Source organism: Kitasatospora sp. NPDC032121 (assembly GCF_055580145.1).
In genome coordinates this window covers 199,866-315,208 of the sequence record NZ_JBVILX010000005.1, presented here as the reverse complement: position 1 = coordinate 315,208, position 115,343 = coordinate 199,866, and the positions used below count along the sequence as shown (strand labels likewise).

Sequence of the window (115,343 nt, the reverse complement as noted above, 5' to 3'; positions counted from 1 at the left end):
GTCACGGCGTCGTGGAACCGCACGGTGCCGCGGAGTTGGGTGACCCAGTGCTCGGCGTACCCGGAGGGGTCGGCGGGCAGCGGGCGCCCGGTCACGGTGGAGATCACGGGGATCCGCGGCGGTCGGTGGCCGACGGTCTCGGCCACCGACCGGAACTCGTCGAGCACCTCGTCCATGTGGGGGGAGTGGAAGGCGTGGCTGACGGTCAGCCGGGTGACCCGGCGGCCGTGCTCCCGCCACCCGGCGGCGACGGTCTCGGCGGCCTCCGCGTCACCGGCGATCACCACCGACACCGGGCCGTTCACCGCGGCCACCACGACCCCGTCGACCAGGGTCCCGGCGACCTCCGCCTCGGAGGCCTCCACGGCGATCATCGCGCCACCGGAACGGGCCCGCTGCATCAGCCGGCCGCGGGCGGCCACCAGCTTCGCCGCGTCCTCCAGCGAGAACACCCCGGCCACGTAGGCGGCGGCGAGTTCGCCGATGGAGTGCCCGGCGAGCAGGTCGGCGCCGAGCCCCTGGTCGGCGGCCAGCGCGGCCAGCGCCACCTCGAAGGCGAACAGCGCCGGCTGGGTGTAACGGGTCTGGTGGAGGGCGGCCGCGGCGTCCGGCCCCTCGTCGAACATCAGCTCCTTCAGCGGCCGGTCCACGTGGGCGTCGAACGCGGCGCACACCTCGTCGAGGACGCGCGCGAACACCGGGAACCGCGCATGCAGTTCGCGGCCCATGCCGGGGCGCTGCGCCCCTTGGCCGGTGAACACCAGGGCGGTCGGGGTCCGTTCGCCCTCCTCCAGGACGACGTGGGCGTTGGTGCCGCTGATGCCGAAGGCGGACACCGCGGCGCGGATCGGCCGGTCGGCGCGCGGCCACTCGCGGGCCTGCGTCAGCAGCTCCACCCGGCCCGACTCCCAGTCCACGCGGGAGGTCGGGACGTCGGCGTGCAGGGTCCGCGGCAGCACCTCGTGCCGCATGGCCTGGACCGCCTTGATCACGCCGGCGACGCCGGCCGCGGCCTGGGTGTGGCCGATGTTCGACTTCAGCGAGCCCAGGTACAGCGGGACATCGCGGTCCTGTCCGTAGGTGGCGAGGATCGCGTCGGCCTCGATCGGGTCGCCGAGCGAGGTGCCGGTGCCGTGGGCCTCCAGCAGGTCCACGTCGGCGCCGGTCAGGCCGGCGTCGGCCAGCGCGGCGCCGATCAGCCGCTGCTGGGACAGGCCGCTGGGCGCGGTCAGCCCGTTGGAGGAGCCGTCGGAGTTGATCGCGGTGCCCCGGATCACCGCGAGCACCGGGTGGCCGTCGCGCCGGGCGTCCGAGAGCCGCTTCAGCACCAGCATGCCCACGCCCTCGGACCAGCCGGTGCCGTCGGCGTCGGCCGAGAACGGCTTGCACCGCCCGTCGGCGGCCAGCCCGTGCTGGCGGGAGAACTCCTCGAACATGCCGGGAGTGGCCATCACGGTCACGCCGCCGGCGAGCGCCGCCGACGCCTCGCCGCTGCGCAGGGCGCGCACGGCCAGGTGCAGGGCGACGAGCGAGGAGGAGCAGGCCGTGTCCACGGTGAGGGTGGGGCCCACGAACCCGAACTGGTAGGCGATCCGGCCCGACAGCACGCTGGGCGTGGTGCCGGTGAGCACGTAGCCCTTGACCTCGTCGCCCGCCTCGTGCATCCGGGGGCCGTAATCGGAGGAGGTGCCGCCGACGAACACGCCGGTGCGGCTGCCCCGCAGGGACTTCGGGTCGATGCCGGCCCGCTCCAGGGCCTCCCAGGTCGTCTGCAGCAGCAGCCGCTGCTGCGGGTCCATGGCCAGCGCCTCCCGGGGGGAGATCCCGAAGAACTCGGCGTCGAACTCGGCCGCGGTGTCGAGGAACCCGCCGGTCCGGGAGTACCCCTCACCGGGCTGCCAGCCGCGGTCGGTCGGGAAGTCGCCGTACACGTCCTGCTCGCCGGCGACCACGCGCCACAGGTCCTCGGGGGAGGCGAGCCCGCCCGGGAAACGGCAGGCCATGCCGACGATCGCGATCGTGTCCTCGTCGGCGCCGGCCGCGGCGCGGGTCCGGGCGGACGGCGCGGCCGCGGACGGGCCCCGGCCCGCCGCGCGTCCGGGGCCGACGCCGGTCTCGGCGAAGTAGCCGATCAGCTCCTGCGGCGTCGGATAGTCGAACAGCAGACCGCTGGGCAGCGGGCGTCCGGTGGCGGCGGACAGGCTCTCGATCAGCTCCACCGTCATCAGCGAAGAGAAGCCGAGGTCGCGGAAGTTGGTGTCGAGTTCCACGGAGTCAGGGACGGCCGCCCCGAGGGCCTCGGCCACCTGCGCCCTGACCAGCGCGGCGGGGTCGGTGCCGGGGGAGTCCGCGGCGGCCGCCGCGGGGGCGGGGTGCTCGCCGGTCCAGAACCGCTCGCGCTGGAACGGGTAGCCGGGCAGCCGGACCCGGCGGGCGCGGACTCCCGCGAACGCGGGGCCCCAGTCGACGTCCTCGCCGTTCACGAACGCGGTCGCGAGGGCGGTCAGGAGCGCGGTCCGGTCGTCGGGGAGCCCGGCGCCGTCCGCCGCCCCGGGCCCGGGCGTCGCGGTCGTGACCAGGTGCGGGGCGGAGCGCCCCTGCGCGAGGGCGTCCAAGCCGGCGTGCAGCTCCTCGGCGTCCGCGGCGAGTACGACGGCCCGGTGCCGGAACGCCGTCCGGGTGGTCGCCAGTGAGAAGCCGAGGTCCTGCGGGGCGAGTCCGGACGCGCTCAGCAGGGCGGCGTGCGCCCGCAGCGCGGCGGGGGTGCGGCCCGAGACGGGCACCGGCACCGCGACCGGCCCGGCCTGCGCCGCCGGAGCGTCGTCGTCGGTACGGGCCTCGGCCGGCGGCTCGCTCAGGACCACGTGGGCGTTGGTGCCGCCCATGCCGAACGAGGAGACGCCGGCGATCAGCGGGCGGCCCGGGTGCGGCCAGTCGGACGGCTCCGCGGCGACCCGCAGTCCGAGCTCGTCGAAGGGGATGGCCGGGTTGGGCGTCGCGAAGTTCAGGCTCGCGGGCAGGCGGCGGTTGCGGATGCTGAGCACCGCCTTGAGCAGGCCGGTGATGCCGGCGGCGCCTTCCAGGTGCCCGATGTTGGTCTTGACCGAACCCACCAGCAGCGGGTCGGCGGCCCCGTCGGCCCGCCGCCCGGCGAAGACCGCGCCCAGCGCGGCCGCCTCGACGGGGTCGCCCACCGGGGTGCCGGTGCCGTGGAGTTCGACGTACTGCACCTGCTCCGGAGCGACGCCGGCGCGCCGCAGCGCGGCCCGGACGACCCGCTCCTGGGCCTGCGGGCTGGGCACGGTCAGGCCCGGAGTGGCGCCGTCGTTGTTGACCGCGCTGCCGCGCAGCACGGCGTAGACGTCGTCCCCGTCGGCCAGGGCCGCGCGCAGCGGCTTCAGGACCAGGGCCACGGCGCCCTCGCCGCGGACGTAGCCGTTGGCCCGGGCGTCGAAGACGTAGCTGTGGCCGTCCGGGGACAGGCCGCCGAACCGCTGCGCGCCCAGCGCCCCTTCGGCGAGGAGGTTGAGGTTCACGCCCGCCGCGATGGCGATCGGCGACTCGCCCGACCGCACGCTCTGGGCGGCCAGGTGGACCGCGACCAGCGACGACGACTGCGCCGTGTCCACCACGACGCTGGGGCCGCGCAGGTCCAGGGCGTAGGAGACCCGGTTGGCGATGACCCCCCGGTGCACGCCGGTGTTGGTGTGCTGGGAGATCGCTCCGTCGCCGCCGCTCAGCACGAGGCCGGCGTAGTCGTCGCGGAGCGAGCCCACGAACACCGAGGCCGCGGAGCCGGCCAGGGCGGCCGGGACGATCCCGGCGTCCTCCAGCGCCGTCCACGCCAGCTCCAGCACCAGGCGCTGCTGCGGGTCCATCGCCGCCGCTTCCCGGGCGGAGACGCCGAAGAACGCGGCGTCGAAGTCCCCGATCCCGTCGAGGAAAGCACCGAAACGCGTTCCGCCGTCGAACCTGACCGAATCCGAAATGCCGTCCCGCCGGTCCTGCGGGACCTCGGTTATCGCATTGCGGCCGTCCCGCAGGAGATTCCAGAATTCCGCCGCCCCGGTCGCCCCGGGTAACCGGCAGGACATCCCGACGATCGCCACCGATTCGTCATGACCGTCCTCGTGCCCGTCGTGCCGTGTCGTCATCTGAACAGCTCTTTCCTTCGTCATCCTGGAAATTCGCCATGCGAGGGGTGCGGGGTTCCGGGTTCAGGAAGTCCGTCGCCGAGCTCACGGGACCCTAGTGAGCGGATTCCCCGGCCGGTCCCGTCGGCAGGAAGGCGGCGCCGTCCTGGTCGCGGAGCACGGTCAGCAGCCCGCGCAGCGCCGCTTCCAGCCGGTCGGTCTCGGCGTCCGTGAAGTGGACGGACGGCTCCAGCCGCAGGGTGTTGACGGCGCTGGCCGTCGGGAGGATCCGCAGGGCGTGGACGCGCAGCAGGTAGCCGGACAGCAGGTAGCCGAGCAGCCCGGCACGGGCCTGCCCGGCGATCACCTCGGAGGCGGAGTCCGACTGGTCGTGGAACTCCAGGCCGAGCATCAGGCCCTTGCCGCGGACGTCCTTGACGACCGTCCCGAACTCCCGCTGGAGCCCGCGGAGCATGTCCGCGAGCCGGCTGCCGCGCTCGGCGGCCAGCCGGTACGCCCGGCCGCCGTCCGCCTCCAGCAGGTCGACCGTCCGGACGGCGATCGACGTGGAGAACGCGTCCTTCGCGAAGGTCGAGCTGTGCACCAGCTCGAACTCCTTGCGGTAGCGCGAGCCGCGCACCAGGGTCACCGCCGCCTTGGCGACGCCGCCGCCCAGGCTCTTGGCCAGCGTGATGTAGTCGCCCCGCAGGCCGAGGTGCGAACTCGCGAAGAAGGCGCCGGTGCGGCCCATACCGCTCTGCACCTCGTCGACGACGATCGGGATGCCGGCCGCCGCGCAGGCCTGCCGGATCCGCTCCGTGGTCTCCCGGTCGAACACCCGGATCCCGGCCTCGCCCTGGACCGGCTCCAGGACGAAGGCGGCGACGGTCGGCAGTCCGCGCTCGACGACGCGCACCGCGCCGCCGTCCACCGCGAGGTCGAACACGCTCCGGCGCACCGACTCGATCGTCTTGGCCAGGGCGTCCGGCTCGTGCACCGCGACGAAGCGGCACTGCGCGGCCAGCGAGGAGAACGGGGTGCGGAAGCCGGGGTTGTGGGTGAGCTGGACGCTGCCGACCAGCTTCCCGTGGAACGAGCCCTCCGGGGCCAGGAACACCGGGGGCGCCGCCAGGCGCGGTGCGTTGGCGCGGCGGATCCCGGCGATCACCTCGTCCAGCGGGGCGCCGGCCGCGACGCCCCCGGCCGCGGCCAGACGGTCGTACGCGGCCCCGCCGGCGAGTCCGGCCCCGCCGGCCGCCGCCGCACGGGCCTGCTCGATGTTCCCGTCGATCTCCCCGGCCAGCTCGGTGAGGCGCGCGACCCGGTCGAACTCGGCGTGCTTCATCGCGATCTCGACCGCTTCGGCACCGCTGTTGGCGAAGATCGCCGAGTAGGGCTCGTCCGTGCCGAACTCGCGCCGGATGACGGCGTTGACCTTCTGCGCCAGCTCGTTGGCGTACGGGTGCTTCGAGAACTGCGCGTGGACCGGGACGCCCCCGTCCAGCAGCTCCTTCGCGTAGCCGACGATCTCGGGATTGCTGTGCCCGAGGATCGTCGAGCCGTAGCCGCCGACGAGGTCGAGCACCGGGACCTCACGCCCCGTGTCATCGTGGAAGAAAAGGGTGTCCTTTTCCGCCCTGGAATAGTGGACGTTCAGGCCGAGTGAGGCGAGCAGACCCCCGAGATAGGGCTCCGCAAGGTCCTGCTCTGCAATCTCCGGGTTCATTTCGGCTCGTGTTCCCAATCTATGAGGGCCTACGTGTCCGGAACCATACCGACGGACCCGTAACGGGTCTGTAATCACGCGCTAATCGGCGCATCAGCCCGTGGTCACCGCGAGCTGTTCCGCCGGGAAAGAGCGCCGGGTTACCACTTCACGGAAGCCCGTGGACGAGACTGGGCGGCGGTTGCGAGTCGCATGAGAAGTCCTCCATGAGAAGTCCTCCGGGAAAGGAAAAACCCGTGCACGGTAGCGAGGAATCGGCAGGCGCCTCTCCTGCGGAGATCCCGGGAGCTGAGGGCGCGTGAGCACCGACGAGAACCAGCTCCGCCAGTACCTCAAGCGCGCTGTCGCCGACGCCCAGGCCAGCCGCAGACGGCTGCGCGAGATCGAGGAGAAGGACCGCGAGCCGGTCGCGATCATCGGGATGGCCTGCCGGTACCCCGGCGGCGTGGACTCCCCGGAACGCCTGTGGCAGGTGGTCGCCGACGGCGTGGACGCGGTGAGCCCGTTCCCCGAGCACCGCGGCTGGCCCCTGGACCGGCTCTACCACCCCGACCCCGACGCGGTCGGCACGTCGTACACCGACCAGGGCGGATTCCTGCACGACGCGGACGGGTTCGACCCGGAGTTCTTCGGCATGTCGCCGCGGGAGGCGCTGGCCACCGACCCGCAGCAGCGGCTGCTGCTGGAGACGGCCTGGGAGAGCTTCGAACGTGCCGGGATCTCCGCCGACGCCGTCTCCGGCAGCCGGACCGGCGTGTTCATCGGGTCGATGTACCACGACTACGGATCCCGCCCCCACCTGCCGCCCGAGGAGTTCGAGGGCTACCTCTACAGCGGCAGCGCAGGCAGCGTCGCCTCTGGCCGGCTGTCCTACGTCTTCGGCCTGGAGGGCCCCGCCGTCACCGTCGACACGGCCTGTTCCTCGTCGCTGGTCGCCGTCCACCTCGCGGCGGCGGCGCTGCGCCGCGGCGAGTGCGACCTGGCCCTCGCCGGCGGTGTGACCGTCATGTCCACCCCGCAGGCCTTCGTCGAGTTCTCCCGGCTGCGCGGCCTGTCGGCCGACGGGCGCTGCAAGTCCTTCGCCGCGTCCGCCGACGGCACCGGCTGGGCCGAGGGCGCCGGCGTCCTGCTCGTGGAACGGCTGTCCGACGCCCTGCGCAACGGGCACGAGGTGCTGGCCGTGATCACCGGAACGGCCACCAACCAGGACGGCGCGAGCAACGGGCTCAGCGCACCCAACGGGCCCGCCCAGGAACGGGTGATCCGTCAGGCCCTGGACTCCGCCGGACTGACCGCCGCCGACGTCGACCTCGTCGAGGCGCACGGCACCGGCACCCCCCTCGGCGACCCGATCGAGGCCAACGCCCTGCTCGCCACCTACGGAAAGGGCCGCTCCGCGGACCGGCCGCTGCGGCTGGGCTCGTTCAAGTCGAACGTCGGGCACACCCAGGCCGCCGCCGGGGTCGGCGGGATCATCAAGGTGGTCGAGGCCATCCGCCACGGCGTCATGCCGAGGACCCTGCACGCCGACCACCCGACCCCGCACGTCGACTGGAGCTCCGGCGCGCTGGCCCTGCTCACCGAGCAGCGGGACTGGCCGGAGCTGGACCGGCCGCGTCGGGCCGCCGTCTCTGCCTTCGGTTTCAGCGGCACCAACGCGCACGTCATCGTCGAGCAGGCGCCGCAGCCGGCCGCCGAGCAGCCGGCCGCCGAGCAGCCGGCCGCCGAGCAGCCGGCCGCCGAGCGGCCGACCGCCGAGCAGCCCGAGCCGCAGCCGGCCGCCGCACCGCCCGCGCCCGTCCTGCCGTACGTCCTGTCGGCGCGCTCCCCGCAGGCGCTGCGGGCGCAGGCCGAGCGGATCGCCGGGCTGCTCGCCGAGCGCCCCGACCTCGACCTGCTCGACCTCTCCTGGTCGCTGGCCGCCACCCGGACGGCCATGCGGCACCGCGCCGTCGCCCTCGCGGGCGACCGCGAGGAGCTGCTGGACGGCCTCGCCGCCCTCTGCGAGGAGGACCCGGCCGCGATCACCGGCAGCAAGGACGAGGGCCGGATCGCGTTCATGTTCACCGGCGGCGGCGCCCAGCGCGTCGGGATGGCCCGCGAACTCGTCGAGACCTTCCCGGAGTTCGCCGCGGCCTTCGACGAGGTCTGCGCCGCCCTGGACGCGCACCTGCCGCGCCCGCTGCGCACGGTGATCGAGTCCGGCGACGAGCTGGACCAGATCGACTACACCCTCGCCGCGCTCTTCGCGGTCGGGGTCGCGCTGTTCCGCCTCTTCGAGGCGTGGGGCGTCCGCCCGGACTACCTGGTGGGCCACTCCACGGGCGAGCTGATCGCCGCCCACCTCGCGGGCGTGCTGTCGCTGTCCGACGCCGCGGTCCTGGTGACCGCCCGCGGGCGCCTCATGCGGTCGCTGCCGGAGGGCGGCGCGATGGTCGCCGTCGAGGCCACCGAGGAGGAGGTCCTCGAAACCCTCGACCCGGACGGGCGCGCCGTGATCGGTACGGTCAACGGCCCGCGTGCGGTGGTCCTCTCCGGCGACGAGGACGCCGTCCACGCCGTCGCGGCGGTCTGGCGGGAACGCGGCCGGTCCGTCAAGGTCCTGCCGATCCTGCGGGCCTCCCACTCCCACCGGATGGAGCCGATCCTCGACGAGTTCCGCGGCATCGCTGAGCAACTCACGTTCCACGAGCCGAAGTTCGGGATCGTGTCCACGGTGACCGGCAAGGTGGACTACGGCGACTGGACCACGCCCGAGTACTGGGTGCAGCAGATCCGTCGACCGGTCCGCTTCCTCGACGCGGTCCGCACCCTGGAGGCCGAAGGCGTCACCACCCTGCTGGAGCTCGGCCCGGACGGCGTCCTGTCCGCGCTCGCCGCCGCCGGCGCGGACCATGCGGTCGCGGTGCCCGCCATGCGCCGCAAGCAGCCGGAGCCGCAGTCGCTGGTGCACGCGCTCGCCGTGCTCCACACCCGGGGCGTGCCGGTCGACTGGCAGGCCTTCTTCGGCGCCGCCCGGGTGCGGCGGGTCGCTCTGCCGACGTACCCCTTCCAGCGCGAGCGGTACTGGCTGGAGCCCTCGGCCGATGCCGCGGCCGCCGCCGGTGCACCGGCCGGCACACCGGAGCCGCTCGGCTCGCTCCACCAGGTCGGCTGGCTCCCTGACGTCGTACGCCCGGCCGTCCGGGCCGTGCCCTGGGCCCGGCTCGGGAAGCCCGGCGACGCGGGGGACGGCAGCGCCGCGTCCTACGCCGACCTGGCGGCCTTCGGGCGGGCGCTCGACGCCGGCGACGCGGTCCGGGCCCTCGTCGTGCCGATCGACGCCCGCCCGGACGGCGGGGACGTCCACCCGGACGGGGCGCCGCACCGGCTCCTGCGGCAGACCGCGGACCTGCTGCGGGACTGGCAGGCCGACGAGCGGTTCGCCGACACCCGCCTGGTCCTCGTCACCCGGGGCGCCGTCGCCACGGCGGACACCGAGGCGCCGGACCCGGCCGCCGCGGCCGTCTGGGGCCTGGTCCGCTCCGCCCAGTCCGAGTCGCCCGACCGGATCCTGCTCGTGGACACCGACACTGTCACTGTCACCGTCACCGTCACCGACACCGACACCGACACCGGCGCCGAGCCGGTCCCCGCCGCCCTGCTCGCCGCCCTGCTCACCGCCGACGAGCCGCAGGCCGCCGTCCGGTCCGGCCGGGCCCTCGTACCCCGGCTCGGCCGGATCCGCGCCTCCGCCGTGCGCGGCGGCCAGGACGGCCCGGTGTGGAACCCGCAGGGCACCGTCCTCGTCACCGGCGGCACCGGCGTGCTCGGCTCCGCCGTCGCCCGCCACCTCGTCACCGAGCACGGCGTCACGCACCTCCTGCTGGCCGGTCGTACCGGCGCCGACGCGCCGGGCGCCGACCGCCTGGCCGCCGACCTGGCGGAGCTCGGTGCGACGGTCCGCATCGCCGCCTGTGACGTCGCGGACCGTGAGGCCCTCGCCGCGCTGCTGGACGGCATCCCCGCCGACCGGCCGCTGACCGGTGTCGTGCACGCGGCCGGAGCCCTGGACAACAGCCTGCTGCCGGCCATGACCCCGCAGCAGCTGGACGCCGTCCTGCGCCCCAAGGCGGACGCCGCCCGGCACCTCCACGAGCTGACCCGCGACGCGGACCTGACGGCGTTCGTGCTGTTCTCCTCGACCGTCGGGCTGTTCGGCGGACCGGGCCAGGCCAACTACGCCGCCGCGAACGCCTACCTCGACGGGCTCGCCGGGCACCGCCGGGCCCACGGCCTGCCCGCGACCTCACTGGCCTGGGGCCTGTGGGACGTCGAGGGCGGCATCAACGGGGCACTGGGCGACCTCGACCGGGCCCGCTTCGCCCGCGACGGCTTCGTGCCGATCGGCGTCAGCGAGGGACTGGAGCTCCTCGACACCGCCCTCGCCTCGGGCCGGCCCGCCGTGGTCACCACGGCGTTCGACCTGGAGGCCCTGCGCGCGCTCGACCGGGTCCCCCCGCTGCTGCGGGCCCTGGTCCCGGCCGAGCCTCGGCGCGCGGACGGCGGCCCCGAGGTGCCGACGGCCCAGCAGCTGTCCGCGCTGCCCGCCGCCGAGCGCGCGAAGTTCGTCCTCGACCTGGTCCGCGGCCGGGTGGCCGCCGTCCTCGGCCTGGGCGACCCCGACGCCGTCGACCCCGAACAGCCCTTCCGGGAGCTCGGCTTCGACTCGCTCACCGCCGTCGAGATGCGCAACCGGCTCAACACCGTCACCGGCGCCCAGCTGCCGGCCACCGCGGTCTTCGACCATCCGACGCCGTCGAAGCTGGCCGCGTTCCTGCTCGCCCGCATCGCCTCCGAGGAGGCACCGCAGCCGCAGCCGGCCGCGCTCGCCGCCCTGGACGAGTTGGAGCAGGCGCTCGCCGCCGAGGACGGCAGCGGCACCGGCGGCGACCGCGACGAGATCACCGTCCGACTGCAGACCCTGCTGTCGCGGTGGCTGGAGACCGGCGCACAGCCGGGAGAGGGGGCCGAAGAGGCCTTCGACGATTCCCTCGCCTCGGCGTCGACCGACGAACTCCTCGACCTCATCGACAACGAGCTCGGCCGCGCCCACCACTGACCTCCGACTCCTGGAACAGGTAACTCCCCTCATGGCGGATGAGAAGAAGCTCGCTGACTATCTGAAATGGGTCACCGCTGACCTACGCAAGGCCCGCCAGCGCATCGCGGAACTGGAGTCCGGCCGCACCGAGCCGGTCGCGATCGTGGGCATGGCCTGCCGTTACCCCGGCGGCGTCCGCTCGGCCGACGACCTGTGGCGGCTCGTCGCGGACGGCCGGGACGGCATCACCGAGTTCCCCACCGACCGCGGCTGGGACGTCGCCGCGCTCTACGACCCCGACCCGGACGTTCCGGGCACCACCTACACCCGGGAAGGCGGCTTCCTCGACGAAGCCACCCGGTTCGACGCCGGCTTCTTCGGCATCTCGCCGCGCGAGGCGCTCTCCATGGACCCCCAGCAGCGGGTGCTGCTGGAGACCGCCTGGGAGACCTTCGAGCACGCGAGGATCGACCCGACCGCCCTCAAGGGCTCCGACGTCGGCGTGTTCGTCGGCGCCGTGGAGCAGTCCTACCTGGGGCTGGAGGGCCCGGAGGAGTTCGAGGGCTACCTGCTGACGGGCAAGCTCGGCAGCGTCGTCTCCGGCCGGCTCTCCTACTCCTTCGGCTTCGAGGGCCCCTCCATGACCGTGGACACGGCGTGCTCGTCGTCCCTGGTCGCCATGCACCTCGCGGCCCAGTCGCTGCGCACCGGCGAGTCGAGCCTCGCCCTCGCCGGCGGAGTGACCGTCGCGGCCACCCCCGGCGGGTTCGTCGACTTCTCCAGGCAGCGGGGCCTCGCCCCCGACGGCCGCTGCAAGTCCTTCGCCGCCGCCGCCGACGGCACCAGCTGGTCGGAGGGCGCCGGGCTGATCCTGCTCGAACGCCTCGGCGACGCCGTCCGCAACGGACACCGGGTGCTCGCCGTCCTGCGGTCGTCGGCGGTCAACTCCGACGGTGCCTCCAACGGGCTCACCGCCCCCAGCGGCCCCTCGCAGGAACGGGTCATCCGCACCGCGCTCACCGGCGCCCGGCTCGACGCCGCCGACGTGGACGCCGTCGAGGCCCACGGCACCGGCACCCGCCTCGGCGACCCCATCGAGGCGCAGGCGCTGCTGGCCACCTACGGGGCCGCCCACACCCCCGAACGCCCGCTGTTCCTCGGCTCGTTGAAGTCCAACATCGGGCACTCGGTGGCGGCCGCCGGGGTCGGCGGCGTCATCAAGATGGTCCAGGCGCTCCGGCACGCGGAACTCCCGAGGACCCTGCACGTCGACGAGCCCACCCCGCTCGTCGACTGGGACGCGGGTGCGGTCGCGCTGCTCACCGAGCACCGCCCGTGGCCGCGGACAGGCCGGCCGCGCCGCGCCGCGGTGTCCGCGTTCGGCGTCAGCGGCACCAACGCGCACCTGATCCTGGAGCAGGCACCCGAGCAGGAGCCCGCCCCCGCCCCCGCTGCCGTCCCCGCCCCCGCTGCCGCCGCGCCCGCGCTGCTGCCGCTGTCCGCCAGGAGCCGCCAGGCCCTGGCCGCCCAGGCCCGCAGCCTGCTGGCCTTCCTGGCGGACCACCCCGGCCTGTCCGCCGCGGACCTCGCCTACTCGACGGCCACCACGCGGGCCGCGCTGCCGTACCAGGCCGTGGTCGTCGGCGCGGACACCGAGGTGCTGCGCGCCGCGCTGCGGCCGCTCGCCGAGGACGGCGGCCGCACCGCCACCGCACCGCCCACCCGCGGCGGGCTCGCCTTTCTCTTCACCGGCCAGGGAGCACAGCGCGCCGCCATGGGCCGCCGGCTGTACGAGGCCTTCCCGGTGTACGCCGAGGCCTTCGACGCGGTGTGCGCCGCTCTCGACCCGCACCTCGACGCCCCGGTGCAGCAGGTACTCGACGACGAGGACCTACTGCACCGGACGGGCAACGCGCAGCCGGCGCTGTTCGCCCTGGAGGTCGCCCTGTACCGACTGTACGAGGCGTGGGGCATCACCCCCGACCACGTCGCCGGCCACTCGATCGGCGAGTTGGCCGCCGCCCACGTCGCGGGCGTGCTGTCGCTGCCCGACGCGGCGGTCGTGGTGGCCGCCCGGGGCCGTCTCATGCAGGCCCTGCCCCCGGGCGGTGCGATGGTGGCCCTGGAGGCCGCCGAGGACGAGGTCGTACAGCTGCTGAAACGGTCCGGAGGGGCCGTGTCGATCGCCGCCGTCAACGGCCCGGCGGCGACGGTGGTTTCCGGCGACGCCGACGCCGTCGACGAGATCGCCGCGACCGCGCGGTCCTGCGGTCGGCGCACCAAGCGGCTCCCCGTCAGCCACGCCTTCCACTCACCGCACATGGACCCGATGCTGGAGGAGTTCGGCCGCGTCCTGCGGAAGGTCACCTTCCGCGCGCCGTCCGTCCCCCTCGTCTCGACGCTCACCGGCCGCCCCGCCACCGAGGAACAGCTCCGCTCCCCGGAGTACTGGGTCGACCAGGTCCGCCGGCCGGTCCGGTTCCACGACGCGGCCCGCACCCTCGCCGAGCTGGACACCACCGTCGCCCTGGAACTCGGCCCGGCCGCCGTGTTGTCGGCGCTGGTCGCCGAGGACACCGACATCACCCCGGTGCCCGCCGTGCGCACCGGCCCGGCCGAGGCGCAGGACGCGCTCGCGGCGCTCGGCGCGCTGTGGTCCGCCGGGATCCCCGTCGACTGGCCGGCGGTCTTCGCCGGAACCGGCGCCCGTACGGTCGACCTGCCGACCTACCCGTTCCAGCGCGAGCGGTACTGGCTGGAGCACGTCCCGGCCGCCGCGCCCGCGACGGCGGCGCCGACCGCACGGGAGTCGCTGCTCCACGTCGGCTGGACCCCGTTCGACGCGGCCCTCCCGCTCTCCCCGCCCGCCCCGGCGGTGCTGGACCTCGGGGACGCCGACGTCCTGGGCCTGCCCGAGTCCGCCGGGAGGTCCTTCGCCGACATCACGGACGCGCTGGCCGCCCTGGGCACGGACACCCCGTACGACGCCCTGCTCGTCCCGCTGGCGTGCGACCCGGGCGGGGACGTGCCGCAGCGGGCGCAGGACACCGCGCAGCGGGTGCTGGCGCTGGTCCGGTCCTGGCTGGCGGACGACCGGACCGAGGACGTCCCGCTCGTCGTCCTCACCCGCCGCGCCGTCGCCGCCGACGAGGCCGGCACCGATGTCGCGGACCTCGTCGCCGCACCCCTGTGGGGCCTGCTGCGCTCGGCGCAGTCCGAGGCGCCCGGCCGGATCGTGCTGGTCGACGTGGACGAGGACCCGCGCTCGCGGGCGGTCCTGCCGGCGGTCCTGGCCTCCGGCCGGCCGCAGGTCGCGGTCCGCTCCGGCCGGCTGCTCGCCCCGGGCGTCGCCGACCTCCCCGCCGCGGTTCCCGCAGACGGCACCCCGGGGGGCGGGACCCGGTGGCGCACCGGCGGCACCGTCCTCGTCACCGGCGGCACCGGCGCCCTCGGCGGGCTCTTCGCCCGCCACCTGGTCCGCACCCACGGGGTGTCCCGGTTGTTGCTCGTCAGCCGCAGCGGGCCGCAGGCGCCCGGCGCGGCCGAACTGGCCGCCGAACTCACCGGCCTCGGCGCCGAGGTGCACCTCGTCGCCTGCGACCTCGCAGACCGGGACGCCCTCGCCGCCCTGCTGGACACCGTTCCTGACACCCACCCGCTCACCGGGGTCGTGCACGCCGCCGGCGTGCTCGACGACGGCATGATCCGGGACCTGACCCCGGACCGGCTGGCCGCCGTCCTGCGGCCCAAGGTGCACGCCGCCTGGCACCTGCACGAACTCACCCGGGACCGCGAGCTGGACGCCTTCGTCCTGTTCTCGTCCGTGGCGGGTGTCATCGGCGGCACCGGCCAGGCCAACTACGCCGCCGCCAACACCTTCCTCGACGCGCTGGCCGCCCACCGGTCCGCCCTCGGCCTGCCCGCCGCCTCCCTCGCCTGGGGCCTGTGGGCGCACGAGCGCGGCATGAGCGGGCACCTGACCCGCACCGAACTCGACCGGATCGCCCGCTCCGGCCTGCTCACCATCACCGAGGAGACCGGCCCCGAGCTGCTGGACCTGGCGCTCGCCACCGGCCGTCCCGCCCTCGTGGTCACGCCGGTCGACCGGGCCGCGCTGCGGAGCAACGTCCGCCGGGCGCCGCTGCTGCTGCGCAGCCTCGTCCACGACCCGGCGGACGCGGACGGGTCCGAGGTGCAGGCCGAACTGCGGCCGGAGCGGCTGGCCGGACTGCCCCAGGAGGAGCGGACCGCGCTCGTCTCCGCGTTCGTCCACCGCGAAGTGGCCCTCGTTCTCGGCCACTCCGCGGCCGGGGCGGTCGAGGGCGAGCAGCGCTTCTCCGACCTCGGCTTCGACTCGCTCACCTCGGTCGAACTGCGCAACCGGCTCGGCGACGCCACCGGCCTCAAGCTGCCGCCGTCGCTCGTCTTCGAACACCCGACCCCGGCGCGGCTGGTGGAGCACCTGGCGGCCCTGCTGTCCGCCGCGGGCGGGGGAGCGGCCGACGCCGCCGGCGCCGACCTCGCCGCGGAGGTGCGTCTCGACGCCGGGATCCGGCCGACCGGCGAGGTCAGCCGGGTGGCCGCCGACCCCCGCGAGATCCTGCTCACCGGCGCCACCGGGTTCCTCGGCGCCTTCCTGCTCCGCGACCTGATGCGATCCACCCGGGCCACCGTGCACTGCCTGGTGCGGGGCACCGACCCGGCCGAGGCGACCCGCCGGCTGCACGAGAACCTGGAGTGGTACCGGGTCCGCGACGACATCGACCCGGACCGGCTCTCCGTCGTCGTCGGCGACCTGGCCGCCCCCCGGTTGGGGCTCACCGAGGCCGCGTTCGACGACCTCGCCCGCCGGGCCGATGTCGTCTACCACGCCGGCGCCACGGTCAGCTGGGTGCGGCCGTACACCGAGCTCGCCGCCGGCAACGTGGGCGGCACCCGGGAGGTCCTGCGCCTCGCCGCGGCCCACCGGACGGTCCCGGTGCACTACGTGTCCACCACGGGCGTGTTCCCCGCGCCCGGCCCCGGTGCCGCGCCGGCCACCGTGACCGACCCGACCGGCCCCGGGCACCTGCTGCACAACGGGTACCTGCAGAGCAAGTGGGTGGCCGAGCAGGTCATCGAGCTCGGCAGGAGCCGCGGACTGCCCGTGTCGGTCTACCGGGTCGACGTCGTCAGCGGCGACCGGGAGAGCGGCGCCTGCCAGACCAAGGACTTCGTCTGGCTGAGCCTCAAGGGCCTGCTGGAGACCGGAGCGGTCCCCGACAGCCTCGCCGGCGTCCTCCACATGGTTCCGGTGGACTACGTCAGCGGCGCGATCACCCACCTCGCGACCCGGGAGGACGCCGCCGGCCGGACCTTCCACCTCTACAACCCCCAGGACCAGACCTTCACCGAGTTCGTCGGCCACCTCCGCGCGTTCGGGTACGACCTGCCCGAACTGGACTGGGACGCCTGGTCGGCCCGGGTCCGCCAGGACCGGAGGAACGCCGTCGTCCCGCTGCTGGACTCCTTCGAGGGGATGAACGCCGGCACCGGCACCACCACCTATCCGCCCATCGACGTCTCGGAGACCGACCGCGCCCTGCGCGGCACCGGCATCACCTGCCCGCCGGTCGACCGGGACCTCTTCCACACGTACGTGAACTTCTTCGTCCGCGCGGGCTGGTTCCCGCCCGGCGGGCCCGCTCGGGACGAGCAGAAAGGGTGACCACCACCGTGGAGAAAGCTGACCGAGAGCGCGTGATCGTACTCGGCGCGAGCATGGCGGGCCTGCTGGCCGCGCACGTGCTGGCGGACCGGTACGCCGACGTCGTCGTGATCGACCGCGACGACCTCGCGGAGGACGACTACGGCCGGGCGCACAACGAGACCCGGCGGGGTGTTCCGCACGGCGGGCACCTGCACAACCTGCTGGCCGCGGGCCTGCTCGCACTGGAGGACCTGCTCCCCGGCATCACCGAGGAGCTCACCTCGGGCGGCGCGGTGGCCGGCGACGGCACCGCCGACGTGCGGTGGGTCGTGAACGGCACCCGCATGCCCAAGCCGCGCTCCGGCCTGCCCCTGCTGTCGGTCAGCCGGCCGCACCTGGAGCGGCGGGTCCGCCGGCGGGTGCGCGCGCTGCCCAACGTGACCTTCCTGGAGCGCACCGAGACGGTGGAGCCGCTGACCACGCCCGACCGGTCCGCCGTCGTCGGCGTCCGCGTCCTCCAGGGGGACACCCACCGCGACCTGACCGCCGACCTGGTCGTCGACGCGACCGGGCGGCGCACCCGGACCCCGGCGTGGCTCGCGGAACTCGGCTACCCCGTGGTCGAGGAGGAGCAGCTGGTCGTCAACGTCGGCTACACCACGCAGTACTACCGGCTCTCCGCGGACCGGAGGCCCGCCGAGGTCTCCATCGACGTCGGCGGTTCGGCGGCGGTGCCGAGGGGCGCGCTCTGGGCCAGGATCGAGGACGGCTGCGCCGTGGTCACCGGCTACGGCGTGGCCGGCGAGTACCCGCCCCGCGACACCGCCGGCTTCCACGACTTCCTCAAGTCGCTGGCCGCCACCGACATCTACGAAGCGGTGCGCGACCAGGAGACGCTCGGCGAGCCGTTGTCCTACCGGTTCCCGGCGAACCTGCGCCGGCGCTACGAGCGGATGGAGTCGTTCCCCGACGGGCTGCTCGTCATCGGCGACGCCGTGTGCAGCTTCAACCCCGTCTACGGGCAGGGCATCTCGGTGTCGGCCCTGGGCGCCACCGTGCTGCGCGACCACGTCTCCCGGCCGGGGCCGGTGGACCCGAGGGCGTACCTCGCCGACCTCGCGGCGAGGGCCGTCGACCACGTGTGGGAGCTGACCACCGGCGCCGACAGTGCCTTCCCCGGCGTGGGCGGCGAGCCGACCGAGGAGCAGCTGGCCGAGTACGCCTACCTGGACCGGCTGCTGGACGCGGCGTCGCGGGACGGGCAGCTGCTCGTCGCCTACGCCCGGGTCGCCTTCCTCCTCGACCCGGTCGCGGCGCTGGTCGCGCCGGAGGTCCAGGAGGCGATCGAGCGGGCCCTGGTCCCGGCCGACCGGCCGTAGCGGACGGCTCCCCGACGGCGCCCCCGTCGGGCGGTCTTTCCCCGGTAATCGCGCGCGGTCGCGCACGGCCGCGCGCGATTACCGGCAGGAGACCGGATCGGGGAGTACCCGCTGATAGCGTCCGGATCAATCCGAGCAGGTGCCATGGAACCGGAATGGAGAAAAGGCGTCGTGAGCGATAGTCAGTACACGCTGGTGACCGACATCGAAAAGCACCAGGAGGCGTTCGGAACGGCCTTCAACTCCGGTGACGCGGAGGCGGTCAACGCGATGTACACCGACGACGCGGTCGGAATGTGGGATCCCGGATTCCCGGTCTACGGCGAGGACCGCCGGGCCTACGTGACGGAATTCCTGGCCAAGCGCAAGCCCTCCGTCGAGGCGACCGTCCGCCAGCAGCTGGTGGTGGGCGACACCGCGATGCTGATCGTCGAGTGGCAGATGGAGGCGCTCGACGAGAACGGCGAGCCCGAGCACCTCGAGGGCGTGGCGATCGACGTGCTGCGCCAGGGCGAGGACGGCTACTGGCGCTACGTCGTCGACAACCCGTTCGGCGTGAGCGGCCCCTGGGACGCCGAGGACGCGCCCCAGGACTGACCCGGCGCAGCGGCGTGCCGCACCCGGCTCCCCGCCCGCCGCCGGCTCCGGCGAACCCCTCTTCACAACCACCGCGGCCCGCGCCGCACGAGAACGAGTACGGAGACTCCCGTGACCACCTCTTCCCCCGCCGATTCCCCGGTCACCGTCGTCGGCCTGGGCCTGATGGGCCAGGCGCTCGCCGCGGCCTTCCTGGCCAAGGGCCACCCGACGACGGTCTGGAACCGCTCGGCCGGCAAGGCCGACCAGCTCGTCGCCAAGGGCGCGACCCTCGCCGACTCGGTCCGGAGCGCGCTCGAGGCGAGCCCGCTCGTCGTCGTCTGCGTCTCGGACTACGACGCCGTGCACGGGCTGCTGGACCCGGCCGTCTCCTCCCTGGCCGGCCGCACCCTGGTCAACCTGACCACGGCGAGCTCCACCCAGGCCCGGGAGACCGCCGAGTGGGCGGCCAAGGCCGGCATCGACTACGTCGACGGCGCGATCCTGGCGATGCCCCAGGCCATCGGCACCGCCGAGGCGACCCTGCTGTACGCCGGCCCGAAGGACGCCTTCGAGAAGCACCAGGCCACCCTCCTGGCGCTCGGCGAGACCGGCACCGTCTACCTCGACGAGGACCACGGCCTGTCGGCCCTGTACGACATGTCCGTGCTGAGCATCATGTGGGGCGTCCTCAACAGCTTCCTGCACGCCGCCGCCCTGCTGGGCACGGCCAACGTCAAGGCGACGACGTTCGCGGAGATGGCCACCACCGCGATCAACGTGACCGCCGACTACGTCTCGGCGTACGCGCAGCAGATCGACGACGGGGAGTTCCCGGCCACCGACGCCACCGTCAACGTCCACGTGGGCGGCATGCAGCACCTGCTGGAGGAGAGCAAGGCACTCGGCGTCAACGCCGACCTGCCGCGCTTCTTCCTGGAGCTGGCGCAGCGCGCGGTGGCCGACGGAAACGCCGAGGACAGCTACGCGGCGCTGATCAAGCAGTTCCGCAAGCCGTCCGCCTGATCTTTTCCGCGGCGGGTGAAAGCGAAGCGGGGAACCCGGGTCGGCTGCCTTTCGATCCGGATTCCCGGCTTCGTCGATTTTTCGCAGAAACGTTTCATCGAACCTGAGTCCACCAGACGGGGGAATACTTGTGTCCGACAGTCACGGCAGATCGAAGAAGGCCGCGTCCCGCAATTCCTTCTCGCGGAGGGACGTGCTGAGAACGGGTGGCCTGGCCATCGCGGGAACCGCTCTCGGCGCCGGTCTTCCCGGGATCGCGGAGGCCGCCGAAGGCGGGGACGTCACCTTCCGCAACACGTACGACACCATCGTCGTCGGGGCCGGCATGGCCGGCCTCACCGCGGCCCGCGAACTGCGGAAGAAGGGCCAGCGCGTCCTCGTCCTGGAGGCGCGCAACCGCATCGGCGGGCGCACCTGGACCGACACGTTCAACAGCTGGGAGATCGAGCGCGGCGGCGCCTGGGTGGACCCGCTGCAGCCGCACGTCTGGCGCGAGATATCCCGCTACAACCTGACGGTCGTGGCCGACCAGGGCCCGGAGCGCGTGCTCATGCCCTCCCCGACCGGGTTCGCCGAGAGCGACCCGGTCACCGCGTACACCCGGCAGGGCGAGCTGTTCACGCCCTTCTTCGAGGGCTCGCGCGAGTACTTCCCCAAGCCCTACGCGCCGTTCACCCGCGAGGACCTGATCACGCCGCTGGACCACTTCTCCCTGCGGGACCGGCTGGACCAGCTGAACCTCTCGCCGGCCGACGAGATGCGGATGACCAGCACCACCGGCCTGTACGGCTCGCCGAGTTCGCGCGGTTCGATGCTGCAGCTCGCTCAGTGGTGGGCCCTGGCCGGCTGGAACTACACGGGCTTCTCCGGCGTCAACACCTACCGCCTGGCGCGCGGCACCATCGCGCTGGCCCAGGCGATCCTGGCGGACGGCCAGCCGGACCTCAAGCTGGGCTCCCCGGTCGCCTCCGTCACCCAGCAGTCCGGCCAGGTCAAGGTCGTCACCCGGGCCGGACACGCCTACACCGCGGCCCAGGTCGTCATGGCCGTGCCGGTCAACGTCTGGAAGGACATCACCTTCAGCCCGGCGCTGCCGCAGGCCCACCGCGACGCCACCACCCAGGGCTACGGCGTACCGCGCCAGCGGAAGCTGTTCCTGGACCTGGCCGCCCCCGCCGACCGGTTCATCGCCGAGGCACCCGAGGGCTCGCCGTTCGTCATCATGGGCCGGCTCAACGACGACGCCCCCGTCGTCGCCTTCTCCGTCGACGCCACCCTGGACGTGAGCAACCGCTCCCTGGTCGAGGCCGCCGTGCGGCGGATCCTGCCGTCGGCGACACTGCGCGACTACACCGTGACGGACTGGGAGGCGAACGAGTTCTCGCGCGGCGGTCCCGCGTACCGCCGGCCCTGCCAGCTCACCCGGTTGCACAAGGCGATCAACCAGCCGTTCGGCCTGGTGAAGTTCTGCGCGGACGACCTCGCCCTCGGCTGGATCGGCTACATGGACGGCGCCATCGAATCCGGCCTGCGGGCCGCCGGCTCGCCGACGCTGTCGCCGACGCCCGGCGCGACGCCGCCGTCGGCCGTCGCCCAGCGCGTGGCCCTCCCGGCCGTCGACCGCAAGGTCTACCGGTCCATCTTCGGTCTGTGACAACAACTCAGCGGCCTTCAGATCAGAGGTAGTCATGCCGGCGCAAGAGAAATCCGCAACCGAACCCGTGGAAGCGCTGTTCTCCTGGTTCCGCCAGATGCAGGGACAGCACGCGATCCACCACGACGACGAGTACGGGTGGCAGCTGTTCCGCCACGCGGACATCACCCGAGTGCTCACCGACCCGAAGACCTTCTCCTCGGACACCGTGCGGCTGTTCAACGAACCGCAGCCGGACCTCGACCTGTTCCTCACCGGGAACCTGGTCACCAACGACCCGCCCCACCACCGCAGGCTGCGTCGGGCCGTCAACCAGTCCTTCACCCCGCGCGCGGTGGCGGGCCTCGCGGAGCGGATCACCCGGACCACCGAGTCCCTCCTCGACGGGCTGTCCGGAGCGGACACCTTCGACCTGATCGACGCGGTCGCCTACCCGCTGCCGATCATCGTGGTCGCGGAGATGCTCGGCCTGCCGCCCGAGGACGTGCCGATGTACCGGGCCTGGGGCGACGCGCTGGGCGCGCTCGACGCGGCGACCGTGCCGCCGAAGGTGATGGAGTCCGAAGTCGCGCCGGCCATCCGGGAGATGAACGAGTACATCCTGGGCCACGTGCACCGACGCCGGCAGAACCCGGCGGACGACATGCTCACCGGGCTGGCCCACGCGGTCGTGGACGACGAGCCGCTCCGGGACGCCGACCTGATCGGCCTGGTCGGCCTCACCCTGTTCGCCGGACACGCCGCCTCGATGGCGATGATCGGCAACGCCATCCTCACCTTCGACCGCCATCCCGAGGCGCTGGCCGCCGTACGCGCGGACCGCGGGCTGCTGCCCGGCGCCATCGAGGAACTGATGCGCCTGTACCCGCCCTTCTCCCGGATGGCGCGGGTGACCACCACCGAGACCGAGATCCGCGGGCAGCGGATCGGCAAGGACGAACTGGTCACCCTGTGGGTCGGCGCGGCCAACCGGGACACCGAGCGCTTCACGGACCCCGACCGGTTCGACATCCACCGCGACACCGGCGGGCACATCGCCTTCGGGCAGGGCATCCACTTCTGCCTCGGCGCCCCGCTGGCCCGGCTGGAGGTCGGCATCGCGCTCAACGCGCTGTTCGACCGCTACGACGACATCGCCGTGGACCACGCGGCCGGCGTCGAGTTCGAGAACCCGATGCAGATCATCTGCCCCCGGCGGCTGCCGGTCCGGGTGTCCGGCTGACGCCGGCCCCGCAGCCGACCCGCGCGGCCGTGCGCAACCACGCGCCGGCCCGCGCGGGGTGAACGGGCGGAGGGGCAGGGGCCACGGGTGGCCGGCCGGGGCGTACCCCCGTGCTCCGGCCGGTCTCCCGGGTCCCTGCCCCGCCACCCGCTCGCAGCTGCCACCACCCGCCTGCGGCCGCCACCCGCCTGCGGCCGCCCTCCGGACGCCTCCGCCTCCGGGCACGCCGGCGCCGCCATGGTGAACGCGGCCTCCAGCCCCATCGCGAAGGTGACGCTGACCGCGCCGAACAGCACCGCGGCGCCGAGACCACCGTCGCCGAGGCGGTCGCCGCCTCGTCCTCCAGCATCCGACCGCCCCTGGTGACGTACGCCTGCTCCGGCGATCTCCGTCCGTCCGATGAGCCGCCGGCCAGTGAGGCGCCGGCCAGTGGGAGCTGCTCCAGGATGTGGATGTTCTTGCCGGGGAAGTCGCCGTCGCGGATCAGGAAAGCCGCGGCGGCCAGTGCGGCTGTTCCGCCGCCGACCGGGTAGGCCATCGTCTCGCGCCCACAGTCGATCACGATCCGTCCGTTCGTCGTCGCGCCCGCCCATCCGGCGTACCTGCACCGTTCGGCAGGTGCCGCCGGCCTGCCCGGCAGAAGCGGGGCCTCCACGCAGGGCCGGCAGCCCCCTTCCGGGCCCTACGTCCCGGCGGCGGGTGGCGGGCCGGGGCCGTTCGGGTGAGGCCCGGGACGGGCAGGGACCACCGGCCCGTTCCCCCTCGCAGAATGTGGCCTGTTCGGCCCTGCGGAGGATCCGGCCGCGGGGCGACGATGAATGCCGACCGCCCGCGGCGGTCGGTGAAGCCGGCAGACTCCGAGGAGAGCACAGCCATGTCCGTCACCCCCAGTTCGGCTCCCGGCGGACCGTCCGACGAGGAGGTCCGGGCGCTCGACGCGCACTGGCGGGCCGCCAACTACCTCGCGGCGGGCCAGATCTACCTGATGGCGAACCCGTTGCTGCGCGAGCCGCTGCGCCCCGAACACATCAAACCCCGGCTGCTCGGCCACTGGGGTACCTCGCCGGGCCTGAACCTGGTCCACACCCACCTCAACCGGGTGATCAAGGCCCGGGACCTCGACGCGGTCTGTGTCTGGGGGCCCGGTCACGGCGGCCCCGCCGTCCTGGCCGGCTCCTGGCTGGACGGCAGCTACACCGACACCTACCCGGACGTCACCCGCGACGCCGACGGCATGGCGAAGCTGTTCCGGCAGTTCTCCTTCCCCGGCGGAGTGCCGAGCCATGTCGCACCGGAGACGCCGGGATCCATCCACGAGGGCGGCGAGCTCGGCTACGCGCTCTCGCACGCCTACGGTGCTGCCTTTGACAACCCCGGGCTGCTGGTCGCCTGTGTGATCGGCGACGGCGAGGCGGAGACCGGTCCGCTGGCGGCCTCCTGGCACGGCAACAAGTTCCTCGACCCGGTCCACGACGGCGCCGTGCTGCCGGTCCTGCACCTCAACGGATACAAGATCGCCAACCCGACGGTGCTCGCCCGGCTGCCGGAGGCCGAACTGGACGCGCTGCTGCGCGGCTACGGCCACGACCCGCTGTACGTCACCGGCGAGGACCCCATGGCCGTCCACCGCGCCATGGCCGACGCCATGGACACCGCCCTCGACCGGATCGCCGCCATCCAGCGTGCCGCGCGTGCCGACGGGGCCACCGAGCGCCGGGCCTGGCCGGTGATCGTGCTGCGCACCCCCAAGGGCTGGACCGGGCCGAACGAGGTGGACGGCGTGCCGGTGGAAGGCACCTGGCGCGCCCACCAGGTGCCGCTCGACCAGGTCCGCGACAACCCCGCACACCTCGCCCAACTGGAGGACTGGCTGCGCTCCTACCGTCCGGAGGAACTGTTCGACGAGCATGGTCGGCCGACCGCGCAGGTGCTCGACCGCGTTCCCGCGGGCCGCCGCCGACTCGGCGCGAACCCGCACGCCAACGGAGGCCTGCTGCTGCGTGAACTGCCGATGCCGCCGCTGGAGCGGTACGCCGTACCCGTGGACAAGCCCGGTGCGACGCTGCACGAGCCCACCCGGGTCCTGGGCGACCTGCTGGCCCAGGTGATGGCGGACACCGCCGAGCGCCGTGACTTCCGCCTGGTCGGCCCGGACGAGACCGCCTCCAACCGCCTCCAGGCCGTCTACACCGCCACGGGCAAGGCCTGGCAGGCCGACACCCTGCCCGTCGACGAACACCTCGCCCACGACGGCCGGGTGATGGAGATCCTCTCCGAACACACCTGCCAGGGCTGGCTGGAGGGATACCTCCTCACCGGCCGACACGGCCTGTTCTCCTGCTACGAGGCCTTCGTCCACATCGTCGACTCCATGGTCAACCAGCACATCAAGTGGCTGCGCACCACCCGCGCCCTGCCCTGGCGCGCCCCCATCGCCTCGCTCAACTACCTGCTCACCTCGCACGTCTGGCGCCAGGACCACAACGGCTTCTCCCACCAGGACCCCGGCTTCGTCGACCACGTCCTCAACAAGAGCCCCGAAGCCGTGCGGGTCTACTTCCCGCCGGACGCCAACACCCTGCTCGCCACCGCCGACCACGTGCTGCGCAGCCGCGACTACGTCAACGTCGTGGTCGCCGGCAAGCAGCCCAGCTTCGACTGGCTCACCCTCGACCAGGCCCGCGCCCACTGCGCCCGCGGTGCCGGGATCTGGGAATGGGCCGGCACCGACGACAGCACCCGCGAGCCCGACGCCGTCCTGGCCTGCGCCGGTGACGTGCCCACCCAGGAGGTCCTTGCCGCCGCCGACCTGCTCCGCCGGCACCTGCCCGACCTTCGTGTCCGGGTGGTCAACGTGGTCGACCTGGCCCGGCTGATGCCCGCGGAGGAGCACCCGCACGGGATGCCGGACGCCGAGTTCGACGCCCTGTTCACCCGCGACCGGCCGGTGATCTTCGCCTACCACGGCTACCCGTGGCTGATCCACCGCCTCGCCTACCGCCGGGCCGTCCACCCGCGCCTGCACGTGCGCGGCTACAAGGAGTCCGGCACCACCACCACGCCGTTCGACATGGTCGTCCGCAACGACCTCGACCGCTACCGCCTCGTCATGGACGTCATCGACCGTGTCCCCGGCCTGGCCGTGCGCGCCGCCGCCCTGCGCCAGGAGATGGCCGACCGGCGCACCCGCCACCACGACTGGATCCGCGAGCACGGCACCGACCTGCCCGAGGTCACCGACTGGACCTGGCAGGGCTGACCCGAAACCAGGGGGCGAACGTCAGGAGGTCCCGCACCATGGAGCTACCCGTCGCCGTCGGAATCGACGGCTCCGAAGCCGGCCCCTGACCGCTGCCGACCGGGCCGCCCGCGAGGCGCTGCTGCGCGGCTGCCCGCTGCGCGACCCGGCCCACCAACGGTTCGGCGGCGTGCGGTTCGGCGGCTTTCGCCACCCCCGGGGCCTGGACGGCCAGCAGACGGTGGGACTCGGGCCGGAGGGCCGGGCCGACAGGTCTGATCGACGTTCGTGAACATAGCGCTCACCCCTGACAGCCGTGCGGCCGGGCTGCCAGGGGCGTGACCGGCGCTCCGGGGCCACCAGCCGGAACCGCCCGGCCGACCACCCCGCTCTCCCGTTCCTCACGGCCGACGGCGTTCCTCACGGCCGACGGCGTTCCTCACGGCCGACGGCGTTCCTCACGGCCGACGGCCGGGTTCGGTCGACACCTGTCGGACCGTCGGGCGGTCAGAGTGCGGCCTTCGGCTCCCGAACATCCCCTCCCGCGCGCCCGGCCGCCCGGAGCAGGCGCGGCGGGAGGTAGGGCGACCGGACGTGGACGGCCCAGCCGCGGCTGCGGCGGGCGTGGCAGGCGAGGCCGAGGACGTCGAGGCTGAGCGCGGCACCCGTGTGGGTGGCACGGTCGGCGACGGAGTGGTGGTCGCGGTGGGCTTCCAGGGCGTCCAGCAGGGCGAGGTTGAAGCTGGTCTCGTCGCCCCGGACCAGCTGTGAGAAGAGGACGACCGGAGGCGGGAGGAAGCCGTGGTCCCTGGTTCGGTCCAGCTCCTCCAGGGCCCGTTCGGTGGCCGGGAGCGGGTCGGCTCCGCGCAGGTGGTCGTGCAGGGCGGTGCGGTACGAGGCGAACGGGTAGCGGTCCTCGGCGGCGATCGCCGGACCGGCCAGCAGGAGGGGTTCGAGGTCCTCGGAGCTTCCGGTGATCAGGACGAAGGACAGGGCCGTCTCCCAGAAGGTCGGCCCGAAGTCCCTGTCCCGGCGGGCGGGGAAGCGCAGCATCCGCCCGTCGATCGTCACCTCGGCCTCGGTGCCCGGCTCGGCGAGGGCGACCCGGAACACGGCGGCCCCCAGCTGGGAGCCGAGCCGCAGGTTGGCGAGCAGGGCATCGGTGGCGTCGGCGGACTCCGAGGCGCGCGCCGACAGGAGGCGGCTCTGGTAGCGCAGGGCACCCGTGAGCTCCCACGCGTCCAGCGGCTCACCCTCCTTCGGCGTGATGGCCTCCAGGGTGCGCCGCTCGAACCGCGCCGCGCCGTCCGGGCTGAGCGGCCGGGCCGGGAACGGCCGGTCGAGGTCGACGGGCCCGGCGGCGAGCCGGGCCACGGCGTCGGGGCGCGGGTCGCGGCCCAGGGCACGGACGCGCGGGCCGGGGGTCTCGAAGCCGGTGACCAGGGCGTGGGGGAGGTAGTCGGTGTCGACCGCCGGGGTCCAGCCGTGGGTGCGGTACGCGAGGGCGGCGAGGGCGATCGGGACGAGCGGCAGGAGGCTCGCGGGCCCGGTGCCGTGCGGGCCGTTCCGGACGAGCGTGAGGAGGGCGGCGTCGAAGGCGTCGCGATCCCCGTCGGTCAGGGCGCGCAGCGCGCGCAGACCGGGCTGTGGTTCGGTGGACGCGGCGGGGAGGCCGGCCTCCTCGAAGAAGTGCGCGACGAAGCCGTCGACGAGTTCGAGGTCGGGGGTGACCGGCTCGTCCGGCATCAACTGCCGTGCCCAGCTGAAGGCCTCGCCGTGGGCGGAGACCTTGTCGGCGACGATCGCCAGGCAGAAGGCGTCGAGCCACTCCCGGGCGGTGACCCGGTGGCGGGGGTCGCGGTCCTGCCCGTACTCCGGGTCGTACCCCATCCCGAAGTTCGGGTAGTCGAGGAAGACGCTGAAGCGGTCGTGCGGGTAGTAGGCGGCGAAGGAGACGGCGCCGGCGGCGGCCTCTGCGGCGTCCGCGAGGACGGCCCTGGCCTCGGCGGAGTCCAGGCCGGGCCGGGTGGTGGAGAGCGCTCCGAGGTAGTCGAGGAAGGAGTCGGCGATCAGCTGCCACTCCGTCGTGGTCATCAGGCCGGCGCGGGAGTAGGAGTGGACCTGCCTGCCGATCCGGTTCACGAAGTCCTCGCCGGCCTGCGCCACCCGCTCCCCGTCCACCTGGTGACGTTCGATCCGCACGGTCCTGCCCCCTTGATCGTCGACTTGGACCCAGAGTAGGCAGCGGGTCGGACATCACGGTCCGCCGGGTCCCGCGGGTGCCAGTTCCACCGGTCGGCCGGGCCGCAGCAGCGGCTCGGCCTGCGGTTCGGGCACGAGGCCCCAGCCGAAACCGGCAGCCACCCGCGTCCCGGAACCCGTCCGAGGCGGGCACCAGGTGGCGGATCCGCCCGGCGCCCGAGCGCCCCCGGTGAGGGACCGGACGAACTCGTCCTGGAGCTCGTCGCGCTGGTCGAAGACCACGGTGGGGCGTGACACAGGTCCTCGGCCAGGTTCCCGGTGAGCTGCCGGGCCTGACTTGATCGCTTCGAGGCGGCGGCCCCGCGCGTGGGAAGTCGACGGGCTGCCTTCCCGCGCGCGGGGTGGGGGCCGGTTCTTCCCGTCAAGGGCGGGATTGCGGGCATTGGACGCGCAGTTCCGGACAAAATGGTGACGTGTCCATGTCGTGAACAGATCGGCTGCGCCGGCCCCCGTTAGGGTCGCGGCAGCTCCACGAACCGGCACCGTACGGCCGTCGTGCGGTGCCGCACGGACCTGCCGATGGGACTGGTGTGACGTGATCAGAGGACATCACCGACTGCTGGACCGTTCGCCCTGGGCGGCCCTCCGGGGGCGGCTCGCCGCCGTGGCGGGGGTGGTCGCGCTGCTGGCGGCCGTCCTCACCGGTACCGCGGCGGGCACGGCGAGCGCCGCGCCCGCCGCGCCCGCCGCGCCACCCGTTGCCTCCGTTTCCTCCGCCCCGTCCGCCCACCTGGCCGGCGCCGGCTGGATCTGCCGGGGGACGCCCGTGCCGCCCGGCTACGTCATCACCGTGTACGACGCCGGTCGCTGCAGCGGAGCCGGCGGCTCCTACGTGCAGCCCGCGCAGGACCCGCTGTGGATCTGCGCCAGCTCGCCGATCCCGGCGGGCTACGTGCTCACCGACCACAACCCCAGCAGCAGCCCCTGTCTCGGCGACGCCTGGCTCATGCGGCTGGTCACGGACGGGATCTGGACCTGCGCGGGCTCACCGATCCCGGCCGGGTACGTCATGACCGGCCACTACAGCACCGGCTGCCGCGGCATCGGCTCCTGGTTCCAGCAGCTGGCTGCGCCCGGGCTGTCGATCTGCCCCGGCAACACGGTCCCGGCCGGCTACCACCTGGGCGCCTACAACAGTGCGGGCTGTGCGGGCCTGGGCTCCTGGGTCCTGCTCCGCAACTGACCCGGATCGAGGGGCGCCGCCCCGGCCGCCCGGATTCCGGGTGCGGCACGGGGCGGCGTCCGGGCGCACCGCACGGACGGTGAAGGGCGCGGCGGCGGGGTCGCGTCCGCCCCGTGTTTCTCGGGCTCGGCCGAACGCGAGCAGCACCAGCGGCGTTCCGGTCGGCTGCGGTGATCCACCGGCGGGTTCGACGGTGACGCCGGCCCCGCTCGCGGCGTTCAGAGGACCGTCGAGGCCGCTGCCGTGGCACGCGCCTGGTCGCGTGCCGTAGTAAGCCGTGCCCTCCGCGGCGGTGTCAGAGGAAGTAGAGGCGGTTCAGCGACACCTCCTCGGCGGGGTCGGAGCACAGCGGGACGCCGTCGAGGGTGACCAGGCCTCGCTGCCCGTCGACCAGGATCTGCCCGAGCCGGCTGTTGCGGACCAGGTCGGCCGGCCCGATGCCGCGGGTGTGGCGGACCGGGACGCGCCGGCGCCGGGTGGTCATCCGGTCGTACGGGCGGTCCCCGGTGCCGGCCTCGGCGGCGGCGCGGCTGGTGAAGGCCACCGAGAGGTCCGCCGGGGTGGCGCCGTGGGCGCCGAACAGCGGTCCCAGGACGAGGGGCTGGCAGCTCTCGGTGGCGGCGTTGGGGTCGCCGGTGACGCCGTACGCCGGAAAGCCCGCCTTGAGCACCATGTACGGCTTGGCGCCGAAGGAGGCCGGGTTCCACAGCACCAGGTCGGCGAGCTTGCCGACCTCGACCGAGCCGACCTCGTGCGAAAGCCCGTGGGCGATGGCCGGGTTGATGGTCAGCTTGGCGATGTAGCGCAGCACCCGCTCGTTGTCGTCGGTCGGGCCGTCGCCCTCCATCGGGCCGCGCTCGGCCTTCATCTTGCCCGCCATCGCGAAGGTGCGGCGCACCGTCTCGCCCGCGCGGCCCATGCCCTGGGCGTCGGAGGAGGTGATGCCGATCGCCCCGAGGTCGTGCAGCACGTCCTCGGCGCCCATCGTGCCGGCCCGGATGCGGTCGCGGGCCATGGCGGCGTCGCCGGGCAGGTCGGTCTTGAGGCCGTGGACGGAGACGATCATGCCGTAGTGCTCGGCGATCGCGTCCCGGCCGTAGGGGAGGGTGGGGTTGGTGGAGGAGCCGATGACGTTCGGCACGCCCGCCATCTTGAGCACGTTGGGGACGTGTCCGCCGCCGCAGCCCTCGATGTGGAAGGCGTGGATGGTCCGGCCTTCGAGCACGCGCAGGGTGTCCTCCACCGACAGGCACTCGTTCAACCCGTCGGTGTGCAGGGCGACTTGGACGTCATGGACCTCCGCGACGGACAGCGCGGTGTCCAGCGCCCGGGTGTGCGCGCCCATGTCCTCGTGCACCTTGAATCCACAGGCGCCGCCCTCGGTCAGCGCCTCCACCAGCGGCGCGGGGTGGGAGGAGGAACCGCGGCCCAGGAAGCCGATGTTGACGGGCCAGGCATCGAAGGCGTTGAAGGCGTGGCGCAGCGCCCAGGGCGAGTTGACGCCGACGCCCCAGGCCGGCCCGAACTCCTGGCCGATGATGGTGGTGACGCCGGAGGCGAGCGAGGCCTCCATGATGCGGGGGGACATCAGGTGGACGTGGGTGTCGATGGCCCCGGCGGTGAGGATCAGGCCCTCGCCGGAGACGATCGCCGTCCCGGTGCCGACCACCACCTCCACGCCGTCCAGGGTGTCCGGGTTGCCGGCCCGCCCGATCGAGGCGATCCGGCCCTCCCGGATGCCGATCGAGGTCTTGCGGATCCCCTGCACCGCATCGATCACCAGGACGTTGCTGATCACCAGGTGCCGACCAGGCCCGCCAGGCCTGCGGCTCCACCGTCGAGGTACTGGAGCTGATGGTCGACGACCTGTGGGCCCGGGACACCGGCCCGACCTTCGTCACCGGCCCCCAGGGCCTGGCCGGAGTCGACTTCAACTTCAACGGCTGGGGCAACAAGCAGACCCACGCCAACGACGCCAAGGTCGCCCGCACCCTCCTCGACCACTACGGCATCACCCGCCTCCAGGCCCCGGTCACCGGCGAGGGCGGCGGCATCGAGGTCGACGGCGAGGGCACCCTGATGGCCACCGAAAGCTGCTGGGTCAACGACAACCGCAACCCCGGCAAGACCCGCGACCAGATCGAGGCCGCCTTCAAGGATCTGCTCGGCGTCGACAAGGTGATCTGGTTCAAGGGCGTCGCCGGACAGGACATCACCGACAGCCACATCGACGCCCTGGCCCGCTTCGCCGAACCCGGCACCGTCGTGCTGCACCGCCCGGCCGCCCACACCCCGCCCGACGTCTGGAGCATGGCCTCCGACCAGGCCCTCCAGGTCCTCAGGACCGCGACCGACGCCAAGGGCCGGGCGCTCAAGGTGGTCGAACTCCCCGAGCCCGACTTCAACCTGATCCAGGGGACGGGGAAGGAATTCCTCGCCACCTACGTCAACTACTACCTCTGCAACGGCGGCGTCATCGTCCCGCGCTTCGGCGACCAGGCCGCCGACGACCGCGCCGCCGGCATCATCGGCGACCTCCACCCCGACCGCAAGGTCACCCGAGTCTCCATCAACCACATCGCCGCGGGCGGCGGCGGCATCCACTGCGCCACCCAACAGCAGCCCGCCTGACAGCGCGCAACACCTCGTGCCCGGGTCGGGTCCTGTCCGCCGACCGGACCCGGCCCCGAACGGCGGCCGGCCCGGGACCCGTCCAGGTACGGGTTCCGGGCCGGCCCGTCGGTCACCCCAGGGCGGGGATGTCGTGGGTGGCGCAGTGGATCCCGCCGCCACCGGCCGCGATCGCGTCGATCTTCACCGGCACGATCTCCCTGCCCGGGAAGTACTGCTTGAGCACCTGCTGCGCCCGCTCGTCGGCCCGGTCGTCGCCGAACTTCGGCAGGTAGACGCCCTTGGAGCCGATGTAGAAGTTCATGTACGAGGAGACGAAGGCGTCGCCGCGCCCGGTGATCTTGTCCGGGTCGGGCTGCTGGAGCTCGATCACCTGGAGCTTCTTGCCGGTCGCGTCGGTGGCGTTGTTGAGGACGCCGCGGGCCTGGTCGGCCGCGCGGGACCAGACGTCGGCCGGGCCGCCGGGGAAGGCCTGGTCGAGCAGGACGACGCCGGGGGCGGCGAAGCGGGTCAGGCAGTCGACGTGGGCGTCAGTGATGTCCTTGCCCTTGACGCCCGCCAGCCAGATCACCTTGGTCACGCCGAGTACCTTCTTGAGCTCCGCCTCGACCTGGTCCCGGCTCATCCCCGGGTTGCGGTTGTCGTTGACGACGGAGCTCTCGGTGACCATCAGGGTGCCCTGGCCGTCGGTCTCGAAGGAGCCGCCCTCGCCGACCAGCCGGGTCTCGATCCGCTCCACGCCGTACTTGGCCAGCACCGTCCGGGCGACCTTGGAGTCGTTGCCGCGCTGCTGCTTGCCGCCCCAGCCGTTGAAGTTGAAGTCGACGCCCTTGACCCTGCCGCCCTCCTCGACGAACACCGGCAGGGTGTCCCGGGCCCACAGGTCGTCGACGGCGATCGGCACCACCTCGACGGCCGAGCCGCAGGCCTTCCTGGCGGCGTCCACCTGCTCGGGGCGGGCCATCAGGACGACCGGCTCGCGGGCCGAGATGGCCTGGGCCAGGCCGGCGACGTCCCGGCGGACGTCGGGCAGCTGGTCGCCCCAGACGTTCTCCGAGGCGGGCCAGGACATCACGGTGCGCAGGTGCTTCTCCCACTCGGCGCCGAGGCGCCGGGCACCGGGGGCGCCGGGGGCGCCGGGGGCGCCGGGGGTGCCGCCGGGCTGGGACGGCGTCGCGGAGCCCTCCATGTCCTCGGTGCCGGTGGGGTCGCAGGCGGTGAGGCCGAGGGTGAGGACGCCGACTCCGGCACCGACCCCGGCGAGGGAGCGGATCACGGCGCGGCGGGACGGGGCGTTGGTCATACGGGTAACTCCGGTCATGGTGGCAGGACGGAGGCGTGCGGCGGGCCCCCGGGTGGTCGTGCGGAGGGCCCTCGGGGCGGTCCTCCGGAGGGTGGCCGGTGCCGCTATGGCATCGGCTCGTGCATGGTCGAGCAGTGGATGCCGCCGCCTCCGGCCATCAGCCGGTCGACGTCGAGCTGCACCACCTCGCGGCCGGGGAAGGCCGCGGCGAGGGCGTCCCGGGCTGCGGCGTCCTTGTATGCGTCGCCGAACTGGGCGGTGATGACACCGCCGTTGACGAGGTGGAAGTTGAGGTAGGAGTCCACGAACTTGGAGCTGCGCGAGCGGACGGTGTCCGGGCCGTGCACCGGGATGACCTGCAGGCGTCGGCCCCGGGCGTCGGTGGCGGCGGAGAGGATCGCGAACTGTTCGCGGGCGTCGCGCGCCCAGGCGTCGTTGCGGTCGGCCGGCGGCAGCTGCACCATGACCGTGCCGGGGCGGATGAACCGGGAGGTGACGTCCACGTGGTCGTCGGTGATGTCCTGGCCCTTGATGCCGGGCAGCCAGATCATGGTGTCCGCGCCGTAGGCCTCCAGGACGGCCTCCTCGATCTCGTCCCGGCTCATGCCGCGGTTGCGGTTCTTGTTCACCAGGCTGCTCTCGGTGGCCATCACGGTGCCGTCGCCGTCGGTCTCGATCGCGCCGCCCTCGCCGACGAAGTCCGCGAAGGAGTAGCGCAGGCCACGGCGGGTGGCGAGCAGTTCGGCGACCCGGGCGTCGTCGTCGTGGACCTGCTTGTTGCCCCAGCCGTTGAAGTTGAGCACCACGGCGTCCAGGCCGCCGTACCCGTCCCGGCGGAAGACCGGCGCGGTGTCGCGCATCCACAGGTCGTCGGTGGGGATCGCGGTGATCACCTCCACGGCGGAGCCGCAGCGGTCCTGTGCCTTGCCCGCGGTCCAGTCGTCGGGGGCGCACATCACCACCGGTTCGAACTCGGCGACCGTGCGGGCGATCAGGGCGATGTCCTCCTGGACGCCGCCCAGGCGCAGGCCCCACACGCCGCGGCGGGAAGGCCAGGACATCCAGGTCCGCGCGTGCGGGACGTCGTCCGCGGGCACCCACGGGTAGGTCTCGGCGGCGTGTGCGTCGTGGTAGCTGGTCATGAGGGTCTCCAGTTCGTGCGACGGTGCCGGGCCAGGGTGCGGGGCCATCAGGACCACTCTTCGCGAGGCGACGCACCGGCGCACATGGGAAACGGGCCGGCGGCAGCACCCTGCCCGCGGGTTCAGGCTTGCATTGACTGAAAAGTTAGTCAAACTCGGCGGCACGCCATGACTCCGCAGATGGAAAGTGCGTACGGAGCGTGACGAATCGGGCGTAAGGAGGCCTGGAACGCGGGCCGGGTGACGGCCCGGCGCGGGACCCGGTCAGGGCCTGATCAGGTGCCGCTCAGGACCCGAGCCGGGATACCTCGGCGTCGATCGCGTCCATCATCAGCGTTCGGGCGTGCGCCAGCGGCAGGCTGCCGCTGAGCCAGCGGGTGCTCAGCCCCTCCAGCAGCGCGGTCAACCGCTCCGCCGCGCCGGCCAGCGCGACCGCCGAGGACATCGGCTGCACCACGCCCAGCTGTTCGGCGATCTCCTGGACCCAGACCCGGGTGGCCCGCGCCAGGTCCTCGCGCAGGGTCTCGTCGAACACCGCGCTCGCCCGCAGCTCACCCCAGGCGGTGCTGTTCTCCCGGACCTCGACGGTGTCCTGGAGTTCCAGCAGCAGTGTCTGCTCCAGCTCCTCGCGGGCGGTCAGCGGCGGCGCGTCCGCGGCGCGCTCGGTCGTGTAGCGTTCGGCCCGGTCGTTGATGAACTCCAGCGTCTGCCGGAGGATCCCGGTGCGGTCCTTGAAGTGGTAGTAGATCAGCGCGGTGGACACGCCCGCCTCGGCGGCGAGCTCCTCCACGCGCAGCCCGCGCACCCCGCGTCGCGCGATCACCCGCGCCGCTGCTTCCATGATCGACGTTTTACGGCTAGACACGATCCACCACCTTACCCGCGGGTCGGGCCAAGTTCGCCCGCTGTGCTGAAAGTCCTGTCAGCTGGGACGCGGGGTCCGGAGCGGCCGCAGTCCGGCTTTCGGACAAGGGCCCGGGGGAGGAATGCTTGAATCTGCTGACCTTTCACATTGCCGCCACCTGTGGCGACTCCCGTATCGTCGCCGGGCGGTCCGGGCGGTCCGGGCGGTCCGGGCGGTCCGGGCGGTCCGGGCGGTCCGGGCGGTCCGGGCGGTCCGGGCGAGCCGGTGCCGCGGGTCGCCCGATCTTCATCACCACCATGGGAGAGCGCCGGACATGATTCCACGTCAAATGGCGAAGCGCGCGAGGGCTCGGGCAGCATCAGGAGGAAAGGGCTCTTTCCTGGGGAGGTGATGACGATGTCGGGACCTGCCGGCTGAGCGAGGTGAGGGCCGCACGTGCTCACTCTGGGTGATGGGCTGCTGACCGTGTGCCTCACCCTGGGAACGGCCGACACCGTTCGGGCCGCCGTCGCGGGCGAGGTCGACATCTGCGCGGCGCGGGGACTCACCGCCACCTCGTGGATGCGGCAACAGCTGCGAGGCCGGAATCGTCGTCGACCTGACCGAGGTGACGTTCGTGGACTGGGCCGGCCTGTCGGCGCTGCTGACCGCACGCGGGCCGCCGAACACGGCGACGCCGGCCGAGGCTCGGTAGTCGGCCACGATGGACGGGACGGCCGCGCGGCAGGCGGCCAGGTAGGCGGCGCGGACCTCGGCGGGGATCGCGGCGGCGTCGCGCGACCACAGATCGAGGAAGCGGCCGAAGAACTCGTCCGCCGACGCCGCGATCATCCGCTCCGGCAGGCCCGGCGGCTGGGCCATCAGGTACAGGTGGAAGCCGACGGCCGCCGACCTGCCGCGCATCATCTCCCACATGTCGAGGGTCGGCAGGACGTCCAGTGAGGCCAGGTGGGTGACCCGGTCGGGGTGGTCCATGGCGGTGCGGAAGGCGACCAGCGCGCCCCGGTCGTGCCCGGCCAGCGCGAAGCGTTCGTGGCCCAGGGCGGCGGCGAGGGCGACGATGTCGGCGGCCATGGTGCGCTTGGCGTAGGCCGGATCGTCCTGGGTCTGCGCGGGCTTGTCGCCGGCGCCGTAGCCACGCAGGTCCGGGCAGATCACGGTGTGCTCGGCGGCGAGATCGACGGCGACGTGCCGCCACATCAGGTGGGTCTGAGGAAAGCCGTGCAGCAGCACGACCGGGCTGCCCTGGCCACCGATCGCGGTGTGCAGGGCGACCCCGTCCGCGACGGGCACCCGGCGGTGGCCCGCAGCCGGCACCAGGCCGTGACCCCGGAGCAGCCCACGGTCTCGGTAGGGACGTCGCGCCAGGCAACGCCGGTCCGCAGCACGTACACGATGCCGGCGAGAGCCGCCCTGTCCGGGATGCGAAGTCGTCCGGGATGGCGGTGGCGTCGTACGGGAGAAGGTGGCAGTAGCGGAGCCACCCGCTCCCACAGGTCGTTCGGAACAAGATCAGCGCGCACCTGGGCCCCCTGCAGATCAAGATCGCCGAGCGCAAGACCCACAGTTCAACTCGCCCAGAAACGATCAGTGGGAGCGTTGGATCACGTCTCCCGCCGGGTGGTCGGCCAGGGGATCTCCTGGAGAACATCCTCAGGAGTCGGCACCGCGTCCGGGTAGTGCTGGCGGATCTTCCGGAGTACCGAGGCATCCGCGGTGCAGAGGTCCCAACTCGTGCTGTCGAACTCCCGCAGCACCACCCTCAGCTCGTCCCCTGCATACCCCGCGAAGTCCCCGTCAACAAACTGAACATCCGGCGCGACCAGGGCCAGCAGCTCCAGGGTGCCGATCCCGGCACCGGAAGAAGCCTTCTCGATCTCGGCGAACCTGGTGACGAGTCGAGCATCGTCGATCCGCACTTTCCAAGTGAGACCGAGCCCAAAGCTCCCGAGGCGCACGAGGAGTTCCGCCAGCGTGACGTAGTACCGATTGGAGGCACGGTCCTGCCCGGGAGGACGGTCACGCCAGGCCGCGAACGTGATCGACTGAAATGCCCCAGGGGACCCTGCCATCGATGCGGCTCCGTTCGCTTGCGAGGATCAGCGTGCTCCCACGGCATGATCTTCCTTGACGGCAGCTGCAGATCATTTTGAAACCGTCAGTAAACCCGACCCCGCTGGCTGGAGACCTAAAACCCCATGTGCGAAATGCAGGGCTAGTCAGTGGTTGCGACGCCCGTGGCGGGGACCGGTGAGACGAATCGCCGAGCCCGCCCGGCCCGAGGAAGCCGGGCCGGGCGGGCTCCCGGTGTCAGTGCGACCAGTAGGGGTCGTCGACCGTCGCGCAGGTGGCGGCGTAGGCCTGCCCTCCCGGTCCGAACCTGTCGATCCACTCGCGATCGCGGATGTCGGTGACATTGAACACGGAAGCCCACACCTCGGCACAACCCTCCACTCCCGAGACGAACCGGAGGCTGAACCCTGAGCCCTTCACCTCCACCGAGCCCTTGTTGCGCTCGACCGAGTAGCCCTTCCCGGTCCAGAGTGCCTGGACGACGTCGAGCGGCTCCTGATTCCGGGTAGGGGTGATCCGCACTCGGGCCGCCTGGCGGGCGGACATCTCCGCCCGGCCCGTCCTCTTGCACCCGGACGTACCGCAGAGTCCGGTCAGGTCGGGGTCGCTTTCGTACCTCGCCTCGGCCCACTGGAGCCCCGGGTGGAATGCCCCCGCGACGTCGGCGAGCTCGGCCTCGATCCGCTGCTGTGCCTGGTCGACCGGCACGGTGGGTTCCTCGGGCTCCGGCCAGGCGTACCAGCCGACCAGGAGTGCCAGCAGTACCCCCGGCACGGTCATGCGCCATATCGCGGCCCTCACCTCGGATCCTCCCTGGTGATCGTGTTCCCGTGGCCGCTCCCGAGCTGCGATGCCTTGTTCACCCCGACTCCCGGGCTGCCGACCAGGACGATGTCGTCGACGGGCAGGCCACCGGGCTGCTGGGTCGCTTTCCCGACCACCAGGGAGCCGTAGCTGTGTCCCTGCGCGGTCATGTGCGCCGGCGCCCCCTCGTGGGTGGCCCGGAGTCCGGTGAGGAACTTGTTGTACGCGGCTCCGCCCTCCTCCGCCCGGTCCTGCATGAGCACCGAGGAGCCAGTGCCCTCCAGCTGCGGGGCGTCGAACCCAGCCAGAACACGGACGCGACGCTCGGCGTCTCCTTGTTGTCCCCCGCACTGTTCACTGCGGAATCGTAGATGCGCGGACGGTCAGGGGGCGACCAGGGCATGTCGCCGGATGCTCGACCGGGCGCGGGCACGCTCGGCCGGGTGAACTCCTCGCTCCCTGCCAACCGCCGGCCCAAGACGCTCCTCCCGCACCCGACGAGATGGCTCGTCACCGGGGCCGGCGGGTTGCTCGGGCACGAGGTGACGGCGGCGCTGGCCGCCGAGGGCGTGACCGCGGTCGCCCTGGACCGGCGGGCCCTGGACGTCACTGACCCCGACGCGCTCGTCGAGGCCTTCGCCCGGCACCGCCCCGACCTGGTGGTCAACTGCGCGGCCTACACGGCGGTGGAGGCCGCCGAGGCGGACGAGGCGCGGGCGCTGCGGGTCAACGGGGACGGGCCGCGGCAGCTGGCCGCACTGTGCGCCCGGCACGGCACCCGGCTGCTGCACCTGTCCACCGACTACGTCTTCCCCGGCGACGCCGACTCCCCGTACCCGGAGGGGCATCAGACCGCCCCGCGCAACGCCTACGGGCGCAGCAAGGCCGCGGGCGAGCGGGCCGTCCTCGCACTGCTGCCGGAGCTCGGCGCGGTGGTCCGCACCGCCTGGCTGCACGGCGCGCACGGCCGCAGCTTCGTCGGGGTGATGGCCGAACGGGCCCGGGCCGGCCGGACCGTCGACGTGGTGGCGGACCTGGTGGGGCAGCCGACCTGGGCGGCGGACGTCGCGCGGCTGCTGCTCGCGCTCGGCCGGACCCCGGGCGCGGGGCGTCTTCCACGCCACCAACGCCGGCCGGGCCAGCTGGTACGAGCTGGCCCGCGAGGTGTTCCGGCTGGTCGGTGCCGATCCCGGCCTGGTGCGGCCGGTGCCCGCGGCGGCCGTCGCCGGCCCCGCCCCCCGGCCGCGGTACACCGTCCTCGGCCACGACCGCTGGCACGAGGTGGGCATCCCGGCCCCCCGGCCCTGGCGGGAGGCGCTGGCCGAGGCGCTGTCGGCGGCGCCCCGGGAGGAACCGGACCGGCCCCGCTGACGGCGGGGCCGGGTGCCGATCCGGCCGGCTCAGCCGGTCCAGGCGGCCCGCCGGTGCCGGTGGGTCAGCCCTTCGAGGACCGGGATCAGATCGGCGGGTGAGGGCATGGCCCCGATCTCGTCCCGGAGCCGCGCCGCTCCGCGCGCGAACGACGGGTCGTCGAGCACCCGGGTCACCAGCCCGTGCAGCTCCGCCGGGGTCAGCGGGCCGGTGCCGGACCAGCGCACTCCCGCCCCCGACCACTCGATGAGCTCCGCCCGGGGGCGCAGGTCCCACAGGTCGTTGGGGACGACGACCTGCGGGACGCCGTGCACCAGCGCGTTCTGCGCGGTGCCGAAGCCGCCCTGGTGCACGATCGCGGAGCAGGACGGCAGCAGCGCGTCCAGTGGGACGAAGTCCACCGCCCGCACGTTGTCCGGCAACGGGCCGGCCTCGGCCAGCTGCGCCGTGTCCAGGGTCGCCACCACCTCCGCGTCCAGCTCGGCCAGTGCCTCCAGCAGCACCGGCACGGAGGTCCGTTCGCCGCCCATCACCTCGCGGAAGGAGATCCCGAGGGTCAGGCAGACCCGGGGCCGGCGCGGTGGTTCGAGCAGCCACGGCGGCAGCACCGCCCGCCCGTTGTACGGGACGTGCCGCACCGGTACCCAGGGCAGGTCGGTGGGCGTGCGCAGCGCGGCCGGCGCGGGGTCGAGGGTCCACTGACCGGTCACCAGGTCCTCGCTGAACCCGCCGCCGTACCGGGCCGCCGTCCAGTCCAGCCACTCGGCGAGCGGGTCCTCGCGCAGCTCCCCGGACCGGGCAGTCAGCGACTCCCGGTGCCGTTGCCGCATCGTGCCCACCAGGTCCAGGCCGTAGAGCAGGCGCGCGTGCGCGGCGCCGGCGGCCCGGGCGGCGACGGCCCCGCCCATCAGCAGGGTGTCCCAGACGACGAGGTCGGGGCGCCAGCGCCGGGCCAGCGTGACCAGGTCGTCGACGGTCTCCTCGGCCGAGAAGTTCTGGAAGATGGCGGAGGTCATCACGGTGAACAGGCCGTCGAGGAAGTCGGGCGTCAGGTGCTCGGGCCGGTCCTCCGTCATCCGCATGAGCTCCTGGGCGTCGGGCGGGTCCGTCAGGCGCTCGGCCGCCCGCTCCTGCCGGCGCCGCAGCTCCGCCACGGACTCCTCCTGGGCGAGCGGCGGTCCCACCGCGGTCGCGGGCAGGCCGGCCGCGACGATGGTGTCCAGCAGGTCGGGCTGGCTGGCCACGCGCACCTCGTGGCCGGCGGCGCGCAGCGCCCACGCCAAGGGCACCTGGACGTGGAAGTGGGCCTTGGCGGCCACGGTCACAAATAGCACTCGCATGGGGCGAGCGTAGGAAGGCGGCCTCGACCCTTCCTCGACGCGTTCCCGGCCCGCGTTCCCGGCCCGCGTTCCCGGCCCCCGTTCCCGGCCCCCGTTCCCGGCCCCCGTTCCCGGCCCCCGTCCGTCGCGGGACGTCACCGGGCGGGCAGCCACGCCTCGTCGTCGGTGGCGTGCGCCAGCACCCGCTGGAGGAGCTCGCGTAGGGTCTCGACCTCGTCCGGGTCGAGGTCGCCGAGCAGGTCCGCCTCCACCCGGGCGAGCGGGCCGTCGATCCGGGTCAGCATGTAGCGGGCCGTGTCGGTGAGTTCCAGCCGGCGCGAGCGGTCGTCGGCGCCGGGCCGGCGGCGCACGTGGTCGGCCTCGACCAGTTCGTCGACGAGCCGGTGCACCGACTGCCGGGCGATGCCGAGCTGACGGGCCAGGTCAGCCATGGTCAGCCCGGGCTCGTGGGACAGCTGGGTGAGCAGGCCGTACTGGCGGACCGTCAGGTCGTAGTGGTTCAGGCGCTCGTCCACCCGGCGCGTCGCCACCGTGCTGGCCACGGCCAGGAGATAGGGGATGTGGGTCCTCAAGGGCGGTTCACCTCAACCGGGGGAGCCGTGATCGTTTCCCCTCCGACGGTACGTCATGTCCCGCTGCGGTGAGGACCGGGGCGGTGCTCGGCGACCAGGCAGGGTCTCGCGCTCGTCCGCCTTCGCGCCGGTCAGCGCGAAGGCGACTGGCAGGCCGTGCAGGGTACACAGCAGGTGCAGGCGCAGGCCTCAGAAGAACCGGGAGTGGCTGGCGCAGTAGCCGTATTCGGCCCAGCCGGCCAGGTCCGAACGCTTGGCCGTCTCGCGCGAGCGCCCGCACTCCACCGGTGTGGAGTCGACGACCCAGACAGTGTCGGTCCACGGCGACGTGTCTCGGGCGAGCAGGCGGTTGACCCGTGCGACCAGGTCCGCGGCCTTGCGCAGGCGCCTGTTGTAGCCGGACTGCCCGGGCAGGTAGGGGAACAGGTGCCGCAGGTGGGATGAGGCGTGGCGGATCCAGCGGCGCTCGGAGGTGAAGCCGAGCAGGGCCTGCATCACCGCGAGGGTGACCAGTTCGGCGTCGCTGGGCCGCGGCTTGATGCCGATCTCGGGACGCCACGGCGCCAGATGCGGCGATTCCTTAGCAGGTCGTCGGTCTTCACGTAGAGTGCGGCGGCGGGGGAGTCCAGATCAGGCGTCACAACCGATCTTTGGACTCCCTCGCTTCATGTCATGCGCGCCAGCGAGCCCTTGGCATCAATCATCTAGAAGATCACTGAAAATCTTTCAGGTTCTGGCCTCACCTGGTCCGGGGTGAGGCCAGACTGCTGTGTGTGCAGGGGGACTGGGCTGGTGGGCTGGTCGGGCCGGATGTGTGGGAGACCTGCCGGGAGCTGATCCCGGCAGGGAGTGTGTTCGCGTTCCTGGCCGAGCACCGGGAGGCGCTGTTCCCGGGTTCGATGTTCGCGGACATGTACCCCTCGACGAACGGGCGGCCGAGCATGCCGCCGCAGGTCCTGGCGGCCACGATCGTGTTGCAGTGCCTGCACGGGCTGTCGGACTTCGACACGGTCCAGGAACTGCGCTGCGATCTGCGGTGGAAGGCCGCGTGCGGGCTCGGCCTCAACGACACCGCGTTCGACCCTTCGCTGCTGACCTACTTCCGCCGACGCCTGCAACGCTCCGGCGATCCGAACCGGCTGTTCACCAAGGTCAAGGACGTCGTCGCTGCCACCGGCATCCTCAAGGGAAAGCACCGGCGGGCACTGGACTCCACCGTGCTGGACGACGCGGTCGCCACCCAGGACACCGTCACCCAGCTCGTGGCCGCGATCCGCCGGGTGATCCGCGACGTGCCCGGCGCCGAGCGGGTTGCCACCGCCTGGTGCACCGCCCACGACTACACCGACCCGGGCAAACCCCGCATCGCCTGGAACGACGAGCAGGACCTCGTGGCCGGCCGATCGAAGCACGCCGTGGTCGGCTTCACCAAGGCGCTGGGCCTGGGACTGGCGAAGACCGGCATCACCGTCAACGCGGTCTGCCCCGGCTACGTGGAGACGCCGATGGCCGAGCGGGTCCGGGCGGGCTACGCCGAGGTGTGGGGTACCGCGCCCGAGGCGGTGCTCGAACGGTTCGAGGCGAAGATCCCGCTGGGCCGGTACACCACGCCCGAGGAGGTCGCGGGGCTGGTCGGCTACCTGATCACGGACACGGCGGCGCCGATCACCGCCCAGGCCCTCAACGTGTGCGGCGGGCTCGGCAACTACTGAGCGTGGCCCGGTCACGGCAGCTCGTCCCCGTCCCCGGCGCCGACGTCCGGGTCCGGGGGCGCGGGTGTTCCCTTGAGCTCGTGGAAGCCGGGGGTGCCGGCCAGCAGCAGGGTGGCGTCCCACAGCCGGCCCGCCTCCTCTCCGCGGGGCACGCGGGAGAGGACCGGCCCGAAGAAGGCCACCGGAGGACGGCCGGGCCGTGCCGGGTCGGTGACGGCCACCACCGGGGTGCCGGTGCCCGGGCCCAGCACGCCGAGGGCTTCGGCGTGTGAGGCGCGCAGCGCCGCGTCGTGCGCGGTGGAGGTGCCGGCCGCTGCCAGGGCGGCGGGCAGACCGGCGGCGGCCAGCGCCGTGGCCGGGTCGGTGATCCAGCGTCGGCCGCTGCCGGCCCACAGGGCGCGGTGGAAGCGGACCAGGGCGTCCTGGCCGTGGGCCTGCCGGACGGCGGTGGCGATCCGCACCGGCACCAGGAGGTAGCGGTCGGGATCCCCTTCCGGGTCGTCGTCGCGGCCCTCGTTGAGGAGCGCCAGGCTCATCAGGTGCCAGCGCGGCGTCAGCGGGCGGACCCGGGTCGCCTCCCGCAGCCAGCGGGAGGTCAGCCAGGTGTAGGGGCAGGCGGGGTCGAACCAGACGTCCACGGTGCGGGCGCCGGGGCCCGGCGCGCTGCGGTCGGTCACGGTGACTCCTTCAGGCGAACTGATGTCTCGTCAGAAGTGACACTATGCTGAGGCGTTGCGCATGCCGCGGATCCCGGCCACGACGCCCAGCATCGCGATGGCGCCGGCTGCGAGGAATCCGTACAACACCACCGATTCGGTCAACTGCCCGTCGAACAGGGAGCGTTCGGCCTCGACCACGTGGGTCACCGGGTTGATCCGGCTCAGCACGTAGAGCCAGGTCGGCGCGGCCGCCTCGGTGATCGGCAGCAGCACCCCGGAGAGCAGCAGCAGCGGGAAGAAGACCACTTGCTGTACCCCGTAGAACAGGGTCTGCTGGCGGCGGGAGTGGAGCGCCAGGGTGAAGGACAGCGCGCCGATGCCGACGCCGAAGACGCTCAGCAGCACGAGCCCGGCCAGGGCGCCCGGCAGGTGCAGCCGGAAGTCGGTCGGCAGCAGCAGGAGGAGGATCAGCAGGGCCTGGGTGAGCAGGACCACGACCTCCTTCAGTGTCCGGCCGACCAGCATGGCGGCCCGGTTGAGCGGGGTGACGAGCAGCCGCTCGAAGGCGCCCGAGGAGATCTCGCCCAGCAACGAGGCGCCCGCCCCCGCGGTGGCGGACAGGCCGAGCAGGACGAGCATGCCGGGGACGAACCACTGCCAGGGCGAGCCCGCGCCGGCCGGCCCGCCGCCCGCGCCCGAGCTGGAGAGCAGCGGCGCGAAGAGGGCGAGCAGCAGGAACGGCAGCATCATCGTGAAGAGCAGGCCGACGGGCTGGCGCAGTTCGGGCTTGAGTTCGCGGACGAACGCGGTGCGGGTGTCGGTGAGCACCTTCATGGTCAGGCTCCCTGGTGAGGGCTGGTCGGGATGCCGGCGTCGGCGCTCTCCCGGAGGGTGCGGCCGGTCAGGGTGAGGAAGACGTCGTCGAGGGTGGGGCGGGCCAGCCGGGTGCTGTGCACCCGGATCCCGGCCGCGTCGAGGTCACGCAGAAGCTCCGGCAGTCGGACGTCGCCGTCGGAGGTCCGGACCCGCACCTCCCGGTCCTCGACGGTCACCTCCCGAACGGCCCGCAGAGTGCGGGCCCGGGTGGCGGCCGGGCCGGTGTCGGCGGGGTCGGCGGTCGTGAAGGTGATGAGGTCACCGGCGAGTTCGGCCTTGAGGCGCTCCGGGGAGTCGTCGGCGATCACTCGGCCGTGGTCGACGACCAGCACCCGCCCGGCCCACAGGTCGGCCTCCTCCAGGTAGTGGGTGGTGAAGACGATGGTGGTGCCGAGGTCCTTGTGCAGGCGCAGCACGTGCTCCCAGATGTTGGCGCGGCTGTGCGGGTCGAGCCCGGTGGAGGGTTCGTCGAGGAAGAGCAGATCCGGTTCGTGGACCAGGGCCATGGCGATGTCGAGCCGGCGGCGCTGGCCCCCGGAGAGGGTGCCGACCGTCCGTCGGGCCAGTCCTTCCAGTTCGAGGGCGTCCAGCAGGCGTTCGGCCCGGGCGTGGGACTCGGCGCGGCTCAGGCCGTAGGCGCGGCCCTGGGTGACGAGTTCGTCCATCACCCGGAAGCCGGTGCCGGCGCTGTTGCCCTGGCCGAGGTAGCCGATCCGGCGGCGCACCCCGGCCGGGTCGGCCACCACGTCGTGCCCGGCGACGGTGGCGGTGCCCGCGGTCGGCGGGAGCAGGGTGGTCAGCATCCGCAGACTGGTGGTCTTCCCGGCACCGTTCGGGCCGAGGAAGGCCACCACGGAGCCGGCCGCGATGTCGAGGTCGAGACCGCGGACGGCTTCGACGGTCTCTCCCTTGGCGCGGAAACTTCGGGTGAGTCCGCGGGTGTGGATCATGAGGTCTCCCGTACGGGGGCGTGGAGGGCGGAGCGGAGAGTGGAGCGGAGGTCACGGCTGCCGGGGGCCGATCGGAGCGGCCCCGGCCAGGCGGAGGAGAAGCCGGCTGCTCCGGGCTCTTGACTTCTGAGAGCTTAGAAGCGTCAATAACGTCACTGTCAGGGCTGCTGACAGTCTTCTTCCCGCCCTCGGAACCCCGTTCGAGCGCGCCGCGTACCAGCGACCCTCCACCGGCCCGCCAGCGACGGACCCCAGGCTGATCGCCGACGGACGATCGGCCGCAGGCCGCACGGGAAGGTCGGTGAACCCCATGGCAGGACTCACGCGCAGACGGTTGATGGAGCTCTCGACGATGGCCGGGGGAGCCGCGCTGCTCGGTGCCCCGGCCGCCGCCGCCACTCCGGCGGCCGGAGCGCCTGCCCCCCTAGGACCGGTGGTCCTCGCCCCGGACGACCCCCGCTACACCGAACTCACCACCCGCGGGCACAACGGCCGCTTCACCGGCTCCCCGGACGTGGTACACCTGGTCGGCTCGCCCGGCCAGGTGGTCGCCGCGGTCGAGCAGGCCGCCCGGGACCGCAAGCGGATCGCGGTCCCCAGCGGCGGCCACTGCTTCGAGGGCTTCGTCGACGACCCCGCCGTCCGGGTCCTGATCGATGTCTCCGAGATGACGGACGTCTCCCACGACCCGGAGCGGCAGCTCTTCGCCGTCGCGGCCGGCGCCACCCTCGGGCGGGTCTACCGCACGCTCTACCTGGGCTGGGGCGTGACCCTGCCGGGCGGCAGCTGCCCCGGCGTCGGGGTGGGCGGCCACGTCGCGGGCGGCGGCTACGGGGCACTGTCCCGCCGGTACGGGCTGGTCGTCGACCACCTGTACGGTGTCGAGGTCGTCGTCGCGGACCGGTCCGGCCGGTCCCGCCTGGTCACCGCCACCCGGGACTCCACCGGGCCCGAGCGCGAGCTGTGGTGGGCCCACACCGGCGGCGGAGGAGGCAACTTCGGGGTCGTCACCCGCTACCTGTTCCGGTCACCGGGCGCCGCCGGCGCGCCGGGCGACAGGCTGCGACCACCGGGCGTCGGCTCGTTGGCGAAAGCCTGGTGGTATCGCAGCTCTTGTTGACGGAACCTTGGCGAATGTGTCGGAAGTTCAAGGGCGGTTGGGGGTAGGGGCGTCAACGCCTCGTCGGCGGCGCGTCAGGGGTTCGTCAGGGAGGGTGAACGAGCTTGCCCCGGGCGTCCGGGCAGGTTTTGATGGGACGCATGCACCGCTCGACACGCCATCACGACCGCCCGCCGCATAGTCGGCCGCGGATCGTCGCTGTCGCGGTCGCCACCGCCGTCCGGTAGGACCGAGCTCCTTCCCGCTGGTCGTCGGCCGACGCACGGGCCCGGTTCCGTTCACCGTCGTCCGTGTCGATCGTCCCTGCCCGTCCCCTGCCGTACTCGGCTCCGAGCGCGGGGGGACTGGCGGTTCATCGCTTTACACCCCTGTCGCACCGGCGGCTCCGGAACGCCTGGCCTCGCGCCGCGTCGTCGCCGCACCGCGCCGGTGCCCTTCCACCCTGGATGAGTCATGTCCGAATCCGTCCTGTCCGCCCGTACCGCCCTGGTCACCGGCGCCTCCTCCGGCATCGGCTGGGAGACCGCCCGGCTGCTCGCCGGACTGGGCGCCACCGTGCTCGTCCATGCGCGCACCACCGCCGAGGCGGAGGGCGCCGTCGAGCGCCTGGTTGACGCGGGCGCCCGTCGCGACCAACTGGTCGAACTGGCAGCGGACTTCACCAAACTGTCCGAGGTCGCGGTGCTGGCCGGCACGGTCGTCAAGCACTACCCGTCGCTGGACCTGCTGGTGAACAACGCCGCCGCGATGGCGCCCGAGCGTTGCATTCTCACCGACGACGGCAACGAGGTCTCGCTGCAGGTCAACTTCCTCGCCGCGCACCTGCTTTCCAAGCTGCTGCGCGCCCCGCTCTCGGCGGCCGGCGACGCCCGGATCGTCAACGTGTCGTCCTCGCTGCACCGCACCGCCTCGATGAACTGGTCGGACCCGCACCGGGTGAAGAAGTACTCGCGGGTCGCCGCGTACGCGCAGTCGCAGCTCGCGCTCACCATGGCGACCGCCGAGATGGCCCCGGCCGGTTCCGGCATCACCGCCGTCAGCCTCAACCCGGGCCTGTGCGACACCGCGCTGCTGCCGCTGTACGGGCGGGTCGGCGCGCCTGCCGCCGAGGGCGCGGCGGCCGTGGTGCGGCTCTGTCTGCCCGAGACGGTCGTCGCCAACGGCGCCTACTTCGACGGCGGCGTCATCGCGCCGACCGCGTCGGCCGCCCAGGAGGAGCGATCGCTGAAGCGTCTGGTCAAGCTCGCCGACCAACTGGTCGGCCAGGCCGTCTGAACCACCACCAACCGACGATCACGAGAAAGAGCACGATGTCCAAGCGCGCCCGCAAGAAGAAGGCCCGGCGGAAGAAGAAGGCGAACCACGGCCGCAAGGCCGGGCAGAGCTGACTCCGTAGACCCACCCGGTGCCGCAGGCCCACCCGGCGCCGACCCACCCGGTGCCGCAGACCCACCCGATGCCGCGTGCCACCGGCACCGGATGAACTCCCGTCGCCCCCGAGGCCCGCTGTCCACCTGTACGGACGGCGGGCCTCGGGGGCCGCAGCATGTGAGCCGCGTTCTCGTTGCCGACACCGAGTCGGAGCTGCTGCGCGCACTGCGGATCGGCCAGGAGGACCGGGCGTACGGTTCCAGCCCTGGCCTGCGGCGACAATGCTTCGTCAAGACGGCTGTCGAGGGCGTCAAGGACCCGTCAAGGCGGACGGGCGGATGTTCGAGCACGCCTAGCGTGAGCTGCGAGGAAACGGTTCGCCGCCCGGGCGTGGGGCCTGACGGCGAACCGTTGCCGAACCCCGACCCCGGCGGGTTCCTCCGGGAAGGTTCGGCGGCCAGTGGAAAACAGGGGGAGGGGGTGCGCGGCGATGCCAACGGGAACGCCGGGCGGTACGGCTGTCATGGGGAGCACGGTCGCGTCGGAAACGGCGGGACAGGAGACACCCGTACCACCCCCCGCGCCGCGCGCCCCCTGTCACCGGCCCGGCCGCTCCTGGCGCAGCCGGGCGTGGTGGAACACCCCGCGCCTGGTGCGCGCACTCACCGGGCTCTGCCTGATGGCCCTGCTCGCCGCCGGTACGGCGACCGCGACCGTCCTCGGCGGCGCTCGGGATGGTACGGACGTGATCGGCCACCAGGCCGCCCCCCAGGTGGTGCGCTCGGCCGACCTCTACTTCGCGCTCAACGACATGGACGCCCAGGCCGCCAATCTGCTGCTGTTCGGCGCCGACCCGGACTACACGGCGCTGCGCAAACAGACCCTGGACACCTACGAGCAGCGCCGCACCCAGGCCGACACCGACCTGCAGCACGTCACGGAGGCGGTGGCCGGCGACGCGGCCGGGCAGCGGGCCGTGCAGACCGTCATCGGTGAGCTCGGCCGCTACGAGGCCCTGGCGGCCCGCTCCCAGCTGCTGGAGGAACAGGCCAGCGCTCAGGCCGGCCGGCCCTCGGCGGACGCCCTCGCGGCCTACCGGCAGGCCACCGACCTGCTGCGCCAGCGGCTGCTGCCGGCCGTGGATGACGTGACCAAGGCCAACGCGGCGGTCGTGGAACACAACTACACCGACCAGCGGGACACCCTGTCCGGCGGCTGGTGGGGGATCCTGATCACCGGCGTGCTCGCCCTGGCCGTCCTCGGGCTGCTGCAGCGGCTGCTCGCGGTGCGCTTCCGGCGGCTGGTGAACGTGCCGCTGGCCGCCGCCACCCTGCTCGCGCTCGCCGGGCTGGTCACCGCGCTGACGCTGGCCTCCCGGGCGGACCACCAGCTGGTGGTCGCGAAGAGCAACTCCTTCGACTCGGTGATCGCCCTCAGCCGGGCCCGCGCGGTGGCGTACGACCTCAACGCCGACGAGAGCCGCTACCTGACCGACCCCGCCCGGGCGGCCGCCTACGAGCAGAGCTACCTCGACAAGACCCAGGCCTTCGCCAGGGTCGACGGCGCCACCCTCGCCTCGTACAACGACAAGCTCGCCGCCCTGGCCGACCGGCACCGGGCCGATCACGGCCAGGTGGGCTTCGGCGGGTACCTCGGCGACGAACTGCGCAACATCACTTTCCCCGGCGAACAGGACGCGGCGGAGCGGGTGCTTGCGGCCTTCCAGCAGTACCAGCGGGACGACCGGAGGATCCGCGAGCTGAACGCCCAGGGCAAGCTCAAGGAGGCCGTCACCTTCGACACCGGCACCACCCAGGGCCAGTCCAACGCCGACTTCGACACGCTCAGCGCCGCCCTCGACGACAACCAGGCCATCAACCAGCGGGCAGTCGACAGAGCGGTCGCCGCCACCGACGACGACCTCGACGCCGTCACGGCCGGCCTGGGCGCGGCGGCGCTGGCGGTGGCGCTCGCCCTGGCGGCCCTGGGAGTGCGGCCGCGCCTGCGCGAGTTCGCCTGAGCCGGGCGGCGGTGAGCTGCGGAGGGGCCTCAGGTCCGGTCCGGCAGTGGCTCGGCGCATCGAGGGAGGCGCGCAGGCCCTGGAGCTCACCGATGCCGCCGAGGTCGGGCAGGCCGAGATCGAGGAGGACGGCGTCGGGCTGCTCGCGGGCGGGCAACTGCCCGGGATCTGCTGACGGAACGCGTCGTGACGCGGACGGGCACGACCGGGTGGGTGTGGCGTGCCGAAGGCCGGATGACGCAGGTCAACCGGCCGAATGAGGCCGGTCAGCGGTGGGGCGGGTGCTGTTCGCCCGAGCCGCGGGCGATGAGGCGGGTGTCGACCACTGTGGTGCGGGCCCGGCCGCGGTCGCCGTCGAGGCGGGCGAGGGCGGTGCGGGCGGCGGCGGCGCCGAGCGCGGCCGGGTCCTGGGCGACGACAGTGAGGGCGGGTTCCAGGATGTCGGCCAGGGGGATGTCGTCGAAGGCGACCAGGGCGACCTCGCGGCGCCGCGCGTGGGCGAGGGCGGAGACCGTCCCCATGGCGGCGAAGTTGTTGGCGGCGAACAGTGCGGTCGGTGGTTCCGGGAGGGAGAGCAGCCGGTCCGTGGCGGCGGCCGCGTCCGGCTGGCCGTGGGCGCCGACCACCAGCGTTCGGTCGTACGGGAGGCCGGCGGCGGCCAGGGCGTCCTTGTAGCCGGCCAGGCGTTCCCGGCGGGTGTAGAGGGTGGTCGGAAGGTCGCCGATGAAGCCGATCCGGCGGTGGCCGTGGGCGATGAGGTGGGCGACGCCGGTGCGGGCGCCGTCCCGGTTGGAGGAGACCACGCAGTCGGCGGCCAGGCCGCTGCCGGGGCGGTCCAGGAAGACGACCGGCAGCCCGGTGATCCGGGCGGACCTGAGGTGGGCGTGGTCAGACCCGTCGGCCGGGACGACCATGAGCGCGCTGACCCGCCGGGCGAGGAAGGCGGCGATCAGGTCGCGCTCACGGGCCGGGTCGTCGCCGGAAGAGCCGAGCAGCAGGGTCAGTCCGCGTTCGCGGACGGTGGACTCGATCCCGCCGGCCACCGTGCCGAAGAAGGGGTTGCCCATGTCCGGGACGACCAGGCCGACAGTGGTGTCCGGGCCGCCGGTGCGGATGTTGCGGGCCATCAGGTTGGGCTGGAAGCCGAGCCGTTCGACGGCGGCGAGCACCTTCTCTCGGGTCGCGGCGGAGGTCGGTCCGTCGTTGTTGAGCACCCGGGAGACCGTCTTGGCGCTCACGCCGACCTCCTGGGCGACGTCGTGCAGCGTCGGACGACGGGTCGAGGCCATGGACCACCGTTTCTGTCGGGCGGCGGCCCGGCCTCCGGCCCGGGCCGCCCAGGACTGCTCAGCTGGCGCGGACCCCGGCGGCCCTGGCGGCGTCGGCGTCCGCCACGACAGTACCGCTGCCGTCCTCGGCGACGGTGAGCGCACCGGTCATGATGGCCACCACCTCGGACATCGAGTGGTCGCCCGGCTTGATCAGCGCGGCCCGCCGCCCGAGCCGGTGGACGTGGATCCGGTCCGCGATCTCGAAGACATGCGGCATGTTGTGGCTGATCAGCACGACCGGCAGGCCCCGGTCCCGTACCCGTCGGATCAGGTCGAGTACCTGAACGGACTCCTTGTCCCCGAGCGCCGCGGTCGGCTCGTCCATCACCACCACGCTGCGCGCCCAGGCCACCGAGCGGGCCACCGCGACGGCTTGCCGCTGGCCGCCGGAGAGGGTCGCGCGGGCTCCCTGATCTGCGTGGTGCGGAGGTCCCGAGGCGGGGTCAGGTCCGGCGGCCAGAAATGTCAACGTTGACACCGACTTGCCGAGGATGATGAAGTCATCCCTGCGCGGCGGGCAAGCCCTCTGGGCGCAGCAACTGGGTAATGGTTGAAACCCGGTGAATCGAAACAGAGTTGACGCCCTGTTCTGCGCGACGTTCCGTCACCGACCCATGAGAGGCGGTCCTTCGTGTCCCAGCGATTCGTCGCGGTCCTCGGCGAGTGCGTTGCCGACGCTTTCGCGGACCCGGCCGGCGCCCTTTCGGGTGAGCTGGCCCTGCGCGTGCTGCCCGGCGGCGGGCCGGCCAACACCGCCGTCGCGCTGGCCCGGCTCGGCACGCCCACGCGCTTCCTCGGCCGGATCTCCGCCGACGCCTTCGGTGGTCTGTTTCGCGCCCACCTGGGCTCTGCCGGGGTCGACCTGGGCGCGGTGGTGACGGCCGCCGAGCCGAGCGTGCTCGCCATCGCCACCGTGGACGGCCTCGGCCAAGCGCGCTACGCGTTCCACGCCGATCGGGCCGCCGACTGGCAGTGGAGCGCGGCCGAGCTGGCCGCCGTGCCTCTCGCCGACGCGAGCTGCCTGCACACCGGCTCGCTCGCGCTGGTCCGCGAGCCCGGCGGCGCCCTGGTGGAGCTGCTCCTCGAACGGGCGCGGGCCGGTCTCACCGTCTCGATCGACCCCAACGTCCGCCCGCAGCTGGTGGATCCGGACGTCTACCGGGCCCGGCTTGGCCGGTGGTGCGAGCTGGCGGACATCCTGCGGCTCAGCTCGGACGACCTGGAGCTGCTGCTGCCGGGCGTCTCGCCCGAACGGGCCTGTGACGGCTGGCACGCGGCCGGCGCCCGGCTGGTGGTGATCACCCTCGGCGGCGCGGGGGCGCTGGTCTCGCTGGACGGCGAGCGGGTGCGGGTGTCGGCACCCGAGGTCGCGGTGGTGGACACCGTCGGGGCGGGCGACTCGTTCACCGCCGGGCTGCTGCACCGCCTGGCGCACCTCGGCCGGCTCGGCGGCCGGCTGGCCGGACTGAGCCTCGCCGAGGCCGCCGCGGCGTGCCGCTTCGCCGCCGAGGTGGCGGCCCTGACCTGCTCGGTCACCGGCCCGAACCCGCCCTGGGCGGGGCAGCTCGACATACCCCGTCAGCGCAAGGGCTCTTGACGTGAAGTCAAGGCAAGGCCATCTCTTCCGCAGCCGCTGTCATCGATGACATGAGTCAACGATGACACCATTCCGGAGGAGCGCGCCCCCACCATGCCACTCCGCCTCCGTCCAGTACTTCGTCGGCGACTTCGACGGCACCAGCCGGGGCGGCCCTGGCGCGGCTCCGACCTGCCGGTGCGCCACACCCGACTCCCGCTCCCGGTGAGCGGCGCGGCCCTGGAGATCAACGCTCGGCTGCGGGCCGGCACCGCCCGGGAGTTCGGCCTCGCGATGCACGCGGGCGGCGGGCACCGGACCCGGATCGGCTATGACACCGCGGCCGGCGAGCTGTACGTCGAGCGCACCGTGTCCGGGACCACCGCCTGCCACGAGTCCTTCGCGACCGTGCGCCGGGCGAAGCTGCCTCTGGGCCCGACGGGCCGACTCGACCTGCGCATCCTGGTCGACGCCTCCTCGGTCGATGCCTCCTCGGTCGAGGTCTACGCGGGCGACGGCACGCTCGTGCTCAGGCGTCCACGAGTACGGTGCCCTCGGTGGGGAGCAGGGCCAGGGCGGCGCGGGCGATCCGATCCTTCTCGCGGGCGGCTTTGGAGTCCCGCTCCGCGATGCCCGGCCGGACGGCTGCCGGTTGCTCCCCTGCTTCGACGCCGAGCCGTCCGGGACCTGCTCAATTCCGACGTACTAGTACTCCTGGCGGACCGTCACCTACCCACAGCACCACGCCGACTGGAACCCGACACGGTACTGCCGGTCGCTCATGGCAGTATCGCCGCCGCCGAAGCGCCCGGGCCGTCCGCTGGGTGCACCTCCTCGTCGGCCGGGCCAGGCCAGATGGCCGAGATGTCGTCGCGGTGCTCGTGCGGCAGCAGTACCGGGCGTACGGGCACCGGCTCGGTCACGCCGCGCCGGGTCGCGGTCCAGGGGCAGCAGCGGCCGGTGTAGCTCATGGTGACCAGGACGAGGACCTCGTCCGCGTACACCTCGACGTACTCGCCGATCGTCAGGATCCGCAACGAGCTTGGCTCATGGCCGAGTTCGGCTTCAGTGAGCAGGCTGCCGCCGGGGCCGTGCACCTGGACCCGGCCGTCCGTGCAGTCCACTGTCAGCGCCGGCTTGCCATCGTCGGACCGCAGGACGACCGAAGTCGGCCCGTCAATCGCCACGTCCCCCACCGCGTGCAACACCGGCCGGTCGGTGGGCTGGCCGAGCCAGCGGTCCAGGCCGTGCCACCACTGCAGTCGAGGAGCAGCGCCGTCCGGAAGCACCAGGGCCTTCGGCTGGGCGAGCATGCCACGGCAGGACGCCCCCTGGTCCTGCAGTCCAACCCGGCGGGGCACGGTGTGCAGCACCACCCGGGTCCCGTCCGGAGCGCCTACCACGCGTGGTGCGTAGGCGCCGGACGGGCCGAGGGGGCCTCGGCGCTCCCATGGGCCGTCCAGGCTCGGCGCGGTCCAGGCTTCGACCTGCCGGGTGGCGCCGATGCTGCCGAGCAGCAGCCAGCCGTCGTCCACCCGTTCCAGCACCGGGCATTCCAGCTCGTCCACGTCCCCCGGAGAGATCAACGGCGGGTGCACCTCCCAGTGTTCGAGGTCCGTGGAGGTGGCCAGCCCGACGCAGCCGCTGCGCGCCACCGGGAGGGAGGCGTCGCTGGCGCAGACCACCATGGTCCAGCCTGTGCCGTCGTCGTTGCGGACCACGAACGGGTCGCGCCAGGCCATACCCTCGCCGGTGCGGTACCAGCGCGCATCGGCGCGGACCACCGGCTCGGCGCCGTGCCGCCGCCACCCGGTGCCGTCCGTACGGTCCGACCAGGCCAGGCCCACCGCTTGAAGAGGCCAGTTGGCGGGCGTGAGTCCTGAGACGCCGGTGTAGAACATCGCCATCCCGTCCCCGTGCGGGATGGGATGCATGGTCCACACGGCCTGCTGGTCGAAGCGGCCGGGCAGGCCGGCGCCGAACACCGTGCCCTGGGCCTGCCACCGCACCAGGTCGCGGGAGGTGGCCCGGCCGTAGGAGGTCTCCATCCGGGCGGCGTCGAAGTGCTCCGTCCATGGGCCCTGGAGGTGCAGGACGGTGTAGCCGTCACCGTCCGGGAGCACGGCGAAGTCGTTGAGGCAGAGGCCGGGCGGTGCGTAGCGCAAGGAACAGCTCCTGTCGGGCGATGGAAGCAAGCGTGTGCGTACGGAAGTACCTCGCATCCTTGCCTCCGGCGAAGTGCCCTTAGTAGATCCGAACGCAAACGCTTGCGCAACTGCCCTGCCAGGTTTACGGTCTGGTGACCCGCGGATCACAGCGATGTGTCCGAGCCGAAAGGAGCCAGAACCGTGACGGTGAGCATCACCGATGTCGCGAACGCGATGGGTGTCTCCGCCTCGACCGTCTCCCGCGCGCTGCGCGGACGAGAGGGCGTGTCGGAGGAACTCCGCGCGCGGATCGTGGCCGTGGCCGCCGAACTCGGCTACACGGCCTCGCGCAGCGCGTCGAGCCTGGCAAGCGGCCGGACGTACAGCATCGCCGTCATCGCGCCGTACGTCGGCCGATGGTTCTTCGGCACGGTGCTGGACGCGGCCGAGCAGGTGTTCAGCGCCGCCGGGTACGACGTGGTGCTCTACAACCTGGGCTCGGCGGAGACCCGCAACCGGTTCTTCGCCGAACTCCCGCTCCGCAAGCGGGTGGACGCGGTGTTGTCGATGCTGCTCCCGACGGAGGACGAGGCCGAGCGGCTACGCTCCCTCGGCATCCCGCTGGCGATCACCGTCGGCGGCCCCCGGCCCGGCTTCACCACCGTCGGCATCGACGACCGCGCGAGCGCCGAACTCGCCGTCCGGCACCTGGTCAACCTCGGCCATCGCCGGATCGGCCTGATCGGCACCCGCGCGACCGCCCCGCTGCACTGGACCACCCCCGACCTGCGCCGCCGCGCGTACCTGGACGTGCTCGCCGATGCCGGCATCGAGTACGACCCCGCCCTGGAGGCGGACGGCGAGTACACGGTCGACGGCGGCGAGCGCGCGATGACCGATCTGCTCGCCGCACGGCAGCCACCGACCGCCGTGTTCGCCGAGTCCGACGAGATGGCCATGGGTGCGTTGCGCGCCCTGCGCGCGCACCGGCTCCTCGTACCGGACGACATCTCGATCGTCGGCTTCGACGGCCACGAACTCGCCGACGTCGTCGGCCTCACCACCGTCGCTCAGCCGGTCGCCGACCACGGCACCAAGGCCGCCGGTCTGCTGCTGCGGCGGCTCCAGGCCGCCGACGACGTCCCCGACTACCTCGAACTCCCCACCCGTCTGATCGTCCGCAACACCACCGCCCCCCACCGCAACTCCCCTGACGGAGCCACCTCATGACCGATTCCAGACGAACCCTCCGGCTGGGCCTGCTGCTCACCCTCCCCGCCGTCACCCTCACCGCCTGTGGCGGCACCGGCACCGCGCCCAGGACCACCGCAGGCAGCGGCACCGGCACCATCAGCATCTGGGCGCACCAGGGCCAGGACAGCGAGAACACCGCCCTGCAGAACGCGGTCGCCTCCTTCAACAGCTCGCAGAGCGAGATCAAGGCGACCCTCAAGTTCGTTCCCGAGAAGGACTACACCAAGACGCTGACCGCCACCAGCGCCTCCGCCCTCCCGGACGTCCTCGAGTTCGACGGTCCGGCCATGGCCAGCTTCGTCTACAACCACAAACTCGCCCCCGTCACCGACTACCTCTCGCCCGGCACCGTCGCCAACGCCACCGACGCGATCAAGGCCCAGTCCACCCTGGACGGCAAGCTCTACGGCCTCGGCGCATACGACTCCGGTCTCGGCATCTACGGCAACAAGAAGCTGCTCGACGCCGCAGGAGCCAAGTACCCCACGGGACTTGACGACGCCTGGACCGCCGCCGACTTCACCGCCGCACTGCAGAAACTCGCCGCCGCCAACCCCAGCCACAAGGCGCTCGACGTCAAGGAGGACTACGGCCTGGCCACCGAGTGGGGCAGCTACGGCTTCTCCCCGATCGTCTGGTCCGCCGGCGGCGCGCTGATCAAGCAGGGCAAGGCCGCGGGCGCTCTCGACACCCCGGCCGTGGCAGACGCGTTCAAGATCTTCCAGTCCTGGAAGCCGGCCATCGACCCCGACACCGACGGCAACGCCTTCGCCAACGGCCGGGTCGCCCTCAGCTGGTCCGGACACTGGAGCTACCCCGCCTACAGCAAGGCGATCGGCTCCGACCTGGTGGTACTGCCGCTGCCCGACTTCGGAAGCGGCCCCAAGACCGGCCAGGGTTCCTGGGCCTGGGGGATAGGCGCCGGATCGAAGAACGCCAAGGCCGCCGGCAAGTTCCTGGACTACCTGATGGGCGACACCATCGTCAGCGCCATGACCAACGCCAACGGCGCGGTGCCCGCCACCAAGACCGTGCTGTCCGGCAGCCCGCTGTACAAGCCCGGGGGCCCGCTCCACCTGTTCGCCCAAGGGCTCTCCCAGCCCTGCGGCGACAGCGACATCAACAAGTCCTGCGTCGCGGTCACCCGGCCCGTCACCGCCGGATACCCGGTCATCACCGCCCAGTTCAGCCAGGCGCTCAACGCCGTCTACGGTGGCGCGGACGCGCAGAGCGCCCTGACCAAGGCCGCCCGGGCGATCGACCAGGACTTCAGCGACAACAACGGATACTCCCTCAGCAAGTAGCCCCACGCGGCCGGGCGGCCCGTCCCCTCGGGCCGGCTGCCCGCCGGGAACAGGACCCTGTCCATGTCCATCACCGCCAGATCCCGAACCGTGCCGACACCGGCACCCGTCGCCGTTCCCGAATCGACCGGCCGGCGCCGGGCGGGCCGAGACGGACTGCACGGCCTGCTGATGTCGGTCCCCGCCCTGGCCGGACTGATCGCCTTCGTCGCCGTCCCCTTCGGCTACGCCGTCGTGCTCTCCCTCTACAACGCCCGGCTCGGCTCCGACCGCCCGCCCGCCTTCCTCGGCCTGGAGCAGTACCGCCGGATCTTCACCGACCCGGACCTCTCCGGCCGGTTCCTGCACGCCCTGCTCAACAACCTCACCTTCGCCCTGGCCGTCGTCCCGCTCCAGACCGGCCTCGCCCTGGCCCTCGCCGTGCTGCTCAACCGCAAGCTCAAGGCGATCGGCCTGTTCCGCTCGGTGTTCTTCCTGCCGGTGGTCTTCCCCATGGCCCTGGTGGCCGTCATCTGGCGGCTCATCCTCGCCCGCAGCGACCAGGGCATGCTCAACTCCCTGCTTCACCACCTGAGTCTGGGCCATTGGGGGGCCTTCGACTGGCTGGGGTCCTCGCTGACCGCCATGGCCTCGGTCGTCGTCCTGTCCATCTGGCAGGGCGTCGGCTTCCAGATGGTCATCCTGCTGGCCGGGCTCCAGTCCATCCCCGGCGAACTCTACGAGGCCGCCACCCTCGACCGGGCGTCCCGTTGGCAGCAGTTCCGGCACGTCACCCTGCCCGGCATCCGCAACACCCTGGTGTTCGTCGCGCTGCTCACCTCGGTGCTGTCCTTCCGGGTGTTCGACCAGATCTACATCCTGGTCCGCGGCGGCGGCCTCAACGAGAACGCCACCCGGACCGTGATGTACGAGGCGGTGAGCACCGCCTTCGACGAGAACAACATCGGCCGGGCATCCGCCGTCACGGTCGTCTTCTTCCTGATCGTCCTGGCGCTGACCCTCGTCCAGCGCCGCCTCGTCCGACCCGAACAGGAGGACGCATGAACCCGCCGATCGGTGGCGGCTCCACCGCGGGCAGGACGGCCCGCCGGATCGCCGACTACACCGTCCTGAGCGTGCTCAGCCTGGTCTTCGCCCTGCCCGTGCTCTACCTGCTCATCGGCAGCCTCAAGCCGTCCGACCGGGTGCTCGCCGGCCTGTCCGGCTTCCTGCCGACCCACCTGTCCTTCCACAACTACGCGGCCGTGCTGCGCAGCCTGTCCTCGGACAGCACCGGGTACTTCTGGCGGTTCATGGCCGTCTCGCTGATCGTGGCGTGCACCGTGGTGGCGGGCGGACTGGTCGTCAACTCGATGGCCGCGTACGCGCTGTCCAGGCTGCGCTGGCGCGGTCGGAAGCCGGTGCTCACGCTGGTGCTGCTGCTGATGCTGATCCCGTTCGAGTCGGTGGCCGTGCCGCTGTTCTACCTGTTCGGCGTCCAGCGGAACACGGTGTGGATCCAGGCCGTGCCGTTCATCGCCAACGCCTTCTCGATCTACCAGTTCCACACGTTCTTCCGGGCCATCCCGGCCAGCATCGAGGAGGCCGCGCGGATCGACGGCGCGGGACCGTGGCGCATCCTCTTCCGGATCGTCTACCCCATGAGCAAGCCCGCCTTCGCTTCGGTCGCGATCCTCACCTTCCTCACGCAGTGGGGCTCGTTCCTGTGGCCGGTGCTCATGGTGGACGACCCGGCCGTACGGCCCCTGCCGCTGGAGATGAGCGTGTTCCAGGGCCAGCAACCACCGGACTGGGGACAGATCCTGGCCTTCGGCGTCCTGCTCGTGCTACCCGTGCTGATCGTGTTCGCCTTCTTCCAGCGCTGGTTCATCCAGGGCGTCGCCAGCTCGGCCGTCAAGGGCTGACCGGCGGTTCCGAACGCGGCTGTTTCATCGACCGTTCGGTATGTCCACCACTCGGTTGACGTATCGTCAGTGCACGAGTACCGGTCCGGCCATGGTGGACGACCGGGCCGGTCGGCCCTCGAACAAGGCCGTGCCGATGACGGGCAGGATCGACGGCCGGCAGGCGCGGCATGCGCACCGGCGAGGTGAGCTCATCCGCGCCGCGCGACAGTGGCAGGCAGTTCGCGGCGATCAAGTGACTCAAGCGGCGCGACGACGAAATCATCAAGGTCTTCCTGGAACCGGAGACCGCCGCACTCGAAGCTGTCGAGCACCCCCATATCGTGCGGATGCTGGAGTCGGGCCGGGACCCGGTTCTGGAGCGGTACTACATTGCCCCGGAGTGGGTGGAGCGCAGCCTGAAGGACGATCTACAGGCTCGTCGGCCCGTCGGCTGGGACGCCTACTTCGAGAAGATCGTGTCACCACCTTGTAACAGTCAGCGATGATCAAGGAGCGGCACAGGATCGGGCCCACCGGCCGGGACCGCGCGGCGAAACCCCGGACGGGCATCGCTCCGGGTGAGAGGTTCGCCTGTTCGGCTCAGCGAGGATGACGGCCAGGAGACGGCGCCCGGAGATCTTCCTACCGTTGGACCCCGGGAGGCTGCATCCCCGCGGAACCCGGCCGAGGACCTCTCGCCCGTCGGCCACCGCTCACGCCGAACCCGGCAGTCGACTTCCACCGTGACCACGCAGGGTCCGGGTCGAAGGAGATGAAGGACATGAACACCACGCGCACCGCCCGCACGCCCGCGACACCCGCACTGAACGGGTGCCGGACATCACGCCGCCGCCTTCGGATCGGGCTCGCGGCGACCGCCACGGCCCTGTCGCTGCTGCCGATCGCCCCGTCCACCGCCAGCGCGGCACCCCACCTCCCGCTCACACAGATCGTGCGGGAGGCCAAGGTGAAGGCGCAGCAGGAGCATCCCGGCTCGCAGTTCTACGACGCGGACGCCGTCCTGCTGACACCCACGACCAACCCCAATGACGTCCAGGCCTGGTGGATCCGCTTCCGGGCCAAGGGCTCGGAGCCGTCCTTCGAGTACAAGTACTCGACCACCGGTCAGTACCAGAGCACGCAGCCGTGGCGCGTCCCGATCGGGATCCAGGCCATCTCCCCGTTCACCATGACGGAGGTCCAGGCCCACGATCTGGCCGTCAAGGCCGGGCACACCGGCGCGTTCAAGCCCCTGTACCTCAATGAGCCCGTCGTGCAGAACCCGCATCCCACCTACTACTTCTGCATTCCCAGCGAGGGCAGGACGGTGGCGGTGGACACCGTGACGGGCCACGTCACCACGCCGTGGTCGTGCTAGTGACCACGGTGTGAGCCCTGTTCGGTGGCCGTCACCCAGCGGGGGTGACGGCCATCGGCGGCTGGCGACCCTTGCCGTCCGCCCGCTCGGTGCCGCCGACCGGGCGGGCGATGACGGTCGCCAGCCTGGAGGGGGTGTTGACGGTACTGCTGTCGACCAGGGTGCCGTCGAAATCGAAGACGGCCACTCCGGTCGCAGGGCGCTGGAGTGTTGACAATGCCACCGGAGCCGGCGATCGACTCACTCTGTAAAGCGCTCCAGCGGGGAGGTCCGCTGGAGCGTGAGGCCGGTGTCGTGTCGGCCTGCAGATGAGAGGGAATTCTGGCACGGCCGGGTTCTAGGGGCCTCTGGCTGCCTCTCGGTGCTGATGAACTATCGCCGGCTGTCGGCCCAGTTAGCCGAGATCGAACACGGCGGTGACGGGCGCGTGGTCGGACCAGCGGTCGGCGTGGGTGGCGGCGCGTTCGACGTAGGCTTCGACGGCCTTGGCGGCGAGGCCGGGGGTGGCGACCTGGAGGTCGATCCTCCAGCGGAACGACACCTTTTCGAAAAAGGTCCACCCGTTCGAGTGCAGCCTGTTTGAGGGTGCCTGCTGGCCTGGGTGGTAGGGGACCTCCTGTGAGCATCATGACGGCTTTGGCGCCGGTTCGGGCGGTGGTTGGTTCGCGTGTGTCGGACACGCACGGGGACGAGGGCAAGGTCTCGCATCTGGTGCAGGCGGAGTCGGCGACGCGCCATGCGGTCTCGAAGGAGTGGGAGATCGTCGGGTCGTTCGAGGACCTGGACGTCTCTGCCCAGATCACCCCGTGGGAGCGTCCCGACCTGGGGCCGTGGCTCACCGATCGCCAGGGCGAGTGGGACGCGATGGTATGGGCCAAGGTCGACCGGGCGTTCCGCTCGGCCAAGGACTGCGCGGACGTGGCGCACTGGGCAGAGGAAAACCACAAGGTCCTCGTCTTCACCGACGACGGGATCACCCTCGACTACCGCAGGGGCCGCGAGTCGTCGTTCGGGAACGAGCTGGCCAAGACCTTCCTGATGCTGGCGTCGATCTTCGCGGAGATGGAGCTCAAGCGGATCAAGGCCCGCGTCACCGCCGCGCACAAGCACCTGCGGAAGACGGACCGGTGGGCCGGGGGTCAGCCGCCGTACGGGTACCGGATCGTCGATCGCGCGGGCGGCGGCCGCACCCTGGAGCCGGACCCGGTCACGTCCGAGGCGGTGCGGTACATGGGCAAGCTCCTGTTGGAGGGGCAGAGCCAGTGGATGATCGCCACGGCCCTGGAAGCCGCCGGCTTCGACACCCCGTCGATGCACCGTACAAGAACCAGGGCGACAGCTACTCGAGCAAGCGCAAGACGCCGCCGTCGAACCACTGGAACCCGACCAGCGTGGGGAAGATCCTGCGCTCGCCGGCGACGATGGGCCTGAAGTTGACCGGCCGCTCCGTGAAGGCGCGCAAGATCGCCCGCGACGCGAAGGGGTTGCCGATCCGGATGGCCAAGCCGCTGTTCACGGAGGAGGTGTGGGCCCAGGTCCAGGCGGCGATGGACGAGCGGTCCATCACGAAGGAACGCTCGAACGGTGCCTCGCCCTGGCTGGGCGTGCCGCACTGCGACCGGTGCGGCGACCGGTTCTACCGGCAGGTGAACCTCGCCAAGAACGGCAAGATCTACGAGTACTACCGGTGCGCGAAGACGGCCGGAAAACCGGCCTGCAAGGGCCAGTCCGTCAAGGGCGAGCGCGTCACCGCAGCGATCGCCGCCCTGGTGGAACGCCTGGCCGACCTGGCGATGACGGTGCGCAGGTTCATCCCCGGCGAGGACCACACCGAGCAGCTCAACCACGTCACCCAGGCCATGAGAGATCTGCGTGAGGAGAAACGCCGCAACCTGTTCGACTACCCCGGCGGCGACGACGAGTACTCCGAGGCCCTCGAAGTCCTCGTCGACGAACGCCGCCGCCTCGCCGCCCTCCCACAACGACCCTCCGCCTGGGTCGACGTCGAGACCGGCCAGACCTTCGCCGACGCCTGGGCCCAGGCGGACCAGGAACACCGCCGCCAGCTCCTCCTCGGCCTCAAGGCCCGTCTCTACATGACACCCACCATCGAAGGCTGGTACCTACCCGCCGAACTCCAAGCACGCGCAGGGCAAATGGAATGCGCTGGGAGCTCGGTATGAGCCAGGTAGCGCGGGGCACTTGTTGACGCTTAGCCGTTGACCAACGGCGAGGCACAGGCGCCCTTGCCTGCGGCGGGGATCGGCTGCGACGCTGGGACTGTGGATCCTGAAGCGCTGATTGCGACTGCTCTTACGGCGGGCTCGGTGGCCAGTGCCAAGGGCGTGAGGCGTAGTCGATGGCGCCGGTGATGGCGTAGCGGGCGGCGGCGAAGTGACCGCCGACGGTGTCGGCGATCAGGACACGCTTGCGCTCGCCGAGGACCAAGACGGGGCCGCTGCGGATCGCCTGTCGTTGGTGGACGACGTTCCTGCCGCCGTAGCCGAAGTGTAGTCTGGTCAGCCCTGCGGGGGAGGGCTGTCTCAGCCCGTCGGCAGGGTGACTTCGAAAGAACCGCCGACAGCGTCCGACGGCGGCCTGAGGGTGAGGTCTCCACCTGCCGCGCGGGTGAGGCGGCGGGCCAAGGCGAGGCCGAGGCCGGCGCCGTCGTGGCCGTCCCCGGGGTCGGCCCGCCTCCCTGGTTCGAACACCGCCTCCCCGACCTCTTCGGGGACGCCCGGGCCGTCGTCGCGGACCACCACCGCGACCGTGCCTGGCCGGACCACGCATTCCATGGTCACCGACGTCCGGGCGTAGCGGCGCGCATTGTCGAGCAGCGGCGCCAGGATGCGTTCGACGATCGGGGCCGAGACTCCGGCGACGGCCTTTTCAGCACCCTCAAGTATCCGTACCGGCGGTGCGTCCGGGAAGTCCTGGGCGCTGCGGTCGGCCAGCGTGGTCAGCAGCGGAGCGAGCGTGCAACGACCGGGTACCTCGCTGGTGCCCGCGCTCGTGCCGACGCCGTTGCGCGCCTGGGAGAGCAGCGTCTCGCAGATGTCCCGTATCCGGGCCGCGTTGTCGGCGATCGCGTTGTGGGCGGTCTTCTGCTCGGCGGCGTTCCGCGGCCTCGCCAGGAGCCAGTCCGTCTCGGCGGTGATCCGGGCGAGCGGTGTGCGCAGCTCGTGCGAGAGCTCCGCGGTGAGCTGCTGCTCGTGCCGCAGTACCGCGGCAAGCCGGTCCAGCAGTTGGTCGAGGTTGCCGGCGAGGGCAGACAGCTCGGCGGGGCGTTGTGCGGCGCCGAAGCGGCGGGTGGTGTCGGCGGCGCTCCATGCCGCCGCCTGGGCGCTCATCGCCGCGACCGGGCGCAGCGCGCCGCCGACTACGGCCCTGGTGACCAGGTACACGCCCGCCAGCAGCAGAGCGGCGAGGGCCGCGGCTGCCGTGAGGGCGATCTCGCCGGTGTGCAGTGCGGCGTCCGGTTCGACGGCGGCCACCACGGCGCCGACGCGTTGGTCGCCCGAGAGGACGGGCAGCACGTAGAGGCGAGCGGGAGCCGGTCCGGCGCTGCGGCTGAAACCGGCGGGGCCGCCCGCGAGCCGGTCGGCGGTGTCCTGGAGGGCGCGCGAGGCGGTCGGGCGCTCCAGCGCCTGGTCGCCCTGGTAGATCCAGACGCCGACGTCGAGGGCACTGTCGTCGGCGGGATCGTTGACGGTCAGGTGACCGTCGGCCGAGGACGAGACGGTGGCCGCCGCGGCGCTGGCCCGGGTGCGCAGCAACTCGTCGGCCTGGCTGTTCAGCTGTGAAGCCAGCAGGGCCTGGAAGACGACCGTGAGAGCCGCCACCCAGAGCGCGATGCTGACCAGGGCGATCAGCGCGAGCCGGCCGCGCAGCGTGCGGGGACGCAGACGCGCCAGCAGTGCGAGCGGGCGCACGGGCCCGGTGGAGGGTTTCATTCGAACCGGTAGCCCACGCCGCGCGCGGTGCAGATGCTGCGCGAGCTGTCCGCTTGGCCCAGCTTGCGGCGCAGGCGCGCCAGGTACTGGTCGAGGGTGTTGTCGGTGACGATGGCGCCTTCCGGCCAGCCCGCGCGTAGCAGCGCGCGCCGGCGCACGACCTCTCCGGGCAGCGCCATCAGGCAGGCGAGCAGCCGGTACTCGGTGGGGGTCAGGGCCACTGAGCAGTCCGGTCCGGCCAGGACGTGCCGGGCCGGGTCCAGCCGCAGCTTCGAGCTGTCGGCCGTGGGCGCGTTGGCGGTGCGGCGCATCGCGGCGCGCAGCCGCGCGGCGAGCTCGGCCATGTGGAACGGCTTGGCCAGGTAGTCGTCGCCGCCGGCCGAGAATCCGGACAGCCGGTCGGTCAGGGCGTCGTGCGCGGTCAGGAAGACCACCGGCACGGTGAAGCCGTGGGCGCGCATCGCCTGGCAGACGTCCCGGCCGTCGGAGTCGGGCAGGCCGACATCCAGCACCACGGCGTCGACCTGTCGGCGCACGGTGCGCAGCGCGCTCGCCCCGTCGGGGGCCGTCAGCACGTCGAAGTGCTCCTCGCGCAGGCCGCGGGCCAGTGCCTCACGCAGTCCGTGGTCGTCCTCGACGACCAGTACCCGGGGATTGGTCATCTGGCCAGTATCGCCCGTCCGGATGAGGACCCTCCGGCCGCTCAGGCTGCCCCGGGCCGTCTCCTGGCGGGAGCGCGGGGCCGGCGGCCCTGCCCGGCCGCGGATTCCGAGCGGCGACGTGCTCAGGTTATGTACAGGTCGCGCGTGCCAGCCTCGGCGCCATGACATCCACCATGGAGCGAGCCGAGGCCGGGTCGCTCGGCCGCCAGCTGATCAACAAGGTGCCCGAGGTCACGGTCTGGTTCTGGGTGATCAAGATCCTCTGCACCACGGTCGGCGAGAGCTTCGCCGACTGGATCAACACGACCCTCGGCGTCGGCCTGATCAACACCTCGCTGATCTTCACCGTCGTGCTGGCCGGCGCCCTGGGCTGGCAGCTCACCACGAAGCGCTACACCCCGTTCGTGTACTGGCTGACCGTTGTGGTGCTCAGCGTGACCGGCACCCTCTACACGGACATCCTCACCGACAGCCAGGGCGTCCCGCTCGCGGTGAGCAGCAGCATGTTCGCCGGTGTCCTCGCGGTCGTCTTCGGGATCTGGTACGCCCGCGAGCGGACGCTGTCGATCCACAGCATCACCACCCGCTCCCGTGAGCTGTTCTACTGGCTCGCGGTCCTGGTGACCTTCGCCCTGGGCACCGCGGTCGGCGACTGGACCCTGGAGCTGACGGGCTGGGCGCCGGGCGTCTCGGTGCTCCTGCCGCTCGGGCTGATCGCGGCGATCGTCGTCGGCTGGCGCCTTGGCGCCGACACGGTGCTCTCCTTCTGGCTCGCCTACATCCTCACCCGCCCGCTGGGCGCCAACCTCGGCGACTGGCTGGCCTCGCCCGGCGGCGACGGGGGCCTGGGCCTGGGCACGGCCGTGACGAGCGTGGTCTTCCTGGCCGCGATCCTCGCCACCGTCGTCCACCTCACACGCAGCCGCAGCGATGTGATCGGGACCGACGACCCGGACCGTGCCCCGAAGACGTCGAACCCGGCGCGCGAGCGGATCATGCTCGGCTACTACGCCCTGGTGGCGGTGGCGGCCGCGGGACTTCTCGTGTGGGCGAACCAGCAGCCGCACGCGGCAGCGGCCAGCGAGGGCGACACCCCGGCGTCCTCGACCGCCGCCCTCACCTCGGAGCAGGCGACGGCCTCGTTCCCGCCGGCCGAGATCGCGAAGTTCCGAACCATCGCATCCGACACCCTGGCCAAGCTCGACTCCGGCGACCAGAAGGCCGCGACCAGCCGGGTGAAGGACCTGGAGACGGCATGGGACGACGACCAGGACACCCTCCAGGGCAAGAACGGGCAGGCCTGGCACTTCCTCGACGGCGAGATCGACCAGGTCCTGACGTCGCTGCGCGCGTCGCACCCGGACAAGGCCACCGAGGTCCAGGCGCTCAACACCTTCCTCGCCTCGCTCGGCTGACCGGCGGCGACGGCCGCCCGCCCCGGGCCTGCCTGACCCGGTGGGGGCGGAAGCGACGTGGTGCCCGGCGGAGGGGAGCGTCCCTCGGCCGGGCACCACGGGTCTGCGGGGCCGCCGGTGCCCGGGCACGTGGATGCGGGGGACGGAGACGGTGAGCCCCTTGTCCACGGGCCGGGGGAGTTGTCGGCGTATCAGACGGTGGGGGGTGCGGCCGGTCGGCGGGCCAGGGCGTCGGACGCCTTGGCCGTCGCGTACAGAGAGGCGGCCAGTGCGAGGGCGAGGGCGGCGCCGGCGGCGAAGACGGTGCCGGAGGAGAGGGCCTTCGGGCTGCCGGCCTCGGTGCGGGCCGAGCCGGAGATGAACGGCATCACGGCGAGCACGGAGACGCCGAGGACGACCTCGCCCCACACGACCTTGGGGAAGTGGCGGAGCGTGAGGTGCAGCAGGGAGGCGGTGTCGTCCGTGCGGCGGGCCCGGACGATCCAGGGCATGAGCCAGAACTGGTGAAGGCGCCCGCGGCGACGAGTGCGCTGACCAGGAGGATCTTGACGAGCAGAGCGATGCCGTAGCCGGTGGTCCACAGCTGCGAGATGTCGCCGACGTGCTTCCAGCTCAGCCACAGGCCGGAGATGGTGACGGTGGCGACGCACACCATGGCGAGGAGACCGAGGCGCCGCCACATCTCGGCCCACAGCACTCCGGCGCCGTCGCCGAGGTGCTTGCGGGCGCCGGCCAGGACGGCGAGCAGGGTCAGGCCGCCGAGCCAGACGACGCCGGAGACGATGTGGGCCTGGTCGAAGACCGGGTTCAGCCAGCCGAGGAGCTCACCGCCCGCACCGCTGTCGCCATCGAGGTCGCCCGCGACCTCAAGAGCGACGACGACTCGGAGACCGAGGCCGTCGGCACCATGCTCGCGAGCGTGCAAGCCCGGGAACAGGAGGCCGCCGACTTGGCGGCCGAGGCCGCCAGGCCCGACGCGGACCCGAAGGCCCTCGCTGCCAAGGGGCGCAAGGCCGCGCTCGCGGCCTTGAAGGCCGGCGGCCCCTGGAGCCAGGAAGCCGCCGCAGACGCCCTCTCCGGCACCGACGACACCGTCCTCAACTGGCTGCGCACCGGCCGCGACAAGGCCGAACAGGAAGACCTGCGGCAGAGCGTGCTGGAGATCGCGCAGGACAGCCCCGACGAGGCCGTGCGCACTGCCGCCGCACAGGCCCTGATCGCGACGGGCGACATCAGCGTCAAGGAGGCCGGCCGCACAGAAGGCCCTGCGGGACGGATCGCCGAAGGCCGTCGCCGCCTTCCTGATGACCGGTCAGCAAAACAGCTTCCCGGCCGGAACCCGCGTCCTGATGACCGACGGATCGGCCCGCCCGATCGAGCGGATCCGCGTAGGCGACCACGTCACCGCGACAGATCCCGAGACCGGCCAGACCAGCTCCCAGAGCGTCGACGCCACCATCTACACGCCCGACGACCGCGACTTCACCGACATCACCATCACGTCCCCGGACGGCAGCAGCAGCACGATCACCTCGACCGGCCACCACCCGTACTGGGCCGCCAACCGGGGCGCCTGGCAGGACGCCGCCGACCTCGTGCCCGGCGACACCCTGCGCAGTGCCACCGGCCAGACCGCGCAGATCACCGCCGCAAGGCACTGGAACACCCTCCAGCCCGCCTATAGCCCCACCGTCAATACCGTCCACACGTACCACGTGCTGGCTGGCGACACGCCGCTTCTGGTCCACAACAGCAGCTGCCCGACCTCATCGCTGTACGAGGACATCACCACGCCCGGCGCCCGGATGCTGAACAAGCGGACGGATGTCGGTCCCATCGAATTCGGAAAGAACCTCGAGGCCAACGGCTGGACCCATATCGACAAGGGTTCGGCCGGTATCATGTATACGAAGGACGGAGCGAAGTATTTCCTTCGACCGAAGGCGGACAGCCACCCCGGGTGGACGGCTGACTTCTACAATGCGGGGTCCAAGAACGCCGATATCAAGATCAGACTGGGGAACGACTAGTGGCAAGGGAAGGCGCGACCATGGCTGATCGCGACGGCTACCTCGATGTCCGCGCCAGCAGCGCGTCGGTCTTCGACCTTGAGGCCAGGCTGCCCGGCCAGGTTTTCCGAGAGGACGCGGGGGCTTCGCTGTTCTGCGAGTTCGATGCGGTCCTCACCCAGGAATTCTGGCCGGCGTTCTGCGCGATGGCCCGGTGGCACGGCGACGATCGCATCGAACTGCTGGTCCTCGAACCTGGTCTCGACGAGTTCTACCTTCCGGAGTGTCAGACGTACCCGGCTATGTCGTTGTCCGTCGACGCGGGCGTGGACGACTACTGGGAGAAGATCGGCTTCACCTCGGACGATGATTTCGCGGATTCGATCGCGATCTCTGCCAAAGTCATCGCTGTGACAGGCCCTTCCGGAAGGTGGGGGTGCTGGGGTGAGAGGGATCCTGAAGTCGCAATTTTTCGGGGCTTTCCAGATGCGGCCACGCGGGATGAATGGCGCCAACGATTCGGACCCTTCCTGGAGGTGTCAGGTGCGCTGGATTCGTATGTCTCGCTGGCGTTTGGGCGCCATGGCATCCCGGACATCTATGCGGCAAACCTGACTGCCAACTATGGACCTCCGGGCAGTAGGAGGCCGTAAGGTTACGGAGTTTCACTGGACTTGCGGTAATGCTCCATGTCCTGGTCAAGGCTCCTGCTGGCCCAAGGGACACGTGTAGGGGACGAGGTCGCCCGCCCATGCGGGCGGCCTCGTCCCCTACTGTCTTTCGTCAGTTCTTCACGCAGTGTTGGCAGAACAACCTATCCACTGGCTGCCTCCCCGCTCGCTGTCCTGCCAGGCCAGCTCGGCCATCACTGGATCCAGCAGCGCCTGTGCGGCCTCCACCGCCTCGGGGAAGGTCGCCGCATCTCGCGCCCTCGCCCGCCAGGGCGGCACCGTCGGACCGCCACCACCCGGACCGCCGCCGAGCGGCGGAGCGCGCAGTCGAGGCCCGACCGCTGCTGGAGCGGGGCTGCAAGGGAGTCGCAGCAGTGGCAGGGCAGCTGCGATGACGGGCAGCGCCTGGCGGTACCCGCGGGCCGATTTTGGGGAGTCTGAGCTCGGCGGTGCGTCTGCGGAGGCGGTCGGGGACCCACGGGGCTACGAGGGCGATCCGTCCGAGGTAGGTAATGGCGGGGCCGCAGTCGACCATTGAGCGGTGTCCATCGTGAAGTGGCAGGTCACGGGCCCTGGTGTGATTCCGTGCCCCGGTGCTCGTGCTGGTCACGCGCGGCAGTCTGCCGTGTAGATCGTCGGGCAGGGAGGTCTTCGCGGGTTCTGGCCCGTTCCAGCCCGCGATGCTCCTACGCTCCCGGGCATGGTGGACCCCGAGGTACTGGAACGGATCGCCGCGCGCCGCGCAGAATTGGACGAGCTGGAAGAACAGCTGGTCAAGCAGTTGGACGAGGTGAAGGCCGAGCGGGGCGAACTCGCAGTCGCCGAGAGGGTCCTGACGCGGATGAGCGAGCGGGCAGCTGGGGGAACGAGCTGCTGTCGCACCGGCGTCAGCGCAGGTCGGCGGGCGTGCGATGCTGCTGGTCCCGCACCGCGACGACAGCGATGACGAGATCGCGCTGCCCGACGACTGCCGCCGGATCCTGGCGATCGTGCGAGCTGCCGGCGGTCCGGTGCAGGTGCGGGCAGTGGGCGAAGAGCTGGGCCTCCAGGTGGAGGTACGCGGGAAGCTGGAGCCGCTGCGGGCGAAACTGGTCAAGCTCGCGGCATCCCCGGCGGCCATGTGTTGCTTGGCCTGCTCGTTGATGTACCTGAACTGCCCGTCTCGGTCGGGGTGTTGGCGACCTTGGCGTTGGCCTGTAGACTGAAACCCTCCTCCCGCAGCAGGTCGCCGACAGTGTCGGCCGAGATGCGGTGCCCTTGGGCGGTCAGCTCGGCTGCCAGGGCTCGGGTCGACTTGCAGGTCCACCGCAGCGGCGACATCGGATCCCCGCGCTCATCCGGCTCCACCAATACCAGCAGTGCTTCCCGTAGTCCGGGGTCCAGGTCGACGACCCGCTTGCGACCACCGCCCGGTCGCCGTGCCCGGCCCAGCGGCGGTTCCCCGGAGTCGAGTTCGTCTACGCCGGCCGACACCGTTGCCTCGCGCACACTCGCGGCCCGCGCGACCAGCCGGATCCCGCCGTGACCGATCGACCTCGCTTCCGCTCCGAGCAGCAGACGCCGCTGCCGCTCGTCCAGATGCGGCAGGATCGCCTCGAATTTCGCAGCCAGCAAAGCCTGTTGTTCCAGTGAAGTGGCCATACCACATCAACGGCCCGAAAAGCTGGAAGCTACGGGTTGTTGCCCTGCAAGCCCTAAGCGCTCGCCAGCGGTGTCAAGGGTGGGTGAGATGAGGGAGAGGCCTCTGCTATTCAGGTGGATCGACCAAGATCTTCCTGAGAGAGCAGAGGCCCGGTGGCCCAGTCTGTCACGGGCGGAACCGACGTGTTCGCGCCTGGTCATATCGGTGAGTTAACCCAGGTCATCCCACCCGAGTTGGTGGATGCGGTGCTGGACGAGACAGGGGGTCGCGAGCAACGGCTGCGGAGCCTCCCCTCTCGTGTCGGGGGTGTACTTCGTCCTCGCGCTCGGGCTGTTCGAGCATCTTGGCGCCGGACTGGTGTGGGGCAACAACGCGGCCGCCGTCAAGGCGGAACTCGCAGCGGGAGTGCCGATCGGCCGCATGGGGCGCCCGGAGGAGGTCGCCGCCGCAGTGGCCTTCCTCGCCTCCGCGGACAGCAGCTTCATGCTCGGCACCACCCTGCACATCAACGGCGGCGAGAACCAGTTCTGACCCCGCCACGCGGAGTCCCGAACTGCCGCGGGCGAGTCGCCGCCCGCGGCAGTTCGCCTGACCGACACGAGCATCCGCGCAGCACGCCCAGACCGGACACGGAGCGCAAGTTCACTCTGACCGGTAGGGCCCGCCCAGCACCCCCAGCGTCACCTCGTACGATTGGGTTCGCTGGCAAGGAAGCCGAAATGACAGGGTTCACTGTCAGGCGTCGAGCTGGCACTGAGAGGACGCCACCCCAAGCGATCGGCAGCTGCGCCTCGCCGGCCCCAAGCGCGAGATCGAGATGCTGCGGGCGATCGGCCTGTACCGCCGGGGGCATCAAGCGGATGGTCCGTCTGGAGTCCGTGGTGATCTCGCTGTTCGGCGCCGGCATCGGCCTGCTGCTCGGCTGCTTCATCGCCTGGGCGATCAACGCCGCCCTGAAGTCCAGCCTCTCCGGCCTGACCACGGTCCTGCGGTACGGCCAGCTGGCGTTGTTCCTGGCGCCGGCCGGGGTGGGCGGCCTGGTGGCCGCGATCTGGCCCGCCCGCCGGGCGTCCAAGCTGGACATCCTGTCGAGCATCAAGACCGACTGACCGACCGACCAGGGGCCGATCGGTCCCGGAGCGAGAAGGGCAGGGCCCCCTGCCGGAGGGTTCTGGCAGGGGCCCTTCTCCGTTCAGAACACGCGGTCTCGCCGGATGTGGTGCGGGATCAGGTCGAGGAAGGCGTGCAGCGCCCGTGTCGGCGGACGCGTCGCGGAGGCGACCACGCTGAGCGTCCAGGCCGGTCGGGCGTCCGCGAGGGGGACGGTACGAACGGCGTCGCCGGCCGCCGCAGCGAAGTCCGGGGGCAACAGCGCCACGCCCAGGCCGTGCGCCACGTAATCCGCGATCGTGGTGATGTCCGAGACCTCGATGAGGACCCGCCGGAACAACTCCTCCTTCGTGAACGCGTCGTCCACGATCTGGCGCTGCCCGAAACCGGCGGGCATGTCGACGAAGGCCTCCCCGGCGATGTCTCTGAGTCGCACACTCTTCCGGCGGGCCAGTGGGTGATCGGCGGGGACCAGCAGCTGGACCTCGTACCTCTTGATGGCCCTCGAGCTGAGGTGTTCGTCCTTGATGTCGGCGCCCACGAAGGCCACGTCGACATGGCTCTCCTTGATCCGCTCGATCAGCCCGAAGGTTCCCCGCTGAGAGGTCTCGGTACGCAACCGGACCCCTGGGTGACGGCGGTGGAATTCACCGGCCAGCGCGGGTACGTCGATCACCGTCAGCCCGCTGAGGACGCCCACGGTGAGGCTGCCGCGCAGCCCCGCGGAGAGCGGTTCCACTGCCGCCCGGGCCCGGTCGAGCGCCTCGATCGCGGTCCGCGCCTCGGGAAGGAAGGCCGAGCCGGCCTCCGTCAGTCTGACCGACCGTGTGGAACGCAGGAGCAGTTCGGTCCGAAGCTCGTGCTCCAAGGCCTTGATGCCGGCCGAGAGCGTGGACTGGGTGACGTGCAGCCGCTGGGCCGCCCGCGTGAAGTTCAGCTCCTCAGCGACGGTGATGAAGTACTCCAGCCGCTTCTGATCCACACCCAACCTCATTCATCGACATAACCGATCGACCATTCGAAAACATTCGTTGGACACGATAGCCAGGGAGGGCGACTGTTGTCGTGCGGGCCAACGCCCGGATCAAAAGACGTCAGTGAAAGAGGAAGACCATGCGTGTACTGCTCACCGGCGGCACCGGCTACATCGGAGCCGCGGTGCTCGACCGGCTCATCTCCGGTGGCCACCAGGTCACCGCCCTGGTCCGCTCAGCCGAGAAGGCCGAGCTGGTGCGGGCCAAGGGCGCCGAACCTGCGGTCGCCGACCTGGCGGACGGCGACGCCCTGGAGGCACTCGCGACTGCGAGCGAGAGCGTGATCCACCTGGCGTCGCCGGGCGACGAGACCAGCATGGCCGTCGACGAGGTGGCCGTCACCAGCTTCCTGCGCGCGCTTCGGAACACGGACCGGCCGTTCGTGCACACCACCGGCGTCTGGCTGCACGGCAGCGGCTCGGCGATCACCGAATCGTCGGGAATGAACCCCCCGCGGCTGACCGCCTGGCGGGTGCCGATCGCCGAGCTCGTGCGCGACGCGCAGGGCGTCCGGACCTCGATCATTGCGCCTGCAGTGGTGTACGGCCACGGCGGCGGTCTGATGAACCTCGTCGCCGCCGGTCCTCGAACCGCCGGCAACACCCCGGCGCTCACCATGATCGGTTCCGGTGAGCAGCACTGGAGCACCGTGCACGTGGACGACCTGGCCGAGCTCTACGTGCTCGCGCTCGAGAAGGCCCCGGCCGGTTCGTACTTCCTCGGCGCCAGCGGTGCGAACCCGACCGTGCGGGAGATCACCGAAGCGGTGAGCCGCTCTGTCGGCCTGGCCGGACGCGTCGAGCCCGAACCTGTCGTGGAGACGCTCGACCGGCTCGGCCTGCTCGGCGAGGCCCTTCTCCTCGACCAGCAGGCTTCGGGCGACACGGCCCGGCGTGTCCTGGGCTGGGACCCCACGGGACCGTCGGTCCTCGACGACATCGCGCGTACCGACTTCTGAGACAACCCGCGCCCCGGGCACCGCCGCAGGCGGGGCCCGAGCGGCCGCCGGCGGCCGGGCCGGCCGAGATCTGCCCGGCCGCAACCCTTCTTGAGGAACTTCGACATGAGTACTCCCACCGCTCCAACCGGGTCGGTTCATCGCCGTCCTGCCGGGCCCGGCCCCCAGTCGGCGGGACAGTCCCGCCCATCCGTGCCCCGCACCGGCTCGCTGGCCGTCGTGGCAGCCATCGCCACCGGCATGGTGGTGCCGGTACAGGCCCGTCTCAACGGCGAGCTGAGCCAGCGCCTCGACGACGGCATCGCTGCGGCGGCGATCAGCTTCTCGGGCGGACTGGTCCTGCTGTCTCTCCTCGCGCTCTTCTCCACCGGACTGCGCGGCGCGCTGCGGCGCCTGGCCGGCGCTTCACAAGATGGTCGGCTCCCTCGCCGGTACCTGCTGGCCGGTGTGCTCGGCGGCACTTTCGCCCTGGCCCAGTCCACCGCCGCGCTGGTGACCGGAGTTGCCGTATTCACAGTGTCGGCCATCGCCGGCCAGACCTTTGGTGGTCTGATCGTGGACAGCCGGGGGATCGGCGGTGGCCTGCGGCGGCGCCCAGGCGCCGCCCGACTCACGGGAGCGGCCCTCATCCTGGTGGCCGCAGTCGTGTCCGCCCTACCCCGTTTCGCCGACAACCTCGCACCGGCCACGATCATCCTGCCGGCCCTCGCCACCATCGCCGCAGGCTTCCTCCTCGGTGTGCAGCAGGCCCTGAACGGAGCGACGACGGCCGCGTCAGGCTCGCCGCTCGCAGCGACCTGGCTCAACTTCCTTGTCGGTGCCGTGTTCCTCGGTGCGGCATGGGGGGTCAAAACACTCGTGCAAGGGACCTCGGGGCACCCCCTGCCCACCAGTTGGTGGGTCTACCTCGGTGGTCTGTGCGGCGTGGTGTTCATCGGTGCCTCGGCGTTCCTGGTACGCCGGATCGGTGTCCTGCTGCTGAGCATGGCCTCCATCGCGGGGCAGCTCGCCAGTTCGATCGCCCTGGACTTCCTGGTCCCTTCGGGCGGTCAGTCCCCCTCCGTCCTCACCGTCCTCGGTGCGCTGCTCACGTTCGGCGCCGTCGGGATCGCCTCCCGGCGCCCGCGTGGCACCGATACGAAGTGATCCACGTCCGCACCCGGACCCCACCGTCCCTCTCTCGATGGAAAAGCAAGACAGTGCCGCCACGGCACGAAAGGAACCCCAGGTGTCCCAGAACCAGCCGAAGGACAAGGAACGCATCCTGATCAAGGGCGCGTACCTGATCACGCAGGACGACAAGCTCGGCAACTTCGTGGGCGACGTCCTCGTCGCTGACGGCAGGATCCTCGAAATCGGCCGGGACCTGTCCGACGACCGGGCCAGGGTCATCAACGGCGCAGGCAACGTCGTACTGCCCGGTTTCATTGACACCCACCGCCACAACTGGCAGGGGGCGCTGCGCAATCTCGGCCCCGCCTGGACCTACCAGGAGTACCGCAGCCAGGTGCAGATCGGCCTCGGACAGTACTTCGATCCTCAGGACGTACACATCGGCAACCTGGCGGCGGACCTGATGTCCCTCGACTCCGGGGTGACGACCGTGCGGGACGAGTCGCACATCAGCAACAGCCCCGAGCACTCGGACGCGGCGATCGCAGCGCACTGGGAGTCGGGCATTCGAGCAGTCTTCGACCACGGCTGGCCGTCGACGGAGGCAGAGCAGTGGCAGTTCGGCAGTGACCGCAGCCACCCCGACGACATTCGGCGCATCCGCAACGAGGTGCTCTCCGACGACTCGGCGCGGGTGACCCTCAACGCGATGCTCCGCGGACCGGAGCTGTCCACCCCCGATGTGTCCGAGCGCGACATCCGGCTCGCCCGTGAACTGGGCCTGCGCATCAGCATGCACGTGGGCCTCGGCGAGTGGGGGGCGCAGCAGCAGGCCGTACGTCAGCTGGAGGAGGCCGGGCTGCTCGCTTCCGACATGACGTTCATTCACCTGTGCACGTCGACCGACGAGGAGCTGAGAATGGTGGCCGCACGCGGTGCCACCGCGTCCGTGGCCGGCGCCCTGGAGGTCTTCATGCCGGGCCTGGGCCAGCCGGCCACCAACCGGCTGCTGGCCGCCGGTGTCCGCCCGAGTCTCAGTGTGGACACCGAGACGATCGTGAGCGGTGACATGTTCGGCGTCATGCGGGCGACCCTCGCCTACCAGCAGCTGATCCTCGCCGGTGCGGCCGGGCCCATGGACCGTGCTCCCGGCCTGCCCACGTTCGACGCCGCCGACCTGCTGTCCTTCGCGACCATCGAAGGCGCACGGGCCGCGGGGATCGACGACCGCACCGGCAGCCTGACCCCGGGCAAGGAGGCAGACCTGATCATGATCCGCCTCGATCACGCCAACATGCTGCCCGCCACGGACGTTGCGGCCACGATCGTCGCGGGCGGCCACGCCGGCAATGTCGACCTCGTCGTGGTGGCCGGCGACGTCCTCAAGGAGAACGGTGTGCTCAAGGGAGGCGACACCGTCTTCGACGAGGCCGCGGCCTCCCGTGACCGGCTCTTCCACGCCGCCGGTCTCCCGCTCCCGGCCTGAGCCGACCAAGTAGCCGACGCCCCCGTGGCGCGGGGCTGCGGGCCCGTGTCACACACTCGCGCAATCAATATGAGAAGGCCCTGTTCTGGCCACAACGCCGTTCAGTCAGGCGTGGAGCCTACGGGTGAAAGCCAGAGGGCGCAGCAGCGGAGCTTCCGTGGAAGAGGTCCGTCACTCCAAGACAGCCTCACCACGGGAGCTCCGCAGCCGCCAGGGTGTTCATATAGGTCCAGAACCCACATTGGGTCCTGGACCCGGACGACCCGCGCGAAGTGCCGCACGTGCCGTTCCGAGATCAGCCAGACATCAGCCGGCGACACCCACCAGACCTCCGAGGCTCCACTCCTACGCCCTGAGGTCTCGCTACTGCGATGACCGGCTACAGGACCGGTGCGGGAACGGGGGGATACGGCCGAGCGGATCATCGAGGCCCTGACGGTTCACACCTACCTGGAGGATGAATTCGTCTATCCCTGGATCCGGCAGGAGGTGCCCGACCTCGCCGACGCGATGGCCGGCGCCCGGCAGGTACACCATGGCGCCGAGGTGTTGTGCGAGAACTGGATCGGATGAGCCCGGACAACGAGGAGTTCGACGCCAAGACCGCCGTCCTGATCGACGTGGTCGAGCGACATATCACCGAGAGAGCAGCGGCCGAGACTACGGGCCGCTGCGGTGGCCTCGAACGTCTCGGCGCAGGTGCCGGTACCGCTCGTGCTGCAGCGTCGCTCAGCCACCGCGTTCCCCCCGACTTGCCTGTCATCCGCCCCCCAAGACCGGGCGCGTGAGCGTGTCGCATCAGCCACCTCGACCAGAGCGATGTGTGGCGCGGGGCGGCTGATCCGGTCGGCCGTCAGCAGTCGTCGGACTCAGCGGCGTTCGGCTGGCGGGTGACCGTCCTGCGGGACAGCAGTATCGACAGTGCTGTGACGGCGGCCCACATCGGTCCCATGAGGATGTGGAGGAGCCCCAGCCAGGCGACCTCGCTCCAGCGATACAGTGCCACCTGCGCGACCAGGCTCACAACGCTCACGAGGGCGAGCACCACCGTGGTCGCCGCGTAGAAGCGGTGCAGTACCCGGTGCGAGCGCCACTCGGGTGGGCCGCCCACGATCCTGTTCGCGACCAGACCGGCCAGGGGGCGGTCGGCTGCAAGGGACAGCAGGCATGCCGCCGTGGCCACGGCCGGGATCAGCATGGGGACCAGGAAGAACCCCCGCGCCTGTCCCGTCCAGGCGGCTGCGGCCGCGCACGCTGTCGCCAGCACGGCGCCGACGACCGCGTGCCCGATCTGCCGCCGGGCGCGCAGCCGCCACGCGAGGACGAGCACGGCAGCCACCGTTGCGGCGACCGATGTGGGCCGCAGACCGCCGATCCCGTTTGCGGCCAGGAACACCAGGGTGGGTGCCCCGGCCGCGGCAGTGACCGCGGACGTGGCGCGTGGCGACATCATCGCGACGGCTCGGCGGCATCGTCGCAGCGACGTCGGCCGGTGACCTTTGAGGACGGGAGACGACCGGCCTTGGAGGTGCCGGTGAGCGTGTCGCCTTCGATGGCGACGGCAAAGGCCAGGTCGAGGCGCAGTGGGCGGGCGATGGACTGCTTCCAGGTCAGTCGGTCGCCGTCGAGGGCGATGTCGCGCAGGGGCAGGTTCTCGCCCGCGCCGTGGGCGGTGCCGACCAGCAGCCCGTTCTCCGTGCGCAGTTCGATGACGGGGTGCACCCGTCCGATGGGCGTGACGATGGTCAGGTCCCAAACACCTTCGATTTCAGTGGACATGAAGTGACGCTTCCTTGCTCGTGACGTGCGGGGCGGTGCGAGACGCTCAGAAAGCGGCGGGCTCGAGCCCGTCGGGGCGCCAGGTGATGCCGCGGCGCTCATGGGCGAACAGCTGCTCCACCGCGTGGGCGATCTGCGGACCCACTTCGCGCTCCAGCAGGTACAGGCCGAGGTCGAGGCCGGAGGTGACCCCGGCGGCGGTGACCAGGTCGCCGTCGTCGACGACGCGCGCGTGTACGGCGTGGACGCCGGTCGCGTCGAGCAGGTCCAGGCCCAGGTGGTGGGTGGTGGCGTGGCGGCCTTGGAGGAGGCCGGCCATGGCCAGGACGAGCGAGCCGCCGCAGACCGTCGCCACGGTGATCCGCGTGTCCGCCATGGCGGCCTTGAGCAGCACCGGCAGCTCGGTGTCCAGCGTGCGGGCCAGCCGGACCGGGATGGCGTCCTCCTGCGTACCGTCGTCTTCGAGGCCCGAGGTGTCGCCGGGGTCGCCGACGCGCCCGGAGGCGCCGGGGACGAGGACGATGCCGGGACGACGGGGGTCGAAGGTACCGGTGGTGCGCAGCGACAGGCCGCCGGTGCCGCTGACGACCTCCCGCGGGCCCTCGGCGCTGACCAGCTCCACGGTGACGGCGCCCCCGGAGGCGGTGCCGCCGGCGTGGAGGACCTCGAACGGCGCGATGGCGTCAAGCGGGTCGAACCCGTCGAACAACACGATCTGGACGTGCATATGAATGCCCCTTTCAGTAGAGCAGGAGCCGGCGATCACCGGCTTCACCTCGATGCTAGGAGCCGGCGCGCACAGCGAAGATGGGCTCGAATGACACATTCCAACGGAATCTCGCCACGAGCCGTACGCCGCCGCTCGAAGCCGCTCGTCGGCCGGCCGCGTCCGGCCCCACTCGCCCCGTTCCTGGACCGCGGAGCACGCCGCGACGGCCATACGGGGGTGGTCCCTATGACGCACGTGAACTGCTCGCGGAAGGCGATGGGCGCCCCGAAGCCGGCCTGACCCGAAATCCGCCCCACGGTACGGTTGGGGGTTCTCCAGCAGGCACTGCACCCTTTGGACACGGCGCCCACTGCAGTCGCCGCAGCGTGGTGGTGGTCTGCTGCTGGAAGCGACGGCCCAACGTACGCTCGCTCATCCCCCACAGCCGGGCCGGCGCACCGGCGGAAGTGAGCAACTGCCCAATGTCGACGCGGAGCACGTCGGGGCGTACCTCGATCTGCGGGAAGCGTCGGACGGAGGCGTCCGCAGCGATCCACCACCGTTCGAGGCGGAGCTCCTCAGGCGTGCTCGCTGCTGCGGAAGGTAACGCGGTAGCTCTGCGGCGTGGTGCCGGCGACCCGCTTGAAGCGCTCGCGGAAGGCAGTCGGGGAACCGAAACCGGCCTGGTCGGCGATGCGGTCGATGGTGTGGTCGGTGTTCTCCAGGAGGAACTGCGCCCGCCGGATTCGGGCCCGCAGCAGCCATTGCAGCGGCGTAGTGCCGGTCTGCTCACGAAACCGACGGCTGAAGGTGCGCCCGCTCATGCCGCTGCGCTGGGCTATGAGGTCGAGCGCCAGCTCCTCACCGAGGTGCTCCTCCATCCAGGCGAGCACCGGTTCGAGTGTGGAGCCCTGTGGGACCGGTGGCTGGCGGTGGACGATGAACTGGGCCTGGCCCCCTTCGCGTTCCAGCGGGGTGACCGCCAATCGGGCCGCATCGGCAGCCACCGCGGAGCCGAAGTCGCGGCGGATCATGTGCAGGCACAGGTCCAGCCCCGCCGAGGCACCCGCGGAGGTGAGCAGCTGCCCGTTGTCGACGTAGAGAACGTCGGGGCGGACCTCGACCGCGGGGAAGCATCGGGCCAGATCGGGGGCGGCAACCCAGTGCGTGGTCGCCGCCAGTCCGTCGAGCAGTCCGGTCAGGGCGAGGTCGAAGGCGCCGACACAGATCGAGGCGATCCTGGTGCCTCGGGCCGCCGCTGCGCGCAACGCCTCCAGCACTTCCTCACTCGGCGGGGGCGCGCCCTCCGCACGACCGGGAACGATCACGGTGTCGGCGTCGGCCAGCCCCTCCAGTCCCCACGGGGCGGTGATCATGAATCCGGCGGCCGGGATCTGCGCACTGGGTCCGCACACGCGCACCTGGTAGGGGCGGCGTCCGTCCGGCAGCCGGACCCGGGCGAACACCTCCAAGGGCGTGGACAGGTCGAACGGGATGACCTGGTCGAGTGCCAGAACCGCGACGGTGTGCACCTACGACTCCTCAGAATTCCGGGCGGAACCACGGTCCCTCTCTCCTACGGTTCACGATGGCACAGGTCAGAGGGCTGGCGAGAATTCGGTGAATTCTGTCATTTCAGCCACTGGGAGTCGGTGGTTCCCGGTTCCTAGGCTCCGATGTCGGTAGTCCCTCCATCAGGGCTTCACCGCTTCCGCCCCAGCACGCGAGAAGGCGTACCGAGATGCCAACTCTGCCCCTTTGTTCCTTCCCCGACGCCCCTCCGTGTCACGGTGAGGGCGCGGCCTGATGACCAAGCTTGTACTCGCTCTCCACGTCTTGGCTGCCGTCATCACCATCGGCCCCGTGACCGTCGCTGCCAGCATGTTCCCCGCGGCAGTCCGCCGAGCCACCTCATCCCCAGGCGACGACACCCTCGCGGGGGTGCGGGTCCTGCACCGGATCTGCCGGGTCTACGCGCAGATCGGACTCGCCGTCCCCGTGTTCGGATTCGCCACTGCCAGCCTGATGCACGTCCTGGGCAGCCCCTGGCTGATCACCTCCATCGCCCTGACGGCCGTCGCAGCCTTGGTGCTGGGCGTGTTGGTGCTGCCCGCCAGCACTCCATCCTCACCGCCCTCGCCGAAACGAGGACCGAGCCCCGGCCCGACCGGGCAGCCACAGCTCGACTGGCAATGTTCACCGGGGTCTTCAACCTCCTGTGGGCCACGGTCACGGTCCTGATGATCGTCCGTCCCGGCTCGACCACCGGAGCTTGAGAGACGTAAACCACTGCGCATCTGCGCAGCGATCGAACTGATCACCCTCGCCACGCTCTTGACCGAACGCAGCCATATCTCTCTGCTGCGGCGGAACAAGGGCGACGAGGTCGCCGCGTGGAGTGCGGAGCCGGTGGTGGCGGACTTCGGCCCCGGCCCGCGTGCCGCCAAGGCCGGGGAATCCTCTGAGCGCGGCCGTGGGGAAGAACTTCCCGATTTCGCAGCGCTCTTCCCTGTGGAGCCTCCGCACTGCGAGGACCCGGAGTGCGAGGACGAGCGCTGCTTGTGGCAGCTGACTCCCCGCAGGGCCGACCTCCTCCACACCGCACTGTCGCTGCTGGCCGATGAGGCGTACGAGGACGCCGAGGAACTCGGTGACGGGCACCTTGTACCGGGCAAGCACGAGGGCAATTGGGGGGTGTTCCCGCGGCTGCCGAAGCTGACCTTCGCCACCGACCTCCAGTGGCGGCGCCGCTTCGCCCGCGCCGCCGACGATCTCGCCGACGACCTCGAACGAGGCCACTGGCCACGGCCTACCTGCACCGCCGAGGAACTCGTCCTGCACCTCGCCATCGCCGACGCCGGCGACAGCGCCGACGAGCTCGGGGACGACTCCGACAGCACCGGGCACGGCACGCACAGCACACTGCCGGTCCACCGCGACGACTACGACTTCGACGCCTGCACGGACATGTTCTTCCAGGACACCGACGTCCTCATGCTCTACAGCTCCCGCTTCGACGGCATCGAGGACCCCGACGGCGAGGTCAACCGCCAGCTCGGCGTGGGCGACCTGCGCGCGCAGGCATGGTTCGAACCGTTCGGGAACGTCAAGGCCCGAGACCCCCACCGCCGTTTCCGCCGCTGAACGGCAGGGTCCGAATAGGGCGGCGGGCCGAGGTGCGCAAGTACCTCCGCCCGCCGCTGGCGGTGGGCGGAGGAGCTGTCAGGGACTTCCCGGGCTCGAGACGGTGCTCGGCCCCTTCCCGGCGTGGCGGCGCAGGGCGAACGGGCGGTCGAACGGATCGGGGCATCCTTCTGCGGCAGCAGTCCGCACATGAGCTGTTCCAAGGTCGTAGAACGCCCGACCCAGGAGGTCGCAGGGCCGCCCAGGATGGCTCGTTCAAACCGGTGGAGCCCCCGCCCACTTTCCCGCAGGTGCCAGATTGGTCACTCTCTGCGGATGGTCAACAGGTGCCGTGCGATGAAGAAGGACAAGAAGCTCTGCAGGAACCGGGTCTCCCACCCCGGACTCCGCTGCCATCTGCACCAAGGTCTCCCTGCCGGCCCGCGACCCACTGAGCCGTCCCCACGCAGGTGGGCAGCGAGCGGCGCACCTGCGAGGTCGGCCGTCCGAAGGCCCCGCCGGCCCAGTTCCACAGTGAACCGCCCGTCATCGGGCGCGCGGCCCACACCGTCGTCGAGGACACCCCGGATCCCGGCCCAGCGCACCACCTCCCGTCCGGCTCCGAGTCCTCCGCGGGTCGTGAGCCGCGCCGAGACGGACAGCGCCGCCCGGGTGTGCGTCGAACTCGTGGCGGCGGGCGGCGCAGACACCATCGCCACTCAGGCGCTGCGACACGTGAGCGACACCACCTGGAACGCCCTCGTCGAACGCCACCGGGGAAGGGGCTGCGAGACGCTCGCGACGCTCGCCCGCGCACTCCTGGACGGGAAGAAGTCGCTGCACGGCATGCTCGGCAACCTCGTGGGCAGGCTGCTGGCCGCACTGGGGCGGCCCCGGATCGAGCAGACTTTCGCGCGGGAACTGGCCGCCCGGGTGCCGCTGCCGTTCGGACAGGAGATCGCTGTCGCCGCACGGGGGCTCCAAGTGGCCGGGATCTTCGTCTGCTTCACCGGCGGTGCCGTGATGCGGGACTGCGCGTGCCTGCGAGACCTCCTGGCTCACGAGGGTAGGGGACAGTTCGAGAACCTCCTCGAAGGTGCCCTCCAAGACTGGAGCGAGCTGCCCGCCCGCATGCACGACGGCGTGGTCCTGCCTGGCATCCAGCGGCCGTGACCGACAGAGCCGCGCAACGCCGCCCGTCGCCCTCCCCGCGCCCTGGTGCTCGGTCGCCGCGGCCAGCGCCAGCGGCGGCCGCCTCGGGGGCTGGCCGCTTGGTCAGAGTGGATGACATGTCAGGCCGGACCCTTCAGGGCAGGCCGAGGCAGGACGAACGACTCAGCGTGAGCGTGTGTCCGATCGGATCGTTTCGGCCTGCTCGGGCTTGGCTGCTCTGCCATGCCCGAGCAGGCCGAGGACTCGGCCGCGTAGGGGGTCAGGGGCGGGTTGCGGCGACGCGTCCGTGGGCACCCATGCCGACGTGTGACCAGCCGGCCGCACGCCACCGGTCGGCCTCCAGCGCGTTGCGGGTGTCGAGGATGACAGGGGCGTCCACCAGACCGGCGAGCCATCGCGGGTCAAGCGTCAGGTACTGCTGCCACGGCGTGGCGAGGAGCACCAGTTCCGCTGCGGTGGCTGCCTGCACCAGATCGTCGGTGCACGTGATCTCGGGGTGTTCGGTCGAGGCGTTCGCTGCCGCCTGGGGGTCGTGGACCGTGACCAGCGCGCCGGCTGCGTGGAGGCCTTCCGCCACGGCCAGTGCCGGCGAGTCGCGGATGTCGTCCGAGTCGGGCTTGAACGATGCGCCCAGAACGGTGATTCGGCGGCCCGCGAGGTCTCCGCCGAGCAGGTCGGCGGCCAGCTCGACTGCGTGTCGGCGGCGGCGTCCGTTGACCGCGTCCACCTCGCGCAGGATGGCGAGCGACTCCACGAGCCCCAGTTCCCGGGCCCTGGCCTGGAATGCGCGGATGTCCTTGGGCAGGCATCCGCCGCCGAACCCGAGGCCGGCGTCCAGGAAGCGGCGGCCGATGCGGGCGTCGTGGCCGATGCCGTCGGCGAGGAGTACGACATCGGCGCCGGTGGCCTCGCAGACCTCTGCCATCGCGTTGATGAAGGAGATCTTGGTGGCGAGGAAGGCGTTGGCGGCCGTCTTCACCAGTTCCGCCGTGGCGAAGTCCGTCGTCACCACAGGGGTGCCGGAGGCGATGGCTGTCGCGAAGACCCGGCGCAGCGTGTCTTCGGCCCGTGTCGAACGGACGCCGAAGACCAGGCGGTCGGGGTGAAGGGTGTCCTCTACCGCGAAGCCCTCGCGAAGGAACTCGGGATTCCACGCCAGTTCGGGGGCGGCCTGGGCGGGTGCGAGGTCGTCGAGCAACATGGCCATCCGGTCCGCGGTGCCGACCGGGACGGTGGACTTGCCCACGAGCAGGGCGCCGCAGGTGAGGTGCGGCGCGATTGACCGGACGGCGGACTCGACCTGGGAGGTGTCGGCCGCTCCGTCGTCGGTGCCTTGTGGCGTCCCCACACAGATGAAGTGGACCTCACCGAAGGCGGCGGCTTCCTGGTAGGAGGTGGTGAACCGGAGCCGACCGGTTTCCACGTGTTTGCGGAGCAGCGGTTCCAGTCCGGGTTCGTAGATGGGTAGTTCGCCGCGGGCGAGGCGGGCCGTCTTCACCGGGTCGATGTCGACCCCGACGACCTCGTGGCCGAGATCGGCCATGCACGCCGCGTGTGTGATGCCGAGGTAGCCGGTTCCGATCACGGTGATTCGCATGGGTGCGGAGTCCTTCATGTGCTGTTTCTCTCTCCTGGTCGTGCGATGGGGCGAGGCGCCGGCGTGCCCGGGGGCGGCCGAGTGGCAGGCGGTCGCGGTCGGTGGTGCGGCGCTCGGGCAGGCCTGGTAGCAGGGCGCCGGCCGGGACGAGGTGGAGCCGGGCTGCGGCTTCTCCGAGTGCCGCCGCAGCCGGGTGCAGTGCGGCTGGGTACGGCCCCGGGCTGGCCGACCGGGTACGGGCGTGGAGCAGGACGGCGTCGTTGACGTCCTTGCCGATCACCCAGCCGCGGTCGGCGATCCCGGCCAGCAGGATCAGTAGGCTGTCCGTCGGATCGGGCAGTGACCAACCGCCGCCCGGAGCCGGGGTGGCGCGGCCGGGATCGGGGTTGACCCACAGCGCGGGCCCGGCGGGGATGCCGCCGAACTGGATGTCGAGAGCGGGCAGCGCCGTTCCGACAGGGGACAGCGCGAGGGTCCCGGAACCGGCACCGGCGGACACGGTGGCGTCGGCGTGGCAGCGGTACTGGCCGCCCGCGCAGAGGTGGCGGGCCAGGGAGTGGGCGCGTTCCCCGTCGGGCAGCCACAGGTCGAGGTCGTTCATGTCCCGCAGGTCGGCCCGGAGGTAGAGGGGCCGGACCGCGAGTCCCTTGATCGCGAGCGGCGTTGTGCCACTGGGGGCCGACCACTGGGCCACGAGTACGCGGGCCGCCTGTTCCGCGGCCGTGGTCACGCCGGGGCCGTGGGCGGCGAGGTGGTCGGCGGCCGCGGTACAGGCGGCACGATCGCCGCTGCCTCGGAGTACGGACCCGGTAGCCAGCCGCCGCAGATTGGCCGCTGCTTGGCGGGCGGTCTTGTTCGCCAGCACCAGGTCGAGCACGCCTTCGCGGCGTACCGCGTCGGCGGACCGGAGTAGGCGGACCAGGTGCTCGGCGAACCGCTCGGCGGTGGCCTCGTCGAACAACTCCGTCGAGTACTCCAGGAAGCCCAAATGGCCGGTGCCGTCCGGCACCACGTGGACGGCGAGGTCGTACTTCGCCGTGCCGTTGTGCAGGTGGACTCGCTTGGCCGTGACACCGGTCAGCTCCAGCGGCTCGGGGCGTTCGGCGAGCGTCACGACGAGCTGGCACAGCGCCTGGTGGTTGCGTGCGGAACCACCACCGAACTCCCTGACGAGGTCGGCGAACGCCACGTCGCCGTGGGCGGCGGCGCCGCGGAGCGCGGCAGCTGCCTCCAGGGCCGCCTGCGCGAAGGTGTCGCAGCCGCGCAGGCGGCTCCGGACCGGCAGGAGGTCCACCTGGCACCCCGCCGCGACCGAGCCGGTCAGCGGCCGTCCGGAGAACGGCACACCCACGACCAGGTCCTCCTGCCCGGTGTGGCGGAACAGCAGGACGCGGACCGCAGCGAGAAGGACGGCTTGGGGCGTCACCCGCAGGCTCCGGGCCAGTCGGCGTAGCTCGTTCGGCAGACCGAAGCTGACCCGAGCGCCCCGGCTCCCCGGCCGTTCGGGCCGGGGGCGGTCGGAAGGCAGTGTGGTCAGTACGGGAGCACCGTCGAGGTACTCCCGCCACCACGTCCGGGCGGAGTCCGAGAGCCCCGCCGCCGGACCGGTGGGATCCAGTCCGGCGGGCGCCGGCAGATCGGCGGTGCCCCCGACCAGGGCGGCCCGGTAGAGCGCACCGAACTCCCGGGTGAGCAGGTCGGTGGTCCAGTCGTCGACGGCCAGATGGTGGAAGGCGAGTACCAGGAGCGACTCCTCGGCCGTCCAACGCACCACTGCCGCCCGCAGCAGCGGCCCGGCCGACGGATCGATCGGGACCGCGATGAACTCGCGGGCCCACGCCTCGGCCGCCTCATGGCTCACGGCGTCGGCCACCTCGACCGCCACCGCGCCCGGCGCGCCGACCGCCTGGTACAGAGCCTCGCCGTCCAGCCGGTACGTCGCCCTCAGCGCTTCGTGTCGGCCCACCAGCGCGGTCAGCGCTTCGCCGACCGCCGCACGGTCGACCCTCCCGCGGAGCCGGTGGACCAAGGACTCGACGTACCGCGCCGTCCCCGGCTGCACCTGCTCGCTCAGCCAGATTGAACGCTGGGCCAATGCCAGTGGAACCTGGAGTGTCTGCGTCATGCAATGTGATATATCACTGTGATCATCACTGTCAAGTCATCGAAGGGTGGCCACTATGGCTCTACTCAAGCTTTTTGATGCTGCGTCAGAGCACTGGCCTGCGAAAACAGTCCTGGAGAGCCACGATCTGACGATCAGCTACAAACAGCTGCAACTCTGGAGCGAGGGGTTTGGGATCTGTCGACTCTCGCTGTTCACGGTGAGCCTCAACTCCCTTTGTTATCAGAGCAGTTTGGTAACAAAGAAGCCGAGACATCAAGGCCTCGACTTTCGACACTAGTTAAACCACTTGACTGGGGTTAAGGGGTTCAATCAACCGTCGACCGCCCCGCGTCGCCCCGGCTCGGCGACGGCTGCTGATCAAGAGTATTTGACCATAGGTCAGTTATGGCTGAAGTCGAACTTGACGGTGACTGGCGCGTGGTCGCTCCACCGTTCGGCATGGGATGCGGCGCGTTCGACGTAGGCTTCTACGGCCTTGTCGGCGAGGCCTTTTGTACAAACACTTAGGTCTACTCTCCAGCGGATGGACGCCTTTTCTAAAAGAGTCCACCTGTTCGAGAATAGCCTGTTCGAGGGTGTCCGCTGGCCTGGGTGGTAGGGGATCTCCTGTGAGCATCATGACGGCTTTGGCGCCGGTTCGGGCGGTAGTGGGTTCGCGTGTGTCGGACACGCACGGGGACGAGGGCAAGGTCTCGCACCTGGTACAGGCGGAGTCGGCGACAAGGCACGCGCTGGCGAAGGAGTGGGAGATCGTCGGGTCCTTCGAGGACCTGGACGTCTCCCGGAGATCACCCCGTGGAAGCGCCGGGACCTGGGCCCGTGGCTCACCGAGCGGCAGGGCGAGTGGGACGCGATGGTGTGGGCGAAGGTGGACCAGGCGTTCCGGTCGGCCAATGTTCCTGATGTTGGCGTCGATCTTCGCGGAGATGGAACTTGGGGGTGATGCCGCGTGCCGCGGCCCGCTGCATGCGGGCGATCCAGGCCTCGGCTTCCTCCTCCGTGGGGACGGAGGAGGAAGCCGACTTGCGGCCGCCGCCGTTGGGGTCGGTCCGGCGCACGCGGGCGCGGTAGCGGAATTCCGGACGTGACGTCCGCATCGGTTCACGGATATCCGTGAATGTGGGCGCTCGTGCCGTGCGGGGAACGAGCATCCCGGCATGACGTCGAACACGCTGACCACGGCCGAGCCGACGCCTCCGTCGTCCACCGGCGAGATGGTCTCCCGGTTGCTGCACACCCTCGGCGACCCCGATCCGGCCCGGGGAGTCGAGGACATCACCACCGCAAAGACCCAGGCATCCGCCTCCGCCGCAGAGATCGCCCGGATCGCTCCCCGACTTCACGGCGTTATCGGCGCCGCCCGGCTCCCCCTCCACCTCGCCACCACTCGGCTCTGGTCCTGGCGCGACGAAGACGGCGACGAAACCCACTGGGTGCGCCACCTGGCGCGGTCCGTCAAAGCCGCCGCCCTCCGGCCCGCCCTCACCGCCGAGCCCTGCGCCCTCGTCCCATCGCCTCCGCCGCCGACCGGCCCGACCTGGTCGGTGACGGAGCAGCGCGGTATCCGTACGGTTCGACGTCCCGATCCCCAGTAGCCCCCGGAAGATAGGGTGCCGTCCATGGAGTTCCAGGTCCTCGGCCCCGTGTCGGTCAGCGGGAACGACGGGCCGTTGCCGCTCGGGCCCGCCAAGCGGCGTAGCCTGCTCGCGATGTTGTTGCTGCGGGCCAATGTCGCGGTCTCCGTCGACACACTCACCGAGGCGCTGTGGGACGACGAACCCCCCCTGCACGCCCGCACCGTGATCCAAGGCCATGTCTCGCGCCTGCGGGCACTGTTGGCGGGCGTCGACGCATCGGCGTACGGCGTCGAGCTGAGCACGCGCGGCTCCGCGTACCACCTGGAACTTCCGGAGACGCTACTCGACGCCCACCGCTTCGAGGGGCTTGTGGCGCTCGCCCGCCGTGCCACCGACCCCGGTGACAGGGCCGCGCTGCTCACCGAGGCGCTCGCCCTATGGCAGGGCCCCGCGCTGGCCGGCGCCTATCCGTCGCCGCTGCTGCGCTCCGCCGCGCACACCTGGGACGAGGCGCGGCTCGCAGCGGTCGAGCTGCTCGCCGACACGTACGTCGTGGGCGGTGAACACGAGCGCGCTGTCCAGCTGTTGCGGCCGGAGACCGGGGCCCATCCGCTGCGCGAGCCGCTGGCCGCCCGGCTGGTTGAGGCGCTGCATCACGCGGGGCGTTCCTCGGAGGCCCTGGACGCCTACCACCGCGCCCGCCAGGTCCTCGCCGACGAGCTCGGCGTCGCTCCGGGCGCCGAGCTGACCGCCGCCTTCACCCTCGCCCTCGGCCCCGACAGTGCACCCGCGGCCCGGGCCGTTGCGCCCCAACCCTCCCTGGAGCCAGTGCAGTTCCGGCCCAATCTGCTGCCTCGTACCCCGCGCGGATTCTACGGCCGCACCGCCGAGAGCGCCGCGCTGACCGTGGCCGCGGCCGGACCTGACGGGCCGGTCGTCGTGGTCACCGGGCCCGCCGGGGTCGGCAAGACCGCACTGGCCGTGCACTGGGCCGCCAGCCGGCGCGCCGACTTCCCCGATGGGACGCTCTACGCCGATCTGCGCGGGTTCAGCGACACCTCGGACCCCGAACCGGGCGAGCTGCTGCGGGAGTTCCTCGTCGCTCTCGACGTTCCACCGCGCCGGATGCCCGAGTCGGCGGACGCCGCCGGTGCCCTGTTCCGCTCGCTCACCGCCGAACTGCGCCTGCTCGTCGTCCTCGACAACGCCCGTACCTCCGCCCAGGTGCGCCCGCTTCTGCCCACGGGACCCGGCTGTGTCACCGTCGTCACCAGCCGTGCCCGCCTCACCGGTCTCGTCGCCTCCGACGCCGCCCGCGTCCTCGCCCTCGACGTCCTCACCACCGATGACAGCGTGGCCCTGCTCACCCGTCTCCTCGGCGAGCACCGCACCGCCGCCGAGCCACAAGCAGCCCGCCGTACGGCCGAGTTGTGCGGTGGGCTGCCGCTCGCGCTGCGGGTCGCCGCCGCTCGGCTCGTGGAACTCCCCGCCCTCGGCCTCGCCTCCCTCGCCGACCGGCTCGCCGACGAGCGCCAGCGGCTCGCGCTGCTCGCCGTCGAGGACATCGGCGTCGCCTCCGCGCTGCGGCTCACCACCGCCCACCTCCCCGCCGATGCAGCGCAGCTGTTCACCGCGCTCGGCCACCACCCGGGCACACACGTCGACCGGTTCAGCGCCGCCGCGCTCGCCGGCACGACCCCGCCGGATGCGGACCGCGCCCTCGACCGCCTGGTCGCCGCGCACCTGCTCACCGAGACCGCCCCCGGCTGCTACGTCCTGCACGATCTGGTCCGGCTCTATGCGCGTGGCCAGAGCCATGACCCGGCCGCCCGCACCGCGGCCCGGCTGCGCCTGTATGACCACTGCGTGGCGACCGCGCTGTCCGCGTCCGAGGCCGCGGAACCGGGTGGAGAGCCCGCCTTCGTACAGCCTCATGACTTTCAACAGCCGCCCGCAGTACTGGACTTCACCAGCCGCGAGGAGGCGCTCGGCTGGTTCGCCGCCGAACGCGACGACCTCGCCCTGATCGCCGCTGCGGCCCGCGCCGAGGACCGGCCCGAGCGGGCCTGGCGGATCGCCGTGACCCAGTGGCCGCTCGTGGTCTGGCGGGTCCTCGCCGACTGGGCGCCCACCCTGGAGGCCGCCCTCGCCGACGCCCGCGCCTGCGCCGACCCCTATGCAGAGGCCCGCGTCCTGACCCTGCTCGGCTGGGTGCTCGCCGAGGAGGGCCGCACCGCCGAGGCCGTCCGGCACCTGCGCGTCGCGCCCGAACTCGCGGCCCGCGCAGGCGACGTACTCGGCGAGGCCACCGCCCTGGTCAACCTCGCCGCGGCCCTCCCCGACGACGAACCCGGCGCCGCCGAAACGGCCTGCACCCGAGCCCTCGCCCTCGCCACCGAGGCCGACGACGCGCACACCCGGATGCTCGCGCTCCAGCACCTGGCCCGCATCCACCTCGGCGCGGGCCGCCACCGGCAGGCGTACGAGGCGGCCGAGGTGGCGCTCGGCCTCGGCCCCGAGCACGAGGCGGTCGCCCGGCGCGTGCTCCTGCGTACCTGGCAGGGCGAGGCGCTGGCCGGGCTCGGCGACACCGTGGCCGGGCGGCGCTGCCTCGCGCAGGCCGCGCTTGAGGCCGAGCAGACCGGCTACGACGCGGGCGCCGTCACGGCGCTCGACGCCCTGCTGCACATCGCCGACCAGGACGAACTGCCCGAACTACGGCGCCGGCACGCGGCGGCACACGCCAGGATCCGGGAGCGTTAGCCGGGCGTTAGCGCCGCCGCCGCGCTCGTTAGTGATCTGCCAGCGCGCCGCAACACCCTAGTTCGTGTAAGGGGAAACGACCTCGTGCAGGATCGCGACCCACGAACGAGAACCGGGGGAACCAGCCATGCGCACCACCACCCGTCCCGCCCTGCTCGCCGTCGGCGCCGTCGCCGCGCTCGCCCTGTCCCTGACCGCCTGCAACGACGGCAGTGGCACGCAGGACAGCGCCGTCGGCACCAGCGCATCGTCAGCCGCCCCGTCGGGTGCCACCTCGGCCCCGGCCCCGGCCTCGGCGCCGGCCGCGGGCTCGGCCTCGGCGTCGTCCGGGGGCAAGACGAGCAAGAGCGGTGGAGGCAGTTCGTCCTCCGGCACGGGCGGGGGCGGCGTCATCGCGGCCTGCACGACCAAGAACACCTCGGTGACGTTCCGCCAGTCCTCGGGCCACGCCAGTGACGCGCAGCCCGCCGCCGCGACCCTCAAGATCACCAACAGCTCGGGTGCCCCCTGCACCATCGTCGGCCCGACGACCGTGGTCGCCGACGACGACCAGGGCAAGGCGGGCCCGGTCTCGGGGGACAACTCCAAGGACGGCTCGGACGCGGTCGACGTCCCGGCGGGCGCCGCGGTGGTGGCGGACGTGCTGTACAACGACGTGAACAGCGAGGGCACCCCGTCGGCCCGTTACACCTGCCCGGTGGAGGCGTCCCACGTCAAGGTCGCGCTGCCCAAGGACGTGGGCACCACGGTGAACGTGATGAAGGCGAACGGCTCGCCGGGCGGCGTCTTCAGCGTCTGCGGCACCGACTTCAAGGTCGGAGCCTTCGCGGCACGGTAGAGCGTGGCGTGGCTCCGTGCGTTCGCACGATCCTGGACATGACGGCGTGGACCAGGAGCAGGTCCAGGTACTGCCGTCGGCGGTGTGAACGGTTGAGCTGCCAGGGCCGGCAGCGGAGTGAAAACGCGATCTTATGCGTGGCGGAATCATGCCCCCAGGTCACGATCGCGATCCGCAGTTCCTCGCGGGTGGCCCGCACCAGGCGGTCGAGGACGTTCTTCTGCAACAGACTGAAGAACGACTCCACAGCCGCGTTGCCGCACGGACAAGCAGGTCACCGCGTGACGGCCCACCGCCCTGTCCCTTGGGTCAGAAATGGCCACAGTCAATGAGAAAGGGACATCCGCAATGCGAGCCTGCACGCCGACTGCAGGCCCGCGATTGGAATGTCCCGTTCCGTGATGACGGCCTGCGTGTACTCGGTGCGTCTCGCCCAGGGGCCACGGCAACGTGCCTCACGTCTCGTCTCTTCGCCGGGCCGGTGACGTCTGCAGGGGGCCGGGGTCGGCTTGCTCGTCGGGTGGTGGGGGAAGATCGTCCGGGCCGTGTCGGCGCGATCGGCCGGCGAGGTACAACGAGGACAAGGCGGGCGGGATGAGTGAGCACGGCCGACGGCGGCGTCACCGTACGGTGGACCGGGTCGTGTGGATCCTGGAGGCCGCCGCGCGGGCGCCGGGCGGGGTGACCGTGGCCGAGTTGGCGCGGACGGTCGGGGCGCCGGCGAGTTCGGTGCAGGATCTGGTCAACGGACTTGTCGCGACGGGTTTTCTGCTGGAACAGCGCCGGCGCTTCCGGCTCGGGCCCGCCCCGCACGTCCTCAACCTCATCGCCGGCCGGGTCGTCCCACGGATCAGCCAAGCCGAGCTCAACGAACTGAGCCGCGTCGCGGGTACCCCGGTGCTGCTCACGGTGCGGGTCGGGCTCGACGCCGTGCACCTCGCGCGTGGCGGCGAGGACGAGATTCCCCGCCTCGTGCCGCTCGCCGACGAGCACATGGCCCGGCCGCTCCTGCGCACCGCCGCGGGCCGTCTGCTGCTGGCTTTCACCGACGAGACGGAGCGCCGTGGGCTGCTCGACGAGCTCGCCCGCCACGACCCCGAGGCGGTCGCCGAGTTTCGCCGCGCTCTTCCGGGGATCCGCGCGTCGCGGATCAGTCGCAGCGAGGGTCTGGCCGATCCCGAGGTCAGCGCGCTCGCGATCCCCGTCACTGACGGCCCCGTCGTCACGGGTGCCCTGGTTCTGACGCACCGGCGTGGTGGCCGCTCGGAGCGGCTGAGTCTGGACCGGGCGGCGGCCCGGCTCCTCGCGCACATCCAGGAGGGGCGGACGTGACGTCCGCATCGGTTCACGGATATCCGTGAATGCGGGCGCTCGTGCCGTGTCGGGAACGAGTATCCCGGCATGACTTCGAACACGCTGACCACGGCCGAGCCGACGCCTCCGTCGTCCACCGGCGAGATGGTCTCCCGGCTGCTGCACACCCTCGGCGACCCCGATCCGGCCCGGGGGGCCGAGGACATCACCGTCGTCGGGGCCGATCCCCTGGTGCCCTCGGTGCACCGTCTCGCCGATGCCATGGCTGCCGCGATCGGGGTCTTCGGGCGGCAGACGGCGGCGGTCGGTGAACAGCGCGGTCACCCGCACCAGAGGGTTCGGGTACAGGCCGGGGCCGCGATCGACCAGCTCATGGCGACGTATCACACGACGCTCTCGGGACGCCCGCTCGGTGCTCTCCTCGACGATCCGACCCTGCTCGGCAACAACGACTTCTACCGGGCGCGCGACGGCCGGTGGATCTTCATCATCACCACCTATCCGCATCTTCGGGACGCGGTCCACTCCGTGCTGAGGTGCGGGCTCGACAAGGTGGGGATCGCGCAGGCCGCGGCCGGCTGGGACGCCTTCACGCTGGAGGAGGCCATCTGCGCGCGGGGCGGCGTCGCCTGCGTGGTGCGCAGCCGGGACGAGTGGCTCGCGCACCCCGCGGGGCGCCATGTCGCGCAGCGCCCGGTCGTCGAGATCGAACGCGTCGGTGATGGACCGGTCCGGCCTCTGGAGCCGATCGGTGCGGCCGATGAGGCGCTTGCGGGCGTACGGGTGCTCGATCTCACCCATGTCATCGCAGGTCCCGTCGCGGCGCGGCTTCTCGCCCAGTTCGGCGCCGACGTGCTGCACCTGTCGCGTCCCGACCGCCCCGACCCGATCCCGATGATCGCGATGACCGGCGGCGGCAAGCGCAACGCCTACTGCGACCTGCGCGACGATCACGACCGTGCGGCCTTCCACGACGCGCTCCAGGACGCGGACGTCTTCGTCCACGCCTACCGGGGACTTGCCCGGCACGGGGCGTCGACCGAGGAACTCGTCCGGCGCCGCCCCGGACTCATCACCCTCGAATACCACGCCTGGGGCGCCGACGGCCCCTGGGGCGAACGCGGCGGGTTCGACCAACTCGCCTGCTCGGCAACCGGATTCGCCGTCGAGGAGTGGACCGACCGGCCGTCGCTGCCGCCGACGTACCTGCTCAATGACTACCTCGCCGCCTACCTCGGGGCTGCCGCCGTCGCAACGGTCCTGTGCCGACGTGCGGCGGAGGGCGGCTCGTGGCGGATCCGCGTGACCTTGGCCGGGGTGTGTCACTGGGTGCAGGAACTCGGCATGCTCGCGCGGGAGGATGTACTCGGCCTGCCCCGGCCCGGGCGCGCGCCGCTCGCCGCGCTGTCGACCACGGGGACCGACTTCGGCCCGCTCACCGAACCGGCGACTCCGTTCGCGTACAGCGGGCGCACGGTCCCCCAGCCCGGTTGGCGGTCCCCGCTCGGGTCTGCTGCGCTCCAGTGGAGCTAGGCCACTTCTACGGCACCTTTCCAGACTGCCAGCGAGCCGCCGGCGGTGACGATCCCAAGCGACACCGGCGGGATCTTCGACGCTCAGGAGCAGTCGACGGGCAACGGTACGCACATCGTCGTCCCTGGCGACGACAACGGTAGCAACCAGCCCTGGCAACCGGAACCGCTGCCCCGTGCCGACCAATGCGGCGAGTTCCACCGCATCTGCCTCTTCGGCACCACGTGTCCGCCGCCGCCCGTACCGCAGCGCCGTTCATCCACCCCACCCGATACCCCAGGAGGCACAGGAAGATGTCCGAGAAGCCGAGCGGCCCGTCCGGCCGAGGACTCCTCGCCGGAGTCCGCGTCATCGAACTGGCCAGCGTGATCATGGCTCCGTACGCCGCCCAGCAACTCGGCGACCTGGGCGCCGACGTGATCAAAGTCGAGCCGCCCACCGGTGACATGACGCGCCACTACCCGCCACAGCGCCACCCCGGCATGGGCGGCGCGGCACTCAACCTGAACCGCAACAAGCGCAGCGCCGCCATCGACCTCAAGGCCCCGCACGGCCGCGACGCCCTGCTCGCCCTGCTGTGCACCGCCGACGTCCTCATCACCAACCTGCGCCCGCAGGCCCTGGAGAAGCTCCGCCTCGGCTACCACGACGTCGCGGCCGTCAACCCCGGTCTGATCTACGCCAACGCCCAGGGCTTCCGCAGCGACAGCCGCTACGGCACCCACGCCGCGTACGACGACATCATCCAGGCGGCCAGCGGCCTGGTCTGGCTCAACCACCAGGTCTCCGGCCAACCCCACTACGTTCCCACCGTGCTGGCCGACAAGATCTGCGGCATGCAGATCGCCCAGTCGGTACTGGCCGCGCTGCACTACCGGGAGCACGGCGGCACCGGACAACACATCGAGGTCCCGATGGTCGACACCATGCTCGCCTTCAACCTGGTCGAGCACCTGGGCGCGGCCGCCCTGGAAACCGACGGGGCGTTCGGCTCGCCGCGCTCGCTCAGCCCGCACCGCCGCGCCCTGCGCACCGCCGACGGCTGGATGTGCATCCTGCCGCAGAGCGACCGCAACTGGCGGGACTTCACCGCCTTCGTCGCCCGTCCCGAGCTGGCCGCCGACCCGCGCTTCGCCACCGGCCCCGACCGGGCCCGCAACGCCGACGCGTTCTATCCGGTGCTCGCGGAGCTGACGCCCCGTCACACGAGCGCCGAGTGGCAGGAGTTCTGCGACCGGGCGGGCATCGCAGCCGCCCCCGTGCTCGACCTGGCCTCCGCCGCCGCCACCGCCTACGCCCGCGAGGGCGGCCTGCTGCGCGAGGCCGACCACCCCACCGAGGGCCGCTACCGGGTCATCGGCCTCCCGGTCCACTACTCGGCCGACCCGGAGCCGGAGCTACGGCCCTGCCCGGCCATCGGCCAGCACACCGAGGAGGTCCTCCGCGAAGCCGGCTTCGACCCTTCCCTGCTGCACCCCACAGGCTGACCGAATTCCCGTACCGAAAAGAAATCAACCGCTCATTCACCAGCCCAGGAGCGAATGAACCATGTCGCCTTCAACGCTTTCACCGATGGCATTCCCCGACGTCGTCCTGCCCGAATCGGCCTGCCGACTCCGAACCGAGGTCCGCGCCTTTCTCGACGAGGAGCGCGCCCGCGGCACCGTACTCGGTCGCCCCGACTCCTGGCTGGCCGGCTGGGACCCCGACTTCAGCCGCCGCCTCGCGGAGCGCGGCTGGGTCGGCATGGCCCTGCCCGTCGAGTACGGCGGCGCCGGCCGCGGCTTCCTGGAGCGCTACGTGGTGATCGAGGAACTGCTCGCCGCCGGCGCCCCGGTCAGCGCCCACTGGGTCTCCGACCGGCAAGCCGGCCCGTCCATCCTCCAGCACGGCACCGAGGAGCAACGCCGCTTCTTCCTGCCCCGGATCGCCGCCGGGCAGTGCTTCTTCTCCATCGGCATGAGTGAGAAGAGCAGCGGCTCCGATCTCGCCTCGGTCGCCACCCGTGCCGAACGGACCGCCGACGGCTGGCGGTTGACCGGCACCAAGATGTGGACCGGCGGCGCTCACGTCAACGACTACACCATCGTCCTTGCCCGCACCGATGAGGCCGAGGACAGGCACGCCGGCCTCAGCCAGTTCATCGTCGACCTGCGTGCCCCGGGCGTGCGGGTCGAGCCGATCCGGCTGATGAGCGGCGAGCACCGCTTCAACGCCCTCCACCTCGAAGGCGTCGACGTCCCCGACGGCATGCTGCTCGGGCAGCGGGGCGACGGCTGGAAGCAGGTCACCGGCGAACTCGCCTTCGAACGCAGCGGCCCCGAACGCTACCTGTCCACCTTCCCCCTGCTGGTCTCCCTGCTCCGCGAACTGGAGCAGCGCTCCGAGACAGCCGAACAGCTCACCCGGGTGGGCATTCTGGCGGCGCGTCTGCACAGCATCCGCCGACTGTCCCTCGGCGTGGCCGCCGCCCTGGACACCGAAGCCTCGCCCGACACCCAGGCCGCCCTGGTCAAAGACCTCGGCACCCGGCTGGAGGGCACCCTGGTCGACACCGTCCGCAGCGTCCTGCCGACCCCCGCCGACCCGCACGCCACCCCCGGCACCCACCCGGAACTGCTCGCCTTCGCCCTGCTGCACAGCCCCGGCTACACACTGCGCGGCGGCACCAACGAAATCCTTCGCGGCATCATCACTCGTGGTCTGGAGCAGCACTGATGAACACCCACACGATCGACACCAGCACCCCCGTCATCTCCGCCGACGCCTACGACACCACCGCCTTCTACGCCGATGCGGACTCCATCGCCGTCGTCACCAACACGACTGCCCCGGACGCCGTGGCCCTCCCCTCCCCGGACGCCTCGACCGCCGAACTCCTCGCCGCCGCCCAGGAGGCAGGACGGCGCGCCGTCCCCACTCCTCTCGCCGAGACCGCCCTGGTCGCCCGCCCGCTGCTGCACCGCGTCGGCCTCCCCGTCCCCGACGGCCCGCTCAGCTACGCCATCGCCCCCGAGCTGACGATCCGCTACGCCCGTCCGGCCGCTTCCCCCGTCGGCTCGGCCGGCTGCCTGGGCGACGACGCCACCCTGCTGGTCACCGGCACCCTGCGTCGCGTCCCCTGGGCCCGCACCGCCACCGCCGTCATCGTCCTGGCCACCGCTCCCTCCGGCCCTGTCCTGTTCACCCTCACCCCCGACCGGGCCGTCCTCACCCCCGGCGGCAACCTCGCCGAGGAACCCCGCGACGACCTGCACCTCGCCGCCCTCGAGATCCCCGCCTCGCAGGTCCGCCGGATCTCTCCGGAACTGCTCGAGGAGGCCCGGCTCCGCGCAGCCCTGGCCCGGGCCGCCCTGATCGCCGGAGCCGCCGAACGCTGCGTAGAACTGACGGTCGCCCACACCACCGCCCGCACCCAGTTCGGCCGTCCGCTCAGCCGCTTCCAGGCGGTCAAGCAGGAGGAGGCACGGCTCATCGAGGAGGCCGCCCTGGTACGCGCCGCCGTCCAAGCCGCGGCCACCCCGCTGGACACCGGCGGGGTGGCCGCCCACTTCGTCGTCGCCGCCGCCAAGACCCAGGCATCCGCCTCGGCCGCCGAGATCGCCCGCATCGCCCACCAACTCCACGGCGCCATCGGCATCACCCGGCTCAACCCGCTCCACCTCGCCACCACCCGCCTGTGGTCCTGGCGTGACGAGGACGGCGACGAAACCACCTGGGCGCCCGCCCTGGCCCGGTCCGTCAACGCCGCCACCCTCTGGCCCACCCTCACCACCACACCCTGACCCCTCGCCCCCGCGCCTGCCGTCAATCGACCGAATGTTCGGCAGGCGCCGCACGAGGAAGGCTCCAGGCGGCGGTGGCTCCCGCGGCGGCGGTCGCCGCGTAGGCCGGGGGCCACCCGGCCGGGGCCCACCGGAGCGAGCTGGTGCGTGCCGCTCAGGCCGTCGTTGTGACCGCGGGCATGGAAGCGGGCCTGGACCAGCTCCTCCGGGATGAGGCGGGCCGTGCGGTCGGCGGGCATGTGGAACAGGACGCGGCGGGCACATAGGATCCGGGCTGCACGCTGACCGTGGTCGCTGCCCGCCCATCCCGGTGCGGCACCATGACGGACCTGTATGAGTATCCCGAGTTCCACTCCTCTGTATGCGGTGGCCCACCGAGCGTGACTGAGGGGCCGCATCGGAAGGGGGATCGGTGGGGACTTGCCGGGGACCACGCGTCGTTCGTCAGCACATCTGAGGTGTCCTCAGGTGAACGAACAGCGCGGGCTGTCCACCGTCTGACGTGCAGTGACGTCCATGCGCGGGCGACTGGGGGGCAAGCGGGTTCGTGAGTTCAAACCGATGCGACGGCGTTGCCTGGCTATAAAACTGCCGGACGTTGGTGACCGGGTGACGAGGTCGGCCGTCATCGCCATGTCCTCGTGTTCGAGGGACGGACGGCGCACGGGAGGAGGTGCTGTGACGGGATGGGCGTCCCCATTGGCAAGGCCCGCGACACGGACGCGGGCCTTGCCAATGGGGACGGCCGCCGCTCAGCAGTGCGGTGAGGCTGAGGTCGGCGAAGCCGGCGCGGACGGCGTCGGCGGTGACGGTGCTGGTGTCGACCAGGGTGCCGTCGGAATCGAAGATGGCCGCCTCCGGCCGCAGGGCGCTGGAGTGTTGACAATGCCATCGGAGCCGGCGATCGACTCACTTTGTAAAACGCTCCAGCGGGGAGGTCCGCTGGAGCGTGAGGCCGGTGTCGTGTCGGCCTGCAGATGAGAGGGAATTCTGGCACGGCCGGGTTTTAGGGGCCTCTGGCTGCCTCTCGGTGCTGCTGAACTATCGCCGGCTGTCGGCCAGTTAGCCGAGATCGAACACGGCAGTGACGGGTGCGTGGTCGGACCAGCGGTCGGCGTGGGTGGCGGCGCGTTCGACGTAGGCTTCGACGGCCTTGGCGGCGAGGCCGGGGGTGGCGACCTGGAGGTCGATCCTCCAGCCGGAGTCGTTGTCGAAGGCGCGGCCGCGGTAGGACCACCAGGAGTAGGGGCCGGTGCGGTCGGGGTGGAGGGCGCGGACGACGTCGACGTAGCCGGCCTCGTCGTAGACGCGGGAGAGCCAGGCGCGCTCTTCGGGGAGGAAGCCGGCGGACTTCTGGTTGGACTTCCAGTTCTTGAGGTCCTCGGGGCGGTGGGCGATGTTCCAGTCGCCGCAGACGACGACCTCGCGGCCGTCGGCGGCCGCGCGGGCGCGCAGGGCGGTGAGGTAGACGAGGAACTCCGCCATGAAGCGTTCCTTCTCGTCCTGACGCTCGGTGCCGACCTCGCCGGAGGGGAGGTAGAGGCTGGCGACGGTCAGGCCCGGCAGGTCGATCTCGACGTACCGGCCCGAGTCGTCGAACTCCTCGGAGCCGAATCCGATCACCGTGCGCTGCGGCTCCTGCCGGGAGAGGATGGCGACGCCGGCCCGGCCCTTGGTGGCGGCGGGGGCCCAGACCGCGTGCCAGCCGTCCAGGTCGCGCAACTCCACGGGCAGCTGCGCGGGTTCCGAGCGCACCTCCTGGAGGCAGACCACGTCCGCCTCGGTGCCGGCCAGCCACTCGACGAAGCCCTTCTTGGCCGCTGCCCGGATTCCGTTCACGTTCACACTCGTCACCACGATCACCCGGGCAGCCTACCGACTGGTGGTTGCCGACCCGAATCGTGACGCGCGGGCCGACGGCCCCGGCGGGCGCGGACGCGGCCCCGGACGCGGCCCCGGACGCGGCCCCGGATCCGGGTGCCGACGTGGATGGTGACAGCGGCTGACAGGAGCTGTCGTGAACGCGGCATGAAGATGTGCGGCCGCCCCATCAAGCCGCGCCATTGGTCTTGACCATCTCCGGACGGAGCGCCTAGGGTCACTTACTGCAAGGACCTTTAATAAAGAAGGACGGATAAAGGCCCGCTCTCCCACCTGCCGCGACAGCGGACAGTGGGCCCGGGATCCGGCCTCCTTGCCGCAGGGCGGACAGCATCAGGGTGGAGGACACGGTGGGGACGACAGGACAGCTTTCTGCGGTGCCGGAGCCGAAGTACTGGCACCTGCGCACGGTGCTGCTGCGGGCCATCGACTCGGAGTTCTCCACCGGGCAGGTCCTGCCCAACGAGCGCGAGCTCTCGGCCCGTTTCGGCGTCGCCCGGGCCACGCTGCGGCAGGCGCTCGACCAACTGGAGCTGGAGGGCCGCCTGGTGCGCCGCCGGGGGATCGGCACCCTGATCGCCGCCCCGCGGGTCGGCGTCCCGGTCAGTCGGCAGGAGGAGGGCTGGCCCGGCGCCGCGCGCAGCCAGTCCTGGCGCACGATCGACTGCACCACCGCCCCCGCCCCCGCCCAGCTGGCGAAGGCCCTCGGCATCGCCGAGGGTGCGACCGTGCACACCGTGCGCCGGGTCCGCCTGGTCGAGGGCCGCGCGGTGGCCACCGAGGCACTGCACGTTCCGGCCGCCGCCCTGCCGCACCTGCCGGGCTTCCGCGCCGAGAGCGACCGCGCCCGTTCGGTGCTGCGCCAGCTGGAGCGCCTGGAGGTGGACGGCGAGTCCCGCTCCGTGGAGCTGGGCGTCGCCGAGGCCGAGCAGGCCGCGCTGCTGGAGCGCCCGCCCGGCGCGCCGGTGCTGGTGATGACCACCCAGTACGCCTCGGCCGGCCGGCTGGTGGCGCTGGCCGTCTCTACCTACCGGGCGGACACCTGCAAGCTGACCTTCGGCGAGGCCGGACTCGTCGAGGTCACCCCGGTCGGCGCGACGGCCGAGGTCCGTACCGCCTCCTGAACCATTTTCCGAACACCCTCAGGTAGGGGCCCGGACGCCAACTGGCGTCCGGGCCTTTGCTGTTGGCCCGAGTGGCCCGCATGGCCCGTGTGGCCCGCAAGGCATCGGAAGATCCGGCAGTGTGGAGGGGGAAGGGTGGGGTCGTGAGCCTTTGACGAGCCGCTCCGCCCACGACGGAGCCGACCCGCCGATCAGGCAGCCGCCCCACCGACGCGACGAGCCGCCCCGCAGGGGCGTCAGGCCCGGGGCGGGTCGACCGCGAAGAGCTGCTCCTCGACGTGGTCGAGGGCGACGCGCAGGGCGCCCATCGCCACCACCTCCGAGCCGAGGGCCGCCAGGGCGACCTCCGGGGCGCGCAGGGTCAGCTGGGCGAGGCGTTCGCGCAGCGGGTCCAGGACGCCGTCGAGGCCGGCCGCCCAGCCGCCGATCACCACCAGCTGCGGGTCGATGGCCAGGACGAGCGCGGCGACGCCCTGCACGAGGCGGGTCAGGAAGCGGTCCATGGCGACCTTGGCGACCTCGTCGCCCTCCCGGGCCAGCCGCAGCACGCGGGCCACGGCGGCCTCGTCCAGCGGGTTGAGGGGCTTTCCGGTGGTGGAGAGCAGGCGCTCGGGGGTGACGTCCTGCCCGAGCAGGTGCAGGGCGCCGATCTCGCCGGCCGCGCCGCCGAAACCGCGGTGCAGCCTGCCGCCGATGAGGGAGCCGGCGCCCGGGCTGAGGCCGGCCATCACGAACACGACGTCGTCGGCGCCGACCGCCGAACCCTGCCAGTGCTCGGCGATGGCGGCCAGGTTGGCGTCGTTCTCGATCAGGACCGGGCAGCGGAAGGAGCGCCGCAGCCGGGCTCCGAGGTCGAGCCCGGTCCAGCCGGGCATCGCGGTGCCCAGCCGGATGGTGCCCTCGCGGTCCACGATGCCGGGGGTGCCGATGCCGACCGACCACAGGTTGTCCCGGGAGATGCCGGCCTTGCGCAGCACCTCGGCGACGGCGGTGCGGACGGCGGCGAGCCGGTCCTCGGCGTCGAGGCTCTCGTCGACGGGCTTGAAGTGACTGCCCACCACCTCGCCGGTGAGGTCGGCCAGGATGACCCGGATGTCGTGCACGCCGATCTCGATGCCGAGGATGTGTCCGGCCTCGGCGCGGAAGCGGAACCAGCGGGCCGGGCGGCCGCGGCGGCCGGTGCCCGGTTGGCCATCGTCCCTGGGCTGGTCGACCTCGGCGACCAGTCCGGTCTCGACCAGGCCCTCGATCACGCCCTCGACCGTCGGGCGGGAGAGTCCGGTCTCGCCGACGAGCTGAGTGAGGGTCACGGAGTGGCCGTTGCGCAGCGCCCGGAGCGTGACCGCCGCGTTGATCCGCCGCAGCAGCGAGGAGTCTCCTCCGGTGAGCCGATCCGCCAATGCGATGCCCTTCGCCGTTCGCGCGACTGCCCTGGCGCGCGGTGTCGAGTGCGCGGTGCCCACCGAATGGCCCGCGGGGTTGCGGCCCCCGGAGAACGCGGCAGGGCGGCAGGGGGCCGCCTGCGCGAGGGCCGGAGGACAAGCGGAGCCTACCCGGGGACCGGCCGGGGCGGCGAGGATCTTCGCAGCTCATCCCGGCTTCGGTATCGAAATGGTACGGATCGGGTGGCGGTGCGTGATCCGGACTTCACCGCCCGGCCACGGTGGGCGGGCAGGCGAGCCGCCGGGGCCCCGCCGACCGGCGGGAACGCTCCGACAGCAGCGAGTCGAGGCCGAGCCGGGAGCCGGCCGACAGGGCACTGAGGGTGGAACAGGCCGACCTGATCGAGCCGATGGAGCCGACGGACAGGATGGACCCGATCGAGCCGAGGGACCCGATCGACCCGATCGAGCCGAGGGACCCGATCGACCCGATGGAGCCGATGGAGAGGACGGACCCGATGGAGCCGATGGAGAGGATGGACCCGATCGACCCGATGGACAGGACGGACCCGATGGACCCGATGGAGTCGATCGACAGTAGCGATCCGAGGGAGCCGAGGGAGGCGAGGGACCCGCGGGCGGGTCGGGCCGGACGCGTGGAAGCGGTCATGACCCTTGAGCGTAGCCAGCCCCGCCCTCGGCGTCTCCCGTCAGTCCACCCGCGCCGCGAACAGTCGCCGCCCCAGCAGCGCCATCGGGTGCCCCTCCTCCGGCAGGGTCAGCACCGTCGGGCAGCCCGCGGTGGTGAGCGCGGCCCGCCAGTGCTCGGCCCGGTGGGCGGTGAGGCCGAGGGGGTCGCCGGTGATCAGCAGGTCGAGCTGTTCGGCGGTGGGCGCGAGCAGCAGCAGCCGGCCGCCGGGGGAGAGCAGTCGGACCAGCTCGGGGACCTCCCGCTCCGACCGCCCGGTCACGCTCGCGATGACGACGTCGTAGCGGCCGCCGTCGGGGGCGGTGTGGTGCTCGGTGTTCGGTCGGGGCCGGGCGGCGAGGGCGCGGGCGACGGCGGGTTCGCCGCCCTCGGCGTCGAGTTCGAGGACGCGCAGCGGCCCGGGCCCCTGGTGGGCGTCGGCGGCGCCGCGCACCAGCGCGCCGAGCGCGGCGCCGAGGAAGCCCCGGGCGGCGGCCCAGCGGACCGGGGAGGCGGCCGGCCGGGGGGCCTCCGCGCCGGTGATCAGCCGGGGCAGCCGCAGGGCGCCGCGGCGGACCCGGTCCAGGGCGGCGGCCGGGCCGAGCCCGTCCGCCCAGGTCTCGACGGCCGGGCGCCAGGTCTCCCGGACCTCGGCGGCGGCCGGTCCGGGTCCGCCGCGGTAGACCGGGCCCTGGGCTCCGCCGTCCTGACGGGTGAGCAGGCCGTGCCGGGCGAGCGCGTCCAGCCAGCGGGTGACCAGGGGGCGTTGGGCGGGGGTGACCATGGCCGCGGCCAGGACCTCGGCCTCGGGGTAGCCGCGCGCGGGGTCGGTCAGCGCGCCGCTCTGCTGGAGGGTGTGCAGCAGCGAGGCGAGCACGGCCCGGTCGAGTTGGGCGCCGAAGTCGCGGACCTGGGCGGCGGTGATGCCGATGCCGTACTTCCAGGCGGCGGCGGAGGCGTTCTCGGCGTCGGCGCGCAGCCGGCGGTCGGCGGCCTCGGCGTTGCTGTCCGGGGCGCGGACGTGGGCGAGGACGGCGCCGAGCGCGTCGACGGCGGCGTACACGTCCTCCTGGCGGGGTTCGGGGCCGACGTGCAGGACCAGGCGCAGCGCGCCGAGGTCGTGGGCGGCGAGGCCGGGCTGGCGGCTGAGCGGCCAGAGCAGGGCGGAGGGCAGGCTGAGGTGGGTGGCCCGGGCGGCGGCGACGGCTTCGAGCTGCTGTTCGGGCTGCTGCTCGGGGTCGCCGCAGTGGACGGTGCCGCCGGCCAGCAGGGTGGCGAGGGCGAGTTCGACGGCGAGGTCGGTGACGGGGTGCAGCACGGTGTGCCGGATCGGGGGCGGGCCGAGGACGCCGGCCCAGTAGCGCAGCCGCTGCTCGGCGGCCCGGGCGGCGGAGGGCGCCAGCGCCGCGTGCTCGGCGACGCGCCGGGCGAGGGCGCGGGGCAGGCCGCCCGGCGGGGAGACGCCGAGCAGCAGGCCGATGCCGCTGATCGCGCGCCCGTCGGCGACGACGGCGGGTCGGTCGCCGAGTTCGCGCAGCGCGCTGACCAGGGCGGGAGTCGTGGGCACGGTGATCACTCCGGGGTGCGGGGCAGAAACCGCACTACTGAACCACGGGGGCGGGGCGCGGGAGGCCGGTAGCAAGTCAAACTTCTGTAATGATTTTCATATCGGACAGCCAAGCTGTCGGGGCGAAGTCACCGCGAAGTGGTCGGAACCGCACATTCCGGAAGCTCTGTGCGATCCCTTGACAGGTGGTTCGGGTACTGGATCAATGGACCCGAACGGGCCTGACCGAACGATCGGTAGGCAGTCCGGGGTGGTCTGGACGGGACACGGACAGGTCCCGGCAGGACACAGGCGGCGCCCGGTAGGACGCGGCCAGATCCCGGCAGGACACAGGCGGCGCCCGGTAGGACGCGGCCATAGCCCGACAGGGCACAGGCAGAGCAGCAGCGAAGGAGCGACGATGACCGGCACCGCACCCGCCCCGCGCCGACACCTCGGGGAGCCGATCCCGCCCGAGCTCCTGGACGCCGGCGAGCGGATGACGCCGGACGAACTGCGCGCCCACCAGCTCACCCGGCTACGGGCCACCCTGCGGCACGCGTACGACAACGTCGAGCTCTACCGCCGCAAGTTCGACGCCGCCGGGGTCCGCCCCGAGGACTGCCGCACCCTGGACGACCTCGCCCGCTTCCCCTTCACCACCAAGGCCGACCTGCGCGAGGGCTACCCCTTCGGCATGTTCGCGGTCCCGATGGAGCAGGTCCGCCGGATCCACGCCTCCAGCGGCACCACCGGCCAGCCGACCGTGGTCGGCTACACCGACAACGACCTCTCCGTGTGGGCCGACGTGGTCGCCCGCTCGATCCGCGCGGCCGGCGGCCGACCCGGCCACAAGGTGCACATCGCCTACGGCTACGGGCTGTTCACCGGTGGCCTGGGTGCCCACTACGGCGCCGAGCGGGCCGGCTGCACCGTCATCCCGGCCTCCGGCGGCATGACGGCCCGCCAGGTGCGGCTGATCCTGGACTTCGAGCCCGAGATCATCATGGTCACCCCGTCCTATCTGCTGACCCTGCTGGACGAGTTCGAGAAGCAGGGCGTCGACCCGCGCAGCACCTCGCTGCGGATCGGCATCTTCGGGGCCGAACCCTGGACGGAGGAGATGCGGCGCGAGATCGAGGAACGGCTCGACCTGCACGCCGTGGACATCTACGGCCTCTCCGAGGTCGTCGGCCCTGGCATCGCCCAGGAGTGCGTGGAGACCAAGGACGGGCTGCACATCTGGGAGGACCACTTCTACCCGGAGATCGTCGACCCGCTGGCCGATCAGCCGGGGGCCGACGCGGTGCTGCCCGAAGGGGAGGGCGGTGAGCTGGTCTTCACCTCGCTCACCAAGGAGGCCCTGCCGATCATCCGCTACCGCACCCGCGACCTCAGCCGGCTGCTGCCCGGCACCGCCCGGCCGGCCTTCCGGCGGATGGAGAAGGTCACCGGGCGCAGCGACGACATGATCATCCTGCGCGGGGTGAACGTCTTCCCGACCCAGATCGAGGAGATCCTGCTGCGCACCCCGGGTGTCGCCCCGCACTTCCAGCTGCGGCTCGGGCGGCAGGGGCGGATGGACAGCATGACCGTCCGGGTGGAGGCCCGGCCGGAGGCCTCCACCGAGCAGCGGGAGTCGGCGCGGGCCGGCATCGCCCGCGCGGTGAAGGACGGGGTCGGGATCACCGTCGCGGTCGAGGTGGTGGACCCGTACACGCTGGAGCGCTCGGTCGGGAAGATCAAGCGGGTGGTGGACGAACGGCGTTGAGCCGGAGCGCGGCTGACGGGACGACGGGGGTGACGGGACGACGCGGCTGACGGGACGACGGGGGTGACGGGATGGCGGGCGGAAGCGTGGCAGCGTGGCAGAACGACCCCCGCGCGGGCTCTATGCTGCGGGGCATGCCGAGTGAGCTGCGCACTCTTCAGCCCGCCGAGGACCTCGCCTTCATCCGGCGGGAGACCGAGCTGAAGCCCGTCCCGTTCGTACCCGAGATCCGCCTGCACATGGCCGAGGACGCCATCGCCCTCTGGGAGACCACCGAGCGGGCACGCGGGGAGGCCGGACTGCCGCCGCCGTTCTGGGCCTTCGCCTGGGCGGGCGGTGTGGCGGTGGCCCGCTACGTCCTTGACCACCCCGAACTGGTCGCCGGCCGTATGGTGTTGGACGTCGCGGCCGGCTCCGGGCTGGTCGGGGTGGCCGCCGCGCTGCGCGGGGCCACGGAGGTGCGGGCCGCCGAGATCGACGCCTACGCGGTGGCCGCGATCGGGCTGAACGCCGGGGCCAACGGGGTGCGCGTGGACGGCGCCCTGGTGGACCTGGTGGACGGCGACGGCGGGCCCGCCGAGGTGGTGCTCGCGGGCGACGTCTTCTACGAACGGGCCATGGCCGCCCGCTTCCTGCCCTTCCTGGAGCGGGCCGCGGCGCGCGGCGCGACCGTGATCGTCGGCGACCCGGGCCGGGCCTACCTGCCCCGGGAACGGTTCACCGCGGCGGCGGCGTACCAGGTGCCGGTGGTCGCGGACCTGGAGGACACCGCGGTCAAGACCACCACGGTGTGGCGCCTCGGCTGACGGCCGCTCATGCCGAGGAGTGATCGTCCGAGCGCCGCGGGGCGGTCGTCCCGGCGCCGGCCGTCCGGCGGGCGGCGTGCCGACGCCATGGTGCTGGACGACAACGCCCTCGGCCACCGCACCTGGCAGGCGGCGGGTTACGCGCCCGAGCCGCAGTGGAGCCGCTGGGTCAAGCCGCTGCCGGCCTGACCGCCTGGCAGTCCGCCTGCGAGTCCGCCTGCCGAGCGCGTCCGCTCCCGCCCCCGTCAGGGCGGGAGCGGACGCGCTCGACAGGCCGTCCGTCAGCCGCGCAGGCGGGCCAGCCAGGCCTCGACCTCGTCGGAGCGGCGGGGGAGGTCGGCGGAGAGGTTCTCGTTGCCGTCCTCGGTGACCAGGATGTCGTCCTCGATCCGCACCCCGATGCCCCGGTACTCCTCCGGCACCGTCAGGTCGTTCTCCTGGAAGTAGATGCCCGGCTCGACGGTGAGCACCATGCCCGGCTTGAGCGGGCCGTCGACGTGCTCCTCGGTGCGGGAGTGGGCGCAGTCGTGGACGTCGATGCCCAGCATGTGGCCGGTGCCGGCCAGGGTGAAGCGGCGGTGCAGGCCCAGCTCGTACACCTTGTCGGCGCTCAGGTCGCCGAACAGGCCCCAGGAGGTGAGGTGTTCGGCGAGTTCGCGCTGGGCGGCGTGGTGGAAGTCGCGGAACTGCCCGCCCGGCCGTACGGCCGCGATGCCGGCCTCCTGGGCCGCGTACACGGCGTCGTAGACCTTGCGCTGGAGGTCGGTGAACCGGCCGCTGACCGGGAGGGTGCGGGTGACGTCGGCGGTGTAGAGGTGGTTGGTCTCCACGCCCGCGTCGAGCAGCAGCAGGTCCCCGGGGCGGGCGTGGCCGTTGTTGCGCACCCAGTGCAGGGTGGTCGCGTGCGGGCCGGCCGCGGCGATGGTGCTGTAGCCCACGTCGTTGCCCTCGATCCGGGCGCGGACGAAGAAGGTGCCCTCGATCAGCCGCTCGGCGGTCTCCGAGTCGGTGCCGAGGACGCGCACCACGTCCTCGAAGCCGCGGGCGGTGGCGGCGCAGGCGAAGCGCAGCTCCTCGATCTCGAACTCGTCCTTGACCAGGCGCAGTCCGGACAGGAAGACCTCGAACTCCTCGTCCCGCTGGGCGTCAGCCCGGTCCGCGAGGGCAGCTTCCACGCCCGCGTCGTGGCGGCGCAGCACCCGCACCGGGCCGGTGGCGGCGCGCAGGTCGGCGCCGACGGTGCGCACGTCCCGGCAGGGCAGGCCGAACAGCTGCTCGCTCTCGGTCAGGCTGTTGCGGCGGCCGTCCCACAGCTCGCCGTGGTTGTCCAGCCAGAACTCGCCGTTGTCGATGCGGGAGCGGTCGCGCAGGTAGAGCGCGGCCTCGTGGCCGTTCTCGCCGGTGGGGGTGAGCACCAGGACGCCGTCCTCGGACTGGTCGCCGGTCAGGTAGGCGTAGTCGGAGGAGGGGCGGAACGGGTAGTCGGTGTCGTTGGCCCGGACCTTGGGGTTGCCGGAGGGGACCACCAGCAGCTCGCCGGGGAAGGCGGCGGACAGCTCCGCGCGGCGGCGGGCGGTGTGCGCGGCCTGCGGGACCGGCTCCAGGGCGGTGCGCTCGGTGTCGGCCCAGCCCTGCGTCATGCTCTCGGCGAGTTCGTCCGTGACGCCGCGGGTCAGGCCGTTCTTCCGGTACTTGATGGTCTCGGCGGGCTCGGTCACTGCGGTCTCCTGGTGAGGTGAGGGAAGTGAGGCGTTTCGCTACGCTGCCCCGTCCGTCGGTGTGCGTCCCGTACGGTATATCGAACAGTGCCTGGTGAGAAGAGGTCGAGAGTGAACGACGCCGAGGAATCCGTCCGGGGCGTCCTCGCCGCCAATCTGAAGCGGGTACGGGCCCAGCGTGGCCTGTCCCTGTCCGAGCTGTCCCGGCAGGCCGGGGTCGGCAAGGCGACGCTCTCCCAGCTGGAGTCCGGGGCCGGGAACCCGACGCTGGAGACGGTGCTCGGGCTCTCCCGGGTGCTCGGCGTGCCGATCTCGGACCTGGTCGAGGCCCGGCCGGGCGGTGAGGTCACGGTGGTGCGGGCGGCCGAGACCGAGGTGCTCAGCGGGCGGGGCGTCGACCTGCGCCCGCTGCGCCGGATCGAGTCCGGGGACGCGGTGTTCGAGCTGTACGACCAGGTGGTGCGGGCCGGCGCCGCGCAGGAGTCCGGCGGCCACACCGGCACCGAGCACACCGTCGTCCAGGCCGGCCGGCTGGGCGTGCGGGTCGACGGCCGGGAGATCGAGCTCGGCCCCGGCGACTACATCGGCTTCGACGCCGCGCTGCCGCACGCCTACACCGCGCTGGACGGCGAGCGGGTCCGCTCGGTGCTGGTGCTGCAGTACCGGGCCGAGCAGCACGGCCACCTCGCCGAACCGGCCCGGCCGGCCGCCTCCTGGGGGCTCTGGCACTGAGCGGTCCCGGCGGTTCGGCGCACCGCCGGATCGTTCGGAATACCGAACGTGTCCGACCCGTGGGGCAGGATGATCACTATGACGGACGCACTCACCTGGCTGGCGGAACCCGAGTCGATCGCCTACGGCGGCTACAGCGTCGTGCTGGCCCGCGGCCTGACGCCGGAGCAGCTGGTGGCCCGGATCGCCGAGGAGCTTCCGGGGCGCACCGCACGACCGCTCGACGAACTCACCGCGGAGGACCTGGTCGAGGAGTACGAGCTCGAGTTCGCCGGCGAGGTCGAGGACATCGCGCTGCACCACGGGCGCAGCGGCGACCTCGCCTTCGCGGTGGCGTACGGCTACTGGCAGGGCGAGCTGACGATCCCGCCGTCCGTGTCACGCGGCGGCGCCGAGGTCTTCCACCTGGAGTTCGAGGAGGAGAACGGCAAGCCGGTGCCTCCGTTCTTCAGCAGCTACCGGGACGGGCGGGAGCACTGCTACTTCAACCTCCACCTGGACCCGAGCTGGGGCCCCGGTGACGTCCGGGGAGAGCCGGCCACGGCCGCCGCCCTGACGGCGGAGCTGGCCGCCGCCGGGCTGCCGGACCCCGAGCGCGAGAGCGGTGACCTCCACCGCACCTGCCTGGAGGTGCTCGGCCGCCACTTCGGGCTCACCCTGCCGCGCGCCCTGGTGCGGGAGGCCGCACTTCCGGCGGTGCTGCTGGAGACCGACTGATCCGAGGTGCGCCGCCGGCCGGGTGCCGGAAAGGGCACGGGCGGCCGTAGCGTGGTGGGCGGGAGACGCAGCGGGAGCGGGGGAGGCGGCATGGCGGGGACGGATTCGCGGTTCGCCGCCTACCTGCCGCATCCGGCCGCGCGGCCTGCCCCGGTGTCCGCGGTGGTGGCGGAGGCGACCGGGGCGGACGTGCCCGTGCTGGCCGGGCTGCAGGCCCGGGCCCGCGGCGGTTCGGCGGACGCATGGGCGGAGCGCATCGATCGGGCGCGCCGCGCCGGACGCAGCCTGGTGGTCACCGCGAAGGTGGCCGGTGAGGCCGTCGGGTACGCGCACGCGGCGTTCCTGCCGGAGCACCCCGTGGACCGCGCCCCGGCCGGCTACTACCTGACCGGCGTCACGGTGGATCCCGCCTGGCGCCGCCGCGGCATCGGGAGGCTGCTGACCCGGTGGCGGATGGACTGGGTCCATCAGCGGGACTCGGCCGTCTGGTGCTTCGTCTCCGCCAGGAACCCCGCCTCGCTCGACCTGCACCGGGAACTCGGATTCGACCACGTCAGGACCGGTGCCTCGTTCCAGGGCATCGAGTTCGACGGCGGTGCGGGCCTGCTCCTGCGGGCGGGCCCGCCGCCCCGCCCGGCACCGGAGTCCTGACATCCCTGGGGCCGTTTTCCGGGCGCGTCGTCAACCCGGCTGACACCTCTCCCTCTTGGGGCGCGAACGGGGCGGGAACGGGCCGTGAATTGTTCCTCGGGCGGCCGGCCGTCCGGCCGGTCGACGGGGCCCTGCGGGCATCATGGGCCGCGACAACGGGACGTCGCGGAACAGGGAGTCGACCGATGGGAAGGCCGCTGGCGGAGTTCGGCTGCGCGAAGTGCTACGGCGAGGACGAGCGGGCGGTGTGGGGCCGGCAGCGCGAGGGGTTCGAGCACGAGACGGCGGTGGTGGACGGCTCGCGCTTCGCCGTCAACCTCCGGCGCTGCCGGGAGTGTTCGCAGCGGTTCGTCTGGATCTACACCGAGGTCGTCGACTGGATGGGCGGCGACGACGCCCAGTACGTGACGATCATGCCGGTGACCGACGGTGAGGCCTCCGGCCTGACGGCGGGCACTCTGCGACCGTGTGAGCTGGGCGGGCTCGGCCGCGACCGCCGCCACCTGGACCACGACTGGCCCACCGGCGGCCCGGCGCGCCTGCACTGGCGCTCCGGCCGCTTCCAGGTCGCGCAGGGTCGCTGAGGTTCGCTGGTTCGCCGAGGGGCGCCGAGGGCTGCTGGGGCTCGCCGAGGGGCGCCGAGGGCTGCTGGGGCTCGCCGAGGACCGACCTGCGGGCGGCGCACTCCGGACACGGGAAAGATGGCATGTTTGCGTCATTCTAAGATTGGTCTACGCCAATAGCCCCGCTGCGGCGGGCGCCGCACGCCCCGCCGTCGCCAGACTGCGGATCCGATCGACTCGTTCGGACGCAGGGGACGCGGGGATGGTGCGAGACCACGGGGCGGTGCGCCACGGGCGGCAGGGCCTGCCCGAGGAACCGGTGAGACGCTCCCGCCTGGCCTGTCAGTCGGGCCTGCGGATCACCGAACTCGCCTGCTTCGAGGACCACCGGTCGTTCAGGCCGGTGGTGACCGGGGCACCCGACGACGCGGTGCTCGTCCTTTCGCTGATCCGCTCGGGCGGCTTCGTGCTCCGCACCGGCGGCCGGGAGGACTTCATCGACCCCACGACGGGCTTCCTGCTACGCCGCGGGGACGACGCGGCCGTCGCCCATCTGACCGACGCTCCCGAGCTGAGCACGGTGCTGGAGTTCCACCAGGACGTCCACGGGGAGTGCCCGGGCGGGGTCGGGCCGCGCAGCCTGCCGGTGGATCCCGGCCTCGACCTGGCCCACCGGAGCCTGGCCGCCGCCTGTCGCGCGGGGGCGGACCCGTTCGAGGTGGCGGAGCGCGCCCACGGCCTGATGGCCAGGCTGACCGGTGGCCGCCCGCCCACCGGTGGCGGACGGCGGGCCGCCACCGCCCTGGCCCACCGCAGGATCGCCCACCAGGCCTGCGCCGCACTGATCGACGGACCGCCGACCCTGGGACTGGAGGAGGTCAGCCGCGCGGCCGGCTGCTCGCCGTTCCACCTCAGCAGGGTCTTCCGGTCGGTCACCGGCCGCACCCTCACCAGCTATCGCAACCAGCTGAGGGTGCGCGCGGTGGCGGAGGAGATCGTCGGCGGCCGGCCGCTGCGGGAGCTGGCCGCGCAGTACGGCTTCGCCGACCAGGCCCACCTGACACGCGTGTTCCGGCAGTACGCCGGCGAACTCCCCAGCGTCGTGCGGTCCGTGCTGTCGCGCACCCCACCCGTCGCGGGACCGGGCAAGGATGTCCAACGCCGCGGCCGCCGTCCTCCCGAGGATTGTCCTGGCGCCGGCCCCACCGGCCGGACGCCCTCACCATGATGCGAACGGGAGAATCCCTGTGTCACGCAGTCTGATCGCCTCCGCGGTGAAGCGGGTGGCCACCACGGCGGGCGCCGTCGCACTCCTGCTCACCGCCACGGCGGGGGTCGGCGCGGCGACGCCGGCCGGCACCGCGGCGAAGACCTCCACCACCGCGTCCTCGCCGGCACCCGCCCCCGCGTTCGCGAAGCAGAACCTGACCACGATCCTCACGCAGTGGACGCACTGGACGCCGGACGCCGCGGACTCCAGCCACGCGGGCACCCTGAACGCCGGGGTGAACTACTTCTACTGCTGGACCACCGGACAGACGTACTACGCCGGCGAAACGGGCCGGACCAGCAACATCTGGCTGCTGACCGACGACGACACCGGACACCGCAACGTCTGGGTCAGCGACACCTACCTGGACGCGTACGGCTACGCCCACGACACCGGGATCCTGCCGCACTGCTGACACCACGAGACACGGCGCGCCATGGTCGTGGCGCAGCCTCGGACGAGCGGAGGAGCAAGATCGTGACAAGGACGAGGAAGGCGGCAACCGCATTCGGAGCGGTCTGCCTCGCGGCGGCCGCCGCTCTGGCCGGCGCCACCGCCGGGGCGGTGCCCGCCTCGGCGGTGCAGCAGGGGCCGGCCGGCATCCTGGGCATCGGTTCGCAGGTCACCCCGGTGCGCGACACCGGGATCTACTTCGGCCCGGGGCTGAGCACCCCGCGGATCGGCACGGCCTGGGCCGGTGACAACGTGGCTGGCATCTGCCAGGTCACCGACAACAACGGCAAGCGCCTGATCCTGGGCATCGAACGCCCGGGCCGCAACGGCGTCCAGTGGGCCAACACCGCCGGCTACCTCTGGGACGACGACATCGCGGAAGCCACCAGCGGCTTCCCGAGCTGCTCGAACTACGGCCGGCGGCTCACCCCGGTCCGCAACACCGCGATCTACTCGGGGCCGGGTCTGAGCACCCCGGCCGTCGGCACCGCCTGGGCCGGCGACGACGTGGCCGGCATCTGCCAAGTCCTCGACAACAACGGCAAGCGCCTGGACCTGGTCATCGAGCGCCCCGGCCGCAACGGCGTCCAGTGGGCCAACAGCGCCGGGTACGTGTGGGACGACGACATCGCCGAGCCCACCGCCTCGCTGCCGTTCTGCGGGACCGCGTAACGAGCGGAGCGGAAGCGGGGGGGGGGGGGGGGGGGGGGGGCGCCCCCCCCCCCCCCTGTCCTCCCCCCCGGGGAGGGGGGGGACCCAAGCCCACAATCCCAAGCTCTTGAGCTGGGGGGGGGGGGTTTCCAGGGTTGTTGG

Annotated in this window: 89 protein-coding genes and 17 pseudogenes (1 of these 106 only partly in view); 62 read left to right on the top strand and 44 right to left on the bottom strand. The window is 72.2% G+C overall.

From position 1 onward, the window contains the following. Nucleotides 1-4,154, bottom strand: partial view of an SDR family NAD(P)-dependent oxidoreductase gene (locus tag ACZ5OX_RS17525; protein ID WP_465630717.1) — the 5' end (the start) only. 12,883 nt of this gene lie to the left of the window's left edge; the window shows 4,154 of its 17,037 coding nt (coding positions 1-4,154); it begins with the start codon at nt 4,152-4,154; its stop codon lies off the left edge, out of view. A gap of 94 nt (nt 4,155-4,248) precedes the next feature. Then, nucleotides 4,249-5,859, bottom strand: a complete 1,611-nt coding sequence (locus ACZ5OX_RS17520) for an aspartate aminotransferase family protein (RefSeq protein ID WP_465630715.1) — start codon at nt 5,857-5,859, stop codon at nt 4,249-4,251. Between the two features lie 328 nt (nt 5,860-6,187). Between ACZ5OX_RS17520 and ACZ5OX_RS17515 the strand changes: the two are divergent. The 7 genes and pseudogenes from ACZ5OX_RS17515 to ACZ5OX_RS17485 form a co-directional block, all read left to right on the top strand. Further along, nucleotides 6,188-10,960 (top strand): annotated as a pseudogene (locus tag ACZ5OX_RS17515) (type I polyketide synthase); the annotation flags it as partial. Between the two features lie 31 nt (nt 10,961-10,991). Continuing rightward, nucleotides 10,992-16,649 (top strand): thioester reductase domain-containing protein, encoded by a 5,658-nt coding sequence (locus tag ACZ5OX_RS17510; RefSeq protein WP_465630713.1) that lies wholly within the window; start codon nt 10,992-10,994, stop codon nt 16,647-16,649. Nucleotides 16,650-16,681: 32 nt separating this feature from the next. Continuing rightward, complete coding sequence (locus tag ACZ5OX_RS17505) at nt 16,682-18,010, top strand: FAD-dependent oxidoreductase (RefSeq protein ID WP_465630711.1); 1,329 nt, start codon at nt 16,682-16,684, stop codon at nt 18,008-18,010. 171 nt (nt 18,011-18,181) lie between these two features. Beyond that, nucleotides 18,182-18,607: a YybH family protein gene (locus tag ACZ5OX_RS17500; RefSeq protein WP_465630709.1), complete on the top strand. Its 426-nt coding sequence runs from the start codon at nt 18,182-18,184 to the stop codon at nt 18,605-18,607. 111 nt (nt 18,608-18,718) lie between these two features. Next, nucleotides 18,719-19,612, top strand: coding sequence for an NAD(P)-dependent oxidoreductase (locus ACZ5OX_RS17495; protein ID WP_392871011.1), 894 nt, complete (start codon nt 18,719-18,721; stop codon nt 19,610-19,612). A 193-nt stretch (nt 19,613-19,805) separates the two neighbouring features. Beyond that, on the top strand, nt 19,806-21,266 hold the full coding sequence (locus ACZ5OX_RS17490; protein WP_465630707.1) for a flavin monoamine oxidase family protein: 1,461 nt from the start codon (nt 19,806-19,808) through the stop codon (nt 21,264-21,266). 67 nt (nt 21,267-21,333) lie between these two features. After that, a complete protein-coding gene (locus ACZ5OX_RS17485; protein WP_465630705.1) occupies nt 21,334-22,488 on the top strand; it encodes a cytochrome P450 in 1,155 nt (384 codons plus the stop codon). Here ACZ5OX_RS17485 and ACZ5OX_RS17480 read toward each other — a convergent pair. Continuing rightward, nucleotides 22,448-23,026 (bottom strand): oleate hydratase, encoded by a 579-nt coding sequence (locus ACZ5OX_RS17480; protein WP_465630894.1) that lies wholly within the window; start codon nt 23,024-23,026, stop codon nt 22,448-22,450. The genes ACZ5OX_RS17485 and ACZ5OX_RS17480 overlap by 41 nt on opposite strands. A 336-nt stretch (nt 23,027-23,362) precedes the next feature. On the opposite strand from ACZ5OX_RS17480, the gene ACZ5OX_RS17475 reads away from it, so the two are divergent. Continuing rightward, nucleotides 23,363-25,747, top strand: coding sequence for a phosphoketolase family protein (locus ACZ5OX_RS17475; protein ID WP_465630703.1), 2,385 nt, complete (start codon nt 23,363-23,365; stop codon nt 25,745-25,747). Nucleotides 25,748-26,233: 486 nt separating this feature from the next. Here ACZ5OX_RS17475 and ACZ5OX_RS17470 read toward each other — a convergent pair whose 3' ends face one another. Continuing rightward, entirely contained in the window at nt 26,234-27,928 is a 1,695-nt protein-coding gene (locus ACZ5OX_RS17470; protein WP_465630702.1) for an immunity 49 family protein, read from the bottom strand. A gap of 595 nt (nt 27,929-28,523) precedes the next feature. Between ACZ5OX_RS17470 and ACZ5OX_RS17465 the strand changes: the two genes are divergently transcribed. Continuing rightward, nucleotides 28,524-29,171 carry a hypothetical protein gene (locus tag ACZ5OX_RS17465; RefSeq protein ID WP_465630700.1) on the top strand — a complete coding sequence of 216 codons (648 nt, stop codon included), beginning with the start codon at nt 28,524-28,526 and terminating at the stop codon, nt 29,169-29,171. Between the two features lie 295 nt (nt 29,172-29,466). On the opposite strand, the gene ACZ5OX_RS17460 is transcribed toward ACZ5OX_RS17465, so the two are convergent. Then, nucleotides 29,467-30,972 (bottom strand): urease subunit alpha, encoded by a 1,506-nt coding sequence (locus tag ACZ5OX_RS17460; RefSeq protein ID WP_465630892.1) that lies wholly within the window; start codon nt 30,970-30,972, stop codon nt 29,467-29,469. A 53-nt stretch (nt 30,973-31,025) separates the two neighbouring features. On the opposite strand from ACZ5OX_RS17460, the gene ACZ5OX_RS17455 reads away from it, so the two are divergent. After that, entirely contained in the window at nt 31,026-31,802 is a 777-nt protein-coding gene (locus ACZ5OX_RS17455; RefSeq protein ID WP_465630699.1) for an agmatine deiminase family protein, read from the top strand. A 112-nt stretch (nt 31,803-31,914) separates the two neighbouring features. Here the strand turns inward: ACZ5OX_RS17455 and ACZ5OX_RS17450 are convergent, their stop codons facing one another. The 8 genes and pseudogenes from ACZ5OX_RS17450 to ACZ5OX_RS17415 all read right to left on the bottom strand — a co-directional run bounded on the left by ACZ5OX_RS17450 (nt 31,915) and on the right by ACZ5OX_RS17415 (nt 38,297). Further along, nucleotides 31,915-33,105 (bottom strand): agmatine deiminase family protein, encoded by a 1,191-nt coding sequence (locus ACZ5OX_RS17450; RefSeq protein WP_465630697.1) that lies wholly within the window; start codon nt 33,103-33,105, stop codon nt 31,915-31,917. A gap of 104 nt (nt 33,106-33,209) precedes the next feature. Continuing rightward, complete coding sequence (locus ACZ5OX_RS17445; protein WP_465630696.1) at nt 33,210-34,247, bottom strand: agmatine deiminase family protein; 1,038 nt, start codon at nt 34,245-34,247, stop codon at nt 33,210-33,212. Between the two features lie 286 nt (nt 34,248-34,533). Next, on the bottom strand, nt 34,534-35,088 hold the full coding sequence (locus ACZ5OX_RS17440; RefSeq protein WP_465630694.1) for a TetR/AcrR family transcriptional regulator: 555 nt from the start codon (nt 35,086-35,088) through the stop codon (nt 34,534-34,536). A gap of 348 nt (nt 35,089-35,436) precedes the next feature. Beyond that, complete coding sequence (locus tag ACZ5OX_RS17435) at nt 35,437-36,429, bottom strand: alpha/beta fold hydrolase (protein ID WP_465630692.1); 993 nt, start codon at nt 36,427-36,429, stop codon at nt 35,437-35,439. After that, nucleotides 36,417-36,635, bottom strand: a pseudogene (locus ACZ5OX_RS17430) (transposase); the annotation flags it as partial. The pseudogene ACZ5OX_RS17430 and the gene ACZ5OX_RS17435, both read right to left, overlap by 13 nt. A gap of 81 nt (nt 36,636-36,716) precedes the next feature. Beyond that, the gene (locus ACZ5OX_RS17425) at nt 36,717-37,031 is read right to left on the bottom strand and encodes a hypothetical protein (RefSeq protein WP_465630690.1); all 315 of its coding nucleotides are present in this window, start codon (nt 37,029-37,031) and stop codon (nt 36,717-36,719) included. Between the two features lie 391 nt (nt 37,032-37,422). After that, nucleotides 37,423-37,965: a hypothetical protein gene (locus ACZ5OX_RS17420; protein ID WP_465630689.1), complete on the bottom strand. Its 543-nt coding sequence runs from the start codon at nt 37,963-37,965 to the stop codon at nt 37,423-37,425. 17 nt (nt 37,966-37,982) lie between these two features. Beyond that, nucleotides 37,983-38,297 carry an alpha/beta hydrolase gene (locus tag ACZ5OX_RS17415; RefSeq protein WP_465630891.1) on the bottom strand — a complete coding sequence of 105 codons (315 nt, stop codon included), beginning with the start codon at nt 38,295-38,297 and terminating at the stop codon, nt 37,983-37,985. Nucleotides 38,298-38,432: 135 nt separating this feature from the next. On the opposite strand from ACZ5OX_RS17415, the pseudogene rfbD reads away from it, so the two are divergent. Beyond that, nucleotides 38,433-39,360: pseudogene (gene rfbD, locus ACZ5OX_RS17410) on the top strand (dTDP-4-dehydrorhamnose reductase). A gap of 29 nt (nt 39,361-39,389) precedes the next feature. Here the strand turns inward: rfbD and ACZ5OX_RS17405 are convergent. The 3 genes and pseudogenes from ACZ5OX_RS17405 to ACZ5OX_RS17395 all read right to left on the bottom strand — a co-directional run. Further along, nucleotides 39,390-40,700 carry an activator-dependent family glycosyltransferase gene (locus ACZ5OX_RS17405; protein ID WP_465630687.1) on the bottom strand — a complete coding sequence of 437 codons (1,311 nt, stop codon included), beginning with the start codon at nt 40,698-40,700 and terminating at the stop codon, nt 39,390-39,392. Nucleotides 40,701-40,834: 134 nt separating this feature from the next. Next, entirely contained in the window at nt 40,835-41,272 is a 438-nt protein-coding gene (locus ACZ5OX_RS17400) for a MarR family winged helix-turn-helix transcriptional regulator (RefSeq protein WP_465630685.1), read from the bottom strand. Nucleotides 41,273-41,371: 99 nt separating this feature from the next. After that, nucleotides 41,372-41,913 (bottom strand): annotated as a pseudogene (locus tag ACZ5OX_RS17395) (transposase); the annotation flags it as partial. Nucleotides 41,914-42,069: 156 nt separating this feature from the next. On the opposite strand from ACZ5OX_RS17395, the pseudogene ACZ5OX_RS17390 reads away from it, so the two are divergent. Together ACZ5OX_RS17390 and ACZ5OX_RS17385 are read left to right on the top strand one after the other, a co-directional pair. Continuing rightward, nucleotides 42,070-42,654 (top strand): annotated as a pseudogene (locus tag ACZ5OX_RS17390) (transposase); the annotation flags it as partial. A gap of 9 nt (nt 42,655-42,663) precedes the next feature. Continuing rightward, entirely contained in the window at nt 42,664-42,984 is a 321-nt protein-coding gene (locus ACZ5OX_RS17385) for an SDR family oxidoreductase (protein ID WP_465630889.1), read from the top strand. Nucleotides 42,985-42,995: 11 nt separating this feature from the next. Here the strand turns inward: ACZ5OX_RS17385 and ACZ5OX_RS17380 are convergent, their stop codons facing one another. The 3 genes from ACZ5OX_RS17380 to ACZ5OX_RS17370 are packed head-to-tail and all read right to left on the bottom strand — an operon-like array spanning nt 42,996 to nt 45,469. Continuing rightward, nucleotides 42,996-43,661, bottom strand: coding sequence for a DsbA family protein (locus ACZ5OX_RS17380; RefSeq protein ID WP_465630683.1), 666 nt, complete (start codon nt 43,659-43,661; stop codon nt 42,996-42,998). Between the two features lie 42 nt (nt 43,662-43,703). Further along, nucleotides 43,704-44,477, bottom strand: coding sequence for an ABC transporter permease (locus ACZ5OX_RS17375; RefSeq protein WP_465630681.1), 774 nt, complete (start codon nt 44,475-44,477; stop codon nt 43,704-43,706). A 2-nt stretch (nt 44,478-44,479) separates the two neighbouring features. Beyond that, nucleotides 44,480-45,469 carry an ATP-binding cassette domain-containing protein gene (locus ACZ5OX_RS17370; RefSeq protein ID WP_465630679.1) on the bottom strand — a complete coding sequence of 330 codons (990 nt, stop codon included), beginning with the start codon at nt 45,467-45,469 and terminating at the stop codon, nt 44,480-44,482. Between the two features lie 310 nt (nt 45,470-45,779). Here ACZ5OX_RS17370 and ACZ5OX_RS17365 point away from each other — a divergent pair, with 310 nt between their 5' ends. The 5 genes from ACZ5OX_RS17365 (at nt 45,780) to ACZ5OX_RS17345 (ending at nt 50,155) form a co-directional block, all read left to right on the top strand. Then, the gene (locus tag ACZ5OX_RS17365; RefSeq protein ID WP_465630678.1) at nt 45,780-46,589 is read left to right on the top strand and encodes an FAD-binding oxidoreductase; all 810 of its coding nucleotides are present in this window, start codon (nt 45,780-45,782) and stop codon (nt 46,587-46,589) included. Nucleotides 46,590-47,042: 453 nt separating this feature from the next. Further along, nucleotides 47,043-47,864 carry an SDR family NAD(P)-dependent oxidoreductase gene (locus tag ACZ5OX_RS17360; RefSeq protein WP_465630676.1) on the top strand — a complete coding sequence of 274 codons (822 nt, stop codon included), beginning with the start codon at nt 47,043-47,045 and terminating at the stop codon, nt 47,862-47,864. A 35-nt stretch (nt 47,865-47,899) separates the two neighbouring features. Next, entirely contained in the window at nt 47,900-47,977 is a 78-nt protein-coding gene (locus ACZ5OX_RS17355; protein ID WP_391732224.1) for a 50S ribosomal protein bL37, read from the top strand. Nucleotides 47,978-48,612: 635 nt separating this feature from the next. Beyond that, nucleotides 48,613-49,980, top strand: coding sequence for a hypothetical protein (locus tag ACZ5OX_RS17350; RefSeq protein WP_465630674.1), 1,368 nt, complete (start codon nt 48,613-48,615; stop codon nt 49,978-49,980). Nucleotides 49,981-50,026: 46 nt separating this feature from the next. After that, the gene (locus ACZ5OX_RS17345; protein ID WP_465630672.1) at nt 50,027-50,155 is read left to right on the top strand and encodes a hypothetical protein; all 129 of its coding nucleotides are present in this window, start codon (nt 50,027-50,029) and stop codon (nt 50,153-50,155) included. Nucleotides 50,156-50,246: 91 nt separating this feature from the next. Here ACZ5OX_RS17345 and ACZ5OX_RS17340 read toward each other — a convergent pair whose 3' ends face one another. Next, on the bottom strand, nt 50,247-51,269 hold the full coding sequence (locus tag ACZ5OX_RS17340; RefSeq protein WP_465630670.1) for a LacI family DNA-binding transcriptional regulator: 1,023 nt from the start codon (nt 51,267-51,269) through the stop codon (nt 50,247-50,249). Between the two features lie 58 nt (nt 51,270-51,327). Beyond that, nucleotides 51,328-51,708: pseudogene (locus ACZ5OX_RS17335) on the bottom strand (P-loop NTPase family protein); the annotation flags it as partial. Nucleotides 51,709-51,942: 234 nt separating this feature from the next. Here ACZ5OX_RS17335 and ACZ5OX_RS17330 point away from each other — a divergent pair. Together ACZ5OX_RS17330 and ACZ5OX_RS17325 are read left to right on the top strand one after the other, a co-directional pair. Further along, a complete protein-coding gene (locus ACZ5OX_RS17330) occupies nt 51,943-52,908 on the top strand; it encodes a carbohydrate kinase family protein (protein ID WP_465630668.1) in 966 nt (321 codons plus the stop codon). 93 nt (nt 52,909-53,001) lie between these two features. After that, a pseudogene (locus ACZ5OX_RS17325) lies at nt 53,002-53,406 on the top strand (GH32 C-terminal domain-containing protein); the annotation flags it as partial. Between the two features lie 260 nt (nt 53,407-53,666). Here ACZ5OX_RS17325 and ACZ5OX_RS17320 read toward each other — a convergent pair. Then, nucleotides 53,667-55,052, bottom strand: a complete 1,386-nt coding sequence (locus tag ACZ5OX_RS17320; protein WP_465630666.1) for a glycoside hydrolase family protein — start codon at nt 55,050-55,052, stop codon at nt 53,667-53,669. A gap of 183 nt (nt 55,053-55,235) precedes the next feature. Here ACZ5OX_RS17320 and ACZ5OX_RS17315 point away from each other — a divergent pair, with 183 nt between their 5' ends. From ACZ5OX_RS17315 to ACZ5OX_RS17300, 4 genes are all read left to right on the top strand, one after another. Then, nucleotides 55,236-56,264 carry a LacI family DNA-binding transcriptional regulator gene (locus ACZ5OX_RS17315; RefSeq protein ID WP_465630665.1) on the top strand — a complete coding sequence of 343 codons (1,029 nt, stop codon included), beginning with the start codon at nt 55,236-55,238 and terminating at the stop codon, nt 56,262-56,264. Then, the gene (locus tag ACZ5OX_RS17310) at nt 56,261-57,592 is read left to right on the top strand and encodes an ABC transporter substrate-binding protein (protein ID WP_465630663.1); all 1,332 of its coding nucleotides are present in this window, start codon (nt 56,261-56,263) and stop codon (nt 57,590-57,592) included. Before ACZ5OX_RS17315 ends, ACZ5OX_RS17310 begins: the two co-directional genes overlap by 4 nt. Nucleotides 57,593-57,763: 171 nt before the next feature. Further along, a complete protein-coding gene (locus ACZ5OX_RS17305; protein ID WP_465630661.1) occupies nt 57,764-58,636 on the top strand; it encodes a carbohydrate ABC transporter permease in 873 nt (290 codons plus the stop codon). Continuing rightward, complete coding sequence (locus ACZ5OX_RS17300) at nt 58,633-59,496, top strand: carbohydrate ABC transporter permease (protein ID WP_465630659.1); 864 nt, start codon at nt 58,633-58,635, stop codon at nt 59,494-59,496. The genes ACZ5OX_RS17305 and ACZ5OX_RS17300 overlap by 4 nt, the downstream gene beginning before the upstream one ends. A 191-nt stretch (nt 59,497-59,687) precedes the next feature. On the opposite strand, the gene ACZ5OX_RS17295 is transcribed toward ACZ5OX_RS17300, so the two are convergent. After that, nucleotides 59,688-59,810 (bottom strand): hypothetical protein, encoded by a 123-nt coding sequence (locus ACZ5OX_RS17295; RefSeq protein ID WP_465630657.1) that lies wholly within the window; start codon nt 59,808-59,810, stop codon nt 59,688-59,690. Nucleotides 59,811-60,259: 449 nt separating this feature from the next. Between ACZ5OX_RS17295 and ACZ5OX_RS17290 the strand changes: the two genes are divergently transcribed. Next, nucleotides 60,260-60,856: a hypothetical protein gene (locus ACZ5OX_RS17290; RefSeq protein WP_465630655.1), complete on the top strand. Its 597-nt coding sequence runs from the start codon at nt 60,260-60,262 to the stop codon at nt 60,854-60,856. Between the two features lie 31 nt (nt 60,857-60,887). Here the strand turns inward: ACZ5OX_RS17290 and ACZ5OX_RS17285 are convergent, their stop codons facing one another. After that, on the bottom strand, nt 60,888-61,043 hold the full coding sequence (locus ACZ5OX_RS17285) for a hypothetical protein (RefSeq protein ID WP_465630653.1): 156 nt from the start codon (nt 61,041-61,043) through the stop codon (nt 60,888-60,890). Between the two features lie 207 nt (nt 61,044-61,250). Then, nucleotides 61,251-61,385, bottom strand: a pseudogene (locus ACZ5OX_RS17280) (exodeoxyribonuclease III); the annotation flags it as partial. A gap of 98 nt (nt 61,386-61,483) precedes the next feature. Here ACZ5OX_RS17280 and ACZ5OX_RS17275 point away from each other — a divergent pair. Next, nucleotides 61,484-62,287: a recombinase family protein gene (locus tag ACZ5OX_RS17275; protein WP_465630887.1), complete on the top strand. Its 804-nt coding sequence runs from the start codon at nt 61,484-61,486 to the stop codon at nt 62,285-62,287. After that, nucleotides 62,248-63,039: a recombinase zinc beta ribbon domain-containing protein gene (locus ACZ5OX_RS17270; protein ID WP_465630651.1), complete on the top strand. Its 792-nt coding sequence runs from the start codon at nt 62,248-62,250 to the stop codon at nt 63,037-63,039. Before ACZ5OX_RS17275 ends, ACZ5OX_RS17270 begins: the two co-directional genes overlap by 40 nt. Before the next feature lie 130 nt (nt 63,040-63,169). Here the strand turns inward: ACZ5OX_RS17270 and ACZ5OX_RS17265 are convergent, their stop codons facing one another. The 3 genes from ACZ5OX_RS17265 to ACZ5OX_RS17255 all read right to left on the bottom strand — a co-directional run bounded on the left by ACZ5OX_RS17265 (nt 63,170) and on the right by ACZ5OX_RS17255 (nt 65,471). Then, complete coding sequence (locus ACZ5OX_RS17265) at nt 63,170-63,304, bottom strand: hypothetical protein (protein ID WP_465630649.1); 135 nt, start codon at nt 63,302-63,304, stop codon at nt 63,170-63,172. 95 nt (nt 63,305-63,399) lie between these two features. Next, complete coding sequence (locus tag ACZ5OX_RS17260; RefSeq protein WP_465630647.1) at nt 63,400-64,788, bottom strand: sensor histidine kinase; 1,389 nt, start codon at nt 64,786-64,788, stop codon at nt 63,400-63,402. Nucleotides 64,789-64,805: 17 nt separating this feature from the next. Beyond that, on the bottom strand, nt 64,806-65,471 hold the full coding sequence (locus ACZ5OX_RS17255) for a response regulator transcription factor (RefSeq protein WP_465630645.1): 666 nt from the start codon (nt 65,469-65,471) through the stop codon (nt 64,806-64,808). A 161-nt stretch (nt 65,472-65,632) separates the two neighbouring features. Between ACZ5OX_RS17255 and ACZ5OX_RS17250 the strand changes: the two genes are divergently transcribed. Beyond that, entirely contained in the window at nt 65,633-66,886 is a 1,254-nt protein-coding gene (locus ACZ5OX_RS17250) for a COG4705 family protein (protein WP_465630644.1), read from the top strand. 191 nt (nt 66,887-67,077) lie between these two features. On the opposite strand, the gene ACZ5OX_RS17245 is transcribed toward ACZ5OX_RS17250, so the two are convergent. Both ACZ5OX_RS17245 and ACZ5OX_RS17240 read right to left on the bottom strand, forming a co-directional pair. After that, nucleotides 67,078-67,254: a hypothetical protein gene (locus ACZ5OX_RS17245; protein ID WP_465630642.1), complete on the bottom strand. Its 177-nt coding sequence runs from the start codon at nt 67,252-67,254 to the stop codon at nt 67,078-67,080. Beyond that, nucleotides 67,254-67,811 (bottom strand): CopD family protein, encoded by a 558-nt coding sequence (locus ACZ5OX_RS17240; protein WP_465630641.1) that lies wholly within the window; start codon nt 67,809-67,811, stop codon nt 67,254-67,256. The genes ACZ5OX_RS17245 and ACZ5OX_RS17240 overlap by 1 nt, the downstream gene beginning before the upstream one ends. Here ACZ5OX_RS17240 and ACZ5OX_RS17235 point away from each other — a divergent pair. The 5 genes and pseudogenes from ACZ5OX_RS17235 to ACZ5OX_RS17215 form a co-directional block, all read left to right on the top strand. Continuing rightward, a pseudogene (locus ACZ5OX_RS17235) lies at nt 67,794-68,003 on the top strand (hypothetical protein); the annotation flags it as partial. The gene ACZ5OX_RS17240 and the pseudogene ACZ5OX_RS17235 sit on opposite strands and share 18 nt — an antisense overlap. Nucleotides 68,004-68,142: 139 nt before the next feature. Continuing rightward, nucleotides 68,143-68,199, top strand: a pseudogene (locus ACZ5OX_RS17230) (hypothetical protein); the annotation flags it as partial. Continuing rightward, nucleotides 68,191-68,916, top strand: coding sequence for a polymorphic toxin-type HINT domain-containing protein (locus tag ACZ5OX_RS17225; RefSeq protein ID WP_465630639.1), 726 nt, complete (start codon nt 68,191-68,193; stop codon nt 68,914-68,916). The pseudogene ACZ5OX_RS17230 and the gene ACZ5OX_RS17225, both read left to right, overlap by 9 nt. A gap of 20 nt (nt 68,917-68,936) precedes the next feature. Then, nucleotides 68,937-69,548, top strand: a complete 612-nt coding sequence (locus tag ACZ5OX_RS17220; RefSeq protein WP_465630638.1) for a hypothetical protein — start codon at nt 68,937-68,939, stop codon at nt 69,546-69,548. Between the two features lie 718 nt (nt 69,549-70,266). After that, nucleotides 70,267-70,512 carry a hypothetical protein gene (locus ACZ5OX_RS17215; protein ID WP_465630902.1) on the top strand — a complete coding sequence of 82 codons (246 nt, stop codon included), beginning with the start codon at nt 70,267-70,269 and terminating at the stop codon, nt 70,510-70,512. 161 nt (nt 70,513-70,673) lie between these two features. Here ACZ5OX_RS17215 and ACZ5OX_RS17210 read toward each other — a convergent pair. Then, nucleotides 70,674-71,207 (bottom strand): annotated as a pseudogene (locus tag ACZ5OX_RS17210) (ISAzo13-like element transposase-related protein); the annotation flags it as partial. A 153-nt stretch (nt 71,208-71,360) separates the two neighbouring features. Between ACZ5OX_RS17210 and ACZ5OX_RS17205 the strand changes: the two are divergent. The 3 genes and pseudogenes from ACZ5OX_RS17205 to ACZ5OX_RS17195 form a co-directional block, all read left to right on the top strand. Then, nucleotides 71,361-71,459: pseudogene (locus ACZ5OX_RS17205) on the top strand (hypothetical protein); the annotation flags it as partial. Between the two features lie 118 nt (nt 71,460-71,577). Next, a pseudogene (locus ACZ5OX_RS17200) lies at nt 71,578-71,739 on the top strand (SDR family oxidoreductase); the annotation flags it as partial. Nucleotides 71,740-72,068: 329 nt separating this feature from the next. Then, complete coding sequence (locus ACZ5OX_RS17195; RefSeq protein WP_465630900.1) at nt 72,069-72,317, top strand: FtsX-like permease family protein; 249 nt, start codon at nt 72,069-72,071, stop codon at nt 72,315-72,317. Between the two features lie 83 nt (nt 72,318-72,400). Here ACZ5OX_RS17195 and ACZ5OX_RS17190 read toward each other — a convergent pair whose 3' ends face one another. Further along, on the bottom strand, nt 72,401-73,300 hold the full coding sequence (locus tag ACZ5OX_RS17190) for a LysR family transcriptional regulator (protein WP_465630636.1): 900 nt from the start codon (nt 73,298-73,300) through the stop codon (nt 72,401-72,403). Nucleotides 73,301-73,431: 131 nt separating this feature from the next. Here ACZ5OX_RS17190 and ACZ5OX_RS17185 point away from each other — a divergent pair, with 131 nt between their 5' ends. The 4 genes from ACZ5OX_RS17185 (at nt 73,432) to ACZ5OX_RS17170 (ending at nt 77,482) form a co-directional block, all read left to right on the top strand. Next, on the top strand, nt 73,432-74,310 hold the full coding sequence (locus ACZ5OX_RS17185; protein WP_465630635.1) for an NAD-dependent epimerase/dehydratase family protein: 879 nt from the start codon (nt 73,432-73,434) through the stop codon (nt 74,308-74,310). Between the two features lie 219 nt (nt 74,311-74,529). Further along, nucleotides 74,530-75,456, top strand: a complete 927-nt coding sequence (locus tag ACZ5OX_RS17180; RefSeq protein WP_465630634.1) for a DMT family transporter — start codon at nt 74,530-74,532, stop codon at nt 75,454-75,456. Nucleotides 75,457-75,538: 82 nt separating this feature from the next. Then, nucleotides 75,539-76,909: an amidohydrolase family protein gene (locus tag ACZ5OX_RS17175; protein WP_465630633.1), complete on the top strand. Its 1,371-nt coding sequence runs from the start codon at nt 75,539-75,541 to the stop codon at nt 76,907-76,909. 390 nt (nt 76,910-77,299) lie between these two features. Continuing rightward, nucleotides 77,300-77,482, top strand: a complete 183-nt coding sequence (locus ACZ5OX_RS17170) for a hypothetical protein (protein ID WP_465630632.1) — start codon at nt 77,300-77,302, stop codon at nt 77,480-77,482. A 280-nt stretch (nt 77,483-77,762) separates the two neighbouring features. Here the strand turns inward: ACZ5OX_RS17170 and ACZ5OX_RS17165 are convergent, their stop codons facing one another. The 4 genes from ACZ5OX_RS17165 to ACZ5OX_RS17150 form a co-directional block, all read right to left on the bottom strand. Next, nucleotides 77,763-78,359, bottom strand: coding sequence for a DUF3159 domain-containing protein (locus ACZ5OX_RS17165; protein WP_465630885.1), 597 nt, complete (start codon nt 78,357-78,359; stop codon nt 77,763-77,765). Then, nucleotides 78,359-78,688 carry a hypothetical protein gene (locus ACZ5OX_RS17160; RefSeq protein ID WP_465630630.1) on the bottom strand — a complete coding sequence of 110 codons (330 nt, stop codon included), beginning with the start codon at nt 78,686-78,688 and terminating at the stop codon, nt 78,359-78,361. The genes ACZ5OX_RS17165 and ACZ5OX_RS17160 overlap by 1 nt, the downstream gene beginning before the upstream one ends. Before the next feature lie 46 nt (nt 78,689-78,734). Further along, on the bottom strand, nt 78,735-79,415 hold the full coding sequence (locus tag ACZ5OX_RS17155) for a DJ-1/PfpI family protein (RefSeq protein ID WP_465630628.1): 681 nt from the start codon (nt 79,413-79,415) through the stop codon (nt 78,735-78,737). A 560-nt stretch (nt 79,416-79,975) separates the two neighbouring features. Further along, complete coding sequence (locus tag ACZ5OX_RS17150; RefSeq protein WP_465630626.1) at nt 79,976-80,929, bottom strand: GlxA family transcriptional regulator; 954 nt, start codon at nt 80,927-80,929, stop codon at nt 79,976-79,978. A 274-nt stretch (nt 80,930-81,203) separates the two neighbouring features. On the opposite strand from ACZ5OX_RS17150, the pseudogene ACZ5OX_RS17145 reads away from it, so the two are divergent. The 3 genes and pseudogenes from ACZ5OX_RS17145 to ACZ5OX_RS17135 all read left to right on the top strand — a co-directional run bounded on the left by ACZ5OX_RS17145 (nt 81,204) and on the right by ACZ5OX_RS17135 (nt 83,693). Next, nucleotides 81,204-81,673, top strand: a pseudogene (locus ACZ5OX_RS17145) (DUF2269 family protein). A gap of 283 nt (nt 81,674-81,956) precedes the next feature. After that, nucleotides 81,957-82,541 (top strand): hypothetical protein, encoded by a 585-nt coding sequence (locus ACZ5OX_RS17140; RefSeq protein ID WP_465630624.1) that lies wholly within the window; start codon nt 81,957-81,959, stop codon nt 82,539-82,541. A 618-nt stretch (nt 82,542-83,159) separates the two neighbouring features. Next, nucleotides 83,160-83,693: a hypothetical protein gene (locus tag ACZ5OX_RS17135; protein ID WP_465630623.1), complete on the top strand. Its 534-nt coding sequence runs from the start codon at nt 83,160-83,162 to the stop codon at nt 83,691-83,693. 259 nt (nt 83,694-83,952) lie between these two features. On the opposite strand, the gene ACZ5OX_RS17130 is transcribed toward ACZ5OX_RS17135, so the two are convergent. The 3 genes and pseudogenes from ACZ5OX_RS17130 to ACZ5OX_RS17120 all read right to left on the bottom strand — a co-directional run. Then, the gene (locus tag ACZ5OX_RS17130) at nt 83,953-85,236 is read right to left on the bottom strand and encodes a UDP-glucose dehydrogenase family protein (RefSeq protein WP_465630621.1); all 1,284 of its coding nucleotides are present in this window, start codon (nt 85,234-85,236) and stop codon (nt 83,953-83,955) included. A gap of 964 nt (nt 85,237-86,200) precedes the next feature. Then, nucleotides 86,201-87,415 (bottom strand): annotated as a pseudogene (locus ACZ5OX_RS17125) (condensation domain-containing protein); the annotation flags it as partial. 381 nt (nt 87,416-87,796) lie between these two features. Further along, nucleotides 87,797-87,937, bottom strand: a pseudogene (locus tag ACZ5OX_RS17120) (exodeoxyribonuclease III); the annotation flags it as partial. Nucleotides 87,938-88,575: 638 nt separating this feature from the next. On the opposite strand from ACZ5OX_RS17120, the gene ACZ5OX_RS17115 reads away from it, so the two are divergent. The 8 genes from ACZ5OX_RS17115 (at nt 88,576) to ACZ5OX_RS17080 (ending at nt 99,228) form a co-directional block, all read left to right on the top strand. Continuing rightward, nucleotides 88,576-89,013 (top strand): hypothetical protein, encoded by a 438-nt coding sequence (locus tag ACZ5OX_RS17115; protein ID WP_465630619.1) that lies wholly within the window; start codon nt 88,576-88,578, stop codon nt 89,011-89,013. Between the two features lie 24 nt (nt 89,014-89,037). Next, nucleotides 89,038-91,758, top strand: a complete 2,721-nt coding sequence (locus ACZ5OX_RS17110; RefSeq protein WP_465630617.1) for an AfsR/SARP family transcriptional regulator — start codon at nt 89,038-89,040, stop codon at nt 91,756-91,758. A gap of 127 nt (nt 91,759-91,885) precedes the next feature. Beyond that, nucleotides 91,886-92,596, top strand: a complete 711-nt coding sequence (locus ACZ5OX_RS17105) for a DUF4232 domain-containing protein (protein WP_465630615.1) — start codon at nt 91,886-91,888, stop codon at nt 92,594-92,596. A gap of 594 nt (nt 92,597-93,190) precedes the next feature. Continuing rightward, the gene (locus ACZ5OX_RS17100) at nt 93,191-93,928 is read left to right on the top strand and encodes a helix-turn-helix domain-containing protein (protein WP_465630614.1); all 738 of its coding nucleotides are present in this window, start codon (nt 93,191-93,193) and stop codon (nt 93,926-93,928) included. A 126-nt stretch (nt 93,929-94,054) separates the two neighbouring features. Further along, nucleotides 94,055-95,443 (top strand): CoA transferase, encoded by a 1,389-nt coding sequence (locus tag ACZ5OX_RS17095; RefSeq protein WP_465630612.1) that lies wholly within the window; start codon nt 94,055-94,057, stop codon nt 95,441-95,443. Between the two features lie 293 nt (nt 95,444-95,736). Continuing rightward, nucleotides 95,737-96,930: a CaiB/BaiF CoA transferase family protein gene (locus tag ACZ5OX_RS17090; protein WP_465630610.1), complete on the top strand. Its 1,194-nt coding sequence runs from the start codon at nt 95,737-95,739 to the stop codon at nt 96,928-96,930. Between the two features lie 85 nt (nt 96,931-97,015). Beyond that, on the top strand, nt 97,016-98,161 hold the full coding sequence (locus ACZ5OX_RS17085) for an acyl-CoA dehydrogenase family protein (protein ID WP_465630608.1): 1,146 nt from the start codon (nt 97,016-97,018) through the stop codon (nt 98,159-98,161). Beyond that, nucleotides 98,161-99,228, top strand: a complete 1,068-nt coding sequence (locus tag ACZ5OX_RS17080) for an acyl-CoA dehydrogenase family protein (protein ID WP_465630606.1) — start codon at nt 98,161-98,163, stop codon at nt 99,226-99,228. The genes ACZ5OX_RS17085 and ACZ5OX_RS17080 overlap by 1 nt, the downstream gene beginning before the upstream one ends. Before the next feature lie 1,062 nt (nt 99,229-100,290). On the opposite strand, the gene ACZ5OX_RS17075 is transcribed toward ACZ5OX_RS17080, so the two are convergent. After that, nucleotides 100,291-101,091: an exodeoxyribonuclease III gene (locus ACZ5OX_RS17075; RefSeq protein WP_465630604.1), complete on the bottom strand. Its 801-nt coding sequence runs from the start codon at nt 101,089-101,091 to the stop codon at nt 100,291-100,293. Nucleotides 101,092-101,459: 368 nt separating this feature from the next. Here ACZ5OX_RS17075 and ACZ5OX_RS17070 point away from each other — a divergent pair, with 368 nt between their 5' ends. After that, nucleotides 101,460-102,233 carry a GntR family transcriptional regulator gene (locus ACZ5OX_RS17070; RefSeq protein WP_465630602.1) on the top strand — a complete coding sequence of 258 codons (774 nt, stop codon included), beginning with the start codon at nt 101,460-101,462 and terminating at the stop codon, nt 102,231-102,233. A 236-nt stretch (nt 102,234-102,469) separates the two neighbouring features. Here ACZ5OX_RS17070 and ACZ5OX_RS17065 read toward each other — a convergent pair whose 3' ends face one another. The 3 genes from ACZ5OX_RS17065 to ACZ5OX_RS17055 form a co-directional block, all read right to left on the bottom strand. Beyond that, a complete protein-coding gene (locus tag ACZ5OX_RS17065; RefSeq protein ID WP_465630599.1) occupies nt 102,470-103,633 on the bottom strand; it encodes an ROK family transcriptional regulator in 1,164 nt (387 codons plus the stop codon). Nucleotides 103,634-103,880: 247 nt separating this feature from the next. After that, on the bottom strand, nt 103,881-104,285 hold the full coding sequence (locus ACZ5OX_RS17060) for a hypothetical protein (RefSeq protein WP_465630597.1): 405 nt from the start codon (nt 104,283-104,285) through the stop codon (nt 103,881-103,883). 40 nt (nt 104,286-104,325) lie between these two features. Further along, nucleotides 104,326-105,870: a hypothetical protein gene (locus ACZ5OX_RS17055; protein ID WP_465630595.1), complete on the bottom strand. Its 1,545-nt coding sequence runs from the start codon at nt 105,868-105,870 to the stop codon at nt 104,326-104,328. A gap of 400 nt (nt 105,871-106,270) precedes the next feature. On the opposite strand from ACZ5OX_RS17055, the gene paaK reads away from it, so the two are divergent. The 3 genes and pseudogenes from paaK to ACZ5OX_RS17040 form a co-directional block, all read left to right on the top strand. Further along, complete coding sequence (gene paaK, locus ACZ5OX_RS17050) at nt 106,271-107,620, top strand: phenylacetate--CoA ligase PaaK (RefSeq protein WP_465630593.1); 1,350 nt, start codon at nt 106,271-106,273, stop codon at nt 107,618-107,620. 134 nt (nt 107,621-107,754) lie between these two features. After that, nucleotides 107,755-108,426 carry a class I SAM-dependent methyltransferase gene (locus ACZ5OX_RS17045; protein WP_465630591.1) on the top strand — a complete coding sequence of 224 codons (672 nt, stop codon included), beginning with the start codon at nt 107,755-107,757 and terminating at the stop codon, nt 108,424-108,426. Nucleotides 108,427-108,486: 60 nt separating this feature from the next. Then, nucleotides 108,487-108,615, top strand: a pseudogene (locus ACZ5OX_RS17040) (GNAT family N-acetyltransferase); the annotation flags it as partial. Nucleotides 108,616-108,707: 92 nt separating this feature from the next. Here ACZ5OX_RS17040 and ACZ5OX_RS17035 read toward each other — a convergent pair. After that, the gene (locus ACZ5OX_RS17035; RefSeq protein ID WP_465630589.1) at nt 108,708-110,144 is read right to left on the bottom strand and encodes an aminopeptidase P family protein; all 1,437 of its coding nucleotides are present in this window, start codon (nt 110,142-110,144) and stop codon (nt 108,708-108,710) included. A gap of 111 nt (nt 110,145-110,255) precedes the next feature. Here ACZ5OX_RS17035 and ACZ5OX_RS17030 point away from each other — a divergent pair, with 111 nt between their 5' ends. The 7 genes from ACZ5OX_RS17030 to ACZ5OX_RS17000 all read left to right on the top strand — a co-directional run bounded on the left by ACZ5OX_RS17030 (nt 110,256) and on the right by ACZ5OX_RS17000 (nt 115,202). Further along, nucleotides 110,256-110,876 (top strand): helix-turn-helix domain-containing protein, encoded by a 621-nt coding sequence (locus ACZ5OX_RS17030; RefSeq protein ID WP_392913332.1) that lies wholly within the window; start codon nt 110,256-110,258, stop codon nt 110,874-110,876. 78 nt (nt 110,877-110,954) lie between these two features. Continuing rightward, a complete protein-coding gene (locus ACZ5OX_RS17025) occupies nt 110,955-111,593 on the top strand; it encodes a DUF6461 domain-containing protein (protein WP_465630586.1) in 639 nt (212 codons plus the stop codon). A gap of 90 nt (nt 111,594-111,683) precedes the next feature. Then, nucleotides 111,684-112,244 carry a GNAT family N-acetyltransferase gene (locus ACZ5OX_RS17020; protein WP_465630584.1) on the top strand — a complete coding sequence of 187 codons (561 nt, stop codon included), beginning with the start codon at nt 111,684-111,686 and terminating at the stop codon, nt 112,242-112,244. Between the two features lie 185 nt (nt 112,245-112,429). Beyond that, on the top strand, nt 112,430-112,828 hold the full coding sequence (locus ACZ5OX_RS17015; protein ID WP_465630583.1) for a hypothetical protein: 399 nt from the start codon (nt 112,430-112,432) through the stop codon (nt 112,826-112,828). Nucleotides 112,829-113,069: 241 nt separating this feature from the next. After that, the gene (locus ACZ5OX_RS17010; protein ID WP_465630581.1) at nt 113,070-114,035 is read left to right on the top strand and encodes a helix-turn-helix transcriptional regulator; all 966 of its coding nucleotides are present in this window, start codon (nt 113,070-113,072) and stop codon (nt 114,033-114,035) included. A 19-nt stretch (nt 114,036-114,054) separates the two neighbouring features. Beyond that, nucleotides 114,055-114,492, top strand: a complete 438-nt coding sequence (locus ACZ5OX_RS17005) for a hypothetical protein (protein WP_465630579.1) — start codon at nt 114,055-114,057, stop codon at nt 114,490-114,492. Between the two features lie 62 nt (nt 114,493-114,554). Continuing rightward, nucleotides 114,555-115,202: a hypothetical protein gene (locus ACZ5OX_RS17000; protein ID WP_465630577.1), complete on the top strand. Its 648-nt coding sequence runs from the start codon at nt 114,555-114,557 to the stop codon at nt 115,200-115,202. Nucleotides 115,203-115,343 lie beyond the last annotated feature (141 nt).

Excerpts from the sequence above, each read along its gene's own strand:
- ACZ5OX_RS17475 (WP_465630703.1), top strand. The coding sequence starts at position 23,363 with ATGTCCGTCACCCCCAGTTCGGCTCCCGGCGGACCGTCCGACGAGGAG.
- ACZ5OX_RS17305 (WP_465630661.1), top strand. The coding sequence starts at position 57,764 with ATGTCGGTCCCCGCCCTGGCCGGACTGATCGCCTTCGTCGCCGTCCCC.
- ACZ5OX_RS17445 (WP_465630696.1), bottom strand. The coding sequence starts at position 34,247 with ATGACCAGCTACCACGACGCACACGCCGCCGAGACCTACCCGTGGGTG.
- ACZ5OX_RS17100 (WP_465630614.1), top strand. The coding sequence starts at position 93,191 with ATGAGTGAGCACGGCCGACGGCGGCGTCACCGTACGGTGGACCGGGTC.
- ACZ5OX_RS17220 (WP_465630638.1), top strand. The coding sequence starts at position 68,937 with ATGGCTGATCGCGACGGCTACCTCGATGTCCGCGCCAGCAGCGCGTCG.
- ACZ5OX_RS17080 (WP_465630606.1), top strand. The coding sequence starts at position 98,161 with ATGAACACCCACACGATCGACACCAGCACCCCCGTCATCTCCGCCGAC.
- ACZ5OX_RS17160 (WP_465630630.1), bottom strand. The coding sequence starts at position 78,688 with ATGTCCACTGAAATCGAAGGTGTTTGGGACCTGACCATCGTCACGCCC.
- ACZ5OX_RS17215 (WP_465630902.1), top strand. The coding sequence starts at position 70,267 with ATGGTGGACCCCGAGGTACTGGAACGGATCGCCGCGCGCCGCGCAGAA.
- ACZ5OX_RS17130 (WP_465630621.1), bottom strand. The coding sequence starts at position 85,236 with ATGGCCGATCTCGGCCACGAGGTCGTCGGGGTCGACATCGACCCGGTG.
- ACZ5OX_RS17275 (WP_465630887.1), top strand. The coding sequence starts at position 61,484 with ATGACGGCTTTGGCGCCGGTTCGGGCGGTGGTTGGTTCGCGTGTGTCG.
- ACZ5OX_RS17115 (WP_465630619.1), top strand. The coding sequence starts at position 88,576 with ATGACGTCGAACACGCTGACCACGGCCGAGCCGACGCCTCCGTCGTCC.
- ACZ5OX_RS17110 (WP_465630617.1), top strand. The coding sequence starts at position 89,038 with ATGGAGTTCCAGGTCCTCGGCCCCGTGTCGGTCAGCGGGAACGACGGG.
- ACZ5OX_RS17340 (WP_465630670.1), bottom strand. The coding sequence starts at position 51,269 with ATGGCCTCGACCCGTCGTCCGACGCTGCACGACGTCGCCCAGGAGGTC.
- ACZ5OX_RS17225 (WP_465630639.1), top strand. The coding sequence starts at position 68,191 with ATGACCGGTCAGCAAAACAGCTTCCCGGCCGGAACCCGCGTCCTGATG.
- ACZ5OX_RS17300 (WP_465630659.1), top strand. The coding sequence starts at position 58,633 with ATGAACCCGCCGATCGGTGGCGGCTCCACCGCGGGCAGGACGGCCCGC.
- ACZ5OX_RS17420 (WP_465630689.1), bottom strand. The coding sequence starts at position 37,965 with ATGACCGTGCCGGGGGTACTGCTGGCACTCCTGGTCGGCTGGTACGCC.
- ACZ5OX_RS17510 (WP_465630713.1), top strand. The coding sequence starts at position 10,992 with ATGGCGGATGAGAAGAAGCTCGCTGACTATCTGAAATGGGTCACCGCT.
- ACZ5OX_RS17085 (WP_465630608.1), top strand. The coding sequence starts at position 97,016 with ATGGCATTCCCCGACGTCGTCCTGCCCGAATCGGCCTGCCGACTCCGA.
- ACZ5OX_RS17405 (WP_465630687.1), bottom strand. The coding sequence starts at position 40,700 with ATGCGAGTGCTATTTGTGACCGTGGCCGCCAAGGCCCACTTCCACGTC.
- ACZ5OX_RS17255 (WP_465630645.1), bottom strand. The coding sequence starts at position 65,471 with ATGACCAATCCCCGGGTACTGGTCGTCGAGGACGACCACGGACTGCGT.
- ACZ5OX_RS17020 (WP_465630584.1), top strand. The coding sequence starts at position 111,684 with ATGGCGGGGACGGATTCGCGGTTCGCCGCCTACCTGCCGCATCCGGCC.
- ACZ5OX_RS17375 (WP_465630681.1), bottom strand. The coding sequence starts at position 44,477 with ATGAAGGTGCTCACCGACACCCGCACCGCGTTCGTCCGCGAACTCAAG.
- ACZ5OX_RS17440 (WP_465630694.1), bottom strand. The coding sequence starts at position 35,088 with ATGGAAGCAGCGGCGCGGGTGATCGCGCGACGCGGGGTGCGCGGGCTG.
- ACZ5OX_RS17480 (WP_465630894.1), bottom strand. The coding sequence starts at position 23,026 with ATGGCCTACCCGGTCGGCGGCGGAACAGCCGCACTGGCCGCCGCGGCT.
- ACZ5OX_RS17045 (WP_465630591.1), top strand. The coding sequence starts at position 107,755 with ATGCCGAGTGAGCTGCGCACTCTTCAGCCCGCCGAGGACCTCGCCTTC.
- ACZ5OX_RS17520 (WP_465630715.1), bottom strand. The coding sequence starts at position 5,859 with ATGAACCCGGAGATTGCAGAGCAGGACCTTGCGGAGCCCTATCTCGGG.
- ACZ5OX_RS17195 (WP_465630900.1), top strand. The coding sequence starts at position 72,069 with ATGGTCCGTCTGGAGTCCGTGGTGATCTCGCTGTTCGGCGCCGGCATC.
- ACZ5OX_RS17355 (WP_391732224.1), top strand. The coding sequence starts at position 47,900 with ATGTCCAAGCGCGCCCGCAAGAAGAAGGCCCGGCGGAAGAAGAAGGCG.
- ACZ5OX_RS17360 (WP_465630676.1), top strand. The coding sequence starts at position 47,043 with ATGTCCGAATCCGTCCTGTCCGCCCGTACCGCCCTGGTCACCGGCGCC.
- ACZ5OX_RS17250 (WP_465630644.1), top strand. The coding sequence starts at position 65,633 with ATGACATCCACCATGGAGCGAGCCGAGGCCGGGTCGCTCGGCCGCCAG.
- ACZ5OX_RS17155 (WP_465630628.1), bottom strand. The coding sequence starts at position 79,415 with ATGCACGTCCAGATCGTGTTGTTCGACGGGTTCGACCCGCTTGACGCC.
- ACZ5OX_RS17105 (WP_465630615.1), top strand. The coding sequence starts at position 91,886 with ATGCGCACCACCACCCGTCCCGCCCTGCTCGCCGTCGGCGCCGTCGCC.
- ACZ5OX_RS17290 (WP_465630655.1), top strand. The coding sequence starts at position 60,260 with ATGAACACCACGCGCACCGCCCGCACGCCCGCGACACCCGCACTGAAC.
- ACZ5OX_RS17060 (WP_465630597.1), bottom strand. The coding sequence starts at position 104,285 with ATGACCGCTTCCACGCGTCCGGCCCGACCCGCCCGCGGGTCCCTCGCC.
- ACZ5OX_RS17245 (WP_465630642.1), bottom strand. The coding sequence starts at position 67,254 with ATGCCGTTCATCTCCGGCTCGGCCCGCACCGAGGCCGGCAGCCCGAAG.
- ACZ5OX_RS17310 (WP_465630663.1), top strand. The coding sequence starts at position 56,261 with ATGACCGATTCCAGACGAACCCTCCGGCTGGGCCTGCTGCTCACCCTC.
- ACZ5OX_RS17365 (WP_465630678.1), top strand. The coding sequence starts at position 45,780 with ATGGCAGGACTCACGCGCAGACGGTTGATGGAGCTCTCGACGATGGCC.
- ACZ5OX_RS17010 (WP_465630581.1), top strand. The coding sequence starts at position 113,070 with ATGGTGCGAGACCACGGGGCGGTGCGCCACGGGCGGCAGGGCCTGCCC.
- ACZ5OX_RS17450 (WP_465630697.1), bottom strand. The coding sequence starts at position 33,105 with ATGACCAACGCCCCGTCCCGCCGCGCCGTGATCCGCTCCCTCGCCGGG.
- ACZ5OX_RS17455 (WP_465630699.1), top strand. The coding sequence starts at position 31,026 with ATGGTCGACGACCTGTGGGCCCGGGACACCGGCCCGACCTTCGTCACC.
- ACZ5OX_RS17165 (WP_465630885.1), bottom strand. The coding sequence starts at position 78,359 with ATGTCGCCACGCGCCACGTCCGCGGTCACTGCCGCGGCCGGGGCACCC.
- ACZ5OX_RS17015 (WP_465630583.1), top strand. The coding sequence starts at position 112,430 with ATGGGAAGGCCGCTGGCGGAGTTCGGCTGCGCGAAGTGCTACGGCGAG.
- ACZ5OX_RS17185 (WP_465630635.1), top strand. The coding sequence starts at position 73,432 with ATGCGTGTACTGCTCACCGGCGGCACCGGCTACATCGGAGCCGCGGTG.
- ACZ5OX_RS17025 (WP_465630586.1), top strand. The coding sequence starts at position 110,955 with ATGACGGACGCACTCACCTGGCTGGCGGAACCCGAGTCGATCGCCTAC.
- ACZ5OX_RS17090 (WP_465630610.1), top strand. The coding sequence starts at position 95,737 with ATGTCCGAGAAGCCGAGCGGCCCGTCCGGCCGAGGACTCCTCGCCGGA.
- ACZ5OX_RS17095 (WP_465630612.1), top strand. The coding sequence starts at position 94,055 with ATGGTCTCCCGGCTGCTGCACACCCTCGGCGACCCCGATCCGGCCCGG.
- ACZ5OX_RS17370 (WP_465630679.1), bottom strand. The coding sequence starts at position 45,469 with ATGATCCACACCCGCGGACTCACCCGAAGTTTCCGCGCCAAGGGAGAG.
- paaK (WP_465630593.1), top strand. The coding sequence starts at position 106,271 with ATGACCGGCACCGCACCCGCCCCGCGCCGACACCTCGGGGAGCCGATC.